Source organism: Bailinhaonella thermotolerans (genome assembly GCF_003594875.1).
In the GTDB taxonomy this organism is placed as follows: domain Bacteria; phylum Actinomycetota; class Actinomycetes; order Streptosporangiales; family Streptosporangiaceae; genus Bailinhaonella; species Bailinhaonella thermotolerans.
In genome coordinates this window covers 338,086-453,428 of sequence record NZ_QZEY01000005.1, presented here as the reverse complement: position 1 = coordinate 453,428, position 115,343 = coordinate 338,086, and the positions used below count along the sequence as shown (strand labels likewise).

Here is a 115,343-nt window from a genome sequence, read left to right as displayed (position 1 = left end):
CAAGGCGACCACGATCTCCTTCGCCGGGCTGCCCGCGACGCAGAAGAAGATGGTCGAGGACGGCATCAGGGCCGACAGCCGCGAGGCCGCCGAGCAGCAGGTGGACAAGCTGCGGGCCTCCTCCGGCGACACCCCGCCGCCGGCCGGCGACGACAGCCCGGACGCCACGGGCAGCCCGACGCCGGACCCGACCACACAGACGCGACCAACGGGGGCGCCTTAGTGTCCGAGCGAAACGAGCGCCGCGCGCGCGGTGAGGTGATCGCGTGACGGCACCGGCGGTTGAGGCCAACCCGGTCCCCATGACGGCCAAGCGTCGGGGGACCCAGTTGTTCATGCTGACGTTCGCCGTCGCGATCGTCATGGCCGCCTACGCCATCGCCGGACTCGGCCAGGACGGCCAGGTCCCCGGCGACATGCTGACGTACGGCCTGGGCCTCGGCGCCCTCATGGCCGTGGCGTACATCGCGCTGGCGAAGTTCGCGCCGTGGGCGGACCCCCTGCTGCTCCCGCTGGTCACCGTGATCAACGGGCTCGGGCTCGTGCTCATCTGGCGCATCGACCACGCGGGCAGGAACGGCGCGTCCGCGCCCACCCAGCTCATGTGGACGGCGCTGGGCATCGTGGTGTTCGCGGTGACCCTGGTCGTGCTGCGCGACCACCGGGTGCTCCAGCGGCTCACCTACACCGCGGGCGCGCTCGGGCTGCTGCTGCTGATCCTGCCGCTGCTGCCGTTCATCGGCAAGGAGATCAACGGCGCGCGCATCTGGATCGGCATCGGCGGCTTCTCGATCCAGCCGGGCGAGTTCGCCAAGCTGGCGCTGGTCGTGTTCTTCGCCGGCTACCTGGTGGCCAAGCGCGACGTCCTGGCCCTGGCCGGGCGGCGGCTGCTGTTCATCGACCTGCCGCGCGCCCGCGACCTGGGCCCGGTCCTGATCACCTGGATCGTCAGCCTCGGCGTCCTGGTGCTCCAGAAGGACCTGGGCTCCTCGCTGCTGCTGTTCGGCACGTTCATCGCGATGCTCTACATCGCCACGCAGCGCACGTCGTGGGTGCTGATCGGGCTGCTGCTGTTCATCGGCGGGGCCTACCTCGCGTCCAAGATCCCGGCCTTCGGGCACGTGGACGCGCGGCTCCAGGTGTGGCTGAACCCCGAGGACCCCGAGCTCTACGACCGGGAGCTCGGCGGCAGCCAGCAGCTCATGCAGGGCCTGTTCGCGTTCGGCACCGGCGGCATCCTCGGCACCGGGCTCGGGGTGGGCAACCCCACGCTGATCCCGCTGTCGTTCTCCGACTTCATCCTGGCGGCGGCCGGCGAGGAGCTGGGCCTGACCGGGATCATGGCCATCATCATGATCTACGCCCTGATCGTGGAGCGCGGGCTGCGCATCTCGATCGCGGCGCGCGACCCGTTCACCAAGCTGCTCGCGGGAGGTCTGGCGTTCATCCTGGCCTGGCAGGTGTTCATCATCGTCGGCGGCGTCACCAACCTGATCCCGCTGACCGGCCTGGTCACCCCGTTCATGTCGCAGGGCGGTTCGGCCCTGCTGTCCAACTGGATCCTGATCGCGCTGCTCGTGCGGATGTCGGACACCGCCCGCCGTCCGCCGCCGCAGGCGATCCAGGACGAGGGGATGACGCAGGTGTTCCAGCGATGAACCGGACCGAGGGGGGGCCGTGAACAAGCCGATCCGGCGCGTGGCGATCGCGTGCCTGCTGATGTTCGGGCTGTTGCTCGTGAACGCCAACTACCTTCAGGCGATCAAGGCCGAGGACCTGCGCAAGGACAGCCGCAACAGCCGCAACTTCTTCGCCCGCTACAAGGTGGACCGGGGGTCCATCACGGCGGGCAACGTCACGCTGGCCGAGTCCAAGGAGGTCGGCGGGGAGTTCAAGTACCAGCGGAACTACCCGCACGGCCCGCTGTACGCCCACGTGACGGGCTTCTTCGGCCCCGAGAACGCCATCGGGGTCGAGGGCGCCGAGAACTCCATGCTCGACGGCTCCGACTCGCGCCTGGCGGTCAGCCGCTTCGTGGACATGGTGACCGGCAAGCCGCCGAAAGGCGCGACGATCGAGGTCACCATCAACCCCAAGGCGCAGAAGGCCGCCTACAACGCCCTCAAGGCCAGCGGCAAGAAGGGCGCCGTCGTCGCGCTCGACCCGAAGACCGGCGCGATCCTGACGCTCGTCTCGGTCCCGACGTACGACCCGAACCAGCTCGCGCCGGCGAACAAGGCCAAGGTCAACGAGGCGTACAACAAGCTCGACAAGGACAAGGACAAGCCGCTCCTCAACCGGGCGCTGAACCAGGCCTACCCGCCGGGCTCCACCTACAAGGTGGTGACCGCCGCCGCCTTCCTGTCCGACGACGAGGGCCGTAACGCGCAGACGCAGGTGGACGCGCCGACCTCGCTCGACCTGCCGCAGACCAGCCACAACCTGCCGAACTCCGGCGGCGCGGCGTGCGGCAGCGGCCAGGTGACGCTCATGTACGCGCTCCAGCGGTCGTGCAACACGCCCTTCGCGAAGATGGGCATGGAGCTCGGCTACAACAAGATGAACGAGCAGGCCAAGAAGTTCGGCGTGGGCGAGCCGCTGTCGGTGCCGGCCGTGGTGGACCGCAGCGACTTCGGCCCGGCCGACATGACGCAGGCCTCGCTCGCGATGTCCTCGATCGGCCAGTTCAGCGTCTCCATGACGCCGCTCCAGATGGCCATGGTCGCGGCCGGCATCGCCAACGAGGGCAAGGTCATGAAGCCGTACCTCGTGAAGAAGGTCGTCGGCCCGGACAACTCCGAGATCGAGGCCACCGAGCCCTCCGAGCTGTCCGAGGCGGTCACCCCCGAGGTGGCGCACGAGCTCCGCGACATGATGAAGGCCGTCGTCTCCCAGGGCACCGGCAGCGCCGCGCAGATCCAGGGCGTCGAGGTGGCCGGCAAGACCGGCACCGCGCAGACCGAGCCGGGCCGGGCGCCCCACGCCTGGTTCATCTCCTTCGCGCCCGCCTCCGACCCCAAGGTCGCCGTCGCGGTGATCGTCGAGTCGGGCAGCGCGGGCACGGAGGCCTCCGGCGGTCAGACCGCGGCCCCGATCGCCCGCGAGGTCATCAAGGCTGTGGTGGACTGATGGTTCCCGGCCCCGGCATCGTCCTCGGTGAGCGCTACAAGCTCGTCGAGCGCATCGCCGCGGGCGGAATGGGCGAGGTCTGGCGCGCCGAGGACGAGCTCCTGCGCCGCGAGGTCGCCGTCAAGCTGCTCCGCCCGCACGTCGCCGCGGACGCGCAGTTCCGCGAGCGGTTCCGGGCGGAGGCGCGCATCACCGCGGGCCTGTCCGACCCCGGGATCGCCCAGGTCTACGACTACGGCGAGCAGGACGAGATCGCCTACCTGGTGATGGAGCTGGTGGCGGGGGAGCCGCTGTCGGCCATCATCGCCCGGATGGGGCCGCTCAGCCCCGAGGTCACGCTCGACATGGTGCACCAGGCCGCGCGGGCCCTGGCCGCCGCCCACCGCGCGGGCGTGATCCACCGCGACGTGAAGCCCGGCAACCTGCTGGTCACCGACACCGGCGCCGTGAAGATCACCGACTTCGGGATCGCCCGGGCCGCCGAGGCCAACGGGCTCACCCAGACCGGCACGGTGATGGGCACGGCGCAGTACGTCAGCCCCGAGCAGGCGCAGGGCCTGCCGCTGACCCCCTCCACCGACCTGTACTCCCTCGGTGTGGTCGCCTACGAGTGCCTCGCCGGGCATCCGCCGTTCCGCGCCGACACCCACGTGGCCATCGCGCTCCAGCACCTGCACGAGGAGCCGCCGCCGCTGCCCGCCGAGGTCCCGCCCGCCGTACGCGACCTCGTCCTCGCCACGCTCGCCAAGACGCCGGAAGGCCGTCCGAGCAGCGCCGAGGAGCTGGCCGACCGGGCCTACGTCCTGCGCGATTCGCTGACCACGGGCGGGTTGAGTAGTCTCGACGTGGTGGCGGACCCGGCCGTGACGGGTCCGCAGTCCCCCGTCGGGCCCGCGACGGAGATCGCCGGACACCCGCCGGCGACGGGCGCGCCGGGGGCGGCCGGAAGGCGACGCGCGTTGGCCGTGCTCGCCGCGGCCGGCCTAGCGATCATCGTCATTGGGGTCATCATGGTCAGCGCGTTCACCGGCGATCGGGAGAAATCCCGGGGCGCCGACACGGGCTCGGAGACGAGCTCCTCGCCGACCCAGCCCCCGCACACGGACACGCCCCCTACCGGTCACAACAACACCAAGCTGCCGGGGTCCACCCAGACCCGCCGGGCGGTGCCGACGCCGAGCACGGCTCCTTCGGGGGCGACCCTGCCCCCGAAGCCGTCGCCGTCGACCGCTCCGCGGCCAACACCACCGTCACCCTCCCCCACGGCACCCGAGCCGACCCAGTCCCCGGATCCGGACGATTCGGAGACCCCGAGCGACACGCCCGGGCCCGGGGACGGCACGATTACGCCAACCGGCGGCCAAAACTAGGACGAGGGGTCGATGATGAGGAGGGCTGGCACAAATTGAACGGCAAGGGACAGTGCAGGACATGACTCAGCCCCGGGTACTCGGCGATCGATACGAGCTCGACGGTGTCGTCGGGCGCGGCGGTATGGCCGAGGTCTACCGCGCGCGCGACGTACGGCTGGATCGTGTCGTCGCCATCAAGACCCTCCGCTCCGACCTGGCGCGCGACCCCACCTTCCAGGCGCGGTTCCGCCGCGAGGCGCAGTCGGCCGCGTCGCTGAACCACCCGTCCATCATCGCCGTGTACGACACCGGCGAGGACATGGTGAACGACACGGCGGTGCCGTACATCGTCATGGAGTACGTCGACGGGCGCACTCTGCGCGACCTGCTGCGGGCCGACCGGCGGCTGATGCCGGAGCGGGCGCTGGAGATCGTGGACGGCATCCTGCGCGCCCTCGACTACAGCCACCGCGGCGGCATCGTGCACCGCGACATCAAGCCCGCGAACGTCATGCTGACGCGCGCCGGCGACGTCAAGGTCATGGACTTCGGCATCGCCCGCGCCGTGGCCGACTCCGCCGCGACCATGACGCAGACCGCGCAGGTCATCGGCACCGCGCAGTACCTCTCTCCGGAGCAGGCGCGCGGTGAGCGGGTGGACGCCCGTTCCGACCTCTACTCCACCGGCTGCGTGCTGTACGAACTGCTGACCGGGCAGCCGCCGTTCACCGGCGACTCGCCGGTGGCGATCGCCTACCAGCACGTAAAGGAGGACCCGGTCCCGCCGTCGCAGGTGGACCCGGAGATCCCGCGCTGGGCGGACGCGATCGTGCTCAAGGCCATGGCCAAGGACGCCGGGGAGCGCTACCAGAGCGCCGGCGAGATGCGCGCCGACATCCAGCGCGCGCTCCAGGGCATGCCGGTCGAGGCGCAGCAGACGATGGCGTTCCAGGGCACGCGGCAGATGACCGCGCAGGCCCCGGCCGCGCAGAGCACCACCGCGCTACCCGCCTACCAGTACGGCCCCGCGGACGGCGGCCCGCCCACGAGCGCGGGCGGCGGCCGGGGACGGCGCCGGTCGAGCGGCGGCAACGGCTGGAAGACCGCACTGTGGATCCTGATCCCGCTGCTGATCATCGCGGCGTTCGCAGGCGTGGGCTGGTATGTCCTGAGCTCGAACAACACGACCGCCGAGAAGGTCAAGGTGCCTCCGGTGCTCGAGATGAAGCAGTCGGAGGCCGAGAAGGCCCTCAAGGACGCCGGTCTGGTCCCGCAGGTCAAGGAGCAGCCGAACAACGAGTACGAGAAGGGCATCGTCTTCGACAGCGACCCCAAGGTCACCACGCAGGTGGAGAAGGGGTCCACGGTGACGCTGCTCGTGTCCGCGGGCAAGAAGCAGGTCGAGGTCCCGTCGGGGATCGTCGGCTCGACCCGCGACGAGGCCAAGAGCAAGCTGGAGGGGCTGGGCTTCAACGTCTCGACGAAGACGCAGGCGTCGTCCAAGCCCGAGGGCGAGGTCCTCAAGGTCAGCCCGAGGGAGGGCAAGAAGGTCGACGAGGGCTCCACGGTGACGATCACGGTCTCCGGCGGCCAGCCGAAGGTGCCTGACGTCGTCGGGCTCACCAAGGATCAGGCCATCGAGCAGCTCGAAGGCGCGAAGTTCAAGGTCGCCGTCCGCGAGATGCCGAGCGACAAGGACCCCGGCATCGTCTTCCGGCAGACGCCGTCCGGCGGCCGTGAGCTGGCTCCGAACTCGACTGTGGTCATCTACGTGTCCACCGGGCCGCAGGCGACGGAGCCGCCGCCCACGACGGACGAGCCGTTCCCGCCGACCCAGCCGCCGACCACGGAGCAGCCGCCCGAGGACGGCGAGGGGAACGACGGTTTCGGCCTGAACGAGTTCGGCCTGAACCGCAAGAACTGACCGGCTCGACCCCGAAGGGGCGCCTCCCCACCGGAGGCGCCCCTTCGCGTTCCCGCCCCTTCCGGCGTTCCCGCCCCTTGCCGACCGACGCCGCGCGGCCCATGGCGTACGGCGGCCCATGGCGTACGGCCCACGGCCCGGCGCGGCCCGCGGCGTACGGCCGGCGGCGGGGGACCGGGAGGCTCGGCGGGAGCCGTACCGGGGCGGCGGGGGCGCGGGCACAAAAAGGGAGGATCTCCGCCGCTCGGGGGCAACGGCGGAGACCCTCACTCAGATGTTCGTTCCGGGGAGGGCGGGTGTTACACCGTCCGCGTGAGCCAGTTGGAAAGAAGGCGGTGGCCCTGCTCGGAGAGCACGGACTCGGGGTGGAACTGCACGCCCTCGACGGGCGCGGCGCGGTGGCGCAGGCCCATGACGACGCCGTCGGTCGTGGTCGCGGTGACCTCCAGGTCGCCTGGGACGGTCTCGGGGACGACGGCGAGCGAGTGGTAGCGGGTCATGGGCACCGGATCGGGCAGGCCGGCGAAGACGCCGCGGCCGTCGTGGTGGATCCGGCTGGTGCGGCCGTGCATCGGCTCGGGCGCGCGGGCGACGGTGGCGCCGTGGGCGACGGCGATGGCCTGGTGGCCCAGGCAGACGCCGAGCAGGGGGACGCCGTGCTCGACCGCGTGGCGCACGAGGGGGACGCTCACCCCGGCGTCCTCGGGGGCGCCGGGACCGGGGCTGATCAGCACGCCGTCGAAGGCGTCCACGTCGCTCACGCGCACGTCGTCACGGTCGCGCACGTCGCAGCGCGCGCCCAGCTCGCTCAGGTACTGCACGAGGTTGTGGACGAAGCTGTCATGGTTGTCCACAACCAGGATGTGGATGGGCATCGGGGTCCGCTCGGGGGGCTTGCGGTGGAATCCGGGCAGGTCGGACCCGGGTGTCGTCTCCACAGGGTACGGCGGGCCGCGGAGGGGTCCGTGCGCCGCGGGGCCGCGCGCGGGCGCACGTGTGCACACAGCGCTGGTCACCAGCGGCTACGCTAGCCCCCAGACCACGCGGAGGCGGAACCGGCCGTGGAGCCGCGTGCCCGCCGGTCGCGGTCCCCCTCCAAGGGCGACCGAGGATCGCAACATCACAGGAGTTCGCCGTGCCGAAGCCCAAGACCCGCAAGAAGTCGGTCTACACTCCGCCGCCGAAGGCGCAGTCGGTGAAGGTGAGCCCGCGCTGGCTGGCTCCCACGATGGTGACCGCCTGGATCATCGGCATCATCTGGATCGCGGTCTACTACATCGCCGGCCCGAACATCAAGTTCATGGCCGACCTGGCCAACTGGAACCTGCTGATCGGGTTCGCGTTCATCATCTTCGGCGTGGTGCTGTCCACGAGGTGGCGCTAGGTTCTACCCCTAGCTCACCCGGGCTAAACGCGCCACCGTTTCCACAGAATTTATCCACAGCCTGGGGAAAGTCCACCGGTCAGCCGATGGGGCGCCCGAGCCGTTCGAGCTGCCAGCGCACGGTCTCGTCGAACGGCGGAGCGGCCAGCACGACCAGCATCAGCACGACGAGGACCGCCAGGACTCCGGCGAGCTGGATCGCCTGGCGGTTCTTCGCCGGCGCGTAGGCGAAGATCGCGGCCACCGCGACGCCGACGGCCAGGCCGCCCAGGTGCCCCTGCCAGCTGATGCCCGGGACGACGAACGTGATCACCACGTTGATGGCCAGCAGCACGAGCGCGTAGCGGGCGTCGAAGCCGAGCTTGCGCCCGAACACGATCACCGCGCCGAGCAGGCCCCAGACGGCGCCCGACGCGCCGAGGGCGGCCGCGCCGAACAGGTAGACCGCCACGCCCCCGCCGATCGCCGAGAGCAGGTAGAGCCCCGCGAAGCGGAGATGGCCGAGCCGGCGTTCGAGCTCGGGCCCGAAGAGGTACAGCGCCAGCATGTTGCCGACGATGTGGTAGATCGCCGTCTGGGAGTGCAGGAAGGCGCTCGTGAGCAGCCGCCACCACTCGCCCAGGACGTTCACGTGGATCGTGGACATCAGGAACCGCTCGGTGAAGCCCGGGACGGCGTACTGCGCCATGAAGGCCAGGACGTTGGCGGCGATCAGCGCCCAGGTCACCCCGGCGCTCCTGGTCACCCGGCCGCCGAAGACCGTGCGGGCCTGGCGCACGCCCCGGTTGCCCTCGGCGACGCACTCCACGCACTGGTGCCCGACGGCGGCCTCGCGCATGCAGTCGGGGCAGATGGGCCGCTCGCAGCGCTGACAGCGCACGTAGGTCTCCCGCCCCGGATGCCGGTAGCAGGTGGGGACGGCGTCCCTGGGCTGCGGTCCGGCCGCGGGGGGCTGATCGGTCATGGAGCCGGCACCTCTCTGACCTCGGAGACTGATACGCGCGGGAAAACGTGAGGGCTCACCCGTGTCGAACGGATGAGCCCGCCCACGGATTCCCGGTCAGACCTCGACGCGGTCGATCGTGACCTCTTCGAGCACGACGTCGCTCACCGGGCGCTCGCCGTACGTCTCGGACTTGGCGATGCGGTCCACGACCTCCTGGCCCTCGACGACCTCGCCGAAGATGGTGTGCTTGCGGTTGAGGTGCGGGGTCGGCACGACGGTGATGAAGAACTGCGAGCCGTTGGTGCCCCGGCCGAACTGGATGCCGGCGTTGGCCATCGCCAGGAGGTAGGGGCGGTTGAAGACGAGCTCGGGGTGGATCTCGTCGTCGAACTTGTAGCCCGGGCCGCCGACGCCCCGGCCGAGCGGGTCGCCGCCCTGGATCATGAACCCGTCGATCACGCGGTGGAAGATCGTGCCGTTGTAGAGCGGACGGGTGGTCTTCTCGCCGGTCTCCGGGTCGGTCCACTCCCGCGTGCCCTCGGCGAGCTCGACGAAGTTGCGCACGGTCTTGGGCGCCTTGGTCGGGAAGAGCCGGACCTTGATGGTGCCCAGGTTGGTGCGCAGATTCGCGAAAAGTTCCTCAGCCACGTCGGGCTGCCCCCTTCGAAGTCAGACGGTGTTTCCAGCATCCTCCCACGGAGCCCGATGGTTGAGCCGGGTCTGACCGGGAAGGGGGCTGTGGGGTTTCAACGACAGGGGAGGTTGTCGTGTCCCTCAGTATGAAGAAAGGTCGGCGGATGGCGAAGGACGCCGTTCGCCAGGCGCGGTTCGACCAGGTCCGAGGCCAGGTCGTGGACCGCGCGCAAGCAGTCTCCCAGCGTGTAGGCCCTATGACGCTCACCGCACGGGCGTGGATGGCGCCGCGTATCGATCGTGCCGCCCAATCGCTCGAGAGCGACATCGCTCCGCGCATGGCCAGGTTCATGTCGAACACCGCTCACCGCATCGAGCCGAGGCGCATGAGGCAGCGGCGGCGCTGGCCGCTCATGGTGCTGCTCGTGGGCTCGGCCGCGGCGGTGGCGGGGATCGTCATGCAGCGCAGGTCAGGCGGGCAGTGGTCCGACGCGACCAAGGCGGACGCGGCGGACTGGGCCGGCCAGAAGATCGAACAGGCTGGAGACAAGGTCGAGCAGATGACCGAGCGCGCGGCCGACCGCGTGAGCCGGTCCACTGACGACCGGCACTGATGTAACCCACAGGACGGCCCCGGACTCCCCCCGACTCCGGGGCCGTCCGCCTGTGGTCTCCCGCCGGGCGGCCGCCCGCCGCGTCATCAGCGGGACGGGCCAGGCGTTGACGCTCGGGCGGGTCCAGGCGTTGACGCTCGGGCGGTCCAGGCGTTGACGCCTTTACCAAGCGCTTGCTACAAGCGAGCCATGACCCTCTCGCCGCTCGACGACTACCCGGTCCACCAGGCGCCGCAGGTGATGCGGCACGTCGCCACCTCGGACCGCAACTTCTACGACCGGTACTACTTCAACTGCCATCCCTGCTCCGACGACCTCATGCTGATCGTCGGCGTCGGGCAGTACCCCAACCTCGGCGTCACCGACGCGTTCGCGTGCGTGCGCCGGGGCCCGCTCCACACCGTCGTACGCGCGTCCAGGGAACTCGGCGACGACCGCATGAACACGGCCGTCGGGCCGTTCCGCGTCGAGGTGATCGAGGGCCTCAAGCGGCTGCGCGTGGTGCTGGAGCCGGGCGAGCACGACCTGTCCTTCGACCTGACCTGGGAAGGCTCGATCCCCGCCACCCTCGAACCCCGCCACCACGTCCGCTGGCAGGAGCGCGTGGTCTTCGACTCGATGCGGCTCGCGCAGACCGGCCGCTGGACCGGGGAGCTCACGGTCGGCGGGGAGACCATCGCGGTCACGCCGGACCACTGGTGGGGCACCCGCGACCGCTCCTGGGGCGTGCGCCCGGTTGGCGAGCCCGAGCCGCCCGGGATCATGGTCAAGAACGCCGGCACGTTCTACTGGCTGTACGCGCCGATGCAGTTCGAGGACCACGCCATCCTCACGATCATCCAGGAGGACGAGAAGGGCCGCCGCGTGCTGGAGGAGGCCGTGCGCGTCTGGAACGACCCGGAGCGCGAGCAGGAGTATCTCGGCCGGCCGGAATACCTCCCGGTCTACGCCGCGGGCACCCGCGACGTGGTCACCGCGACGATCGCGTACAACCCGCCGGGGGGCAAACCCTTCGAGGTGCGCGCGACCCCGATCCTCCCCGTGCACCTCATGGTCGGCACCGGGTACGGCCTGGAGCCCGACTGGAAGCACGGCATGTACCAGGGGCCGGGCCCGGTCGTCCAGAGCGTCGTCTACGACACGCGCGAGCCCGGGGACGCCGCCCGCATGTGGGGCATGGTGGACGCCGTGGGCCGCTTCGAGTACGACGGCCAGGTCGGCTATGGCCTCTTCGAGTACTGGGCCCTCGGCCCCCACCCCAGCTTCCCCTGACCCGGCTCCCCCCGCGCCGGCGTCCCTTGACCCTGTGTCCCTTGACCCGACGTTCCCCTGAGCCGGCGTTCCCCTGACTCCGGCCCGTGAGCCGTACGGCAGGGCGCGTGCCGTACGGCCCGGGGCCGCGTGGCGCACGGCCCGGGGCGTGCCGTTGGCCCGGAGCGCGCCGTACGGCCCGGACGCGTGCGGTGCCGCCCGGGGCGCGTGGGGCGTACGGCCCGGGGCGCGGGGCGTCAGGGCTTGGGCTGCGGGATCGTCGGCGGGTGGGACAGTTCGACGCCGAAGTGGGTGCGGTACGCGGCGAGGAGTTCGGCGTCGCTGGTGAGGACGCGTTCCTCGCGGCCCTGCGGCGTGGTGGTGATCAGGGTGCGGCCGCTCAGCGAGACGCGGCCGCCCTCGGTGGGGAGGGAGCAGACGGGGGAGCGGGTGAAGTGCGACTTCGGGGAGGTGCGGTGCCACCAGCAGGTGGCCTCGAAGTCGGCGAGGTCGCGGGGACGCCGTTCCAGCCGGAACTGCGGCACGCCCTCGTGCAGGACGTCCAGGTCGCCGTCCCCCGCCTCGGCGAGGCGGAAGACGCCCTCGGGGTCCCGCTGGTCGGAGCGGCCGTCGAACAGGAGCGGGTGCCGCGCGAAGCGCCCGAAGCCGACGTCCGCCAGCCACGGCCCGTCGTTCCCCTCGGGCGTCTCCACGCGCAGCGTCAGATGGTCGTACGGCGGGCCGAGGCGGCCGTCGGCGTGCACGCGGGCGGCCAGGCGCTCGACGCGGTGGCCGAGGGCGGTCAGGAGCGCGGCGAACAACCCGTTGAGCTCGTAACAGAAGCCGCCGCGCCGCCGTACGACGACCTTGTCGTACAGGGCCTCCTCGGTGAGCGTGATCTCCTCGCCGAGGTGGATGGACAGGTTCTCGAACGGCACGGTGTCCAGGTGGCGCGTCTGGAGCTCGCGCAGCGCGTCCCCGTCCAGGCGCTGGGGCCGCTCGGCGCCGATGCGGGCGAGGTACGCCTCTACCTGCGACTCATCCATGAGAGCACCATTCGCTCAGGTGTTTCACGTGAAACATCGGCCTCGCCGGCCGTGGGCCTATTCACTCATCCCGCCGCCCGGCCCCGCCATCGGACCCCGGCCGTACGACGGAGGTCCGCCACCCCGCGAGGGGAGACGTTCGTGATCGCGCGGGTGGCGAGGCGCGACGGTGACCCGTGGTCGTGCGACGGGGAGCGGAGCCCTGTGGTCACGCGGGCGGCGGGGCGCGGTGGGCTGCGGTCACGCGGGCGGCGGGGCGCGGAGCCCTGTGGTCACGCGGGCGGCGGGGCGTGGCGCCGGCCCGACGCCGGGGGATGGCGAGGTCAGGGGATGAGGACGACCTTGCCGGTGGTGGCGCGGTTCTCCAGGGCGGTGTGGGCGGCGGCGGCGTCCTTGAGCGCGAAGGGCTCGCTGATCAGGGGCACGAGCCGGCCGGTCGCCGCCGCCCGCATCGCGGCCTCCTCGAAGGGGCGCATCCCGCCGGGCCGGTTGACCCGCGGGCCGATGCCGAACGACGCGGTGAGGCCCCCGGCGTACAGGACCTCGGTGGTGATCTCCAGCGGGCCGCCGCCCGACCAGCCGAACATGATGATCCGCCCGCCCTGCGCGAGCAGCTTCAGCGCCCGGTTCCCCGCGTCGCCGCCGACCCCGTCCAGCAGCACCGTGGGCTCGCGGCCGGCCAGCCCCCGGCGTACCTCGTCCTCCCAGTCCGGCAGGGTGTAGTCCACGGCGACGTCCGCGCCCAGCCCCCGCACCAGCTCGACCTTGGCGGGTCCGCCCGCGAGCCCCACCGACGTGGCGCCGACGTGCCGGGCCTCCTGGATCAGGAGGTTCCCGATCCCGCCGGCCGCCGCCGTCACGATCACGACGTCGTCGGCGGTCAGCGCCGCCGCCTCCAGGATGCCCATCGTGGTGCGCCCGGTGCCGATCATCGCCACCGCCGCCTCGTACGACAGGTCGGCGGGGATCTCGTGCACGTGTTCCAGCTCGCGCACGGCCTTCTCGGCGTACCCGCCGCTCGCCATCCCCAGGTGCGCCACGACACGCTTGCCCACCCAGGAGGGGTCCACGCCGTCCCCGACGGCGTCCACGACCCCCGCGACCTCCCGGCCCGGCGTCATGGGCAGCTCGGGGAGGGCGAACGGCCCGCCCGCGCCGCCCTGCCGGATCTTCGTGTCCACCAGGTGCACCCCGGCGGCCCGCACGGAGATCCGCACCGTGCCCGGCCGGGTCTCCGGATCGGCCACCTCCTCGTACCGGAGGTTCTCCGCCGGGCCGAACTCGTACTGCCGAATCGCGAACATGATCAACTCCCCGTCGTCGCCACTGGGAAGCCCATCATGAAACCTCAACCGAACTAGAGGTCAAGCCGTCTTCGTGGCGCGCACGAGGAACACCGCCCGCCCGCCGGCCTCGATCCGCGCCCCGGCCGCGTCAGGGAACCCGCCCTCGGCGGCCACCGCCACGGCCTCCTCCACGCTCGCCGGGATCGGGATGTCCGGGGCGAGGAGCGCGGCCATCTCCGCGGACGGCCGGAACGTCTCCGCGGACGGCAGCGTGAAGGCGACGCGTCCGCCGGGCCGGAGCACGCGCCCCCAGTCCAGCACGGCCCGCCGTCCCAGGAAGTGCAGCGCCGACGCGCAGACCACGAGGTCGGCCACGTCCACGGGCGCGGGCACCGCGTCCCCCACGCGCCACTCGATGCGCCCCTCCGGATCCAGCGCCGCCGCCTTCTCCCTGGCCACCGCGATCATTCCCGGCGAGACGTCCACCGCCACCACCCGCCGCGCCCCCAGCACCCGCACCGCAGCGAAGGCCGCGTCCCCGGTCCCGGTGCCCGCGTCCACCACCGTCCCCGGCGGCCCGTCCCCGGCCACCGTCTCCACCAGCCGCCAGGCCACCACCCGGTGAAAGGAGTCCCCGTCGTACTCCCCGGCCACCCCGTCGAACCCCGCTCCAACCCCGCTCATCCCCGCACCCTATTCCGCCCGCCCCGGCTCCTTCACCGCTGCTCCTTTTCGCCCGGGATTCCGCCTCTTACCGGGGTTCCGCTTCTTGCCAAGCTTCGCCTCTTGCCGGGGTTCCGCCTCTTACCGGAGTTCCGCCTCTTACCGGAGTTCCGCTTCTTGCCAAGCTTCGCCTCTTGCCACCGTCCCGTCCCTTGCCGCCTTCCTGTTTTCCGCCGACGTCCCGTCCCTTGCCGCGTTCCCGTCTCTTGCCGGGGGTCCCGTCTCTTACCAGGGGTTCTGTACGGCTGGCGCCCCGCTGACCTTGATCTCCAGGCTGAAGCACCCCCGCCGACGCGCGATCCCCCACGCCGTAACCCGTGAGGGCGCTGCCTCTCTGCGGAGTGGTGGTCCCGCCGCCCGCTCCTGGTCCGTAGACGTGCCGGCATCGCGCCGGGTCAGACGTGGCAGGGGGCGCGGAGGATTCGCCCTGGGAGCGGACGAGGGTTGCGCGACCGGGCGAGGGGGGTCGCACCACTCCCTAGAGAGGGAGAGCCCTCGCGGGGGGTGGGCCGAGGTTTCGGGTGCTGGGGGGCGGCTTCGGCGAGGGGATCAAGGTCGGGCCCGGCGCCAGCCGTACGGGATCTTCGCCTTGGTCGTCACATCTCGCTGGGCGATACGTCGGTGCCCCGGCTACCCGGGTGATCTCCCATGTTTCACGTGAAACATTGGGACTCCTTGGGCCGGGCAGTGGTTTCTAGGTCTCCTGGCGAAGGGGGATCTCCAGGGTCAGGCGGGTGGGGCCGCCCGGGGGGCTGGAGAGGGCGAGGGTGCCGTCGAGTACGGCGGCGCGATCGGCCAGGCCGGTCAGGCCCGTTCCCCTGGCCGGGTCGGCGGCGCCCTTGCCGTCGTCGCGGATCTCCAGGAGGAGGCGCGTGCCCTGGGCGGACAGGCGCCCCCTCACCCACGCGCGGGTCGCGCCGCTGTGCTTGGCCACGTTGGCGAGGGCCTCGGAGACCACGTAGTAGGCCGCGACCTCGACGGCGGAGGGCAGGCGCGAGGGGAACTCCATGTCCACCTCGACCGGGACGGGGGAGCGGGCGGCCAGGTCCCGCGTGGCGGCGGCGAGACCCCGGTCGGTGAGGACGTGGGGGTGGACGCCGCGGATCAGCTCGCGGAGTTCGGCCAGCGCCCGCTTGGCCTGCGCGTGGGCCTTCTCCACCCGGTCGGCGGCGGGCGATCCGGGCGGCAGGTCGAGGCGGGCCAGGCCCAGCGTCACCGTCAGCGCCACGAGCTGCTGCTGCGCGCCGTCGTGCAGGTCGCGCTCGATGCGCCGGCGCTCGACCTCGAACGCGTCCACCAGCCGGGCCCGCGACCGCACGACCTCGCCCAGCTCCGCCTCGCGGGGGACGAGCAGGGCCCGCGTCATCGCGGCCCGGCCCCCGGCCCACGCGGTGATCGGGTAGGCGGCCAGCGGCAGCGTGCCCAGCCCGGCGAGCGGCGCCATCACGTCCAGGAACACCGGCGAGCCCGGCTGGAACGGCGCGGTCATCAGCGAACTCGGGATGCCCACCGCGAGGATGAGCATGCCCAGGTCGATCCACCACAGCGCGAGCATCGACGCGAAGGTGTACCCCAGCTCCCGCCACATCGACGAGTCGCGCAGCCGGGTCCGCCACGGCCCGTGCGAGGGTCCCGCGGGCAGCGGCGCGGGGTCCAGCAGCCGCAGCCGCCACCGCTCGAACCGCATCACCAGCGGCCCGGCCGCCATCGCCAGGACCAGCCCGATCACGGCCACGGCGGCCAGCCCGGCGACGGTCTGGGTGAGCACCAACCCCACGACCGGGATCAGCACGCCCATCCCGAGCACCCCGCCGGAGAGCAGGTACGCCAGGGAGCGCCACGGCCACGACGACGTGAGGAAGGGGACGGGACTCCTGGTCATGGCCTCGAAAGCGCTCGACACCCCTCGACGCTACCCGCCGCCCCGAGCCCGGTCGGTAGTGCCAGGTATACCTTTCCCCCTCGCCCCAGGGTGACCGCGGGGACTCGCCCCAGCGCCAATGACCGGCGGCCCCGGCTCCGATGGGCTTGGGGGCATGACAAACACCCCTCGCGACGTCGTGGAGCTGTGGTCCGTGACCAAGGTGTACGGCGGGGCCGGCGGCTCCCCGGTGACCGCGCTCGACAACGTGACCGCCGGCTTCCCCGAGGGCACCTTCACCGCGGTGATGGGCCCCTCCGGCTCCGGCAAGTCCACGCTCATGCACTGCGCCGCCGGCCTCGACCGGCCCACCGACGGCAAGGTCATCGTCGCCGGGACCGACCTCGGCGGCCTCGACGAGACCGCGCTCACCCTGCTCCGCCGCGAGCGCGTCGGGTTCGTGTTCCAGGCGTTCAACCTGGTCTCCGCCCTGACCGCCGAGCAGAACGTCGCCCTCCCGCTCCGCCTCGCCGGCCGCCGCCCCGAGCCCGCGCGGGCGCGCGCGGCGCTGGCCGAGGTGGGCCTGGCCGAGCGCGCGGGCCACCGGCCCAGCGAGCTGTCCGGCGGCCAGCAGCAGCGCGTGGCGATCGCCCGCGCCCTGATCACCCGCCCCGCCGTGCTCTTCGCCGACGAGCCCACCGGGGCGCTCGACAGCCGCACCTCCCGCGAGGTGCTCGGCCTGCTCCGCCGCCTGGTGGACGAGCACCGCCAGACCGTCGTCATGGTCACCCACGACCCCGTCGCCGCCGCGTACGCCGACCGGCTGCTCCTGCTCGCCGACGGCCGCGTCGCGGGGGAGATGTCCGGCGACCTCGACGCGGAGGCGATCGCCGCCCGCCTGGCCCACCTGGAGGACGCGTGCTGAGCCTGGCCATGGTCCGCGGCCGCCGCGCCGCGTTCGCCGGTTCGTTCGTCGCGCTGGTCCTGGGCGCCGCGATCCTGTCCCTGTCCGCGCTCATGCTGACCTCAGCCGCGCCCCGGCCGCCGGAGCACTACGCCGCCGCGCCGGTTCTCGTGCGCGCCCCGGCCGCGGCCGCCCAGGGGGAGGGGGTCTTCGCCGAGCCGGTCCCGTGGTCGCCGGAGACGGTGTCCGCGCTGGTCACCCGGTTGCGGGGGATTCCGAGCGTGGCGGCCGCGGTCCCCGACCGTTCCTTCTACGCCCAGCCCGTCGTCGGCGGGCGTCCCGTCGCGGGGGAGGTCACGGGCCGCGCCTGGTCCGGCGCGGCGCTCTCGCCGTACCGGATCGTGCGGGGCGCGCCGCCGCGCGGTGACCGCGAGGTCGTCGCCGGGACCGCGCTCGGGCTCGCGCCGGGCTCCCGCCTCACCGTGCTCACCGCCGCCGGGCCCGCGCCGTACACCGTCAGCGGGGTCACGGACGGCCCCGGCCTGTACGTCGGGGACGCGGCGGCGGCGCGGCTCGCGGGCGGGGTGCGCGTGATCGGGCTCCGCACGGCCCCGGGCGCGGACGAGGCGGCGGTCGCGGCCGCCGCCCGAGCGATCGTGGGCGGGGCGGGAAGCGTGCTCACGGGGGACGCTCGCGCCGAGGCCGAGCCCGCCGGAGACCGCAAGCTGCGCTGGATCGGCCTGCAGGTGCTGACGGCGGTGGCCGCCCTCGGCGGATTCGTCTCGGTCTTCGTCGTCGCCTCGACGTTCGCGTTCGGGGTCGCGCAGCGCCGGCGTGAGTTCGGCCTGCTCCGCGCCGTCGGGGCCACCCCGCGCCAGATCAGGCGCACGGTGTACGGCGAGGCGCTCGCGGTCGGGCTGGTCGCGGCCCCGCTCGGCGTGGCGCTCGGCGCGCTGGCCGCCCCGGTGCTCGGCGGGCTGCTGGTCGAGGCCGAACTCCAGCCGCCGAGTTTCACCGTCGGGTTCTCGCCCTGGCCGCCGATCGCGGCGTTCCTCCTCGGCCTGGTGGTCGCCCTGCTCGGCGCCTGGTCGGGGTCGCGCCGCGCCGCCGGCGCCCGCCCGCTGGAGGCGCTGCGCGAGGCCGCCGTGGACACCCGCCCCATGAGCCGCTCCCGCTGGGTCCTCGGCCTGCTGGCGCTGGCGCTCACCGTCCCGTTCGGCGTGGCCGCCGCCACCGCCGACGCGCGGAACATCGGCGCGTACGGCCTGTTCACGGCGATGGCCGTGACGATCGCGGCGACCCTGCTGGCCCCGGTCGTGATCCCGCCGGCGGCCCGCCTCCTCACCCGCCCCCTGGCGCGCGGGGCCATCGGGCTGCTGGTCCGCGAGAGCGCTCTGACGTCGGTGCGCCGCACGGCCTCCACCGCCGCCCCGATCCTGCTCACGGTCGGCTTCTCCGTGCTGGTCACCGGCATGGTCCAGACGACCACGGCCGCCTACGCCCAGCGCGACACGACCGCCGCCCGCGCCGCGGCCGTGATCACCCCGAAGGACACGCCCGGCCTCCCGGACACGGCCGCCGAGGGCGCCCGGTCGCCCCTCCCCACCACCGTCTACCGGGGCCGCGACCCCATCCCCGCCCTCGGCCTGGACCCCGCCGACCTCCCCGCCCCGCCGCGCGGCGACGCTCCGGGGAAGGAGGCCGGGCCCGGAACGGGGTTCCTGGTGGCCGCCGAGTCCACGGCCCGGCGGTACGGCTGGCGCGCGGGAGGCGTGGCCGAGGTGACCTTCGAGGACGGGCGCGCGATCGCCGTCCCGGTGGCCGCCGTGGTGCCGGACTCGGAGGCTCCCGCGCCGGTGGCGCTGCCCCGCGCCGCCGTACGCGCCCACGACCCCTCGGCCCTCGCGCCGGTCGCCTACCTCGGCGGCCCGCCGGACGCCCCGCCGGGCCCCGGGGCCGAGGTGGTGACTCCGGCGGAGTACACGCGGATCGCCGAGACCGACGACGACCGGCAAGTGTGGATCTTCACGGTCATCCTGGTCGGCATCAGCGCCGGGTACAGCGCCCTCGCCATCGCCAACACGCTCCTGATGGCGACCGCCTCGCGCCTGCGCGACTTCAGGACCCTCCGGCTGTCGGGGGCGACGCCGCGCCAGGTCCTGGCCACGGTCGCCGCCGAGTCCGCCCTGGTGGTGGGCGTCGGCACTCTCCTCGGCCTGGCCATCGCCGCCGTCGGCCTGACGGTCATGCACCGGGGCCTGGCCGGCGAGATCGGCGAGGTCCCCCTGGTGATCCCCGTCCCGGTCATCCTCGCCGTGGTGGCCCTGAGCCTCGTCCTGGCCCTCCTGGCGAGCGTCCTCCCCGCCCGGCGGGCCCTGCGTCACCCTCCGGCCGCCACCTGACCAACGGGGGCGCCCCCCGGATCCCGGCCTGGCTCGCGTCAGGGGCGGAAGGTGGCGGGGGTGCGGCCGATCAGGGCGCGGGCCGTCCTCGTGAGGTGGGCCTGGTCGGCGAAGCCCGCGTCGGCGGCGGCCGGCGCGACCGGCGCGGCGCCGAGGCGGGCCACCGCGTCGCGCAGCCGCTCCCAGGCGCGCAGCCGTACCAGCGGAACGCCCGCCTCCTCCCGCACCAGCGCCCGCAGCCTCGGGGGCGACAGCCCGACCTCGGCCGCGACGTCGGCCAGGAACCGCGCGCCCCCGCTGCGCCTTACGGCGTGAGCCACGCGCGGATCGGGGACGCGGCCGGGCCCGGCGAGGGCGGCGATCTCGGCGCGGGCGGCGGCGAGGTCGGGCGTCCCGCGCCCCGGCTCCGCCGCCCCGGGCCCGAGGGCCGCCAGGGCCCGCCGTACCGCGGTGGGGTCGAGCGGGGTCAGCGGGAATCCGGGCGGCAGCGCCCACGGATCCAGGAAGAGCGCGACAAATCCGGCGGAGGACGCCGACGCGTGCCGGACCAGCGGGGGCACGATGACCCCCGGGGCCCGGATAGCCCGGCCGCCCGCCACGGAAACCGAGATCGCGCCCCGGCCGCCCGCGCCCGGCCCGCCGTACTCCTCGCCCCCGCCCGGCCGGACGTCCTCCTCGCCCCCGCCCAGCCGCCCGCCCTCCTCGCCCCCGCCCAGCCGACCGCTCTGCTCGCCCCCGCCTGACCGGCCGTCCTCCTCGCCCAGCGCGAGCACGATCTTCCACGCCGGATGCGTGTGCCACGCGACGCCGTACCCCCGGCTCTCCGCGAACAGCGTGATCCCCGCCGCGCGGGCGAACCCGAGGCGGCGATCGTTCCGTTCAAGCGCCCAGGAGCGCGGCGGCGGGAGCATCGCGCCATGCACGCTATCGCCACCGCCGCGCTGGCCGTCTTCCTGGTCGCCGTGGGCGTCACGCACTTCCTCGCACCCCGGTACTTCCGCTCGCTCGTCCCCACCCCGCTCGCCCGGCACGCCGGCGCGCTCGTGGCCCTCAGCGGCGTCGCGGAGATCGTCACGGGCGTCCTCGTCGCCGTGCCGGCCACCCGTGCGCTCGGCGCGTGGACCGCCGCCGCGCTGATCACCGGCTACCTGTCCTCGCACCTCGACGCCGCGCGGCACGCCCGGCGCGACCACCCCAGCCCGCTGTGGCGGCCGTACGGCGTGGCGGGGCGCGTCGCCGTGAACCTCCTCTACATCGCCTGGGCGGCCGGTGTGGCGCTCGGCGCGGCGTGACCGGAGGAGCCGGCGGTGTGACCGGAGATGTCGGCGGCGTGACCGGAGGGGGCCGTGAGAAGGACGTGACGCTCTTCGCAAGTAGGCAGTGGAAGGTCCTTAAGCGCTCTTTTGGGGTACTCGCTTGTTATCCAACCCGAGCGGCAACCCCGTGGCTTGCTAGGCTTCAACCATCTGTAGGAGTGGGCGCTGTACTCACATCACAAGGTGAGGCCGGCACCGAGGAACGCGACGAAGTGGGGTCACACAGTGAAGAAGCTGCTCGTCCTGGCGCTGGTCGCCATTGGGGGGCTCCTGGTCTGGCGCAAGGTTCAGGCCGACCGTGCCGAGCTCGACCTCTGGACCGAGGCCACCGGCGGAGACAACTGATCGACTGCCGGCCAACGGCGAGCCGATGACGGCGGGGGTGTGCGCGTGGCCGACGTGACACCGATATCGCTGGCCTGCCTGGATCTGGCCGGCACCACCGTCGGCGACATCGCCATGGTGGAGCGCGCGTTCGCCGAGGCGATCGCGACGCAGGGCATCGTCCCCGGGACCAGTGCGTACGCGCGGGCCATGGTCCACGTGCACAGGTCCCGGGGTTGCCCCAAGATCGACGTCTTCCGGGGGCTCTTCCCCGGGAACGAGGCCCAGGCCCAGGCCGCCAACCTCGCGTTCGAGCGGTCCTTCGAGTCCGCGATCGAGCGCACCGGCCTGGTGCCCCTGCCGGGCACCGTCGAGGTCCTGGACAAGCTCTCCTCGGCGGGCGTCCGCGTCTGCCTCATCACCGGCTTCAGCCGCGCCACCCTGGGCCAGGTCATCGACACCCTGGGCTGGTGGGACCGGGTGGACCTCGCGCTCTCCCCGGAGGACGCCGGCCGCGGCCGGCCCTGGCCCGACCTCGTCCTCACCGCCGTGCTCCGCCTGGGCGTGGACGACGTGCGTCAGGTGGCCGTCGCGGGCGACACCGAGAGCGACATGAGCTGCGGCCGCCGGGCCGGCGCGTCGATCGTCGCCGGAGTCCTCACCGGCGTCCACAGCGAGACCCGCCTCCGCGCCGCCGGCGCCACCCACATCCTCGACTCGATCGCCGACCTCCCCACCCTCATCCTCGAACGCCACCTGGCCCCCGCCCCGACCGCGTGACCTCCCTCCGGAAAACCCCCCGGTCCCCGCACCGCCCAGCCTCTCCCGCCCGGTAGGCTTTCCTTGACGACCAAGGGGCTTTAGCTCAGCTGGAAGAGCACCTGCTTTGCAAGCAGGGGGTCAGGGGTTCGAGTCCCCTAAGCTCCACCAGGCAAAACGCCCCGATCCTGATCATGGACCGGGGCGTTCGTTCGTGGTGTGAGGGGCGGGGACGGGCTGGGATCGGCTCGGCGGGGCCGTCAGCGGCGGCGGAGCACCAGGACGGCCGCCACGGCGACGAGCGGGGACAGGATCAACAGGATCACGGCCATCTCGATCCAGCCCATGCCGAACACGCGGGCTCCCTTCGCCAGAGCACTCCGGCCCACAGGATCCGCCGCCCCCGAGATACCGTCAACCGCCCTCTCTCGTCCGGCTCGCTCGCGGGGGAGTGGTCTCGTACGGCTGGCGCCGCGTTCGGCCTTGATCCCGGGCTGGAACCCGCCTCCCCGCCGCCAAGCCCCGCCCCTCCACCGGCGTGAGGGCGCTTCCTCTCCCCGGAGTGGCGGGAGGCCGCTCGCCCTGCCGGCGGCGTGAGGGCGGGGGACGGCGAGGCGCCCGCGGTCCCCCTTGTGCGGGGCGCGGGCGCCGGGAGGTTCTCGCGGTCAGGGGCGGCGGAACTGGGTGATCATGGCGGCGTAGCTGTCGAGGCCGTGGCCCTCGGCGCGGGCCCGGTCGGTGAAGGACTTGACGAGCTTGGGGACCTCGGCGTTGACGCCCGCGGCCTCGCTCTCCTCGATGAGGTGGTCGACGGTCGCGGCGTGGGTGTCGATGGAGGCGTCGAGGGCGGTGTACGAGCCCTCGTCGATCTGGGCGGCGTAGGCCGAGACGAAGCCCGTGATCGCGCCGATCCACTTGTTGGCGAACTCCGAGAAGCCCTTCGCGTCCACCCCGGCCGTGCCCACCAGGGCCGCGCCGTGGAGGAAGCTGTTCAGCGTGCCCCACATGATCCCCAGGAGGGCCACGTCGTACAGCGAGGCCAGGCCGTGGTCCGCGCCGAGGTGGATGGTGCCGGAGGCGCCGAGGTCGCGGAGGACGGCCTCGTGCGCGTCGTAGACCTCCTTCGCGCCGCCGTACAGCAGGAAGGCGTCGTCCGTGCCCACCACCTGGGGAATCGCCATGATCGCGCCATCGAGGTAGGTGATGTCGCGCTTGGCGGCCCACTCGGCGAACTCGCGGGCCTGGGCGGCGGTGCCCGAGGTGAGGTTCACCACGGTGCGGCCGGCCAGGGTGTCCGCCAGCGGCTCGAGCACGCCGGTCACCGCCGTGTAGTCGGTCAGGACGACCACGACCAGCCCGCTCGCGCCGACCGCCTCGGCGGCCGTCTCGCCACGCTGGGCCCCCTGGGCCACCAGGGCGTCCGCCTTGGCCGCGGTCCGGTTCCACACGGTGACCTCCCGGCCGCCCTTGAGGAACGCCCCGGCGATCGCCTGGCCCATCAGGCCGAGGCCGAGCACGGTCACATCGGTTTCACGCATCGTTTTCTCCTGAGGTTTCGTCAGCGCTGCGATCATCTGACTCAAAGGTTTCCACCGGCCCGACAGCCCCCGACAGTGGCAGGACTGACCACATTCGCAAATTTCCCGCCATAGGGTGTACGGCATGAGCGCTGGAACGGTCGCGGTCGCCGTGGTGGACGACTCCGACATGCACCTGTGGGACGTGTACGAACTGGCCATCGCGTGCGCGGTGTTCGGCAAGCCGCAGCCGGAGCTGGCCGACCCCTGGTACGACCTGCGGCTGTGCGCTCCCCGGGGGAGGGCGGCGCCCGGGCTGCCGGGGTTCTCGCTGAGCACGCCGTACGGGCTGGAGGATCTGGTCACCGCCGACACGGTGATCGTCCCATCGGTGCCGGATGCGGTCGTCGAGGATGGCGCGCCGGTCGATCCGGAGCTGGTCGAGGCGCTGCGCGCGGCAGCCCGGGCGGGGGCGCGCATGGTGTCGCTGTGCACGGGCGCGTTCGCGCTGGCCGAGGCCGGGATCCTGGACGGGCGGCGGGCCACGGCGCACTGGAAGCACACCGGGGACCTCGCCCGGCGCTACCCCGGGGTCGAGGTGGACGACTCGGTCCTCTACGTGGACGACGGCGACGTGCTCACCAGCGCCGGGATGACGGCCGGCCTGGACCTGTGCCTGCACCTGGTGCGACGCGACCTCGGCGCGCACGTCGCCAACCGGCTCGCCCGCCTCATGGTCGTCCCCGCGCACCGCGCCGGCGGGCAGTCCCAGTTCATCGACCTGTCCGTGCCGATCCGCGACGATGACAGCCTCAGCCCGGTCCTGGAGTGGGCCCTGGAGAACCTCGACCGGCCCCTGACCGTCGAGGGCCTCGCCCGCCGCGCCGGGATGAGCGAGCGCACCTTCTTCCGCCAGGTCCAGGCCGTCACCGGCACCACCCCGCACAAGTGGCTCCTCAACCAGCGCCTCGCCCGCGCCCAGTCCCTCCTGGAGGAGACCACGCTGTCCATCGACCAGGTGAGCGAGCGCAGCGGCCTCGGCACCGCCGCCAACCTGCGCCGCCACTTCGCCCTCCATGTCGGCGTCACCCCCACCGAGTACCGCCGCACCTACATGAGAGCCGCCTGACCACCTCAACGCACCTGGCGCCCGCCGCCCTCACCACCGGCTGCTCAGGACCGCGAGATCTGCCGGGGTGTGTACGGCTCGCGCTTGCCGCCCTGTCAGTACGGCTCGCGCCGGAAGCCCCGCCCATGTTTCACGTGAAACATGGGCGGGGCTTCCGCGGGTTCGGGTGGGCGTATCGGTGCGCGGGGAGCTTGGCGGGTGGTGGAGGCGGAGGGGCGGGGCAGGCGGGCGACACGTGCCCGGCCCGCTTCTCGCCGAGGTGTCACTGCCCGCCAGGGCCCGACCGGCACGCCACCCCTCTCGTCGGCCCCGGCGCCAGCCGTACGAAGGACGGGGCCGGGACGCTGGACGGGCGTGAGCGGGACCAGAACGGCACCCATCTCGTCCGTCCCGGCGCCGGCCGTACAAGATCCGCTGGAGGGGCGTGGGCGGGGGTGGCGTGGCGCGAATCGGGTGAAACGGCCATCCTCGGGGTGCGGGATGCTGGGGTCGGCCCGGCGGGGCGGAACCCGTGGGTCCGGGAGGTGCTGTGCGGCGTACGTCCGAGGTGGAGATGCGGGCGCGGACCGGGCGGGTGGCGGCCGTCGGCGTCGCGGTCGTCGCGGCGGTGCTGTCACCCGTTCTGGAGGTGGCGTCGTGGCTGGTCTACGCGGGGCTGCCCGCCGAGTGGCTGCCCCGGGTCACCGTGACCCCGCAGTCCGCCGCCGCGCTGACGTTCCCGGCCGTGGGCGCGTTCCTGATCGCGCAGCGGCCCCGGCTCAACATGGCGTGGCTGATGTGCGTGGGCGGGCTCGCGGCGGGCGTCAGCGACCTCGCGCAGTCGCTGATGTTCCGCGCCGCCGCGAACGGTGACCTGACCCTGGCCGGGCACCTCCGCTTTCCGGGAACGCTCGGCTGGGCGCTGTGCGGGTTCACCCTCACGTCGCTGCTGCCGCTCTTCTCGCCCGACGGGCGCCTGCCCTCGCCGCGCTGGCGGCCCGTCGTCCTGCTCGGGGCCGCCGCCCTGGCCACGGAGATGCTGCGCACGATCTTCCGGCCGGACCCGCCCCTCCGGGGGTACCCGTTCCCGGCCGTGATCCCCAACCCGCTCCAGATCCGGGCGCTCGCGCCGTACAACGACCTGATCTCCTCGGTGGCGTGGGCGGGCATCTACACGGCGATGGCGCTGGCCGCGCTCTCCCTGCTGGTACGGCTCAGGCGGGCGGACCCGGTGGGGAAGCGGCAGATCGGCTGGCCGCTGCTGGCGTTCGCGGGGTACGTGGTGTTCCTGGTCGCGGGCGCGTTCGTGCCCGGCCTGATGTGGCTGGCGATCGGGTGGGCGGCGCTCATCCCGGTCGCGGTGGCGTTCTCGGTGATGCGGTACCGGCTCTACGGGATCGACACCGTGATCAGCCGGACGTTCGTGGCCGCCGGGGTGCTGGTCGTGGTCGGCGCGGTCTACTTCGGCGTCGGCGCGCTGTCGAGCCTGCTGGTCTCCGGGTACCACCAGATCGCCGGGCTGGCCGCGGCGCTGTTCGCGGGGGCGTTCTTCCAGCCGCTGCGGCGCGCGCTCCAGCGGGTCGTGGACCGGATGCTGTACGGCAAGGTCGGCGATCCGCGCGTCCTGGCCGCGCGGCTGACCCAGGCGCTGCGGCGCGGCGACCCGGCCGAGGCGCTGACGTCCGTGGTGAGCGTGCTGCGGGACGGGCTGGCGGTCGAGGGCGTGGCCGTCGAGGTGGCCGACGGCGAGCCCCGCTACGTCGAGAGCGGGCCGGTGGGGCCCGACGCGCGCGAGGTGCGGCTCGTGTGGCACGGGGAGGTCGTCGGGCGCCTGCTCGTCGGGCGGCCCGGGCCGCGCCGCTTCCCGGCGGCCCACGACGAGCGGGTCCTGGCCACGCTCACGCCGTACGCCGCCGACGTGGCGCACGCCGTGCGGATGGCCGCCGACCTGCAGCGCTCCCGCGAGCGCATCCTCACGGCGCGGGAGGAGGAGCGCCGCAGACTGCGGCGCGACCTGCACGACGGGCTCGGGCAGACGCTCGCCGCGATGGCCATGACGATCAACATCGCGCGCAAGCGCCTCAAGGACTCGCCCGAGTCGGCCGAGGCCCTGCTGCGGGAGCTGCGCGCCGGCATGGACGCCGTCACCGGCGACGTGCGCGAACTGGTGTACGGCCTGCGCCCGCCCGTCCTCGACGACCTCGGGCTGACCGGGGCGGTGACGGACCTGGCCAGGCAGACCCTCCCGGAGGCGGACACCGAGGTGACGGCCGAGGGCGACCTGAGCGTGCTGCCCGCGGCCGTGGAGGTCGTGGTGTACCGGATCGTCCAGGAGGCGCTGACCAACGTACGGCGGCACGCCCAGGCGAACCGCGTCCGGGTGGAGCTGCGCCGGGAGCGGACGGCCCTGCGGCTGCTGGTGACCGACGACGGACGCGGCCTGCCGGCGGACCACCGCCCCGGAGTCGGCCTCGGCTCCATGCGGGAGCGGGCCGCGGAGCTCGGCGGCATCGCGATCGTCGCCCCCGTCCCCGGCGGCGGCACCCGGGTCGAGGTCATGCTCCCCCTCCCCACCTCCGCCCAGCCCGCCACGACGTGACCGCCCCGCCCCTCGTCCCACCGCCCGCACCCGCCACCACGCCCGCCCACACGCACCCCACGACCTGCCGCCGCCCTCGACAGCCCGCCCTCGCCATCCACAGCCCGCCCTCGCCATCCACAGCCGACCCGGCCATCCACAGCCAGCCTGGTCTTCCGCAGCCAGCCTGGTCTTCCGCAGCCGACCCGGCCTTCCACAGCCGACCCGATCCACGTGGCCGGGGACCCCGGCGTGCTCGGGCCGGTCAGCCCGCGATGATGATCCACAAATGACAAGAAGTTGTCATATTGACAAGAGGTTGCCGATATGACAGCATATTTACATAAGCGGAACGAGGGCAGGAGAGTGACATGGAGCGCAAGACCGTTCACGTGGGTGTGTACGACGGGTTCGCCGACTGGGAGATCGGGCACGCGACCGCCCACATCCGGAACGGCGAGTGGCAGCACGGTCCGCGCTACGACGTGGTGACCGTGGGGATGTCGGCGGAGCCGGTGACCACGATGGGCGGGATGCGGATCCTGCCCGACGTGACGCTGGACTCGCTGTCGCCCGCGGACAGCGCGATGCTGATCCTGGCCGGCTCGGACATCTGGGACGCCGGGGCGCTGGAGCCGTTCGCGAAGAAGGCGCGCGCCTTCCTGGAGGCGGGCGTGCCGGTGGCGGCGATCTGCGGCGCGACGGCCGGGCTGGCGCGCGAAGGGCTGCTGGACGACCGCGAGCACACGAGCGCCGTGGTGGACTACCTGCTCGCCTTCGGGTACGGCGGGGCCGAGCACTACCGCGACGAGCCGGCGGTGACCGGCGGCGACCTGATCACGGCCGGGCCGACGGCGCCGGTGGAGTTCGCCCGCGAGATCTTCGCCAAGCTCGGGATCTACACGCCGGAGGTGCTCGACGCGTGGTACCGCCTGTTCAGCGCGGGCGACCCCTCGGCCTACCCGGTGCTCATGGCGGCGGCGGGCGATGGCGAGTGAGCGGCCGGAGGTCCCCGAGCTGCTCGCGGGGACCGCGCTGACCGCGTTCCGGCTGAACGGTCAGTTCCTGGAGGCGGCGGAACGGCTCGCGCGGCCCGCAGGGCTCACGGCGGCCTGGTGGCAGGTGCTCGGGGCGGTGCTGCGCGAGCCGCTCCCGGTCGCGCAGATCGCGCGGGTGATGGGGATGACGCGGCAGGGCGTGCAGCGCATCGCCGACCTCCTCGTCGAGAAGGGCCTGGCCGAATACCGCCCCAACCCGGCCCATCGCCGCGCCAAGCTGCTCCAGCCCACCGATGCGGGCCTGGAGGCCGTACGACGCATCGGCCCGGACCAGCGGACGCTCGCGGTGAAGCTGGCCGAGCGGTTGGGGGAGGACGAGCTGTACGCGATCCTCAAATCCATGGAACGGCTCTCGGAGGCCCTCCGGTCTCTTGAGGACGAGACACTCTGACCCGCCCGGGCCTCTCGACGTCGAGACACCGACGGGCGGAGGAGATCCCTCGGCATCGAGACACCGGCGGCGGAGAGCCCCTCGGCATCGAGACATCGAGACATCGAGCCATCGGGACTCGGGCCAGGGGACATCGGACATCGGGACGAGGTCGTGGACAACGCGAAGACCCCCGCCGGAGTGGCGGGGGTCTTCGTCGTGCGGGTCACCGGAGGGACGCCGGGGTCACCCGGAGGCGGCGGCCCAGGCGCCGGTGGAGAAGGGCTTGGGCTCACCCTTGGTGCCCTTGCCCGGGCCCCACTTGGTGATCGTGTAGCTCACGTTGATGTGGCCGGTGCCGGCGCCGTCCACCATGAGCGTGTCCGGGTTGAACTCGCCGCCGGCCAGGTCGGCGAACGTCTTGGCGTCGATGTCCAGCATCACGCCGCGGTCCGACGGCTCACCCGGGCCGCGGTCGCCGATGAAGAACTCGGCCTTCTTGCCCTTGTACGTCACGTAACCCTCGGTCCCGAGCGGCCACGACGGGCTGGAGAACAGCCCCTTCTGCATCGGCTTGCCGATCGCCGGCATACCGGTGTCACCGGCCCGGCCGGAGGCGTCGTCCCAGAAGTACGACGCCTTCGTGGACCCGGTCAGCAGCGCCTGCGAGGCAGCGGGCTTCTCGGCCGCGCGCTTGGCGGCCACGGGCTTGACGGGCCCGACCTGCCCGGCCACCGGCTTCGGCGGCACGACGGGCTTCACGGGGGCCGGCGGGGCCGGGACGGTGGCGTTCCGGGCGACCGGCGGGGTGTCGGCCGTCACGTCGATGGCCAGCGCCGCGGACGAGGTGGCGACGGCGATGCCGGCGGCCAGCGTCAGTCCGAGGGTGGTGGAAAGAGTTCGGGCGCGCATGATCAGAAAAGAACCTTCGCATGAGAAGACAGGGACGTGGCCCGGCCCTCCACACGCGTCGAACGCGTCCGTGCATACCGACCACTCGGTCGGTTTCAGTCACGTGGAGGGACTCCCCGCGCGAACAAGGGCGCGGGCGGCCTGATCGGTGCTCTCAGCTAGCGGGACAAGCCCCGATCGCCGGGCGAAAGCCCAGCTCACATGCCCAAAATCCAGGCAATGTGACTATGTGCAACGCCCCACGGACCCCATATGTTCCATCCAAACCCGCACCCAGGGTGACCCCGCTCACACCACGCGAAACCCCTCATCACGCCTGACCACCCTCACCCGGGCGGCCCAACCCCGGCCGCAAACGCCCCAGCGCCACCCAGCCCGCCCAACCCACCCGAACCGCCCAACCCCACCCGAGGCGGGCGCGCCGCCGTACGTCAGGACGCCCTGGCGCGCTGGGCGGCCAGCTCCCGGAACCGGGCGCGGATCTCGGAGGTGGCGGTCAGCGGGGAGCCGGAGTCGAAGGGCGGCTGCGGGTCGTACTCGATCCCGAGCTGGACGGCGCGGGCGGTCAGCTCGTCGGTGAGCCGGGCGACCAGGGCCAGGGCCATGTCGATGCCGGCGGAGACCCCCGCGGCCGTGACGACCTTGCCCTGGAACACCACCCGGTCGGTCGTGTAGGACGCGCCCAGGGACTCCAGCAGCTCGGCGGAGGCCCAGTGGGTGGTGGCCTTGAGCCCCGTGAGCAGGCCCGCCGCCCCGAGCAGGAGCGAGCCGGTGCAGACGGAGGCGGTCCACTCGCTGGTGGCGTCCATCCGGCGGATCCAGTCCAGCAGCGGGTTCTCCTCCAGGAGGACCCGCGTCCCCGGGCCGCCGGGGACGAGCAGCAGGTCACACGACTCGACCTCGTCGAACGTCGCCCCGGCGGTCATCGCGAGCCACCCGCGGACGTCCCGCACCGGACCCCGTTCGGCGGCCACGAACACCACCTCGACGTCCGGCAGGAAACTCAGCACCTCGTACGCCCCCACGGCGTCCAGCGACGTGAAGCGATCGAACAGCGGAACGGCGACTAGCATGGCGACTCCTCAGGAGATTGCGGACATCCGGGACGTGAAGTGGCGGCGGTACTGGCCGGGGGAGACGCCGACCGTGCGGCGGAAGACGCGGTACATCGTCTCGGAGGTGCCGAACCCGCAGGTCCGGGCGATCCGATCCACCGTGGTCCCCGTGGTCTCCAGCAGGCGGCGGGCCGCTTCGAGCCGTACGTCCTCGACGTACGCCGCGGGAGTGCGCCCGGTCTGGGCCGCGAAGACGCGCGCGAAGTGGCGCTCGCTCATCCCGGCGCGCTCCGCGAGGGCCGGCACGCTGAGATCGGCGTCCAGGTTCTCGGCGATCCAGGCGACCAGCTCACGCAGCGGCTCCCGGCTGGGCGCCTGCGCGGCGAGTTGCGCGCTGAACTGCGCCTGGCCGCCCGGGCGCTGGACGAACATCACCAGGCGCCGCGCGATCGCCCTCGCCGTCTCGGCCCCCAGGTCCTCCTCGACGAGGGCCAGCGCCAGGTCCATCCCGGCGGTGATCCCGGCCGAGGTCCAGACGTTCCCGTCGCGGACGAAGATCGGGTCGGGATCGACGGTGACCCGGGGGTACTCCCTCGCCAGCCGCTCGCACCCCGCCCAGTGCGTCACCGCCCGGCGCCCGTCCAGCAGCCCGGCCGCGGCCAGCAGGAACGCCCCGCCGCACACCGAGGCGACGCGCCGCGAACGCCCGGCGGCCGAGGCGATCCACCCGATCAGCTCGCCGTCCAGCACCGCCTCGTCCCGGCCCGTCCCGCCGACGACCACGAGCGTGTCGATGTCCCCCGCGCACTCGGCCGTCGTCATGCTCGCGACGACGCCGAGCCCGCTCCCGGCCCGTACGGCGCCGCCCGCCGCCGCGGCGGTCTCCATCCGGTAGGAGCCGGGCGTCAGCCGTACGGCCTGCGAGAACACCTCGTGCGGCCCGGTGAGGTCCAGGACCTGGAACCCGGGGTAGATGACGAACACGACCAGCCGCTCACTCACCCCTCGATCCTCGCGTCAGGGCTGGAGTGGCAGCAAGGACACGAAGGTGACGTTTTCCGCCACGTTGACGCGCAACCGAACGGCTGCATATCCTCTGTCATGCAACCAGTCGGTTGCATTCATCTCTGGCGGAGGCGATGGACGAGGTGTTCAAGGCGCTGGCCGACCCCAGCCGCCGCAGACTGCTCGACAGGCTGAACGCCCGCAACGGGCAGACCCTGCGCGAGCTGTGCGCGGGGCTGGACATGACCCGGCAGGCGGTCAGCAAGCACCTGGCGGTCCTGGAGGCCGCGGGCCTGGTCACGACGCTGTGGCGGGGCAGGGAGAAGCTGCACTACCTCGACGCCGCCCCCGTCAACGCGATCGCCGACCGCTGGATCAGCCGGTACGACCGGCGGCGCGCCGGCGTCCTCGCCGACCTGAAGACGGCATTGGAGCAGGAGACCATGGCCGACACCGCGTTCGTCTACACGACCTACATCAAGACCACCCCGGAGCGGCTGTGGGAGGCGCTGACCGGCCCGGCCTTCACGCGCCGCTACTGGGGCGCCGAACTGGAGTCGGACTGGGCGCCGGGCTCCCCGATGACCTGGACGGAGAACGGCAACCGCATCGCCGACCCCGAGCAGGTCGTCCTGGAGTCCGACCCCTTCCGCCGCCTTTCGTACACCTGGCACACGTTCACCCCGGAGTGGGCGAAGGCCGGCGGCATCCCCGAGGACCTCCGCGCCCGCCTGGCCGCCGAACCGCGCAGCAAGGTCACGTTCGACCTCGAACAGCTCGGCGAGGTCGTCAAGCTCACCGTCGTCCACGACGGCTTCGCCGACGGCGGCACCCTCCGGGAGATGGTGTCCACCGCCTGGCCCCACCTCATCTCCGCCCTCAAGACCCTCCTGGAGACAGGCACCCCCCTCCCGCAGTAACCCATCCGCCCGTACGGCCACCGCGGCCGCGTGCCGTGGCTAGCGGCAGCCGTACGGCGAGCGCGGCGCGCCCCAAGGCGTACGGCCGGGCGCCAGTGGCGCAGCCGCCGTACGGCCCGGAGCGGCGTCCGGGCCGCACGGTCGGCGCAGCGCCCCCGTGGCCGTACGGTCGGCGCGGCGGCCTCGTGGCCGTACGGTCGGCGCGGCGGCCTCGTGGCCGTACGACGGGGAAAGCGGCGCGCTCAGCGGGCGGAGGGGGCGAGGCGGGTGTGAAGGGCGAGGCCGGCCCCCTCCCCGGGCCGGAACCCCAGCTCGCGGAGCGCGGAGAAGTCCAGCGCGGTGACCACGCGCAGAGCCCCCTCCTCGATCACGACACAGAGGGCGAAGTGCACCAGAGCGGCGCGAACCTCCGACGGAACCCCCGGCTGGATATGGGCGAGGTCGAGCCGGGCGACAGTACGCCCCTCGTCCTCCCAGGACATGACCACATGCCCGGCGACGGGCTCCCCGTCCGCGTTGTCGACGTAGGCCTGTAGCCAGCAGGCGAGCGTCCCCTCGGCGAGCCGCCGCCGGGGAACTGCCACGTCCATCCCCGCCGCGGCCGGCCACGTCCCGGTCTCGGAGGGCGCCAGGGGAATCCTCTCCAGCGACTCCGCCGACAGAACGACGTAGTGCCTGACCTCCCCGTCCCCGTCCACGTCCTCGGTGTCATGCGGTGGCGAAGGGCAGCGCGCGAGCCGGTCAAGGGGAACCGCATCGATGTAGTACCCAGCGGGGGTGACACGCGGAACGCCACGGTAGTTCAGCAGGACATGGCCGTCCCGGACGCTCCGGGTGCTGCGGCAGACCAGCCCGGTCTTCAGTTCCTCCCGCATCCGCGACCAGACGTCCCCCACCCACTCGCGGGCCGAGTTCACCCGCATCCCGGTCCACGGGCTCCGGGGCTCCGTCGGGAACGCCTCCTCGATGGCGTAGGTGTTCGGATCCCGCCGCCACCGGAAGGTCACCACCAGCCGATCTCCCTCGGCGGCCACGTCCACACCGGTGTACCCGTCCGTCACCGCCCCCTCGCCCAGCAGGAACTCCCGGGCCAGGTCAAGGATCTCCGCCCGAGACCAGTCGATCGCCATCCTCCAACGGTCCCACGCCCCGCCACCGACCGGATCTTGTCCATGGGCGCTACGCGGGTGGGGGAGTGGCCGCGAGGATGGTTCCCAGCACGCCCGGGAAGCGGGTCTCCAGGTCTTCGCGGCGCAGCGTCATGTAGCGGACCTCGCCCTCCGCGCGCGTCGAGGGTGAGTCCCGCTCCGGCCGGAGTGTGTCGCGAGGAAACGGCATGCCACGTCCACTTTCGTGGTGGTACGGCATGCGTTGAGCACCGGGGGGTACAACCGGCATTCCATTGCGTCACTGAGGAGACACACGTGGTCAGCCCCCACGAGACGTACTCAGGCCAGGCGCTGCTGCAGGTCATGATGTTCAAACCGGCCCCGTGGTACCTGCTCGTCTTCCTCGTCGGAGACATGGACATCATCTCGGCCCCGCGAGCAGGCGAAAGAGTCGCCGCGATGGCGAAGGATCTCGGCGTCCGGATCGTCGTCCTGGACTTCACCGCGGTGAGCTTCTTCGACTCCACCGGCCTGGCAACGGTCATCCTGCTGTCCAAACGGCTGCGGGAGAGGGGAGGCCACCTCCTTCTGGCGGGCCTCCCCGGCCACTGCCAGGAGATGTTCACCCGCACCGGGCTACGCCGGCGCCTGCGCATCTTCGACACCCGCCAGGAGGCCGGCGCGTACGCCGCCCGTCTGGCCGAGGAGCAACCCGCCAGGTCATGAAGCACCGGCCAGACCAGATCAGGCGATTGCACCGTGCAATTGCTCGATCACTGATATGAATACACCGAGGCGAGAGCACTGCCTGGAGGGGGCCTCGCGATCGCCTCGCGGTGAGGGCCGCCTGCCGCCGACCACACGCGCAGGCGCCCCTCACCTCTACTCCAAGGCCGCCGGCCGACTCCAGGCCCACACCGGCTCACTGAAGCCGTAGTGATCGAGGTCGCCGGTCTCCAGCAGGCGGCGGAAGCCCGGGTCGCGGGGGACATAGGTGGCGCGTCATCTCCAGGTGTACGGCACCGCGAGCCGTACCCGCGATCAACTCAGCGGTGGGATCGTCTTCGAGTTCACGCAGCGCCTCCAAGGATGAGCTTCCTCACGGGCCGGGATACGAAGCCGGGTCTGGCCCCCTTGGCACAGGAGACGACAGGGCCGACAAGTGAGAGGTCACTTACCTAGAGATAACTCCGGTAACCCCACATCTCGCTCCGCGCGTCACGTATCCATCGCCTCACTGAGCGCACGGAGATCGAATATGCGTCCTTACCCACAGAAGCTCACCCTCGCCTCCGGAGCCCTGCTCGTCGCCCTGGTCACCGCCTGCGGCACGCCTTCCATCGACAACCGCCCCCAGACGCCCAGCCGTCCGTCGAACCCACCCAGAGCGAAGACCTGGCCGCCGAGAGCCCGGCCTCGCAGAAGCGCGTGGCGAGCGCCGGCGACACCCTCACCCTCAAGGGCGATCCCGAAGGGCTGACGATGGACGTGACCGTGAACAAGGTCCTCCAGAACGCCAGGGGCGAGGACGAGTACACCACGCCGGAGAGAGGAAAGAGATTCGTCGCGATCCAGGTGACGCTCAAGAATTCCGGGCAAATCGTCTACCAGGACAGCCCCGAGAACGGCGCCGTTCTCGTGGACGCCGAGGGCGAGCAGTACATGCCGAGTTACCAGCGGGTCAGCGGCGGCCAGCCGCTCTCGACGGCGAAGATCGGCCCCGGCGATCGGCGGCGAGGGTATCTGGTGTTCGAGGTCCCCAAGAAGGCGAAGATCGCGACGTTCCAGTTCACGCTGAACTCCGGATTCGCCGGCGAGACGGGCGAATGGACGGTCACCTAGGCACGTCCCCCGTGGGGACACGCTGGGGGCGGCCCGCCGTTCCCGCCGGACCGCGCGAGGAACTGATGGCGCGGCTCAGGAGCGGCCGTACTGGGGGGCGCGCCGGAGTCGATCTCCCGGGTTCCTCCCAGGGGATGACGAGAAAGGCCCGTCCCCTCGCGGGGCGGGCCTTCTGCCTGGTCTTTCTTGGTGGGGCTACCTGGACTTGAACCAGGGACCTCTTCCTTATCAGGGAAGCGCTCTAACCGTCTGAGCTATAGCCCCGTGTTGCGGGTGCCGAGGAAGGCTATCGCATGTCGGGGCCGGTTGCGAATCCGGCGTTCCGACTGGAATAAGGGTACCTTCCCCGGCGACCTAATGTGACATCGACGGGATCACTCGGCTTCGCTGAACGTCAGCTCGACGCCGCCCACGAGGTCGGCCACCACGTTGTAGATGACCGAGCCGACCGTGGACAGGGCGGTGATGAGGACGACGTTCAGGGCGCCCAGCAGGGCGGTGTAGCCGAGGATGCGGACGGCGGAGAACCACTCGTGGGCGTTGATGTCGCCGACCTTCTTGCCCTCCGGGTTGCTGAGGAGGGTGTTGACGGTCTCGGCGATGGAGTCGAACACGCCCAGCGCGGACAGCACGCCGTACAGCACCGCGACGGCCACGAAGAGGATGACGAAGCACACCAGCGAGACGACGAAGCTGAACTTCATCATCGACCAGGGCTCGACCCGGCGGAGCACCAGGTGGGCCTTGCGCGGCGCGCGGCTGCCGGCGGCGCCCTCCTTGCCCGACTCGGCCGCGGCGGCGGCCGTGGTCGCCGCGGCGGCGGGCTTGGCCGGGCGGGTCGGGGTCTGCGCGGCGGCCGGGGCCACGGCGCCGGTCCGCGCCGCGCCGGCCGTACCCGACGCAGCCCCCGCGGCCGGGGCCGCGGCCGCGGTGCGGGGCGCGCTGGGCGGGGCGCCCACGGACTCGGGCTTGGCGTCCTTGCCCGGCTGGGGGGCTCCCTTGGCCGCCTGACCCTTGGCCGGGCCCTTCGCGGGGTTGTTCATCGTCCCACGCTCGGAGGCGGGCCCGGCCTTGTCAACACCACGGTCGGCCCCGGGGCTGACGCGGCCGCCGGGGTTCGCCCCGTTTGTTGAAGGCGCACCCGGTTTGCCGGTCTTCTGCTTTTTCCCGGTTTCGGCACCAGGGCCGACGTTGGCGTTCACCGCTTACTCTCCTCCCCCGTTTTCGGGGTCCTCCAGTGACTCGGCGTTGCGGGCGATCGCCACCACGCTGTCACCTTCCGCCAGATTCATCAGGCGTACCCCCATCGTTTGCCTGCCAGACCTCTTGATCTCGCTGGCGTTGGTCCTGATGACACCGCCCGCCGACGTGATCGCGAAGATCTCGTCGCCGGGGTGGACGACATGGGCCCCGACCAGCTTGCCACGAGTTGCGACAATCTTGGCGGTCAGGACCCCCCTTCCGCCCCGGTTTTGCACCGGATACTGATCAACAGGGGTTCGCTTCGCATAACCGCCTTCGGTGGCGATCAGGACATCCTCGTCCTCGCGCACGACGTCCATGGAAAGCAGCTCGTCGCCGTTGACGAAGCGCATCCCGATGACGCCGGAGGTCGCGCGGCCCATGGGGCGCATGGACTCGTCGCTGGCCGTGAAGCGGATCGCCATGGCGTTCCGCGACACCAGCAGCAGGTCGTCGGACTCCGAGACCAGCCGCGCCGAGATGACCTCGTCGTCGTCACGCAGGTTGATCGCGATCAGGCCGCCGGACCTGGGGGAGTCGTACTCCGACAGGCGGGTCTTCTTCACGAGCCCGGAGCGCGTCGCGAGCACGAGGTACGGAGCCACCTCGTAGTCGCGCAGGTCCAGGACTTCCATGATCTGTTCGTCGCTCTGGAGGGCCAGAAGGTTCGCGACGTGCTGGCCTCGGGCGTCACGGGCGGCCTCGGGCAGTTCGTACCCCTTCAGCCGGTAGACCCGCCCCTTGTTCGTGAAGAACAGGATCCAGTGGTGGGTCGTGGTGACGAAGAAGTGGTCGACGATGTCGTCCTGCCGGAGCTGCGCGCCCCGGATGCCCTTGCCGCCGCGCCGCTGCGCCCGGTAGAGGTCGGTCTTGGTCCGCTTGGCGTACCCGCCGCGCGTGATCGTGACGACCACGTCCTCCTCGGGGATCAGGTCCTCGGCGGACATGTCGCCCTCGTAGGCCACGATCTGGGTGCGCCGCTCGTCGCCGTACTTGGCCACGACCTCGGCGAGCTCCTCGCCGACGATCTGCCGCTGGCGGACGTCGGAGGCCAGGATGTCGTTGTAGTCGGCGATCTGCGCCATCAGCGAGTCGTACTCGTCGGTGATCGCCTGACGCTCCAGGGCGGCCAGCTTGCGCAGCTGCATGTCCAAGATGGCCTGGGCCTGGATGTCGTCGATGTCCAGCAGGGTCTTCAGGCCCTGCTGCGCCGACGCGGCCGACTCGGAGCCGCGGATGAGGGCGATGACGTCGTCGAGCCGGTCGAGCGCCTTGAGCAGCGCGCGCAGGATGTGCGCCCGCTCCTCGGCCTTGCGCAGCAGGAACCGGGTGCGCCGGACGATGACCTCGACCTGGTGCGCGATGTAGTGGCGCACGAACTGGTCGAGCCGCAGCGTCCGCGGCACGCCGTCCACCAGCGCCAGCATGTTGGCGCCGAAGGTGTCCTGGAGCTGGGTGTGCTTGTACAGGTTGTTCAGCACGACCTTGGCGACCGCGTCGCGCTTGAGCACGATGACCAGGCGCTGGCCGCTGCGCGACGAGGTCTCGTCACGCACGTCGGCGATGCCGGTGATGCGGCCGTCGCGGACCAGCTCGGCGATCTTCTGCGCGAGGTTGTCCGGGTTGACCTGGTACGGCAGCTCGGTGACGACGAGCTGGTGCCGGCCCCGGGCGTCCTCCTCGACGTTGACGACGGCCCGCATGGTGATCGAGCCGCGCCCCGTGCGGTAGGCCTCCTCGATGCCGCGGCGGCCGACGATCTGTCCGTACGTCGGGAAGTCGGGGCCCTTGATGCGCTGCATCAGCGCCTCGAGGAGCTCCTCGTCCGTGGCCTCGGGGTGGTCGAGGGCCCACTGCACGCCCTCGCCGACCTCGCGCAGGTTGTGCGGCGGGATGTTGGTCGCCATGCCGACCGCGATGCCGCCGGCGCCGTTGACCAGGAGGTTCGGGATGCGCGAAGGCAGGACCTTCGGCTCCTGCGACTTGCCGTCGTAGTTCGGCGCGAAGTCGACGGTCTCCTTGTCGATGTCGCGCAGCATCTCCATCGCGATGGGCGCGAGCTTGCACTCGGTGTACCGCATCGCGGCGGGCGGGTCGTTGCCCGGGGAGCCGAAGTTGCCCTGGCCGTCCACCAGGGGGTACCGCATCGACCAGCTCTGCGCCAGCCGTACGAGGGCGTCGTAGATCGAGCTGTCGCCATGGGGATGGTAGGTCCCCATGACGTCGCCGACGACGCGCGCGCACTTGAAGTAGCCGCGGTCGGGCCGGTAGCCGCCGTCGTACATCGCGTAGAGAACGCGGCGGTGCACCGGCTTGAGACCGTCGCGCACGTCCGGCAGCGCCCGGCTCACGATGACCGACATCGCGTAGTCGATGTAGCTGCGCTGCATCTCGAACTGGATGTCGATCGGCTCGGTGCGGTCTGCCGGCGGCGTGTTCACGTCCGTCACGGGTTGCAGATCCTTTTCTTTCGTTCGGTACGGCTGACGCGGGCGCTAGCGGGGCGGTGTTGCCGTCGCCCCGTCAGCCGGTCAGACGTCGAGGAAGCGCACATCCCGCGCGTTGCGGATGATGAAGGAGCGCCGTGCCTCGACGTCCTCGCCCATGAGCACGCTGAACAGCTCGTCGGCCTGGGCCGCGTCGTCCAGCGTGACCTGGAGCAGGAGTCGCGTCTCCGGGTTCATCGTGGTCTCCCAGAGCTGACTGGCGTTCATCTCGCCGAGACCCTTGAACCGCTGGATGCCGTCGTGCTGGCGCGGGTCGCGCTTGCCCTGGGCGATGCCCTGCTTGATGATCTCGTCGCGCTCGCGGTCGGAGTAGGCGTAGTCGGCGACGTCGCCCTTCCGGTCCCACTTGATCTTGTAGAGCGGCGGCTGGGCCAGGTAGACGTGACCGGCCTCGATCAGCGGCCGCATGAAGCGGAACAGCAGCGTGAGCAGCAGCGTGCGGATGTGCTGGCCGTCGACGTCGGCGTCGGCCATCAGGATGATCTTGTGATACCGCAGCTTGGAGATGTCGAACTCGTCGTGGACGCCCGTGCCGAGCGCGGTGATGAGCGCCTGGACCTCGTTGTTCTTGAGGACCTTGTCGATCCGGGCCTTCTCGACGTTCAGGATCTTCCCGCGCAGCGGCAGGATCGCCTGGAACCGCGAGTCGCGGCCGCCCTTGGCCGAGCCGCCCGCCGAGTCGCCCTCGACAATGTAGAGCTCGCACTTCTCCGGGTCGGTCCACTGGCAGTCGGCCAGCTTGCCGGGCAGGCTGCCGCTGGTCTCCAGCAGGCTCTTGCGCCGCGTCAGGTCACGGGCCTGGCGGGCCGCGATGCGGGCGCGCGCGGCCTGGCTGGCCTTCTGCACGACCTCCTTGGCCTCGCCCGGGTTGCGCTCGAACCAGTCGCGCAGGTGGTCGTTGCACGCCTTCTGCACGAACGAGCGGGCCTCGGTGTTGCCCAGCTTGGTCTTGGTCTGACCCTCGAACTGCGGCTCGGCGAGCTTCACCGAGATGATCGCCGTGAGGCCCTCGCGGATGTCCTCGCCGGTCAGCTTGTCGTCCTTGCCCTCGCGCAGGAGCTTCTGCTCGAACGCGTAGCGGTTGACGATGCTGGTCAGCGCCGAGCGGAAGCCCTCCTCGTGGGTGCCGCCCTCCGCGGTGTTGATCGTGTTGGCGAAGGTGTAGACCGACTCGGAGTAGGACTGGTTCCACTGCATCGCGATCTCGACCGAGATGCCCTCGCCCTCGGCCCCGAACTCGATGACCGACTGGTGCGCGGCCTCCTTCTTGGCGTTCAGGTGCCGCACGAAGTCCGCGATGCCGTCGGCGTAGTGGTAGGTGGCCTCCTTGACGGTGGCCTCCGCGCCCTCGTCCTCCGTGGTGACCATGTCGGCCCGCTCGTCACGGATCGAGATCGTCAGGCCCCGGTTGAGGAACGCCATCTCCTGGAACCGCCGCGACAGCGTCTCGAAGCTCCAGACGGTGGTCTCGAAGATCTCCTCGTCCGGCCAGAACGTGACCGTGGTGCCGGTCTCGGCCGTCTCCTCGTCCTTGCTCAGCGGCGCGACCGGCTTGGAGTTGGCGTACTGCTGGCGCCAGACGTGGCCCTCGCGGCAGATCTCGACCTCGAGGCGCGTGGACAGGGCGTTCACGACGGAGACGCCGACGCCGTGCAGGCCGCCGGACACCGCGTAGGACTTGCCGTCGAACTTGCCGCCGGCGTGGAGCACGGTCAGGACGACCTCGACCGCGGGGCGCTTCTCGACCGGGTGCATGCCGACCGGGATGCCGCGCCCGTTGTCGTAGACGCGGACGCCGCCGTCGGCCAGCAGCGTCACCTCGATGGTGTCGGCGTAGCCCGCCAGCGCCTCGTCGACCGCGTTGTCGACGACCTCGTACACGAGGTGGTGGAGGCCGCGCTCGCCCGTCGAGCCGATGTACATGCCCGGGCGCTTGCGGACGGCCTCAAGACCCTCCAGGACAGTGATTGAGCCTGCGTCGTAGGACAAGTGCTGATCCTCCTGCCGCGGACACGTGCCCGGGCGGCGTGCTCTCGGCCTCGCCTGCCCCGACCCTGCCCGTCACCGTCGTACTGCCTGTTTCTGACCGTCGGCCCGGGCCTGTCGCTCACGCTCCGGCCCGCGCCGGTCACCCCGTGCGGCCAGCCGTGGAGTGCGGCGTGACGCGCCCACGGACGTGTCCGGAATCCGATTTCATTCTACCTGCCCAGAGGGCCGGAGGGGGCAATGACAGGGCCTGTGGTGGCCTGTAATCGCCCGACCCCCCGCGCAAGCATCCCCCCACGGGGAACGGGGTCGCTTCGCTCAAGAAAGCGATGAGACCCTCGCCCTTACCAGATGAGGCTCCGGGGGAAGAGGATGCGCGAGCGCGACTCTAGGCGCTCACCCGGACATTTCCGGTACTAGACACAACGTTCTAGAGGGCCGCGATAGTCCCCAAGTTGTCCACAGGGTGTGGACAACTTGGGCGGGCAAGCACGCGGGCCTGCGGCTCCTGGACGGGTGAGGGTGTGGCGCGTCCGTCTCGGGGTCGGGTGCGGGTCGGGAGCGGGGTTGGAACGAGGTGGGGAAGGCGCGGACGAACGATGGGACGCGCGGATGGTCGCGGGGGAGTCGGCGGGGTGGGCGGGTGGGCGAAGCCGGCGGAGGGCGCCCGGGGGCCGGTTCACGCCGTTCGAGGAGTGCGCCGGGGAAGAGGTTGTCCACAGGGAGGTGTGGACGGTCAGCCGTAGGTGTCGCCGGGGCCCTTGCTGCCGGTGACGCGGAGGCCGCCGCGGGGCTTGGGGCCGAGGCGGGGGCCGCGGACCTTCACGCGCTTGACGGTGCCCTCGCCGAGTTCCTCGTTGAGGCGGCGCACGAGGGTGGCGGCCAGGAGGCGCACCTGCGTGGCCCAGGCGGTGGAGTCGGCCGAGACGATGACCTCGCCGTCCTCGAAGGACTCGGGCTTGGTGTGGGCGGCCAGGTCGGGGCCGACGATCTCCTTCCAGCGGCCGAACACGTTGCCGACGGCGGCGGGCTGCTCCCAGCCGCGGGCCGCCAGCAGGTCGGCGATCGCGCGCCCGAGGAGCTGGGGGTCGCCGGCGTCGCGGCGCGGCCCGGCCGCACGGCGGCGCGGCTCGCTCCTGGGCAGTTGTCCCCGGCGCGCAGCGTCCGCCTTGGCCTGCGCCAGCTTCTCCCGCGCCAGCGCCGCCCCACTGAGCACCGGACGCTCCGCCTCCTCGGCCATCACAACCCTCCCATCGCCGACGCCGGCCCCCGAGACCAGAGAGGCTACGCCACCCCCTCCCCTCAATCCGCCCAACACGCGCACCTCCCCCCGGCCCCGCTGCCGCCGTACGGCGAGGCGCCCCGCTCCCGTGGCGTACGACGTCCCGTCCACAGGAGGCGGGCCGGGCCTGTGCACGACACGGCGGGGGCGACCAGGCGCCGCCGGTGTCCACAGCCGCGATCCCCACCCCTTTGAGCCGCGGTGACGCCCTCTTCCCGCTGTCCACGTGATGAGGCAGCGGCGGGAGGGGCGGCTGACGTCAGGCGGCGGCTGGGGGCTTGCGGAAGTGGGCGCGGGCGGAGGGGAGGGCGAGCAGGACGACGACGGCGAGGGAGCCCAGGGTCGTGAGGACGAGCTTGGCGGCGTTCACGGCGGGCAGCCAGGCCGGCATCGCCTGGGCGGCCGCCGCGACCAGGGCGGGGACGTCCACGCGGGCGAGTTCGGGGTCGCCCGCGTCCGCGAAGGAGGACGCGAGGAAGCGGGCGGTGAACAACTGCACGGGGACGATGACGATCCCCAGGACGAACAGCACGGGGTGGAGCACCCAGGACAGGAGGCGGCCGGCCCGCTTCCCGGCCAGGACGAGCAGCGCGGCGGCCACCAGGAGCAGGACGATGAGCACGGCGAGTCCCTCGCTGCCGCCGAAGTCCACGCCGTTCCTGGTCAGGGCCGTGGCGGACAGGCCCTGGCGGCGCATCTCGCGTTCGGCGGCGGACTGCGCGCGCCCGCCGTACAGGAGGACGACCAGGATCCCGATCAGGAACGGGACGACGGTCAGCGCCTGGACGACCACCGCCGCGATCACCGGCCGGGGACGAAAGCGGGGGTTCATGAGGGTTCCTCGCGGGTCGGCTGTTGAACTTAGTTCGACGATAGACGGAGGATCGCACAAAGTTCAAGAAGGCTCTCGAACTTTGTGCAAATCCCTCGCTATGCTGGCCCCATGCCGCGAGACACCCTCACCAAAGAGCAGATCGTCAAGGCCGCCGTCGAAGTCCTGGACGCCGAAGGCGTGGACGGGCTGAACATGCGCCGGCTGGGCGCCCAGCTCGGCTCGGCTGCGACCGCGATGTACTACCACGTCAAGAGCAAGGACAAGCTGGTGGTGCTGGCGGCGGACCACGTGTTCGCGGAGATCCCGCTGCCCGACCTCGACGCCGTCGGCTGGCGGGAGGCGGCGACGCGGATCGCCCACGGCACCTACGAGACGATCGCGCGCCACTTCTGGCTGCTCCCCGCGATGAGCACCCACATCATCTACGGCCCCGGCAAGGCCCGCTACGACGACCACAGCCTGGCCATCTACGAGTCCGCGGGCTTCACGGGCCATCACGCCGACCACGCGGCCGCCGCCGTCCTGATGTACGTGATCGGCGCCGCCCAGGGCGAGGCCGCCCAGGCTGCCTGGCGCGCCCACCTCCGCCGCGCCGGCGCCGACGAGGAACGCGAGGCCCGCGAGACCGTCGAGTACATCACCGAGATCGCCCGGGGCTTCCCCCGCCTGCGCGCCCGCACCGAGGAGTCGATGGCCGGCGAGCCCGGCGAACCCACCTTCGACTACGGACTCCAGGCCCTCCTGGACGGCCTCACCAGCCGCCTCCCCGCCTGAAGCCCGGTCCGCGGCGTCTCTCCGGCCCGAGCCCGACCGCTCCTCTGCGAGCCGCGACCACCCACCGCCCCGCGCCCCTGCCCCCTGGCCCCTGCCCCCCTGCCCGGGTGATCTTGCGATCCCGCACCCCCGCCGCGAGCCCGAGGCTTCAGGTGATGTCGGGGATGGTGTGAGATCACAAGATCAACGTGAGGGGTGGGATGCCGAGGTGGTTTCTCCTCGTTCTTAGCGGTGGCGGGGGGCGTTCGGGCTTCGATGGGAGGGAGTGCGCACTCGGGGGCGCTGTCGAGGTTTTCGCGTGGGGGCGGCCGCTCGGGACTGGGGATCAAGGTCGGGGGCCGCGCCAGCCGTACGGCATGCGGGGCTTGTCCCGGTCCGCACCGTCTGCCCTTGCTCGGCCGTCGGTCCCGGCCTGGGGGTTTCAGGGGGTGCGGGTCGCGGTGGCTTCGGTGATGTCGTAGCGGGCGCCGGCGAGTCGCGGGGGGACGTCCTCGGGGACGGCGGCGGTGATGAGGACCTGCTCGGCGGGGGCGACGAAGTCGGCGAGGCGGGCGCGGCGCTGGGTGTCGAGCTCGGCGAAGACGTCGTCGAGGATGAGGACGGGGTCGCCGGCGTCGGCGCGGAGGAGTTCGTAGGCGGCCAGGCGGAGGGCCAGGGCGTAGGACCAGGACTCGCCGTGGCTGGCGTATCCGCGCGCGGGCAGGGGGCCGAGGCGGAGGGCGAGTTCGTCGCGGTGCGGGCCGACGAGGGTGATGCCGCGCTCCAGCTCGTTGGAGCGTACGGCCGCGAGGCCCGCCTGGAGCGCGGCGGCCAGGACCTCGCGGTCGGTGGTGTCGGGCAGCTCGGTGGAGCACTTGTAGTCGAACTCGGCGGCGCCGGAGGAGGGCGCGAGCGCGGAGTAGGCCGTGGCGACCAGGGGGCGCAGGGCGGCGACGAGCTCCAGGCGCGCGCCGAGGAGCTCCGCGCCGGCGCGGCTGAGATGGGAGTCCCACACGTCGAGGGTGGGCAGCGCCCCCGCCCGCGTGCGGCCGGACTTGGCGGCCGAGCGGAGGAGGGCGTTGCGCTGCTTGAGCACGCGTTCGTAGTCGGCGCGCACGCCGGCGAACCGGGGCGCCCGGGCCACCAGCAGGTCGTCGAGGAACCTGCGGCGCTCGGCGGGATCGCCCTTGACCATCGCCAGGTCCTCGGGCGCGAACAGCACGGTGCGCAGCATCCCCAGCACGTCGCGCGGCCTGGGGACGGGGGAGCGGTTCAGCCGGGCCCGGTTGGCCCTGCCCGGGTTGATCTCCAGCTCGACCAGCGCCCGGCGGTCCTCGTGCACGATCGCGGCGCGGACGATCGCCCGCGCGGCGCCGTGCCGTACGAGCGGGGCGTCGGAGGCGACCCGGTGGCTGCCGTGGGTGGCGACGTATCCGATGGCCTCGATGAGGTTGGTCTTGCCGTGCCCGTTAGGTCCGACGAGCGCGGTCACGCCGGGCTCCAGGGGGAGCTCGACCTCGGCGTACGACCGGAAGTCGGTCAGCGACAGATGGGCGACGTGCACCCGCCCGAGCTTAGTCGCCGCGGCCCCCTGCCCCCGGCCCGGAGACCGCCGCCTGTGGACGACGGGACGCCCCGCGTGCCCGGGCGATCCGTGTCCCCACGACGGGCGAGGCCGCCTGTGGACACGGCGGCCGCTGTGGGCAGCGGCGTCGTCTCGTCCACGGGCGCCCGGCTCGTCCACAGCGGCCTGGCTCACGCCGTACGGCTCCCGCCGACAGGCTCGCCCGGTGGGGTGCGGGGCGGCGGGCCATCGTCGCCGCAGGTGGAGAAGATGAGTGACGGGCTACGTCGCTGTCCCCGGCGGAGATTCACGCCCTGTGGACAAGCGAGCCTTGGTGTGTGCGGGTATGGCGTTGTGCGCAGGTGCCGCCACCTGTGCGGACCGCGTCGTGTGCCTCCGCCTCCCGGGCAATCACGCTCATGGCCCTACACGTTCCCGCCGAGGTCCGTGCCCCGATCCCTGCCGGACTCCCGGAGGCGCCGGGGTTGTGGACATGTGGACATCCGGCTTCTGCGCGACGCTGTCCACAGGGCGGGTCCGCTCCTCGCCCGGGCTCAGGCCAGGCATGTGGCTGCCCCTCACTCCCGGGGACTTCTTTCGGGAGGAGCCGGAGCGCGGGCCGCGAGTCACCCCGGACGCCGCGAAACGGGCGCGGACGCGTCCCGCGCCGCTTGTGAACCGGCCGCTGATCGGGCGCGCCGGGCTCGGGTCCACGCCGTACGCCCAGGGCGGCGGTGCGCCGTCGACCGGCCTGTGGATTTCCGTGAGCGGGATCCACAGGCCGTGGGCGAGCGGGGGTGGAGCCGTGGGTGTCAGCGGGCCTCGGGAGGCGGGGCGACGTCGGCGCCGGGGGAGTCCGCGCCCTTGCCGACCTCGCCGGCGGCCGAGGTGATGGCGTGCCCGCCGAACTGGTTCCGCAGCGCGGCGACGACCTTCATGGCGGGGGAGTCGTCCTGGCGCGACGCGAAGCGCGCGAACAGGGCGGCGGTGATCACCGGCAGCGGCACGGCGTGGTCCACGGCGGCCTGCACGGTCCACCGGCCCTCGCCGGAGTCCTGGGCGACGCCGCGGATGCCGGACAGGTCGTTGTCCTCGTTCAGCGCGTTGACCATCAGGTCGAGCAGCCAGGAACGGATCACGGTGCCGGTGCGCCAGCTCGAGAAGATCCCCGGCACGTCCTTGACGGCGTCGGAGGCGCGAAGCAGTTCGTAGCCCTCGGCGAACGCCTGCATCATGCCGTACTCGATGCCGTTGTGGACCATCTTGGCGAAGTGCCCGGCGCCGACGTCGCCCGCGTGGACGAAGCCGTCCGGGCCCTCGGGCTTGAGGGTCTCGAAGATCGGCATCAGGCGCTGGATGTGCTCCGTCTCGCCGCCGGCCATGAGCGCGTAGCCGTTCTGGAGACCCCAGACGCCGCCGCTCACGCCCACGTCGACGAAACCGACGCCCTTGCCGCCGAGCTGCTCGGCGTGGACGCGGTCATCCACATAGTGCGAGTTGCCACCGTCGATCACGATGTCGCCCGCGCTCATGAGCTGACCGAGCTCCTCCAGGGTCAGCCTCGTCGGCTCCCCGGCGGGCACCATCACCCACACCACGCGCGGCGCGGCGAGCGCCTCGACCAGTGCCTTGAGGCTCGCTACGTCGCTGACCTCAGGATTCGCGTCGTAGCCGACCACCTCGTGGCCGCCTCTGCGCAACCGTTCGGCCATGTTGCCGCCCATGCGGCCCAGGCCGATCATGCCGATCTGCATGCGGAATCACCCCCATCTCCCAATCATTCCGGATCACCGGACCACTCCGAACCGCGGGGTCTTATCCCCAGAGTTTGTCCACAGCGCTGTGGACAAACCCGCCGAGCGCCCCGGGCGTGCCCTGCCGTGCGAGCCGGTCATGCCCGCGCGGCCAGCCATCTCACCCAGAACCCTCCCCACCCGACCCTGTGGAAACCGCGCCCCGGTGTCCGTCCACATCCTTGGGCGTACGGCTCGCGCCCAGGCCGGCGCGAGCCCGGGCCGGCGCGCGGTCGCCGGAGGGCCTCCGGCCGCGCCCGGGGCGGAATCCCGTCTTCCATCCACAGCCGCCGGCCGGGACGCACAGAGGCTCAGTCGCGGGGAACGTCCACGCACCGCCCATCCCGAGCCGACGTCCACAGCCACGGCGCCGAGCCGTACGGGCCGTGGTGGGCGAGGGCGGGTACCCGTCGTGGATGTCCGCGATCGTCTGTGGACAGGTGGCTGGGCTTCCTCCCCCGTCCACAGACGGTGGGGACCTGGAGTCGCGCCGCTGTGGGAACTCGCTCGACGTCGACACGGCCACAGGCCCGGGGCCCGTGGGGACATCCGCGGGAGATCCGGGGACATCCGCCGCGAAGGGCGGATGTCGTGCGGGGCGGCCCTGCGACCCCACCCCCGGGAGAGGCTCCAGAACGGCCTGAGACGCCACCTGCGCCTTCCAGGCCCCGGAAGACCTCTCCCGCCTCAGGGGCCCCTCACGCCGCGTCACGGCTCCCGCCAGGGCGATCCCACGCCCCGCGGTACGGCTCCCGCCGAATCGCGGCGGCGGCCATACCGCGGCATCGGCCGTACGGGCGCGACGGCCGTACCGGACGCGGGAGCCGTACACGCGGCTGTGGACGAACCCCCGGGGGGCGGGGAACTCCCCCGGAGGATGTGGAAAACCCCTGTGGGGACGGGGTTAGCTGGAGAGCCGGATGGGCATGATCAGGTAGCGGTACGGCGTGGCGGCGGGCTCGTCCGCGGGCTTGCCGGTGAGGATCGCGGGCTTGGTCGAGGTGGTGAACTGCAGTCGAGCGATGTCGGAGTCGATCGCGCCCAGGCCGTCCAGCAGGAAGCCCGGGTTGAACGCGATGTCGATCGCGTCGCCGTCGAACTCGGTCTCCAGGACTTCTACAGCCTGTGCCTCGTCGCCGCTGCCCGCCTCCAGCACGACCTCGCCGCCGCGGAACGACAGCCGCACCGGGGTGTTGCGCTCCGCGACGAGCGACACGCGCTTGACCGCCTCGACGAACGGCCCGGTGGCCAGGTCGGCCCGGGCGCTGAACTCGGTCGGCAGCAGCGAGCGGTACTTCGGGAACTCCCCGTCGAGCAGCCGCGTCGTGGTGCGGCGGCCACCGCTCTCGAAACCGATCATGCCCTCGCCGCCACCGCCGCCGCCCGAGGTCAGCGCGATCTCGACCTGCGCGCCCGTGGTCAGCGACTTCGCCGTGTCGGCGAGCGTGCGCGCCGGCACCAGGGCCACCGCGGAGATGTCGGGCTGCTCGGGCTGCCAGGACAGCTCGCGTACGGCGAGGCGGTAGCGGTCGGTGGCCGCCAGCGTGACGGACTCGCCCTCGATCTCGACGCGCACCCCGGTGAGCAGCGGGAGCGTGTCGTCGCGGCCGGCGGCCACGGCGACCTGGGAGACGGCCGAGGCCCACACGTCGCTGCCGACGACCCCGGTGGCCGGGGGCATCGCCGGGAGGGACGGGTAGTCCTCCACAGGCATGGTCAGCAGGGTGAACTTGGCGCTGCCGCAGGTGACGACCGCCTTGGCGCCGTCGACGACGAAGTCCACAGGCTGTGCGGGGAGCGCGCGCGTGATCTCGGCGAGCAGCTTGCCGGAGACCAGCACCTTGCCGGCGTCGCCCGACTGGAGGTCCAGCGTCACCTGCGCGGAGACCTCGTAGTCGAATCCCGACAGCTTGAGCTGCTGCTCGTCGGTGACTTCTAGGAGCATGCCGGCGAGGACGGGGACGGACGGCCGCACCGGCAAGGTGCGTGCGGTCCATGCCACCGCCTCGGCGAGCACGTCGCGGTCGACCCTGAACATCACGTGGACCCGCCTCCTGGGTGAGGTTTGTTGTGCATGAAGTGTGGCTGTGGATCAGGGTCCGGCACGAGCGGAACCCCAACTGTTGTTCTCGGTCCCTAGGTGAGAGATAGGGAAGCAGTCATATTAGGGGCGGTGGAAACTGTGGATGAAGGCCGTTTCCGCAGGTCACCCCCGATATTTTCATCCACTGCCCCTGTGGGTGAACGGTGGATGAGCTGTGGTTGCCTGGGGACGGTCAAAGTTTCCCCACAGTCCGTCCCCAGGTTCTTGGGGGTTCGTCCACCGGTTGTCCACCGGTCGTCCCCAACTTCGTCCACACCCCGGTATTCACAGGCATCCACCGGTTGTCCACGCCAATCCACAGGAGTTATCCACAGTCTGTGCATGGTTACCGCCGTTGTCAGCTACGCGAATGCTGCTTAATCCGGTTTGTGAGTTCCGTGACCTGGTTGTAGATCGAGCGGCGTTCGGCCATGAGCGAGCGGATCTTCCGGTCGGCGTGCATGACGGTCGTGTGGTCCCGTCCGCCGAACTGCTGGCCGATCTTCGGCAGCGACAGGTCCGTCAGCTCCCGGCACAGGTACATCGCGATCTGCCGGGCCGTCACCAGCACGCGCGAGCGCGAGCCGCCGCACAGGTCGTCGATCGACAGCCCGAAGTACGCCGCGGTCTGCGCCATGATCGTGGCCGTCGTGATCTCGGTGCTGCCGCTGTCCGGGATCAGGTCCTTGAGCACGATCTCGGCGAGCTCCAGGTCCACGGACTGCCTGTTGAGGCTGGCGAACGCGGTCACCCGGATCAGCGCGCCCTCCAGCTCCCGGATGTTCGTCGAGATCTTGCTCGCGATGAACTCCAGGACGTCCGGGGGAGCGGCGAGCCCCTCCTGCACCGCCTTCTTCTGCAGGATCGCGATGCGGGTCTCCAGCTCGGGCGGCTGGACGTCGGTGATCAGGCCCCACTCGAACCGGTTGCGCAGCCGGTCCTCCAGCGTCACGAGCTGCTTCGGCGCCCGGTCGCTGGAGATCACGATCTGCTTGTTGGCGTTGTGGAGGGTGTTGAAGGTGTGGAAGAACTCCTCCTGGGTCTGCTCCTTGTTTTCCAGGAACTGGATGTCGTCCACAAGCAGGATGTCCACGTCGCGGTAGCGCCGGCGGAACCCGTCCGCCTTGGTGTCGCGGATCGAGTTGATGAAGTCGTTCGTGAACTCCTCCGAGCTGACGTACCTCACCCGCGCGCCCTCGTACAGGCTCTGCGCGTAGTGGCCGATCGCGTGCAGCAGGTGCGTCTTGCCCAGCCCGGAGTCCCCGTAGATGAACAGCGGGTTGTACGCCTTGGCCGGCGCCTCGGCCACCGCGACCGCCGCGGCGTGCGCGAACCGGTTGCTGGACCCTATGACGAAGGTCTCGAAGGTGTACTTCGGGTTCAGCCGCGCGGGCTCGGCGGAGGTGCGGCCGTTGCCCGACTCCCAGCTCCGGCCGCCCGCCGGCCGCGCCGGGGCGTACGACGGCTGCGGGTCGCGCCGCTGGGGAGCGGGCTCCGGCACGGGCTGTGGAGAAGCGGACGGCTTCTCGGCAGTCTGGGCGGAGTCGAAGGACCTGGGGAACGCCTCGGCGCCGTACGAGTCACGCCCGTAGGAGTCGCCGCCACCCTGCTGGCCGCCCTGCGGAAAGCCGTCGCCACCCTGGGGAAAAGAGTCCGTCCCCTGGGGAAAACGATCCGGAGACTGGGGAAACGATTCGGAACCCTGGGGAAATGCGTCCGATCCCTGGGGAAACTCCTGGGGAGAACGCGCCCCCTGGGGAAAACCGTCAGTGGAGAACTGCTCCCGAGGGAACAACTCGTCGGCGTATCCCTGAGGCTGTGAATGCTCATGGGTGTACGGCGGGCGCTGTCCACTTTGCGCGTCTCGTCCCCCTGGGGATGAAGCTGGGGAAATCCCCGGGCCATCCTGGGGATAAGGGTGTGGACCGGTTGTGTACGGAGAGCCCGCCTGTTGAGAACCCCGCCCATCGTGTGGATTACCCGGTGGATTGTGCCGCGGGTTGCTGCGGAAAACCTGTGGACCGCCTGTGGACGACTGTGGAGAACCGTCGCCCTGTGGAGAAGCCGCCGCCGGGTCCACCGTCACCGCGACCCGGATGGGCCGGCCGAGCTGCTGGGAGAGCGCGTGCGCGATGATCGGGCGCAGCCGCGTCTCCAGGATGTCCTTGGCGAACTCGTTGGGGGCCGCGAGCAGGGCGGTGTCCTCCACCAGGCCGAGCGGACGCGTCATGGCCAGCCACGCCCGCTGCTGCGGGGGGATCGTTCCGTCGGCCAGCCCCTCGAGAGAACGGGACCACACCGAGGCGAGATCCATGCTGTCCATTTAGAGGTCCCCTCCTCGCGTTCGCGCTGTGAGGTTATCCACAGTGCGCCCCCCGGATTTTCGCGTTCCGGGCCGTCGTCCGGGTCGCTGCCCGGTCAGTAATCCACACCCTTGTGCACAGGTTGAGCCCCGGTGTGCACAGCCGCTCATGGGTGTCCCGGGAGGGGGCGCACCGGACTGCGCCACCGAACCGGGCACCCGTAAGCTGGGGTACCGGCCTCCCAGTCGAGCTCAGTGAGGGGAAGGTCCGGAGGGCCGACAGTAGCCGTGTTCACAGCACCCGTTCAAGCCGTTGTCCACAGACTAGTGGGGCTTGGGGGATGGGTGGGCTGAGCCTGTGGATACTCGCGCGGCGGCGTTCGCGCGTTTGACCTGGAACCACCCGACCCCGTAACGTACGACGGTCGGCTTGTCACCCGACGGCTTCTCGCATGCCCTCGCGGGCCGGGGGTCGCCGGTGCTGATGGGCCGTGCAGTCCTTTGCTTCGACAAGCGTTTCAACCTGGAGCCCCAGAGTGAGCAAGCGTACTTACCAGCCGAACAACCGTCGGCGCGCGAAGACCCACGGCTTCCGGCTGCGCATGCGCACCCGGGCCGGCCGCGCCATCCTTGCCGCGCGCCGTCGCAAGGGCCGGGCCGAGCTCTCCGCCTGACGCGTCATCCACAACCCCGTCTCGTACGGCGCCCGCCCGGTGCAGACCGGCGCGAGCCGTACGAGACGGGTTTTGTCCCATAAAGAGCACCTCAGGTAGCGACGAGACCGGAAAAGCAGTGCTGCCAGCCGAGTCCCGCATGCGGCGAAGCCAGGAGTTCGGACACGCCGTCCGCCGTGGCGACCGTGCGGGCAGGCCGATCCTGGTCGCGCACCTGAAGGTGGAAGACGAGGACCGCCCGCCCCGGGTCGGCTTCATCGTCAGCCGCGCCGTCGGCCCCGCGGTGACGCGGAACCGCGTGCGCCGCCGCCTCCGCCACGTGGTTCGCGACCGTTTGCACCGGCTTCCGAGAGGTAGCCTGCTTGTGGTACGCGCCAACCCCCAGGCCGCGTCCGCGCGATCCGAGCGCCTGGCCGCCGAATTCGACATCGCGCTCGAACGACTTCTCCGGCGGCAGGCACCGAAGGACCGGGAATCGTCATGACGTCCGCGCAGGAGACGGCACACCACGGCGTCGTCGCGCGTTTTCTCATGTCCGGGGTGCGCTTCTACCGCAGGTTCATCAGTCCGCTTCTGGGTCCGCGCTGCCGCTTCGAGCCTTCCTGCAGCGCGTACGGCTTGGAGGCGATCGGCGTGCACGGCGCGCTTCGGGGCACCTGGCTGACGATTCGCCGGATCGGCCGGTGCCACCCGTTCCACCCCGGAGGCTACGACCCGGTGCCCCAGCCAAGGGGAACCGCCTTGAGAGGAGACTAGCTAGGTGGAGTTCGCTTGGCTGAACTGGCTCTATGAGATCGTCGCGTGGGTCCTGATAAAGATCCACGAGGGGTACAGCACCTTCATCGCCCCCAGCAGCGGTCTCAACTGGGCGCTGACGATCATCACGCTGACGGTGCTGATGCGTCTGCTGATCTTCCCGCTCGTGCTGAAGCAGTTGCACTCCTCGCGCAAGATGCAGGAGCTGGCTCCCCAGATCCAGAAGATCCGCGAGAAGTACAAGCACGACAAGCAGCGCATGAGCCAGGAGACCATGAAGGTCTACCAGGAGGCGGGCGCTAACCCGCTGGGAGGCTGTCTCCCGCTCCTGGCCCAGATGCCGGTCTTCTTCTCGATGTTCGCGGTGCTCAACGCGATCGCCGGTGGCAAGGCCAAGTTCGGCATGAGCCAGGAGATGGTCGACAGTGCGCAGAAGGCGCACATCCTCGGGGTGCCGGTCCCGGCGACCTTCCTCACGGACAACTCCGTTCTCACGGGCACAATGCACGTGGGGAACCCGATCCTCGCGAAGGCAGTGCTCTTCTGCTTCGTGCTGGTGAGCTCGCTGACGACGTTCCTGACGGTGCGGCAGAGCGTGAAGCGCTCCATCGCGCAGATGCCGGACAACCCGATGGCGCAGCAGCAGAAGATCCTGATGTACATCTCGCCGCTGTTCGCCTTCTTCAGCCTGGGCTTCCCGCTGGGCCTGATCCTGTACTGGGTGACCACGAACGTTTGGTCGCTCGCGCAGCAGCACTGGGTCTACAGCAAGTACCCGCCGCCCGGCGCCGACGGGAAGCCGCAGCCGAAGAAGCCGGGCATGATGGCGAAGTTCCGCAAGCAACCGCCGCAGGACACCGCCCCGCCCGCGCCGCCGGAGCCCAAGATCACGCGCCAGCAGCCGCGGCAGCAGCCTCGCAGTAAGCGAACCGGCGGCAAGAAGCGCTAGCCGTACCGCACACTTGTCGTTGAGACCATGCTTTCTAAGGAGAGTCCGGCCGTGACCGAAGCCGAGGCCAGCCCGGTGACCGAGCGCGACTCCGTGGAGGAGGAGCGCGCCATCCCCGATGTCGCGGCGCTGGAGCAGGAAGGCGAGATCGCCGCTGACTACGTCGAGGGCCTTCTCGACATCGCCGACCTCGACGGCGACATCGACATGGACGTCGAGGGCGACCGCGCCGTCGTCTCGGTGGTCGGCATCGAGGGCGACGAGCTCGTCGGCAAGCGCGGCGAGGTCCTGGAGGCCCTCCAGGAGCTCACCCGCCTCGCCGTGCACCGCCAGACGGGCGAGCGCAGCCGCCTGATGCTCGACATCGCCGGCTACCGTGAGCGCCGCCGCTCCGAGCTCACCAAGCTCGGCACCGAGGTCGCCGAGGAGGTCAAGCGGTCGGGGAGCTCGAAGCCCCTCCAGCCGATGACCCCCTTCGAGCGCAAGATCGTCCACGACGCGGTGGCCGCCTCCGGCCTTCGCAGCGAGTCCGAGGGCGAGGAGCCCAACCGCTACGTGGTGGTCCTCCCCGCCTGACCCACGGCACCCCCAGAAGCCTCGGCGCGATCCCCCCGATCGCCCGAGGCTTTCCCTTTTCCCTAGAGCCCGGCAGTGCCACCAAACTCCCGAGAACCCGGCAGTGACACCGACTCCCGCTTCCGGCGGTGTCCCTGTCCACGTGGCCCCCTTCCTGGAGCCCGTACGTGTCTCCGGGCCGCGGACCTCTACCTCCAGGCCGCATGTGTCCGCAGGCCGGCCTGTCTGTGAGGGTCGAACGCCTGGGACAGGCGCAGCCCCCCTTCGATGTTTCACGTGAAACATCGGCCCGAAGGTACGGCCTAAGCCCGCGTCGGCATACGCGACAGGACTCAGGAGTCCTCCTTCCGGGTTACCGGCCGGCTTCGCTGAAGGCCGTGGGAATCGGGGATCAGGAGGCGATAGGGCAGCCGGAGGTAGGGGGAGCAGAGTGGCGGGGGAGGCGGTGAGCCATCCGAAGCGATGTTTCACGTGAAACATCGCAACTCCAGACCGGGGGTGGACCGTCTCGCGCCTACACCCTTCTGCGCCTCCGCCTCGTGCCCCCGCTCGTCCACTCCTCTGCCTTGCGTCGGAGTCTCGTGTTGTGCCTGAGGCCGTCGCGTCTCGCGGGCTGGGGCGTCCCACCCCTCGGGGCTCGCCCTGGCATGTCGGCTTCCACGGTCCCCGCTCCCGAGCCGCGTTGTGCGGGGATCATCCGGCCCGCGACACGTCTTGTGACGGGCGCTCCCCGCGGCTGCGAGGGCGGCTTCCCCCGCAGTGCCACCAGCCTGGGGGAGCGGCGAACTCGGTACGGGGTGGAGTGCAAGACTGCGGTCGATGTTTCACGTGAAACATCGACCACGGTGACTAGGGGAAGCTGAGGCCGTAGTGGCGCGCGAGGCGCATAGCCACAGAGGCCCGAGACGCAAAACAGTGGAGCGGAGCAGTGAGGGGGGGCGGGCAGAGAGCTTGGCAGAGGGAGCCCTCGCGCTCGCGGGGGGCCCAGTGTCGGGCGGGTCTGGAGGGCTGCTCCTCGTCGGGAACCGGGTGGGCTGGTCCTGGAAGCGACTGGAGCGCGGCTGGCCGCCGGGACCGCGGCGCTGAGCGGGTACGTCGCGCTGGGTTCGAGGGCTAGGCGGACAGCGTTGTCCACAGGGTGATTCGGTATCCACAGGCGGCGGTCGCCTCGCCGGGGGTGGGTGCACGAGGGTCTACGCTGGCCGATGTGCTTCCTTCGCTTGTTCGGCGCTTCCTGGGCGGCGCGCCGGGCGGTCGAGGCGCGGCGGAAGGCCCGGGAGCCGCGAGCTGAGGCGATGATGAGTCTTGGGCGAGGCCCCAAGGCGGCGTACGGCGAACGATCTAGCAGAGAAACGTGAGGAATGTCCGAAACTGTTGAGGTGCCGGAGCCGCCGGAGGCGGCCCGCGAGGTGTTCACCGGAGAGGCCTGGGAGCGGGCGAAGGCGTTCGCCGGGATGCTCGCCGGACCGGCGGTGGTGCGAGGGCTCGTCGGGCCGCGGGAGGTGCCGCGGTTATGGGATCGCCACCTGCTCAACTGCGCGGTCGTCGGCGAGGCCGTTCCGGAGAACGCGTCCGTCGTGGACGTCGGCTCCGGGGCCGGCCTCCCGGGGCTGGTGCTCGCGATCGTGCGGCCCGACCTGTCCGTGACACTGCTCGAGCCGTTGCTCCGCCGTACGGTCTTCCTCACCGAGTGCGTGGAGGGTCTGGGGCTGGACAACGTCGAAGTCGTCCGGGGCCGGGCCGAGGAGTTGGTGGGCAAGGCCGAGTTCGACGTCGCGACCGCGCGGGCGGTGGCTCCGCTCGAACGGCTGGTTCGGTGGACGCTGCCGCTGCTTCGCCAGGGCGGTGAGCTGATCGCGATGAAGGGAGAGCGAGCAGAGGCCGAACTCGAAGAGGCGGAGGCACAACTTCGGGCGTGCGGCGCCGAAACGGCTGAACTCCTTCAAGTCGGTCGCGGTAAGGTCGATCCGCCTGCCACTCTCGTCCGAGTGGTCGCGGGCCGGGCGCCCGTGGCGAAGTCGGGGGCGAAGCGCCGGTCGCGTCAGTCGGATGAGACCGGCCAGCGGCGGGCGGGTGGGACCAGCCCGAGGGGCAGACGGAAGAGGTGACGGTCTTGCCGGACACGGCGCGGGGCTTGGGCTGGCCGACTTCGGGGGTCAGCGGGGCGTTCGACCGTACATCCGGACTTGGTTGGCCTGGAGGCGCCATGAGTTCTGACAGCACGCAGACGTTCACGTCTCTTGAGGCAGGGGAAACAGGGTTGGCCGGCGGAGCGCTCAGTGCCGATGTTTCACGTGAAACCAACGATGTTTCACGTGAAACATCGGGGGTGGAGACGGTCGAGCACGTCCCGGCCGCGCCCGCGTGGCCCCGCCCTCCGCGTTGCCGCGTCATCACGGTCGCCAACCAGAAGGGCGGGGTGGGGAAGACCACGACCACGGTCAACCTCGCTGCCGCGCTGGCGATGCATGGGCAGCGCGTCCTGGTGGTGGACCTCGACCCGCAGGGCAACGCGTCCACGGCCCTGGCGGTGGAACACCGGGGGGATGTCCCCTCCATCTATCAGGTACTCGTTGACGACCTGGCGCTGGCGTCGATCGTGCAGAGCGCGCCGGACATGCCCAACCTGCTGTGCGCGCCGGCCACGATCGACCTGGCGGGCGCGGAGATCGAGCTGGTCTCGCTCGTCGCCAGGGAGTCCCGCCTGAAGCGCGCGCTCACGGCGTACAACCTCGACGAGTTGGACTACATCCTCATCGACTGCCCGCCCTCGCTCGGACTGCTGACGGTGAACGCCATGGTGGCCGCCGAGGAGGTGCTGATCCCCATCCAGTGCGAGTACTACGCGCTCGAAGGGCTCGGCCAGCTCCTCCGCAACGTGGACCTCGTGCGTGCTCACCTCAACCCCCAGCTCAACATTTCGACGATCCTGCTGACGATGTACGACGGGCGCACGAGGCTGGCCTCCCAGGTGGCCGACGAGGTGCGATCCCACTTCGGTGATCTGGTGCTGAGCACGCTGATTCCGAGGAGCGTCCGGGTCTCGGAGGCTCCGAGTTACGGCCAGTCGGTGATGACGTACGACCCGGGGTCCAGCGGCGCCATGGCCTACATGGACGCGGCCCGCGAGCTGGCGCACCGCGGGGCGGCGTCTCCGAACGGGCATCGCGGTTAGCCGGCGGGGAGCGCCGGGCCTGTGCGGGGCGCGTCGGGCGCCCAAGTGATCCCTTCCTCCCAGAGATCCGGCGAATGCGGCACGGCTGTGGCCGCGGGGAAGCTGTGAGGGGTTGGGAGAGACGTGGTTCCAGATGATTCAGGTGAGGGAACGCTAGCCCTCGCTGGTAGAAGGGCTCTTGCGAGCTTCACTTGGCTTGGCGGACCTGAGCGAGGGGCTATGTTTCACGTGAAACATCGCCTCTGTGTTTCACGTGAAACATAGGACGGCTCCTTGCGAAGGCCCGGGGGAGAGGCTTGCTTTGCTTCCTCGGCCCTAAGCGGGTGAGGGACTGTGCGCCGGTGAGGTTCGCCGGATGAGAAGGCTTCGCGGCACAGGAGCCGGACCGCAGCGACGGTCCGGCGAACGGCCGGGGAGGGACGGCCCTGGCGTCAGCCGGGGAACTGGGCGGCAGGATGTCGCCCGGAGGCAGCTAGAGCGTGGGAGATGGTGTGAGTAAGCAGCCGCGAGGACTGGGCAGAGGGCTCAACGCGCTGATTCCCTCTGGGCCCCCTCCTGTCACCGTGCCCTCCTCTGGAGGAGCCACGGCAGGCGCGGTGGTGGCAGAGCGTCCCGCGCCGGTGGACGTGCCCTCCGCCCCAGTTGATCCTGAGACGCATGGCTCGGTGCCGGCGAACGGCACGCGCCGGGAAATCGTGGATCCCTGGAGCGAGGACGAGAGCGTTCCCAAGCCGGTCGAGGGCGCCTTCTTCGCGGAACTACCGGTCGGCTCGATCGTTCCCAACCCGCGCCAGCCGCGTCAGCACTTCGACGAAGGTGCGCTGGGTGAGCTGGCCCTCTCGATCCGGGAGGTGGGCCTGCTCCAGCCCGTCGTCGTGCGGCAGCTCGGCCGGGACAGGTTCGAGCTCATCATGGGCGAGCGGCGCTGGCGCGCTTCACAGGTGGCCGGACTGGAGACGATTCCTGCCATCGTCCGGGCGACCACGGACAACGAGTTGCTCCGTGACGCCCTGATCGAGAACCTGCAGCGGCAGGAGCTGAACCCCATCGAGGAGGCGGCGGCCTATCAGCAGCTCCTCGACGACTTCGGCGCGACGCACGAGCAGCTCGCGGCGAAGGTCGGGAAGTCCCGCCCGCACATCACCAACACCCTGCGGCTGCTTCAGCTCTCGCACAGGGTGCAGCGACGCCTCGCCGCCGGCGTGCTGAGCGCCGGCCACGCCCGGGCACTGCTCACCTTGGACGACCCGGCCGCCCAGGACCACCTCGCCCAGCGCATCGTGGCCGAGGGCCTGTCCGTCCGGACCGTGGAGGAGATCGTGGCGATGGGGGGCGCCTCGGCGGCCCCCGCTCCGGAGCGTAAGCGCACCTCCAAGCAGCCGGTCGCGCCGGGCTTGAAGGAACTGGCGGACCGTCTCTCCGACCGGTTCGAGACCAAGGTAAAGGTGGACCTCGGCCGTCGAAAGGGCCGGATCGTGGTCGAGTTCGCCACGCTGGAAGACCTGGAGCGCATCATCTCGACGATGTCCCCCGAGACCGCGAACGTGATGAGGGAAGAGTCGTCCTACTGACAGGCGTAGCGGGGGTGGCCACCGACTCGGTGACCACCCCCGCGATGTTTCACGTGAAACATCGCACCGGCCGTGCCTAAGCGCCGGGCCATGCCGCTCCTCTCTCAGGTGGCGATCTCATGTTTCACGTGAAACATCGGTGACGCCTTCAGCGAGGGGATTCGCACCCAGCCCGCCCCCGCCCGCTTGAGACGCCCACGCGAGAGATCACGCGAGACGCCCGCACGAGACTTCGTATGAGATGACAGGGCTCGTGCGCCTGGGCTTGGAGCGTATGCAGTGTCAGATCCTCTTGGAAGGAAGCGAAGATGAGTGTTGAACGAGTGTCCCCGCCCCTCGTCGGGGACGAGCGCGAGATGTTGCGGGCCTATCTCGACTTCCACCGGGCGACCCTGGCGATGAAGTGTGAGGGCCTGTCCGATGAGGAACTGCGGCGTCGTTCGATGCCGCCTTCCACACTGACCCTGCTCGGCCTGGTCCGGCACATGGCCGAGGTCGAACGCCACTGGTTCCGCCGCGTGATCAACAGGGAGGAAGTTCCGTTCGTCTGGTCGGACAAGGAGGACTTCCAGGAGGCCTACGACGCCAGTAACGCGACGCGAGCGGAGGCGTTCGAGGCCTGGCAGACAGAGACCGAGCACTCGCGCCGGATCGAGCGCGAGGCCGAGTCCCTCGACGTGACCGGCTACGTCCCCAAGTGGGAGTCGGACGTCTCCCTGCGTCTGGTGATGCTCCACCTCATCCATGAGTACGCCCGCCACAACGGGCACGCCGACTTCCTCCGCGAAGGCATCGACGGCACCGTGGGCGCCTGAACCGGTCACCCGTACGGCGGCAGCAACGCGAGAGGCCCATGTTTCACGTGAAACATGGGCCTCTTCGACTCCGCAGGGATCAGTTGAGGCGTCGAATGGCGGATTCGAGGAGCCCAAGGCAGAGGCCAGCCAGGTTGTGGCCGGCCGCCTCGACCGCCATGGGGAGGAGAGAGGTCTCCGTCATCCCCGGCGCGACGTTGACCTCAAGGAAGCGCGGCTGCCCGGCCGAATCCACGATGAGGTCCGTGCGGGAGATGTCGCGGAGGCCGAGCGCCTGGTGAGCGGTCACCGCCATCTCCGCACACGCGGCCGCGGCCTCGGGGCTGAGACGCGCCGGCGCGAAGAACTCCGTACGGCCCGCCGTGTAGCGGGCCGCGTAGTCGTAGGCGCCCCCGTCCGGGACGATCTCCACGGGAGGAAGAGCCTTCGGCCCGTCTCCGAGGTCGATCACGGAGACGGCGACCTCCACCCCGTCGACGTACTGCTCGATGAGCGCGGTGTCGCCGTACGCGAAGCAGCCGACCATGGCCGCGGGCAGCTCCTCCGCCGTGCGGACGACGGACGCCCCCAGCGCCGAGCCTCCCCGGGACGGCTTGACGAACAGCGGCAGGCCGAGCCGGGCCACGATGCGCGAGAGCACGGCGGCGGCTCCCAGGTCGTGGAAGGTCTCCTTGGGAAGGGTGATCGACTCAGGCGTGGACAGTCCCACTCCCCGCACCACGGCCTTCGCCGTGGGCTTGTCGAAGGCCACCCGGCACGCGTCCGGCCCGGCGCCGACGTACGGCACGTCCAGCAGTTCGAGGACCTCCCGGATCGCGCCGTCCTCGCCGCTCACGCCGTGCAGGGTGACGAAGACGGCGTCCGGCGGGTCGGCGAGGACGTACGGGACGAGATCGGCGTCGGCGTCTCGCATCTCGACCTCGACGCCTGTGGTGCGCAGTTCCTCGCAAACCCGGCGTCCGGAGCGGAGGGAGACCTCGCGCTCATACGACAGTCCTCCGGCCAGCACGAGGACACGGCCGAGATCGCTCATCCAGGGGCCTTTCAACAGGGAGTTTTACGCTCAGGCTAGGTCGGGACCCGGCGTGTCCACGCCGTCGCGGTCGGACCTGGAGCCCGTGCCGAACGTATCGCGAACGGCGAGTTCCTGCTCGATCACACCGGCGAGGCGCCGTACGCCCTCGCGGATGCGGTCGGGCTCGGGGTAGCAGTAGGACAACCGCATCTGCCGGGAGCCCTTGCCGTCGGCGAAGAAGCCGGTGCCGGGCACGTACGCGACGCGGGCGTTGACGGCACGCGGCAGCATCGCCTTGGAGTCGAGTCCCTCGGGCAGCGTCATCCAGACGAAGAAGCCGCCGGCGGGACGGGTCCAGGTGCAGCCCGCGGGCATGAGCGCCTCGAGCGAGCTGAGCATCGCGTCGCGTCGCTCGCTGTAGAGCTCGCGGAAGTCCTTGATCTGCTCACGCCAGGGCTGGGTGGTGAGGTACTGCCCGACGGCGAGCTGCGAGAACGCCGAGTGGCTGAGGACGGCCGACTCCATGGCCAGCACGAGTTTGTCGCGGAGCGCGTGCGGGGCGAGCGCCCAGCCGACCCGGAACCCGGGGGCGAGCGTCTTGGAGAACGAGCCGAGGTAGACCACGCCCTCGGGGTCGTCGGCGCGAAGCGCCCGCATGGTGTCGCCGTCGAAGCTGAGCAGCCCGTAGGGGTTGTCCTCGACGACGAGGACGCCCGCGCCGTTGCAGATCTCCAGGACGCGGCGGCGACGCGCCGCGCTGAGCGTCACGCCCGCGGGGTTCTGGAAGGTGGGGACGGTGTAGAGGAACTTCACCCGTCGCCCGGCCGCCCGCGCGGTGGTGATGGCCTCGGCGAGCGCCTCGGGGATCAGCCCCTCGGAGTCCATGGGGACGTGGACGACGTTGGCCTGGTAGGCGGCGAACGTGCCGAGCGCGCCGACGTACGAGGGGCCCTCGGCGAGCACGACGTCGCCCGGGTCGATGAAGATGCGGGTGACGAGGTCGAGCGCCTGCTGCGAGCCGACCGTGACGACCACGTCGTCCGGGCCGGCGTCGATGCCCTCCAGCCGCATGACCTCGCAGATCTGCTCGCGCAGATGCGGGTCGCCCTGGCCGGAGCCGTACTGCAGGGCCACGGGGCCGCGCCGCGACACGAGGTCCTGGACCAGCTCGCCGACGGTGTCGAGGGGGAGGGCGGTGACGTACGGCATGCCGCCTGCGAGGGACACGACCTCAGGCCGGGAGGCGACGGCGAAGAGAGCTCGGACCTCAGAGGCGACCATGCCGCGAGCACGAGCGGCGTACTGGTCGACGTACGCGTCGATGCGCGACCCTTGGGGCTGGCGAGTCTCTTCTTGACCGTAGGACACGGTCCACCTCCTGTTTTCGCCGGTGTTCCAGAGTACGGCAGCGCCGGGGCTGAGCCTCCGGCCACCCTGTCTGGGCTACGATGCCAGACTGGGAACGCCGTATTCGCGCGAATTCCGGCGATACCCGATTCCGCGCTGTCCGGTTCACGCCAAGGGGGCCTTGAGGTGTCGCGTCGGCTAGCGAACGTCACCCTGGACAACCTCGACGACCTGCCTCGCCGCTGCCGCCGCTGTGTCTTCTGGGAACTCGACCCCGTGGCCCGCGATCGTGCGGAGCAGGCGGGCGATCCGGGCCTGGAGAAGGAGGCGTGGATCTCCGCCACCCTTCTCGAATGGGGTAGCTGCGGGAAAATCGCCTATGTAGATGGTGTTCCAGCCGGTTTTGTTCTTTATGCTCCACCGCTGTATGTACCCAGGTCAGTGGCCTTTCCTACCAGTCCGGTGAGTGCTGACGCCGTCCTGCTGATGACCGCGCACATCCTCCCCGAGTTCGCGGGGGGAGGGCTGGGCCGCATGCTGGTCCAGGGCGTCGCCAAGGACCTGACCCGCCGCGGCGTACGTGCCATCGAGGCTTTCGGGGACCTCAAGTGGGAAGAGCCGGCCTGTGTGCTGCCCGCGGACTATCTCCTGGCGGTCGGTTTCAAGACCGTCCGCCCCCACCTCCGCTTCCCACGCCTCCGCCTGGAGCTCAAGAACGCCGTCTCCTGGCGTGAGGACGTCGAGGTAGCCCTGGAGCGCCTCCTCGGCTCAATGAGCCCCGAGCGCGCCCTCAGGCCCGTATAGCGGGATCTGCAAGCCGCGCGGCCTCCCGCCGCACATGTTTCACGTGAAACATCAAGCAGTGGGGACCTCCGTCGGCCTTGCTTGGCCGCGACTCGCTCAGCCCAAGGCGTTCCCGCCTGGCTGCTGCGGAGCACATCACCGAACGGCTGAAGCTAGCGGCACCGCACGATGTTTCACGTGAAACATCGCCGGCGATCGCCGTCATGGTCGCACTCCTGAGGTGTCCTCAAGGTCACCCGCAGGCGGACGCGCCCGCTCGCGCTCCAGGCAGCTAGCCGAGCGCCGATGTTTCACGTGAAACATCTGCCGTCCCATGCCCCTCGGACGGTCCACAAGCGAGGGAGGAGAGAGAGGCCCTCCATTCCATGCGCTGGACGCGACCTCGACCATTGCCTGGCACCTCGTGAGACGTCGGCTTCTCCCGGCACCTCACCAGGCATCGGCCTTCGCCTAGGGCCTCACCAGGCACTGGGGCCTCACGAGGCGCCGGCCTTCGCCTGGGGCCGCGTGAGACTCCGCTTGCCCCAGGCTGGAACTTCCTGCTCGGGGGCTGCTGACCGGTGTTGGAAGGCGGGGGTGGCCGGAAGCGGAGGTGGACCACAGGGCGCACCGGCTGCAGCAGGGGAGGGCGGCAAGGGAGAGGGCGGCAAGGGAGGCCCGTGATCACGAGGAGCGGTAGCCGGGACGGGCCGGACAGAGCCGCAGTGCGGATGGACAGCGGGGCGGGCATCCGCGGATGGGCGGCGGGACGGGCATCGCTGACGGGGCGGCGGGAAGGCCGGGTGCGGAGTCGCCGCCTGCCGCCTGCTGACTGTCGCCGCGGCCGGGCTCGTGAAAGGCAGAGGCCCCTCACCCCCGGTGGGGGGAGGGGCTGTTTCTCCGGCCGCGGGAGGCTGGAGGCGCCTGGGAGTGGGTCAGATGATGCCCTCGAGCTCGCGGAGGAGCATCGCCTTGGGCTTGGCGCCGATGATCTGCTTGACCACCTGGCCGTTCTTGAAGACGTTCATGGTGGGGATCTGGAGGACGCCGTAGGTGCGCGGCGCGTCCGGGTTCTCGTCGACGTTGAGCTTGACGATGGTCAGCTTGTCGGCGTACTCACCGGCGATCTCCTCCAGGACGGGCGCGACCTGGCGGCACGGGCCGCACCACTCCGCCCAGAAGTCGACCAGCACCGGCTTGTCGCTCTTCAGCACCTCGGCCTCGAAGGTGGCGTCGGTGACTACCTTGGTTGCGCCCACGGAAGTAACTCCCTTTTGCTGTGTCTTCTCTGGTTGGGGCCCCGGCCGGGCGGTGCAGTGCCGGGAGCCGGGGGGTGCGAGGTCAGAGTTCTTCGGCGCCGATGTCGGCCAGCCAGCGCTCGGCGTCGAGCGCGGCGGAGCAACCGGTGCCGGCGGCCGTGATCGCCTGGCGGTAGAGGTGGTCGACCACGTCGCCGCAGGCGAAGACGCCGGTGGCGTTGGTCGAGGTGGTCGGGTGCTTGACCTTCACGTAACCGTTCTCGTCCAGATCGATCTGGCCCTTGAACAGCTCGCTCCGGGGGTCGTGGCCGATCGCGATGAAGACACCGGTGACCGCGAGCTCGCTCTCCTCGCCGGTCTTGTGGTTGATCAGCTTCACGCCGGTGACCTTGTCCTCGCCGAGCACCTCGGTGATGGAGCTGTCCCACACGAACTTGATCTTGTCGTTGTGGAACGCGCGCTCCTGCATGATCGCGCTCGCCCGCAGGTGGTCACGCCGGTGAACGATCGTGACGGAGCGTGCGAAACGGGTCAGGAAGGTCGCTTCCTCCATCGCGGAGTCGCCACCGCCCACGACCACGATGTCCTGGTCGCGGAAGAAGAACCCGTCACAGGTGGCGCACCAGGACACGCCGTGGCCGGAGAGCCGCGACTCGCCGGGCACGCCCAGCTCGCGGTACTTCGATCCGGTGGCGATGATGACCGCCCGCGCGAAGTGCTCCTGGTCGCCGGTCTTGACGACCTTGGGGTACGCCTCCAGGTCGACCTCGGTGACGTCGTCGGCGACGAGCTGGGCCCCGAACCGCTCGGCCTGCTTGCGCAGGTTGTCCATGAGGTCCGGCCCCATGATGCCGTCGGGGAAGCCGGGGAAGTTCTCCACGTCGGTGGTGTTCATCAGCGCACCGCCCGCGGTGACCGACCCCTCGAAGACCAGCGGCTTCAGGGAGGCGCGTGCAGCATAGATCGCCGCCGTGTAGCCGGCGGGTCCCGATCCAATGATGATCACGTTGTGGACATCGTTGCTCACGCCGTTAGCCCTTCCCAGAAGATGCCGGTTTTCCCGCATGCCCACCGATTCGGGAGCCAGCCCCGAGTTCGGCAGTCGCGTCAACAGATCCTAGGCCGCCCGCATTCCCGCCGGTTCCCAACGACCCCAAACCCCCAGCCCGACCTGACAAAACCCGTCCCACGTCGCCACCCTGCCACCCCCGGCGCGCGAGCCCGCTTACGGTCTCCTCACGCTTCCGCCCACCGCTCCGCCGTACGGCTTCCGCCGCGCAAGACCGGGCGGCACACGTAACGTGCGGCATCACGCCGGGGCCGGAACGGCGGCCACAGCGCCCGGGCGCGAGCCGTACGCGAGCACGACGACCAGGATGGCCTCGGCGACGCCCGCCTTGACGGCACGCGGCGGCGCTCCCCTCGGCGGTGCCCATCTCACGCGTGAGGACCCTGGCGACGGCGGCGGGGAAGGCGAAAGCCCCGGTCCCGGACGGGACAGGGGCTGTTACCAGGTGACGCTGGCCCGCTTGAGGAGGTGAGTCTCCTCGGCCGAGCAGCGCTCGCCGACGACCCAGAGGTCGATCTTGCTGTCCCTGGTGGAGAACGTCATGATCGTCGCAGGCTCGCCCTCGAACCTCGCGCGGACGATCCGGGTCGGACGGCTCTGGGTCGTCTCCCTGACCCGCTGGATGCAGCTCAGAAGCCGGGCATCCGGGCCACTGCTGATCGCCTCGACGGTGGCGCTCTGCGGCGCCAGGTATCCGCCCACCTTGTTGGACAGCATGGCCGAGGTGAAGTTCTCGTCGCTGTCGGTGACGAGGTAGGGATTCTCCTGTCCCTCGTTCGTCCCGAACAGCTTGTCGCCGCTCCGCCCGGTGCTCTCGTCGGACGGCCGGACGGAACCACCGGCCACAGGAGGCTGCTTGGACGATCCGTCCGTCAGCAGCCCGCTGCTCACGATGCCCGTGCCCACCGCGACCACGGCGGCGGCGGCCGCGGCGAGGCCGAGGAGGCTTCGGCGGCGGCGGGAGACGGCGATGGTGCCGTCCGCGCGTACGACGCCGAGGGGGCCGGCGGCGGCCGTACGAGATGGCCCGTCGGTGCCCGTGGCGCGCTGGGGCTCCCGGAGGCGCTCGGCCTCGGCCTCCAGGGCGTGGTCCAGTCGCGCGATCACGTCCGCGGGCATGGGGGGCGTGGGGACCGCGGCCAGGACTGCTCGGACCGAGGTCAGGTCGGCGAGCCGCCCCCCGCAGTCCTCGCAGCTCACGAGGTGCTCGCGGATGCGATCGGCGGTGGCGTCGTCGAGTAGTCCCTCTGCCAGCAAGGCGAGGGTCTCCACGTCGTAGTGCGTTTCACCCGTCACGAAGTTCGGCTCCCTTCGGGGATGAGACGCCCGAGACGTCAGGGCGGTTCCGTAAATGCGCGAGAAAAGGGGCAAGTTTCGCCCGACCTCGGGCGCAGCGGCTCTTCACCGTGCCCGTGGGCACCTCCAGAACTCGGGCCGCCTCGTCCACGGAGTAACCCATCATGTCCACGAGGACGAGGGCGGCGCGCTGGTCGGGCGGCAGATGGCGCAGCGCGGCGGTCACCTCCATGGCGAGTTCGCGGTCGCCGGTCTGGTCGGGCATGGGGGAGTCTCGCTCGGCGGCCTCCACCAGCTCGTCGTCCGCGACCGGCCGCAGCGACTTGCGGCGCAGCCGGTCCAGGCAGGCGTTGACCACGATCCGGTGCAGCCAGGTGCTGACGGCCGCCTCGCCGCGGAAGCCGGCGGCCTTGCGGAAGGCGGAGACGAACGCGTCCTGTACGGCGTCGGCGGCCTCGTCCGGGTCGCCGAGGGTACGCAGCGCCACGGCCCACATCCGGTCGCGGTGACGGCGCACGATCTCGCTGAACGCGTCGGCGGCCCCGTCGATGTGCCGTTGGAGGAGCTCAGCGTCAGGCAGCGCGGCCAGCTCGTCCGCTGTGCCGCGCGGTGCCTCATATGGGGGTTTCACAAGGGAGGATTTCCGTCTATGCCGTTCCGGCGCCGTGTACCACTACCTCATAGATGGTGCCACGGAATCCGCCCCCGTCTGTCGGGAGCTTCGTGAACCAGATCACGACATAGCGCCCGGTGGCCTCCTTCTCGGGGGTCAGCGTGGTCTTGCCGGACGCGTTCTTGCCCTGCGCGACCGTGTCCATCGAGCCGTAGTCCTTGCTGTCCCCGACCTTGAGCTCGATGTCGGAGGCGCCGCCGAGGGTCACGTCGACGCTGCTGATCGACACGTTCTTGCCCATGTCGATGAGCAGGCCGGCGCCCTTCTTCAGGCGGCCGAACGCGGGGTCGTCCCGGTAGGAGGACGTGTGCCACTCGGTCCCCGCCTTGCCGTCGATGGCCAGCGGGGCGTACCGGGTGTTCTCATCCTTGTCATCCCCGAGCGGGTCGTATCCCTCGGCCCCCGCGGGCTTGAGCACGACGGGCGCGGAGGACGGCGTGGCCTTCCCGGCACCGGGGGGCACCTGCTGGCGCACCGGCGGGGTCGAGCCGATGTTGCGGCCGACCGTCCAGGCACCGATGCCGATCGCGACCATGAGCAGCACGACCACGACGGCGACCAGCGAGCGGCTGATCATGTTGGACTGTACGGCGGGCCGCGGCTGACGAGGCGGCGCGGCGGGCTGCCGGGGCGACGGAGCGGGGCGCGACTGCTCCCGCTCGCCGTTCTGGGGCTGCGTGTTGTCCACGGCGGGCGTGGCGGTGACGGCGAACGGCACCGGCGCGGGCCGGGGGATGTCGGCCAGAGCGTCGGCGACGTCGGCCGGGGTCGAGAGGGCGGGGCTGCGGACGCGGAGGGCGCGCCCCGCGATCACGTCGAGGTTGCCCGGCACCCCGGCCCTGACCTGGCGTGGCGTGCACAGCTTGCCGTCCACCGCGGGCGCGGGCGGCAGCCCGGTCTCCTCGTCGCCGGGCCAGTGCCCGGTCAGCGCGGCGTACAGCAGCCGGCCCAGGCCCTCGGCGTCCTCGCGGCCGGGGTCGTCGGAGGCGGCGCCGGTCAGCGCGGCCTCGACGCCGAGGCCGAGCAGCTTGACCGTGCCGCCGGAGGTCCACAGCAGGCAGCCGGGGGTCAGGCTCAGGTGCGGCAGGCCGGCCTGGTGCGCGCTGGCCAGGGCCTCCGCGGCCTCGGCGATCAGCGCGGCGGCGCGCTGCGGCTCCAGCGGCCCGCTCTCCAGCAGGTCCACGAGCGTGTCGCCGGTGACCCACTCGCTCACGACGTACGCCTGGCCGTCGTCGTCGGCGGCGTCGAAGACCTGGGTGAGGCGCGGGTCGGTGAGGCGGCTGGCCGCGCGGGCGGCGGTGACCACCTCGTTCACGCGGGGGAACCCCTCGGCGAAGGTGCGGACGGCGACGGGCCGGGCCAGCACCTCGTCGATGGCCTTCCACAGGGTGGAGCCGGAGGACTCGCTGACCCGGTCCTCAAGACGGAAGCGACCGGCAAGACGGGTGCCAGGCTCGACGAACGTGCTCATCTCAAAGTCCTGCCATCCGTCGACCGTGGCTCGGTGGATCCGCCCACGCCCCTCCTGCTCCAATGCACCGCTCGGCTCGCGCCCCATGCTAGTCGGACGCCGGGAGGCATGCCGTCAACAGATAGGACGTGCGAACCCCGGATCTGGTTTACCGGTATTACCTACCTGGACGTACCCGCCCAGTAACCAGCCCAACGATGGAACGCACCTCGGGGATACGCAACCAGTGCGCGATCGCGAGGTAAAGGGCTCCGCCGAGGCCCGCCCCGACCGCGATCACCGCCAGCGACACCGGGATCGTCATGCCGGTGGTGTTGGAGGCGAAGAAGAGCGAGAACAGCGCGATCGCGGCCATCGGCAGCGCGGCCAGGTGCATCCGGGTGATCGTGAACGCGACGTCCGGCCCGTCGAGGCCGCCGACCCGCCGCGCGGCGACCAGCCACGCCACGATCGACCCCACGAAGTAGGCGATCGAGAACGACAGGGCCAGGCCCATGACGGCGTACTCCGGGGGCAGCACGAGCGAGGCGACCAGGCCGAGCCCGGCGTTTAGCACGACGTTCAGCAGCCCGAGCGCGACCGGGGTGCGCGTGTCGCCGAGGCTGTAGAAGATCCGGAGCACGAGCTGGAAGATCGAGAACGGCACGAGCCCGATGGCGAACGCCTGGAGCACGGTGCCGAGGTAGTAGGCGCTCTGCGGCGAGGAGTTGCCGAAGGGGAAGACGACACTGGTGATCGCCGGGCCCAGCGAGACGAGCAGCAGCGCGGCCGGCACCAGCGCGGCGCTGACGAGCCGCACGCCTCCCGCGAACTCCTCGCGCAGCTCCTCGAATCGGCCCTCGTGGGCGTAGCCGCTCATCCTCGGCAGCAGCGCCGTGATCACGGACACGGCGATGACGCCGTAGGGGAGCTGGAAGAGGTTGTAGGCGTTGGCGTAGACGATCTGGCCGGCGTCGTAGGGGAGGTTCGCCTCGGCCGCCCGCACGCCCGCCCAGTTGGCGAGGTTGGTGATCGCCATGAAGCCGAGCTGGGTGATCCCGAGGTAGGCCAGGGTCCAGGAGCCCTTGCGGGCGATGTCGCCGATCCCGCTGTGGTTGAAGTCGAAGCGCGGCCGGAACCGGAACCCCACCCGCCGGAGCGTGATGACGAGCACGATCGACTGCACGACGATGCCCGCGGTGGTGCCGAGGCCGAGCAGCGCCAGCTCGTTGTCGCGCGCGCCCTCGGCCGAGCTGCCGCCGCCGATCGCGATGTAGATCACCGCGACCGCGATGACCACGAGGTTGTTGAGCACGGGGGCCCACATCGGGGCGGCGAACTTCTCCCGCACGTTGAGGTACGCCCCGGCCAGCGCGCCGACGCCGAAGAACGCGATCTGCGGCAGGATGAACCGCGCCAGCGTCGTCGCGACCTCGCGCTGCTCTTCGCGCCACGCGCTGCCGTACAGGCCGATGATGGGCCCGGCTAGCGCCACGGCGGCCACGCTCAGGCCGATCAGGATCAGCGTCACCAGCGTGAGCAGGCGCTGTTCGTAGGCCTCGCCGCCGTCGGGGTCGGTCTTGCGCGCGCGGACCACCATGGGGACCACGACGCTGCTGAGGAGACCACCGAGCAGCAGGTCGAACAGGATGACCGGGATGACCGTGGCGGTGCTGTACGCGTCGCCGAGGGCGCCCAGGCCGATGGCGGCGGCGATCACGGCCGTGCGGGCGAAGCCGGTGATCCTGGACATGAGCGTGCCGGCCATCATCACCGCGCCGGCGCGGAGGAGGTTACTCACGCGGCCTCCGTCCGCTCTCCGACACCCCGTCGGTGTTCTCCCCGGACGCGTGGCGCCCGCCCTCCGGCGCGGGCCCCCGCCCGGGGGCGCCGCGGTGATGTGAGCCTGGTTCAGCCATGCCGTTCGTATGACCACCTGTCATGGGCCGGGAGTCGGGCCACTGCCCGCCCGCTCGCGAACTGTCGGTTTCCGTCGCGCCCCCGGGCGCGGACCGGCGCCGCCCGCCGGGCTCCTCGCCGACCGGCGGCCAGACCTGCGGGTCCTCCACGGGGGGCCAGACCTGGGGATCTTCCACCGGGGGCCACACCTGCGGGTCCGGGCCCGCCGGCGCGTAGTTCCCCGGCCCCGCCGACGGCGCCGGAGGTACGGCTCGCGCGGGCCCTCCCGGCGCGGCGGGGGCGCCGGGCGGCGCGTACGGCTGCGCGCCCGGCGCTGCGGGCGCTGCGGGCGCGGGAGCCCCGGGCGCGGCCGCTCCCTGGGGGGCGTCCGGCATGGGGGCCGAGGGCGACTCGGGCTCGACCGGAGCCCCGGACTCGGTCGTGGCGGCGTCGCGCCTGCGGCGGAGGAACCGGGAGATCACGGCCAGCGCCATCACCGCGAGGGCGCCGCCGATGAGGAACAGGGCGATCGTGGTGTAGCCGGTGGCGGACAGGCGCAGGACGACGGGCTTGCCGTAACGCTGGCCCTCGGGGGTGAGGAGCTGGAGCGTGATCGGCGTCTCGCCGTTGGCGTAGGCCTTCAGCCGCACGTGGGCGGTGTGGCTGGCCTCGGCGGCGATCGTGATCTCGCGGGAGTCCTCGGTGACGCGGAGCCGGTGGGGGTTGGAGGAGGTCACCTTCAACTTCAGCCGCACGGGCTCCTTGTGCCGGTTGCTGATCGTGACGGGCACGGTGCCGTCGTTGCCGGCCAGCGTCGGCTTCTGCTTGTTGATGATCCGGACCTGCTCGGTGCGCGCGGTCACGGCGTCGGCGACGCGGTCGGCCACCGGTCGCACCCGCGTGTCGCCGCCGCGGCCTCGCCAGGCGGAGGAGGTCAGGCGCAGCAGGGCGCGGTCGAAGACGTGGGTGCCCTTGACGCTGACCGCGACCGTGCGGTCGGCGTCGGACCGCACGCGCTTGATCTGCGTCATGATCTTGCGGCTCAGTTCGTTCTGCGAGCTGTAGGCCAGGCCGGCCCGGGGGACGGGCTTGTAGTCCGCGGGCGGCTTGGTCAGCTCGTCCAGGCCCACCTGGCGCAGCCAGGGGGCGCTCGCGCTCGTCTTGAGCAGCTCGGTGAGGAACGCCGGCGAGGGGTTCCACCGGCGCGGGGGCGCGATGACGACCGAGCGGGAGATCGAGGGCTGCTCGCCGGTGAGCGTCGCGGTCTCGGCGAGGAAGCGCTGCAGGGCGAGCGCGGCCGTGCCCGGAGAGCGCGTGTCGCCGCCCACGGTCTGCGAGATCGCGCTGTCGGCCAGCAGCGCCTTGACCGGGCCCTGGACGCTCTGGAGCTGGGCGATCGAGTCCGGCGTGTGGTTCGGGGGCGTGGCCGGCGGCAGGACCGAGTCGTACAGCACGACGGTCTTCGCGCCGTTGACGGCGAGGACGTCGAGCGTGTCGAGGTCGAGGGCGCCGTCGGCGGGCCAGGCGGTGCCGGTGGCCGGGGGGCGGCCGAGCGCGGCGGTGGCGACCCGCTGCCCGTCGGAGACGGCCTGGGCGGCCATGCCGTCGAGCCCGTTGTGGGCGAGCGCGGCCATGTCCGGGTCGGCGTAGGGCGCGGCGATCACGTCGGAGGAGGCCGTGGCGCGCCGTACGGCGTCGAGCCAGGACGACGCGGCGGTGTTCGCCGGCTTCTGCTCGGCGTCGTCGCCCTCGCGCAGCGTGTGGGGCCGGGTCAGGGCCTGGGCGTCGTCGAGCAGGCCGGGATCGACGTACCAGGTCAGGGTCTTGGGCTTGGGCGCCTGGCCGGCCGCGCCGACCAGGTCGGACAGCCGCCCGCCGGAGGCGAGGTCGGCGGCGAGCCGGTCGTCGACGAAGTTGGCGTCGTCACCCCGGTGGGGCCGGTCGACCAGCGGCAGCAGCCAGGCCACGCGGGTCTTGGCGACCTTGTGGTCCTTCGGGAAGTACGTCAGGGACGTGCGCTGCACGGCGAGCTGGCGGCCGGCGGCGTCGACCAGCTCGACCGACAGCGGGTAGGCGCCGAAGCGCGAGATGCCGAGCTGCCGCGGCGTGATCGAGAGCGACCAGGTCAGGCGCTGGCCGGAACCGAGCCGGGCCACCGGGAAGTTGGGGGACCAGAGGACGGTGTCGAGCCGGCCCGCGCCGCGGACGTAGGCGTCGATCTCGCCACGGTCGAGGAACGGCCGGTTGGAGTAGCGGAGCCGGATCTGCGCGGTGGAGACGTCGGCCGCCCCGCCGGAGTTGGCCAGCGACCCCTTGACCGTGATCTGGGTCGTCGGCGTGTCCGGGACGTGCGGGGTCACGCTCTCGACCGCGAGCGCCGGCCCCTGCCGCGCGGAGACGGCGGAGAGGGCGGACGCGGAGGTGGCGGAGGCGGCCGAGGCGGACGCCTCAACCCGTCCCACGGCGGCCGGAGCCGCCGCCAGGACCGTGGCCGAGGCGGTGATCGAGAGCAGGAGGCGGCGGATCAAACCCGGGCCCCTGACATCCAACGCACGCCCTGAATGTTATGGGCTCTTGCCCCCGCTGTGCCCATCGTGGCGGCAGGCTGTGGACAACCGGCCGGCCTGTGGACGGTCCGATCCGGTCTCAGCCGCGCCCCCGTGACCCCTTGCGCGGCGGGGTCAGCTCGACGGGTTTGGCGCCGGTGAGGGTGAACAGGTCGAAGGCGCGAATGCCCAGCGCGGTGTGGGATTCGCCGGTCGCGCAGTAGACGACCTCGTCGGAGTAGAGGACGTCGAGGAGGCGCTGATCCATGACCAGGCTGACGTCCTCGGGGAGCAGCAGCGGGCCCACGAAGCTGGCGCTGTACTCCGTGGCCTCGTTGATCTCCGCGCACGAGGCGGCGCGGACCCGGCGAGCCCCCACGGCCGCGCCCACCGCCTCGGGAAGGGGGTTGGTCCCGGCGGGGGTCATCACCGCGATGAACTCCCGTCCCGTGGCGAACACGCCGACCGAGACGCAGCGTAAGGGCGGGATACCGAGCACTTTGGGCAGGTCGTCAGCGCACGTGAGGGGCCGCGGAAGCCGTACGATCTCGTGGTGTGCCTGCTGGGCGAGAAGCCAACGGTGGATCACGAGGGCGTCTTTCACTTGTGGTCGCTCCCTTGCGTGAACCGTGCCCCCGACGGATGCCTAGTCGATAAGTAACCTGGCGATGGCGCGCGTTGTATCCCCTCCGCGGGTACAGCAGAGGTGGCGTGGGAGTATCTGTTCCGTAACCGAAGGAATTACCCAGTTTTGCCTGAGTTGAACCATTCTGAGACGTCGAATCCGACCGAGCCGGGCGGGCCGACGGAGGCGCAGCGGAAGGCCGCGGCCGAGCTGCTGCGCCGGTCCGCGCCGATCGCCGACGAGCTCGGCCGCAGGTTCGCCGCGGCCGGGCACGAGCTCGCCCTGGTGGGCGGGCCGGTCCGCGACGTCTTCCTCGGCCGGAGCGGGAACGACCTCGACCTGACCACCGACGCGCACCCCGAGCGGGTCCTGACCCTCGTCGAGGGCTGGGCCGACGCCGTATGGAAGATCGGCATCGAGTTCGGCACGGTCGGCCTGCGCAAGGGCGGCCAGCAGCTCGAGATCACCACCTACCGCAGCGAGTCGTACGACCCCAAGTCGCGCAAGCCCGAGGTCAGGTACGGCGAGACGCTCGAGGACGACCTGGTCCGCCGCGACTTCACGGTGAACGCGATGGCCGCGCGGCTGCCCGGGTTCGAGCTGGTGGACCCCTTCGGCGGCCTCCGCGACATCTCCGCCAAGGTCCTCCGCACCCCGGGGACCCCGCAGCAGTCCTTCGACGACGACCCGCTGCGCATGATGCGCGCCGCGAGGTTCGCCTCCCAGCTCGGCTTCACCGTCGCGCCCGAGGTCGTGGACGCGATGACCGAGATGGCCGGCCGCATCGAGATCGTCTCGGCCGAGCGCGTGCGCGACGAGCTGTCCAAGCTCATCTGCGGCAGGCACCCGCGCGAGGGCCTGGAACTGCTCGTCCAGACGGGGCTGGCCGCCCACGTCCTGCCCGAGCTGCCCAAACTCCGGCTGGAGATCGACGAGCACCACCGCCACAAGGACGTGTACGAGCACACGCTGACCGTGCTCGACCAGGCCATCGCGCAGGAGGAGGACGGGCCCGACCTGGTGCTCCGCCTCGCCGCGCTGCTCCACGACGTCGGCAAGCCCAAGACCCGCCGCCACGAGCCCGGCGGGCGCGTCTCGTTCCACCACCACGAGGTCGTCGGCGCGTCGATGACCAAGGCCCGGCTCACCGCGCTCAGGTTCCCCAAGGACGTCGTGGCCGACGTGTCCCGCCTGGTGGAGCTGCACCTGCGCTTCCACGGGTACGGCAGCGGCGAGTGGACCGACTCCGCCGTCCGCCGGTACGTCCGCGACGCCGGCCACCTGCTCACCCGCCTCCACAAGCTCACCCGCGCCGACTGCACGACCCGCAACCGGCGCAAGGCCCAGCTCCTGTCGCGGACGTACGACGACCTCGAACACCGCATCGCCGAGCTGGCCAAGCAGGAGGAGATCGCCGCCGTGCGCCCCGAGCTGGACGGCAACGAGATCCAGTCCATCCTCGGCGTCCCCCCGGGCCCGGTGATCGGCCGCGCCTACAAGTTCCTCCTCGACCTCCGCCTCGACCACGGCCCCATCGGCAAGGAGGCCGCCGAACAGGCCCTCCGCACCTGGGCCCGCGAAAACCTCTGACCCCTTCCGGTACGGCGACGCGAGGCGGGGCACGCAGGCGCGCAGGCGTGCGCCCGGAGGCGCGAGCAGAGGGTAGAGGATGTCGCTCCCCGGGAGGGGTGGTGGTCCTCTCACGGGGGCGGGGCGCGGGGTCGCTCTTCAGGGGAGGGCGTCACTCAGAGGCGGGGGGCGCCGCGCCCGGCCAGGGAGCGGGCGGCGATGGGGCTTGACCGGGTCAGGTGAGGGTCAGGGCGAGGATGGCCAGGCCCAGGGTCAGGTCCAGGGCGGCGCAGAACTCGGACATGGTGCGGGTCACCACGGCCTGGCGGCGCCAGAGGAGGGCGTCCAGGGCGGCGTGGGCCATCAGGGCGGCGGCCACCAGGCAGGCGCCCAGGGTGGGGGAGAGGGCGAGCGCCAGCAGGGCGGCGCCGCCGAAGAGGGCCATGGCGGGGATCTGGGCGAGGGCCAGGCGCGGGCCGTGCCGCAGGCCGCTCACCAGGCCGACCACGGCGAGGGCGATCGCGGCGCCGACGAGGGCGGGCCAGGGGTCCGTCCCGCTCACCTTCAGCAGCGCCAGCGCGACGGTCGCCGCCGCGAACAGGATCCACACCACACCGGGCCGGCCCGCCACCGCCGTGCCCAGGTAGATGAGCGCGGCGATGAAGACGAGCACGCCCTGCTCGCGGCCGTCCTCCAGGTCCAGCGCCGACAGCGCCGCCAGCCCGAGCCCGAGCATCGTGGGCCAGCGGCGCCCCAGCCACGCCGCCGCCCGCCCGAGCCCGCCGCGCCCCGGCCGGGAGACGCCGGGCTCAAGGGAGACGTGCGAGAGGTCCTCAGGCGAGGCGGAGCGAGAAGCGGAAGTCACGGTCATATCGGTCATGCCCCGACTCTCGCCGCCCCGCCCGGGCCACTCCCAGCGTCCGCCCGCCCCATGTCCGGAATCCTGGCATGTCCGTCATATCCGACCCCTAAACCCCCATGGGGTACCGGTCGGGCCCGGGGAAACGGCCGGGAGACGACCGCGCCCGCCGTACCGGACGAGCCCGGAATCCACCGCGCCCGCCGTACCGGGTGATCCCGGAAGCGACCGCGCCCGCCGTACCGGAGGGGTGAGGACTCAGGCGGCGGTCACCGGGGAGTCGTGGCGCGCGGGGGCGCGGGACCACAGGCGGTAGACCGCGGCCGCGAGGGCGTAGCCCGCGACGAGCACGCCCACCACGAGGTACGACTTCCCGCTCTGCGGGAGCATCAGCGACACCACCGCCGCGGCCAGCACGAACGCCCCGTTGAAGAGCATGTCGTAGATCGAGAAGACGCGCCCCAGGTAGGCGTCGTCCACGTGCCGCTGCACGAGCGTGTCCGTGCAGATCTTCACGCTCTGCGTGCACACGCCCAGCAGGAACCCGGCCACCAGGAACGGGATCTCCGAGTACGTCGTGATCAGGGTGCCCGACACCACCGCCCCCGCCACGAGCAGCGAGGTGATCCACGTCTGCGTGCTCATGTGCCGCGTGGCGTAAGGCGTGACCAGCATCGCCGCGAAGAACCCCGCGCCCGAGGCGGCCGCCAGCGCCGCGAAGCCGCTCAGCCCGGCGTCGGTGGTGCTGAAGTAGTTCCGGTACAGCATGACCGCGCTCACGGTCAGCCCGCCGAACATGAACCGGCCCGCCGCCATCGCCCCGAGCGCCGCCGAGGCCTGCCGGCGCGACCACACGTGCCGCGCCCCCGCGACCAGCCCGACGACGACGTTGCGCAGGGCGTCGCGCGCGCCCGGCCGTTCGGGATCCTCGTCCGGCCCGAGCAGGTCGCGCGCCATCGTGCCCGCGACCAGCGACGTCGCGGCGTACAGCACGCCCGAGCACGCCAGCACCACGGCCGTGGCGTGGTCGCCCTGCCCGAGCGCCCACCCCAGCAGCAGCCCGGCGCCGGCGCCGACGAACGTGAGCACCGTGCCCGACGTCGGGGTCACCGAGTTCGCCACGAGCAGCCGCTCCGGCGACACCACGTGCGGCAGCCCCGCGCTCAACGCGGACAGGAAGAACCGGTTGACCCCGAGCACCCCCAGCGCCACCAGGTAGAACAACTCGTTGGGGGTGTCCAGCGCCACCAGCGCCGCCGCGAGGCCGAGCAGGCTCGCCCGGACCAGCGGCGCGATCATCAGGATCTGCCGCCGCGACCACCGGTCGATGAACACGCCCGCGAACGGCCCGACCACGCTGTACGGCAGCAGCAGCACGGCGAAGGCCATCGCGGCCTCGCTCGCCGAGGTCTGGCGCTCCGGCGAGAAGAACGCGTAACCCGTGACGGCGAACTGGAACACGCCGTCCGAGAACTGGGACACGAGCCGGGTGGCGAAAAGCCGGCGAAAGCCGCTTTCGCGGAGGACGGCGCGCAGATCGGAGGCGAAGGACACGGGATCAGGGTACGGCCGCGCCCCGCGATCTCGTATGGTCGGTCCGTGACAGATGAACCGTCGGTGACGGAGACTGAGCGAGCGGTGACGGAGGGCGGAGTGACCTCGGAGGCGGAGACTGAGAGGATGGCCGACCAGAGATCCGACGAGCGGTCCGGCCGGAAGCCCGGCGCGGAGTCCGGCCCCGAATCCGGCGCCCGGTCCGGCGCGGCGTCCGCCCCGGAGCCCTCCGTGGACTCCGGCGGGGTGGCCGAGCTGGTGATCCTCGTGGACGAGGCGGGCAACGCGATCGGCGTCGCCCCCAAGAGCGAGGTGCACGGCCGTCACACGCCGCTGCACCTGGCGTTCTCCAGCTACGTCTTCGACCGCGGCGGCCGCCTGCTGCTCACCCGCCGCGCCGACGAGAAGATCACCTGGCCCGGCGTCTGGACCAACTCCTGCTGCGGGCACCCGCTCCCCGGCGAGGACCCCGCCGAGGCCGTGGCCCGCCGCCTGGACTCCGAGCTGGGCCTGCGGGCCGAGCGCATCGACCTGGTGCTCCCGCGCTTCCGCTACCGCGCCGAGATGCCCAACGGCGTCGTCGAGCACGAGCTCTGCCCGGTCTACCGCGTGATCGTCAGCGGCGACCCCACCCCGAACCCGGCCGAGGTCGGCGCCTACCGCTGGGTCTCCTGGCCCGAGTTCGCCGCGTCCCCCGGGCCCGAGATCTCCCCCTGGTGCCGCGAGCAGCTCCCGGAACTGGCCGCCCTGGGCCCCGACCCGCTCACCTGGCCCACCGCCGACCCCTCCGCCCTCCCGCCCGCCGCCCGCCTCCGCTGACCCACCGCCCGCCCGCGCCCGCTCCCGCCGTACGCCACGGGCCCGCGCAGCCGCCGGCCGTACGGCAGGGACCCGCGCACGCGGGAGCCGTACGGCACGGGCCCGCGCACACCGGAGCCGTACGGCGGGAGCGGGGCGCGGCGCCGGCCGTGCGGAGACGTCCGGGAACGCGAGACGCGCGAGGCGAGGGGGAACCTCGCGCTCGCGCGTCTCACGAAGCGGCCGGGAGCGGGGCCCCGGCGCGGGGTCAGCGCTCGTTCTCGCCGCGGATGAACCTCTCGACGGCCTCGCGGGCCTCGTCGTCGGAGTACTGCACCGGCGGCGACTTCATGAAGTACGACGCGGGCGACAGGATCGGGCCGCCGATCCCGCGGTCCTTGGCGATCTTCGCGGCGCGCACGGCGTCGATGATGATGCCCGCGGAGTTGGGGGAGTCCCAGACCTCCAGCTTGTACTCCAGGTTCAGCGGGGTGTCGCCGAAGGAGCGGCCCTCCAGGCGGACGTAGGCCCACTTGCGGTCGTCCAGCCACGGCACGTGGTCGGACGGGCCGATGTGCACGGCGGCCTTGCCCATCTCGTGCGGGATCTGCGAGGTGACCGACTGCGTCTTGGAGATCTTCTTGGACTGGAGGCGCGAGCGCTCCAGCATGTTCATGAAGTCCATGTTGCCGCCGAAGTTGAGCTGGTACGTGCGCAGCAGCTCGACGCCGCGGTCCTCGAACAGCTTGGCCATGACGCGGTGCGTGATGGTCGCGCCGACCTGCGACTTGATGTCGTCACCGATGATCGGCACGCCGGCCTCGGTGAACTTGGCGGCCCACTCGGGGTCGGAGGCGATGAAGACCGGGAGCGCGTTGACGAAGGCGACCTTCGCGTCGATCGCGCACTGCGCGTAGAAGCGGTCGGCCTCCTCCGAGCCCACGGGCAGGTAGGACACCAGCACGTCGGCCTTGGTGTCCTTGAGCACCTGGACGACGTCCACCGGCTGCTCGTCGGACTCCTCGATGATCTCGCGGTAGTACTCACCGAGGCCGTCGTACGTCGGGCCGCGCTGGACCGTGACGCCCAGCGGGGGCACGTCGCAGATCTTGATCGTGTTGTTCTCGGAGGCGACGATCGCCTCGGACAGGTCGCGGCCGACCTTCTTGGCGTCCACGTCGAACGCCGCGACGAACTCCACGTCGCCCACGTGGTAGTCGCCGAACTTGACGTGCATCAGGCCTGGCACCCGACTCGCCGGGTCGGCGTCCCGGTAGTAGTGGACGCCCTGCACCAGCGATGCCGCGCAGTTGCCGACACCGACGATGGCTACGCGCACCGAACCCATCGCACTCGCTCCTTCGTTTTCATGGTTTATCTCTGAGAACCGAGAGGCCGGCGGCCGGCCAGTCACCCGGCTCCTGGTTCCTTGCCGCCGCCGTGGTCCGCGTTCCCGCGTCCACCGGCGGTCTCGTCCGTTCCGCGCCGTGGGGCCTCCCGCTCCGCGCCGCTCCGCCGTACGGCGTCGCCGCGGGGCGCGGCGGGGCCGTGCCCGTCCGGGTCGCCGCGGCGCTCGGTGGCGATCAGCTCGTTGAGCCAGCGCACCTCGCGCTCGACGGATTCCAGGCCGTGGCGCTGGAGTTCGAGGGTGTAGCTGTCGAGGCGTTCGGCGGTGCGGGCCAGGGCCGTCCGCACGGCTTCCAGGCGCTCCTCCAGCCGGCTGCGGCGTCCTTCGAGGATGCGCAGCCGTACCTCGGCCTCGGTGTGCCGGAAGAACGCGAAGTGGACACCGAAGCTCTCGTCCTCCCAGGAGGCGGGGCCGGCCTGGGTCAGGAGGTCCTGGAGGCGTTCCTTGCCGTCCGCCGTGAGCTTGTAGACGATCTTCGATCGCCGGCTCGCGAGCGCGGTGACGTCCGGTTCCTCCGGGGTGTCCGCGACAATTAGCCCGTCTTCTACCAATTGCCGCAAACAGGGGTATAGAGACCCGTAAGAGAACGCCCGGAACATGCCGAGCAGGGAGTTGAGGCGCTTGCGCAGCTCGTAGCCGTGCATCGGCGCCTCGTGGAGAAGGCCGAGAACGGCCAGTTCGAGGACACCGCCCCTGCTCCTGCTCATTCCGACCTCCTCCTCCCAGTCGTATGTCTCCACTCGATGTATCGACTCGATACATCACCAAGATACGTCGGCTCGTCATAGGCGGGCAAGGCGGGGGGTGGAAGAGCCGGGTGAGGGCTTGGGAAGCCCGGTGATGCGTCGTACTCTGACTGCCATGTGGTCCCAGAGGTCGGTCGTGGACTACGGCCTGGCGAAGAGGGCGGCGCTCGCGTCGCTCTCCTCCGGGCGCGTGACCACGACGGATCTCTGCGACGCTCATCCGTATCTGCTTCGGGCGGCCAAACACCACGGAGAGCCGACCGACAGGCAGTGCCCCGTGTGCCGCCGGCGCAAGGTCACGCACGTCACCTACGTCTACGGGTCCGAACTCGGCAGATGTGAAGGTCGTGTGAAGATGACCGCGGAACTCGTCGAGATGGCTCGCGAATATGGAGAATTCCGGGTCTACGTCGTCGAGGTCTGCCAGGGTTGTGCCTGGAACCACCTGACGGTCTCGTACGTCCTCGGGACGGGCGAGCCCGGTGACCGCGGGAGGCGGGCAGCCGGGAAGTAGCCGACGACGACGTCGCGCTGGCCGTCGGGAGGACACACGCCTCACCCGCCTGTCAGTACTGTCGTAGCCGACGTAGACCGAGAACGCCGCATGACTGAACGAGGACGCGTGAGTTACAGCACGAACCGCGGCCGGGAGGAATACCCCGGCCGCTCCGACTCCGGTCGCCACGGCCGCACCGACGGCGACCGGGCCGCGAGGCTGACCCGCCCCGCGGAGGGGGGATCCGCCGAGGGCCGCGCGAGCCGCCGGCTGGAGGGCCGCCGCCCCGAAGGGCGGCGCCGGGCCCCGGGAGGCGGAGAGCGTCCAGGCCGCCGCGCGCGTGAGCAGGAGACCGGGGCGGTCTTCGGCGACCCGTCCGAGACGATGGCGATCGGCGGCATGCGCGAGCCGGGCGGCCGGCGCGCCGCGGGCGGTCCCGGCGGGCCCGCCGGTCCAGGCGGCGGCCACGGCGGGCGCGGAGGCCGCGGGCGTCGCGGCCGCGGCGGCGGGGGCGGCGACGACGGCGACGGCCGCTTCGACGGCTCCCACGGGTTCGAGGACGACGAGAAGCCCAGGAAGACCGGCTGGCGGCGGTTCGTCCCCTCCTGGAAGATCCTCGTCGCGGTCTTCACCATCGGCTTCGTCGCCGTGGGCGTGCTCCTCGCCGTCATGTACTCCATGACCCCGCTGCCCAGCGACTCCCAGGCCCAGGCCTCGGCGACGGCGCGCGGCAGCGTCATCTACTACAACGACGGCAAGAAGGTGCTGGCCAGGCTCGGCACCAAGCGCACGCCGATCAACCTGACCAAGGACGTGCCCAAGCACGTGCAGGACGCCGTGCTGGCCGCCGAGAACCGCGGGTTCCGCGAGGAGCCCGGCATCTCCGTGCGCGGCATGACCCGGGCCCTGTGGAGCGCGGTGACCGGCGGCGAGGTCACCGGCGCCTCCACGATCACCCAGCAGGTCGCCCGCAACTACTACGAGGGCCTGAGCCAGGAGCGCGCGCTCAGCCGGAAGATCAAGGAGATCTTCATCGCGATCAAGATGGACCAGGAGAAGAGCAAGGACGACATCCTCGAGCTCTACCTGAACACCATCTACTTCGGCCGCGGCGCGTACGGCATCGAGGCCGCCTCGCAGGCGTTCTTCAAGAAGTCGGTCAGGAAGCTCACCGTCGAGGAGGCGGCCTACATCGCCGGCCGCATCCAGAACCCGGTGGCCTTCGACAACGCCGAGGCCAAGGGCAACTACGCGCCCACCGAGGGGCGCTTCCACTACGTCATCAAGGGCCTGGCCACGATGGACCCGGCGACGTACGGCAAGTACGTCAGCACGTCCAGCGGTCAGACCGAGAGCGTCGCCAAGTTCGCCAAGCCCAAGAAGAACGAGGTCCGCAACTACTTCAAGGGCACCACCGGCTACATGGTGGACCTCGTGCTCCGCGAGCTGAAGGAGAAGCAGAACCTCTCCCGCGACGAGATCGACCGCGGCGGCTACAGCATCACCTCCACGTTCGACCCGGACATGATGAACGCGGCCAAGAGGGCCGTGGAGGGCAAGGTCAAGCAGTTCGGGAAGGGCGTGCAGGCCAGCCTCGCCGCGGTGGACCCCAAGAACGGCCGGGTCCTGGCGTTCTACGGCGGGCCCGACTACCTGAAGAAGCCGTGGAACGTGTCCTTCGACGCCCGCAAGCAGGCGGCGTCGGCGTTCAAGCCGTACGTCCTGGCGGCGTGGCTGGACAACGGCTGGAGCCTGAACAGCTACCTCGACGGCAACAACCCGGTCAAGCTGGAGGGCACCAACCCGATCTGGAACGCCGGTCGCAAGTCGTGGGGCTCGATCGACGTGACGAAGGCGACCGCGAACTCGGTCAACTCGGTGTTCGCCAAGATGGGCGAGGCCGTGGGCCTGGACAAGGTCGTCAAGATCGCCTCGGAGGCGGGGCTGGACGAGTCCCGGCTCAAGGACGCCGAGGGCCGGCACAGGTACCTCATCACCATCGGCAGCGCCGAGGTCAGCGCGGCCGAGCAGGCCACCGGCTACGCCGCCTTCGCCAACGAGGGCAAGCACTACGACCGGCACGTCGTGATCGAGGTCAAGCAGCTCGCGACCAAGGCCAGGATCTACCGCGAGAAGAGGGCCTTCAAGCAGGTCTTCTCGCCCGAGGTCGCCGCCGACGCGACGTACGCCATGCAGCAGGTGGTCAAGGCCGGCACCGGCACCAACGCCGCGCTCGCCGACCGGCCCGTCGCCGGCAAGACCGGTACGAACAACGAGTCCAAGGAAGCCTGGTTCGTCGGGTACACCCCGCAGCTCTCCACGGCCGTCGGGATGTACAAGGAGATCAAGGACAAGAAGGGCCAGGTCAAGGAGGTCCCGCTGCCCGGCGACATCGGCGGCGGCGCCGTACCCGCGATGATCTGGCGTGACTTCATGGCCGAGGCGCTGAAGGGCAAGCCGGTCGAGCAGTTCCCCGACCCGGCCCGGGTCGGCGACCAGCACGACCTCGCGCCCAAGCCGAAGCCGACCCCCACGGTCGAGCCGACCGACTCGCCGGAGGACACCCTCCCGACCCAGCCGCCGCAGAACGACGACGGGCAGTGCGAGAACTGGCCGTTCTGCGACAACGAGGGCGGTCCGGACGACGACGAGGGCGGTAACGGAAACCCGGACGGTCCTGGCGACCCCGGCGATCCGGGTAATCCCGGCGATCCCGGCCCGGGCAACCCCGGCGGGCCCAACGATCCCGGCCCGGGTAGCGAAAAGCAGAACAATCCCTGGTTCTACCCTGACTCGCGCTCGCGCGACGGCTCGTGATCGGGGATAGGAAGACGGACATGGGGGACGACGGGCGCGACGCGCCGGGCAGGAGACTGAGCACCCCGCTACTGGCGGCCTCGCTGGCGGCGGCGGGGCTGTTCGGCGCGGTGCTCGCCTACCTCCAGAAGGGCGCCTGCCGGTTCGGGGGCGCGTGGAACCACGCCGACCAGCAGTTCGTGCACAACTGCTACACCGACATCTACCCGCTGTACTTTCAGCGCGGTTTCGCCGACGGCAAGCTCGCCTATCTTGAGCACGAGATGGAGTACCCCGTCGGCATCGGGGCGTTCATGCAGGTCATCGCCTGGCTGGTGGAGCCGCTGGGCGACGTGGGCACGCGCGGGGTCGCGTTCTACGACATCACGGTCGCGGTCATGGCCGGCTGCCTCGTGGTCGGCGTCCTCGCCGTCGCCGCCCTGGCCGGTCCCCGCCGCCGCTGGGACGCGCTGTGGTACGCCCTGTCCCCGGCGCTCGTCCTCACGGCGTACATCAACTGGGACCTGCTCGTCGGCGCGCTCGCGCTGACCGGCCTGGTCGCCTGGAGCCGCCGCCGCCACGTCCTCGCGGGCGTGCTGCTCGGGCTCGCCGTCGCGACCAAGTTCTACCCGCTGTTCCTCGTCGGCCCGTTCTTCCTGCTGGCCCTGCGTACGGCCAGATGGCGGGCGTTCGGCGCGATGTTCGGCGCGGGCGTGGCCACGTGGCTCGTCGTGAACGTGCCCATGATGATCGCCACCTTCGACGGGTGGAAGCGGTTCTACACCTTCAGCGAGGAGCGCGGGGCCGACTGGGGCTCGCTCTGGTTCTTCTTCCAGATGAAGCAGGTCCCCGTGCTCGGCGACCCGGAGAACCTCGACACGCTGGGCGTCCTGTCGTTCGCGGCGCTGTGCCTGATCATCGCGGTGCTGGCGCTGACCGCGCCGTCGCGGCCCCGGCTCATGCAGCTCTGCTTCCTCGTCGTGGCCGCCTTCATGATCTCGAACAAGGTGTGGTCGCCGCAGTACGTCCTCTGGCTGCTGCCGTTCGCCGTGCTCGCCCAGCCCCGCCGGCTCGCGCTCGCGCTGTGGACGGCCGCCGAGGTCTGGTACTTCTTCGCGATCTGGGGCTACCTGCTGTTCATCAACCCCGAGTTCGACCACGAGGGGGTCAGCGACGGCTGGTACTTCGGCGCCGTCTGGGCCCGCGCCCTCACGATCGTGCTGATGGTCGCCCTGGTCATCCGGGACATGTACGCCCCCGGCCGCGATCCCGTACGGCGGGGCGGCGTGGACGACCCGGCCGGAGGCGTCTTCGACGGCGCGGCCGACCGGTTCACGCTGCGGCGCGGGCGGCCCGCCGTACCGGCAGGGGCGGCGGACCTGGTGGCGAAGAGCGCGTGAGAACGGCCGACCGCTCCTCGCTCGTGCTGTGGCTGGCCTCGCGGGCGGGGCTGGTGCTGCTGGCGACTGCGGGGCTCGGGCTCATCTACGCCGGGCAGGAGCTCCCGTCCCTGCGCGACAGGCTCGGCGGGTGGGACGCCCGGTTGCTGATCGAGATCGCGCGGTTCGGATACGACGGCGATCCGGCGGAGAAGGAGGACCCCGGGCTGCCCGCGTTCTTTCCCGGGATGCCGCTGATGCTGCGACTGGTGGAGCTGATCACCCGGGACTACGTGCTCGCCGGGGTGCTGATCTCGCTGGTCGCCGGGGCGATCGCGATGGTCGCGCTGTCGCGGCTGGGGGAGTTCGAGGGGCCCGAGGGCACCGGGCCGCGCGCGGTGTTCGCGCTGCTGCTCGCGCCGCCCGCGGTGTTCCTGCTGGTGGGGTACAGCGAGGCGCTGTTCCTGGCGTTCGCGATCCCGGCCTGGCTGGCGATGCGGCGGGCGCACTGGACGCTCGCGGTGGTCCTGGCGGCGGGCGCGTCCTGCGTGCGGATCACCGGGCTGTTCCTCGCGTGCGCGCTCGTCGTGGAGTACTACGTCTGGGCCTACCGGGGGAACGCCGAACCCGGCGGGTGGCCGCGCATCGCCGCCCGGAGCGCGCTGCGGACGCTGAAGCGGGCACACCTGCTGATCGTGCCGTTCCTGCCGCTGGCGGCGTACTCGGCCTACCAGTTCCTCCGCACCGGCGACCTCCTGGCGTGGAAGACCGCGCAGGAGGCGGGCTGGGGGCGGCGGCTGGTCCCGCCGTGGGAGGCCTGGGAGACGAGCTGGAACGCCGCCTTCACCGTGAACAACCAGTTCACCTGGGCGTTCCGGATGGAGCTGGCCGCGGCCGTCATCGGGGTGATCTTCACGCTGTGGCTGCTGTACGCGCGCCGGTGGGGCGAGTTCACCTACGTCGGGCTCCAGGTGCTCTCCCTGGTCATCTCGTCGTACTACCTGTCCATCCCCAGGTCGGCGCTCCTGTGGTGGCCGCTCTACCTGCTCATCGGCCGCGCGGGGGTGCGCCATCCGTGGGTGCTGGCCGCGTACGCGCTGGTCGCGGGGCCGTTGATGGTGGCCGACGCGCTCACGTTCTTCAAGGGCGCCTGGGCGGGCTGACACGCGGCCGGCCCCCGGACGACACGCGGACAAGGTGGATGAGCTGGGACGACGTGCTCTATTTGCCTACCATCACGAAGAGTGGGCAGTTGGATTCGCACAGTCGCCGCAGCCGGCCTCGCCGCCGGCGCCCTCGTCGCGCTCACCCCGGGCGGTGACGCCGGCTCGTCCGTCGTCCCTCCCGTGAGCACGGCGACGCCTTCCCCGGCCGGTACGGCGGCGCCGGCCTCCGCTCCGGCCGCACCGGCTCCCGGGGGCACCCCGGAGGGCTCCGGCGGACTCAAGGCGACGCCCGTCATGACGGGACCGCCGGGCTCGCCGCCCTTCAGCGGGCGGCCGATCCGGCCCGGCAGGCCGAAGGCGGCGGCGACCTCCGACCTGACCGGGGACGGGGTGGACGACCTGGTGGTCGGGGCCGGGCCGTACCAGACCTCGCGGCGCAGGCCGGAACAGGGCGGCTCGATCATGCTGGTGCCCGGCGGCTCCGGGGAACCCCGCCTGTTCAGCCAGGACGAGCCGGGGAGCGTGCTGGGCACGGGTGAGCCGGGCGACGACTTCGGGGCTGGGCTGGCGCGCGGCGACTTCGACGGCGACCGGCGGCTGGACCTGGCGGTCGGCGTGCCGGGGGAGGACGTCGGGCCCAGCGAGGACGCGGGCGCCGTCGCGATCCTGCGCGGCGGCCGGCGCGGGCTCGTCCCGAACGGCGGGTTCACCCAGAACACCCCCGGCGTGTCCGGGAAGGCCGAGGCGGGCGACGGATTCGGCTCGGACCTCGCCGCCGGCGACTTCGACGGGGACGGGTACGACGACCTCGCCGTCGGGGTCCCCGGGGAGGGCCTCGGCAAGAGCCCCGGGGCGGGCATGGTCGCCCTCTTCAGGGGCGGGCCCGGCGGCCTGCGCCCCGGCCGCAGCCTCTCCCAGCGCACCCCCGGGATCACGGGCGGGCCCGACGCCTCCGACTTCTTCGGTACGGCTCTCGCGAGCGGCGACGTGACCGGGGACGGGATCGCCGACCTCGTGGTCACCGCCGACCACGAACGGCTCAAGACGGCGCGCTCGGCCACCGGCATCGTCCACCTCATCCCCGGCGGGCGCGGCGGCCTCGTGCCCCGGGCGAGCAGCGCGGCGTCCGTGGAACGGCTCGCGGTGTCCGGCGTGATGGGCGACGCCGTGACGGTCGGCCGGTTCCACGGCGGGCCGTACGCCGACGTCGCGGTGTACGCCGAGCGGGCGCGCGGCGCGAAGGAGAACTCCGGCGCGGTGGTGGAGCTGCGCGGCGGTCCCGACGGCATCTCCGCCGCCCGCTCCCGCGTGATCCACCAGGGCACCAAGGGCGTGCCCGGCTCCGGCGCGCGCGGCGACGTGTTCGGCGGGGCGCTGTCGGCGGCCGACCTCGACGGAGACCGCCACGACGAGCTGATCGTCGGGGCGCACGCCAAGAACGGCGGCGCGGGCGCGGTGTGGGTGCTGAGCGGCGTCCGGCGCGGCCTGGAGGGGCGCACGGCGGTCGCGTCCGGCGCGGACGGCGCGCTGCGGACGGCCGCGCACAGCGGCTGGGCGCGGATGGTCGCGCCCGGCGGCGGGATGTTCGGCATCGCCGTCACCTCGGCCGACCGGGACGCCGACGGCCGCCGCGAGGTCGTGGTCTCGGCGCCGGGGAGCGGGCCTGGCCTCTACAGCTTCACGTTCGCAGGGCCGGGGAGCCGGATCCGGCCGGTGCCGCTGAGGTACCCCGCGGTCTCGCAGTACGGCCCGAGCGCTCCGCTCCTCGGCGGGTCCACGGCCTTCCTGCCCTCGTCCGAGCCCTGAGGCCGTACGCCCGAGGGCGCGCGCGGCCTTCAGCCGTACGTACGGTGCCTGAGGCCGTACGCCTGAGGGCACGCGACGCCTGAGGCCCTACGGCGGCGCGCCAGGCCTCGCAGAGGGGAATCGGGGGCAGGCGTCGGGATGGGGCGGGTCAGGCGTCGAGGTGGGAGCGCAGGAACTCGATGTCGGCGGCCTGGCCCTCGCCGGGGGTCTCGACGACGATCGGGGCGCCCGCGGCGCGGCAGACCGCGAGGATCTGGTCGGCGTCGATGGTGCCGGAGGCGAGGTTGGCGTGGCGGTCGCGGCCGGAGTCGAAGGTGTCGCGCGAGTTGTTGCAGTGGATCAGGTCGATGCGGCCGGTGATCGCCTTCACCCGGTCGACCAGGTCCACGAGCTCCTCGCCGCCCGCCCACGCGTGGCAGGTGTCCAGGCAGAAGCCCACGTCGAGCCCGTCCAGCGCGTCCCACAGCCGGGCGATGCTCTCCAGCCTGCGGGCCATCGCGTTGTCGCCGCCGGCGGTGTTCTCGATCAGGATGGGGACCGGGCACTCGGTGCGCTCGATCGCCTTGCGCCAGTTGTCGAAGCCCACGGCCGGGTCGTCGTCCTTGAGCACGTGCCCGCCGTGCACGATGAGCCCCTTGGCCCCGAGCTCGGCGGCGGCGTTGACGTGCTGCTGGAGCAACTTGCGGCTGGGGATCCTGATGCGGTTGTTCGTGGTCGCCACGTTGATGACGTAGGGCGCGTGGACGTAGACGTCGACGTCGGAGCCGCGCAGGGCCTCCGCCGACTCCGGCAGCACCGGGCCCTTCCACCCCTGCGGGTCGCCGAGGAAGAACTGCACGACGTCCGCCCCGCGCGCCGCGGCGTGCGCCAGCGGCTCGTCCTGGTCGACATGAGCACCAATCCGCACCATGCCGTCAGCCTAACCGCGCCTCCCACCCGCCGCCCCCACCTCACCCGGCCTGACCCCCTTCGCCCCGGTGCGATGCCGTACGCCGGGTGGGAGAGGAGTACGCCCCGGGATGAAGGGGCTCATCCCGTACGTCGGAGAGGGCTCGGCGCCGTGCCGTACGCGCAGGGCCCCACGAGCGCGGGGCCGTACGCGCGCAGGGCGGCGGACGCGGCGCCGTGCCGGAGGGGCGGGAGGAGGCCGCCTGGTGGGCACAGGGGTCCGAGGGCCGGGGCGGGCGCGCTCCGGCCCTGCGATGACGCCTTCGGCGGCCTGGGCGGACCCGGACCAGGCCCTGATCAGGCCCTGATCAGGCCCGGATCAGGCCCTGATCAGGCCCGGGCCGGCCCGGAAGGGCCGGGGTCAGCCCGGGAAGAAGCCTCCGTGGGCGATGCCGAGGGCGGCGCCGACGAAGGAGCCGATGATGCCGGGAATGATGAGCGAGCGCTCCGCGGTGGTCTCCGAGCGGTACTGGGCGTAGAGGCCCACCAGGAAGCCCACCAGGCCCACCCAGGAGGCGACCGCGTGCGTGGCCATGATGAGCCCGGTCACGAAGGCCACGATGCCGCATATCAGGACGAAGAAGGTCAGAGCATTCTCTACAGGGTGAGCGCGCCCGTCCGTGTTCAGGGTGAACCGGAACGGTCGTCTCTCCTCGGGACGGAGGACATGTGGCACTGTCGCCACCCCCCTCACATATCGGCTGCGTCCTAACAGTGGTTCCCCGCGTAAGCGGTGAGGAACATTTGCGCGCCCTGGTAGCCTGACTTGGCTGCGTTGAAATGTGGATACGCGGCTTCCTCCTGTCACGGCAAGGTGTCGTGACCGCAAGAGTCCAGAGGAGGTTGGGATACGCATGCGTCGTTACGAGATGATGGTCATTCTTGACCCGTCGCTCGATGAGCGCGCCGTACAGCCCACGCTCGACGGTTTCCTCAAGGTCGTCACCGGCGACGGTGGTTCCGTGGAGAAGGTGGACGTCTGGGGCCGCCGGCGGCTGTCCTACGACATCAACAAGAAGCCCGAGGGGATCTACGCCGTCATCGACCTGACGGCCACCCCCGCCACGGTCAAGGAGCTGGACCGTCAGCTCAACCTGAACGAGGGCATCCTGCGGACCAAGGTCCTGCGTCCCGAGGTTCACTGACCGAGGCCGTGGACCGGGCTCGAACCCTGAGCCGCGGCTCACCGGCGAAATGTCGGTGCCCCGCCGTACCCTGACTACGTCCCCGTCCCGCTGAGGAAAGCGAACTCGACCGATGGCAGCAGGCGACACCCAGATCACGATCGTCGGCAACCTCGTCGACGACCCGGAGCTGCGCTTCACTCCCAGTGGCCAGCCCGTGGCCAAGTTCCGCATCGCCTCCACCCCTCGTTACATGGATCGCCAGACCAACGAGTGGAAGGACGGCGAGAGCCTCTTCCTGACGTGCAACGTGTGGCGTCAGGCCGCCGAGAACGTCGCGGAGAGTCTCCAGCGCGGCATGCGCGTCATCGTGCAGGGCCGCCTGCGCCAGCGCACTTGGGAGTCCAAGGAAGGCGAGAAGCGCACCTCTTACGAGGTCGAGGTCGACGAGGTCGGCCCGTCGCTCCGCAACGCCACGGCGAAGGTCAACAAGACCTCCCGCCAGGGCGGCGGTGGCGGCGGCTTCGGCGCCCCGCCGGACGACCCGTGGGCCAGCGCCTCCCCGCAGCCTCCCGCCGGTGGCGGCGGCTTCGGCGGCGCCCAGGGTGGTTACGGCGGCGGTCAGGGCGGCTACGGCCAGGGCGGCGGCGGCGACTTCACGGACGAGCCGCCGTTCTAACCACTGCAATTCACGGCCGCGCCTTCACGGGCGCGGCCATCCGATACCGAGTGTCATTCCCGCGTGAGCGGGGCTCTCTTGGAGGAGCACCACGATGGCCAAGCCGGCACTGCGCAAGCCCAAGAAGAAGGTTTGCCTGTTCTGCCACGACAAGATCTCCTACGTCGACTACAAGGACACGCAGCTTCTGCGTAAGTTCATCTCCGACCGCGGCAAGATCCGCGCCCGCCGGGTGACGGGCAACTGCACCCAGCACCAGCGCGACGTGGCCACCGCTATCAAGAACGCTCGTGAGATGGCGCTGCTGCCCTACACGAGCACCGCGCGCTAAGGACGGAGGTCGGACAGATGAAGCTCATTCTCACGAACGAGGTCACCGGCCTGGGCGCCCCCGGCGACGTGGTCGAGGTCAAGGACGGCTACGGCCGCAACTACCTGATCCCGCGCGGTTACGCGATCCTGTGGAGCCGCGGCGCGGAGAAGCAGATCGAGTCCCTGCGCAAGGCCCGCGAGGCCCGCGAGATCCGCGACCTGGGCACCGCCCAGGAGGTCGCGCAGCGCCTCGGCTCGCTCAAGGTCACCCTCAAGACCCGCGCGGGCCAGGGCGGCCGCCTCTTCGGCTCGATCACCTCCGGTGACATCGCCGAGGCCGTCAAGGCCGCCGGCGGTCCCGAGCTCGACCGCCGCCGCATCGAGATCGGCAACCCGATCAAGAGCGTCGGCAGCCACCAGATCGCCGTCCGCCTCCACCCGGAGGTCAGCGCCAAGGTGGACGTGGAGGTCGTAGGCGCCTGACGCCTTCCTCAACGCGCAAAGGCCCGCTTCCGCGAAGGAGGCGGGCCTTAGCGTATGCGGTGGGAGCACCTGATGCGTGGCTCCCTTCGGATATCGAACCCGGGCCGGAGAGGTCCTCGTGATGGCGGGGTTCGCGGGGCTGGTCCTCGGGGTCAGTTCTCTGGGGCCAGGTGGTGGCGGTAGAAGGTGAGCTGGTCCGTGAGCACCTGGTGGCGGATCGTGGGGTCGTTGTAGAAGCCGAAGTGGGTGCCGGGGTAGGTTCTCAGCTCCGCTTGGGGGGCCTTCTCCGCGAGGGGGCGGGTTTGGGCGGCGGGGGTTTCCTTGTCGTCCTCGGCCACGCAGATCAGCAGGGGCATCTTCAGATGGGGGGCGGCGTCGGCGGGGCGGTAGCGGGACATGGGGAGGAAGGCGCGGGGGGCGATCTCGTTGCGCCAGAGGGTCTTCTCGCCGGAGCCGCTGAGGATTCTGATGTGCTCGTCCGCCTCGGGGGTGGCCGTCACCGCCAGGGCGCCCGGGGGGCCGACCATGGGGATGTAGTGCGGGGGGAGGCCGAGCCTTCCACGCAGGGCGTCCCAGAGGACCACGGCCTGGAGGCGCAGGGTCTGCCAGGGTGAACGGCCTTCGACCTTCCTCGGGAAGCCGTTGAAGGGGATCTGGGCCACCACCGCGCGGATCGCGGGGTCGGCCGCCGCGACGGAGATCACGTGGGCGCCGCCCAGGGAGTTCCCCCAGAGCAGGATCCGCGCCGGGTCCAGGTCACGGTGGCCGCGGGCGAAGGACACGGCGGCCCGGATGTCCTCCTGCTGGCCCTCGATCTCCACGAGCTGGCGGGGCTCCCCGTCGCTCTCCCCGAAGTCGCGGTAGTCGAACACGAGGGCGGCCAGGCCCCCCGCCGCGAAGTGCCGCGCGTTGGGGAACAGGCGGTCCATGGTGCCGCTGACGCCGTGGCACAGCACCACGCAGGGGTACGGCCCCGGGCGGTCGTCCGGCAGGTGGAGGTATCCGGCGAGGCGGATTCCCCCCGACATGAAGGACACCCTGATCGGGTCTGGCACGTCGGTCTCCCCTCCGAGCTCCTATGCTTACCCTTGGTCGGCAACCTAGCCCAGATGCTGACCATCGGTAAAGAGGGGAGCGGCGGGTGGAGGAGCGATCCCAGGGCGAGCCCTCGACCGCGGAGCGGATCCTGGACACGGCCCGCGCCCTGTTCGCCTCGCGGGGGTACGGCGCGACGTCCATGCGGGAGATCGCCGGCCGGGTGGGCATCACCAAGCCCGCGCTCTACTACCACTTCGACTCCAAGGAGGAGATCCTCCGCCGCCTCACGCTCCCCCTGCTCGACGAGCTGGAGGCGGCTCTCGCGGAGGCGGCCGGGCAGGGCGACCCGGAGACGGTCCGGTGGCGCGCGATCGAGGGATACGTGGACGTGCACCTGCGGCACCGCGAGACCCTGATCATGCTGGTCAAGGACATGAGCCTGCTCGCCCAGGCCCCGGTGGCCGAGCGGTTCCGCGCCGCGATCCGGTGGGCGAACGACCTCGTCCTCGGCCCGGGCGGCGGTCTCGCCGAGCGGGTGCGCGCCGCCCAGGCGGTGGCCGGCCTGGGCGACGCGGTGGTGGCCTTCCCCGACGTGCCGGCCGACCGGCTCAGGCCGCTGATCCTGGACGGCGCCCGGGTCCTGCTGAACGGCGGAGGCCGGGGAGAGCCGGGCCCCGGGCCGGTCGGGAGCCGCCCGCGCGGCCGGCGGGGCGGCCGCCCCTCCGCCCTCACCGGGGAGCAGGCCCGGCAGGCGCGGACCCTGTACGCCGAGGGCCGCGACGTCCAGGAGATCGCAGCAGGCTTCGGGGTGTCCCGCGCGACGGTCTATCGCGTTCTCAGAACCCGGTTTTGAGAATCAGATTTCGAAACAGATTCGAGACGGCGGTTGCCGGCGATCGGATCGGCGGGCCGGTCGCCCCGCGGCCGGCTGAGCGGCCGGCTGAGGGTCGGCCGAGATGGTCGGCCGAGAGGGTCGCCGGGCGGTCTCGCAGGTGGTCAGGCGGGGGCGTCGGCGCGGCGGTAGCCGTACAGGAAGGCGCGGATGCCGGCCGTGACGTGGGCGCGGGTCTCCTCGGGCGTCGGCGGCCTGAGCGGAATGGGGTCGGGGGTGATCAGCCGCATGAGGTGGAGCGCCGCGCGCTCTGGGTCGGGCAGGTCGAGGCCGGGGATGCCGGCCAGCCGGGACGCGAGGGCCTGGCGCACCTTGAGCGGGCCGCTCCTCAGCCAGGCCTCCACCGCCGCGCGCGGGATGTGCTCCGACTCGGCGTGCACCTGCCGTACCAGCGCGAAGTGCGTCTGTTCCTCCTCTCCCGGATCGCCTATGGCCAGGCCGAAGTCCACCAGGTCCTCCTCCGGGTCGGTGACCTTGCGGAGGTACCGGTCGATCAGCTCGATGTGCCGCGCGGCGACCCGGTCGGCGCTCTCCTGGATCACCACCTGGAACAACGTCGCCTTGTCCTGGAAGTGGTTGTAGATCGTGCGCGTGGAGACGTTCGCCTCCGCCGCGATCGCGTCGATGCTGGAGCGGGCGTACCCGTCCCGCGCGAACACGGTCAGCGCCCCGCCCAGGATCGCCTGCCGCTTGTCCGCCGTGCCCCCGCGTGGTCTGCCCGCCACCGGCCCTCCCTCGGATTAACTACAACGACTATTGCATTTATTGCATTGATGACTGTAGTTTATCGGCCATGACGCGCATCGCAATCATCATCGGAAGCACCCGCCCCGGCCGGCGAGGCGAGCTCGTCGCCCGCTGGGTGCGGGAGACCGCCCTCCGCCACCGGCCGGACGTCACGTTCGACATCCTCGACCTGGCCGACTTCGACCTGCCCCTCCTCGACGAGACCACCCCCGCGATCTTCGGCACGTACGAGCGGTCCCACACCCAGCGCTGGTCCGCCGCCGTCGCGTCGTACGACGGCTTCGTCTTCGTCACCCCGGAGTACAACCACTCCTTCCCCGCCGTCCTCAAGAACGCCATCGACTTCCTCTTCCACGAGTGGAACGACAAGGCGGCCGGCTTCGTCAGCTACGGCGTCCACCAGGGGGTCCGCGCGGTCGAGCACCTGCGCCTGGTCCTGGCCGAGGTCAAGGTCGCCACGGTGCGCACGCAGGTCGCCCTGTCCAACTTCGCCGACTACGCCGAGTCCATGGACCCCGCGACCCTCGACCCCAGGTCCCACCAGCGGCAGGACCTCATCACCATGCTCGACGAGGTGCTGTCCTGGGCGAACGCCCTCACCGCCCTCCGCGCCGCCGCCTGACCGCCGCCAGGGCGACGCCCCACGCGAGCCGCACGGCACGAGCCGGCCGCACCGCACGAGCCGGCCGTACGGCATGAGCCGGGCGCGTACGGCGGGCGCCCGGCGGTCAGGCGTCGCGGGCGCGGAACAGGATCCCGGCGGCCACCAGGAGCGCGGCGGTGCAGGTCACAAGGAGGCCGAGCCCGGCCCAGGGGGCGAGGAGGGCCGGGTCGGGGACCGTCGCGATGATCCGGAGCCCGGCCGTGGGCGGCCAGTACCTCGCCAGCCAGGTGGCCCCGGCGTCGGAGAGGACGCGGGGCGCGACCACGGGGATCAGCAGGTCGAGGGTCACCAGGACGGTCAGCGCCAGGGCGGCGCGGCGGATCAGCACGCCCAGGGCCAGGCCGGTGAGGGCCGCCAGGACCCAGAGCAGGGCCATGCCGAGGACCGCCCGCGGGGCTCCCGGCGCGGCGAGCCCCGCGGACGGGGCGCCGCGGCGCGCGAGCACCGCCTGGCCGGCCAGGAAGGCGATCGGGGCGGCCACCAGGCCCGTGACCAGGGCGATCACGCCGAGGGCGGCAGACTTGGCGGCGAGGAGCCGGGTGCGCCTGGGGACCACCGTGAGGGTGGCGCGGATGGTCCCCGTGGCGTACTCGGAGGTGACCGACAGCACGCCCAGCGCGCCCATGGCGATCTGCGCGAACAGGAAACCGCCGTACATGCCGGTGAAGACCGGGTCGAAGGACGCGCGCTCCGCCGGTGGCGCGGCGAGATGGCTCCCCGCGGCGCCGTGAGCCGTGAGGGCGCCCATGACGACCATGAGGACGACGGCGGCGGCCCAGCCGTACAGGTGCCCGGGGACCGAGCGGAACTTGATCCACTCCGCGAGCGCGATGTCCGCGAACCCCGCTCTCATCCGGCGTCCTTCCCGGATCCGGCGTGGAACTCCAGGGTGTCGCGGGTCAGGTCGAGGTACGCCTGTTCCAGGGACGCCCGCCGGGGGGTCAGCTCCGACAGCACCACGCCCGTCGTCAGCGCCGCCTCCCCGATCTCCCGCGGCTCGACGCCGGTCACGATCAGCGCGCCGTCGGGGCCGGGACGGCAGGTCCCGCCCACGGTCCTCAGCCGGTCCGCGAGCAGGGCCGGGAGATCGGCGCGGACCACGATGCCCGCCTCCCCCTCGGCGAACTCGTCCATGCCCGCGTCCGCGATCAGCCGGCCGCGCGCGATCACGACGAGATGGTCCGCGGTCTGCGCCATCTCGCTCATGAGGCGGCTGGAGACCAGGACCGTGCGGCCCTGGGCGGCCAGGTCCCGCATCAGCTCCCGGATCCACTTGGCGCCCTCGGCGTCCAGGCCGTTCACCGGCTCGTCGAGCAGCAGCACCCCCGGGTCCCCGAGCAGCGCCGCCGCGACGCCCAGCCGCCGGCACATGCCCAGGGAGAACGTCCCGGCCCGTCGCCGCGCCACCGAGGCGAGCCCGGCCGTCCACAGCACCTCGTCCACCCGCGCCGCCGGGACGCCGTTGCTCCGCGCGAGCCAGCGCAGGTGGTCACGCGCCGTACGCCGGGGGTGCACCGCGCGGGCGTCCAGCAGCGCGCCCACCTCGCGCATCGGCCTCGGCGCGTCGGCGTACGGCCGGCCGTTGACGGTCACGGTCCCCGCGTCCGCCCGGTCCAGGCCGAGGATCAGCCGCATCGTCGCGGACTTCCCGGCCCCCGTGGGCCCCAGGAGCCCCGTCACCCGCCCCGGCCGCACCGTGAAGGTCAGCCCGTCCACGGCCGTCGTGTCGCCGTACCGCTTGGTGAGCCCATCGATCACGATCATCGTGCCCCCGGGGGTTCCCGATTCGGCCCTGATCAGGGAGGGACGTCCCGATTCTCTCCCCCGTCGCCGCTCCCGTCGATGACCTTTCCGGCCCCGCGCCCGAGCTTCCCGGCCGCGCCCCCGCGACCGCCTCCGGCCGCGCCTCCGAGATCGTTTCCGGCCGTGCCCGCGACCGCCTCCGGCCGCGCCCCCGCGATCGCTTCCGGGCCCGCGCCTCCGGGATCGCCTCCGGCCCCGCGCCCGGGATCGGCGGCGCGAGCCGCCACGCCGTTCGGCGGCGCGAGCCCCCACGCCGTACGGCCTGCGCGTTGCCACGCGGGGCGTGCCGTCTCAAGAGCTGGTCCGATTCGTGGATGCACAAGATCACAAGGGATACTTGTCCCCGTCTTACCTGTTTCGTGTGCGAGGAGAGTCTGATGCTCAACGCGGGGACCCGGGGACGGGCTCGTGGGGCGGTGCTGGGTGTCGCGGCGCTGGCGGCGGTCGTCGCCGGGTGCGCGCCGGCCGACAACACGCCGGCGGCCACGGCTTCCGCGGGCGGGAGCCCGGCCGCGGCATCCTGTGAGAAGTCGCAGCTCAAGCTGGTCAAGCCGGGCACGCTGACGATCGGGACCGACAAGCCCGCGTTCGAGCCGTGGTTCAAGGACGACAACCCGGCCAACGGGCAGGGCTTCGAGGGCGCGGTCGCCGCGGCGGTGGCGGGCAAGCTGGGGTTCGCGCCCGGCGAGGTGACCTGGACGACCGTCGGGTTCAACCAGTCGTTCGCGCCGGGGCCGAAGGCGTTCGACTTCGACATCAACCAGATCTCGATCTCCGACGAGCGCAAGAAGGCCGTGGACTTCAGCGAGGGCTACTACACGGTCAAGCAGGCCGTGGTCGCGAACGCCGACTCGCCCGCCGCCAAGGCCAAGTCCCTAGCCGACCTGAAGAACGCCAAGCTGGGCGCGCAGGTGGGCACGACCAGCCTCTCCGCCGTCGAGGAGGCGATCAAGCCCGCCGAGCGGCCCAGGGTCTACGACAACCAGAACGACGTGGTCAGCGCCCTGAAGAACAAGCAGGTCGAGGCCGTCGTCGTGGACCTGCCGACCGCGTTCTACGTGACGGCGGCGCAGGTCGAGGGGTCGAAGATCGTCGGGCAGTTCCAGTCGGGCGGCCAGGCCGAGGAGTTCGGGCTGCTGTTCCAGAAGGGCAACCCGCTGGTCACGTGCGTCAACAAGGCCCTCGGCGAGCTGAAGGCCTCCGGCGAGCTGGCCAAGATCGAGCAGAAGTGGATCGCCCAGGCGGGTGCCCCCGAGCTGAAGTGAGCCCCGCCCCGAGCCGCCCCTGAGCACGAATCGAGCGCGAAGTGAGCGCGAAGTGAGCACCACCACCGCCGTCTGGGAGAAGAGCGAACGGCAGCGCGAACGCGAACGCCTGCGCCGCCGCGCCGCCGTACGCTCCGGATCCATCGCGACGGTCTCCACCGTCGTGTTCGTCGTGATCGCGGCCTGGGCGATCGTCAACTCGCCCGGCTGGCCCCGGGTGAAGGAGACGTTCTTCTCCGGCGAGGCGTTCGCGATGTCGTTCCCCGAGGTCCTCGCCGGTTTCTGGAAGAACGTCCAGATCTTCGTGATCGCCGAGCTGCTGATCCTGCCGCTCGGGCTGCTCGTGGCCGTCGTGCGCGGGCTGAAGACGCCGGTGTTCTTCCCGCTGCGCGCGCTCGCGGTGGCCTACACCGACATCTTCCGCGGCACGCCCACGCTGCTCGTGGTCTACCTGATCGGGTTCGGCCTGCCCGCGCTGAACCTGAAGGGCGTGCCGTCCGACCCGATGGTGCTCGCGGTGATCGCGCTGACCCTGTCGTACGGCGCCTACGTCGCGGAGGTGTTCCGGGCCGGCATCGACACCGTCCACCCGAGTCAGCGGGCGGCGGCGCGGTCCCTGGGGCTGGGGCACCTGCAGACGATGCGGTTCGTCGTGCTGCCGCAGGCCGTGCGCCGCGTGGCGCCGCCGCTGCTCAACGACTTCGTGTCGCTGCAGAAGGACACCGCGATGGCGTCGGTCATCGGCGTCATCGAGGCGCTGCGGCAGGCCCAGATCGACGCGGGCAAGATGTTCAACTACACGCCGTACCTGGTGGCGGCGCTGCTGTTCGTCGCGCTGACGGTCCCGATGGCGCGGCTCACCGACTACCTCGCGGCCCGGGCGACGCGGCGCCGCGGACCGGGAGGCGGCGTATGAGCCCGCTCCTGCGCGTCGAGGGCCTGTGGAAGCTCTACCACGGGAACCCCGTCCTGCGCGGCATCGACCTCGACGTGAACGCGCACGAGGTGGTCTGCCTGATCGGCGCGTCCGGCTCGGGCAAGTCCACGCTGCTGCGCTGCGTCAACCTCCTGGAGACCGCCGACGACGGCGCGATCTTCCTGGAGGGCGAGGAGATCACCGACGTGCGCGCCGACCCGGACCGCGTACGCCGGGGGATCGGCATGGTGTTCCAGGCGTACAACCTGTTCCCGCACATGACGGTGCTGGAGAACGTCACGCTGGCCCCGGTCCGCGTCCACGGCCGTCCCCGCGCTGAGGCCGCCGAGCTGGGCCGGGAGCTGCTGGCCCGGTTCGGCCTGCTGGACAAGGCCGGGGAGTACCCCGACCGGCTCTCCGGGGGCCAGCAGCAGCGGGTCGCCATCGTGCGCGCCCTGGCGGTGCGGCCGCGGCTCATGCTGCTCGACGAGGTCACCTCGGCGCTGGACCCCGAGCTGGTCCTCGAGGTGCTCGGCGTCATCCGGGAGCTCAAGGAGTCCGGCATGACCATGATCCTCGCGACGCACGAGATGGGCTTCGCGCGGGACATCGCCGACACGGTGTGCTTCCTGGACGGCGGCGTCCTGCTGGAGAAGGGCACCCCGGAGCAGATCTTCACCGATCCGCGCGAGCCCCGCACCCGCGAGTTCCTCCGCCGCGTCCTCGACGCCCGCCGCCTCTAGCCCCGCGTCGCCGTATCGGCTGCCGCCGTATCGGCTGCCGCCGTATCGGCTGCCGCCGTATCGGCGGTCGGCGGGTCGCCTGTCGCCGCTCGTCCGCCGTTCCGTGTGCCCGCCGTTCCGGCTGCTCAGGCCGTACGGCAGGCGTACGGCGGGCGGGGGCGGGCTCTCGGCCGTACGGCGGGGCGGCGCGGGGGTTCTGGCGGCCTTCGCGGGGGTCTGTGGGCAGGTCAGGGGTCCTGCGTATTTTCTTTGGGCGGATTCGGGCAATACCATGGCGTCAGACAGTGGAGGGGAGTACTCCTTCGCGGCCGCGTCGTCATCACGGATCCCCAAGGGTCCCGGCGCGGTCGGTCCGCGGCTCAGCGCGGGCGGAGAAGACCTCCGGCAGACGTACCATGCGCCAGTCGGAGGAGCACACATGCCCCCACCTATGTCCGTGCCCATGTGGGTCTGGGGCGCGGCGGTAGTCGCGCTGCTCGGGCTCATCCTGATCGACCTCATCCTGGTGAACCGGCGGCCGCACGCCATCAGCGTGGGCGAGGCCGCCAAGTGGGTCGTCTTCTACGTCGGGACGGCCATCGCCTTCGGCGTCGGCGTCTGGATATTCGGTGGCCCCGAACAGGCGGCGGCCTTCGCCACCGGCTACATCACCGAGTACTCCCTGAGCGTCGACAACCTGTTCATCTTCATGATCATCATGTCGAGCTTCGCGGTGCCGGCGATCCACCAGCACCGGGTGCTGCTCATCGGGATCATGATGGCGCTGGTCATGCGCGGGGTCTTCATCGCCGTCGGGGCGCAGGCGGTGCAGCAGTTCTCCTGGATCTTCTGGCTGTTCGGCGGCATTCTGATCTACACCGCGTGGAAGTTCGCGTTCAGCAAGCAGGAGAGCGAGGAATACGACCCCAACGGCGGGCTCGTCCGGCTGGTCCGCAAGCTGTTCCCGGTGACCGACGACTACCACGGCCCGCGGCTGACGGTCCGGCACGAGGGGCGGCGCATGCTGACCCCGATGTTCATCGTCATCGTGGCGATCGGCGGCGCCGACCTGGTGTTCGCGGTCGATTCAATCCCGGCGATCTTCGGCATCACGCAGGACGCGTTCCTGGTCTTCGCGGCCAACGCGTTCGCCCTGATGGGCCTGCGCCAGCTCTACTTCCTGCTCGGCGGGCTGGTGGAGAAGCTGGTCTACCTGTCGTACGGCCTGGCCGTCATCCTCGGCTTCATCGGCGTGAAGCTGGTCCTGCACGCGCTGCACGAGAACGAGCTGCCGTTCATCAACGGCGGTGAGCACGTCACCTGGGTGCCGGAGATCAACAACTGGGTCTCCCTCGGCGTCATCGTGTCCGTGCTCGGCGTCACCACCCTGCTCAGCATCCTCAAGAGCCGCCGGGACGAGCGGTCGGGCGAGATCACGCCCGCGCCCGCCGACCCGGAGGCGGCGGACACGCCGGCCCGCTGACCGGCCCGATCCTCCGTCCCCCGGCCAACGGCGTCCGGGGGACGGTCCACTCATCCCACGACCGACGCCCCTCGCCCCGCCGTACGCGCAGGCCATGCCGTACGGCGACGCGAACGCCCGCCCGGGCCGTATGGCGACGCGAGCGCCCCGCCCGGGCCGTACGGCAGCGCGAGCACCCGGCCGGCCGTACGGCGACGCGAGCGCCCGGCTCAGCCCGTACGGCGGGGGACCCTAGCGGGCGTGGCGGCCGCCGCGGCGGCGGGAGTAGGACTGGGGGGCGAGCATGCTGTGGCGGCGGCCGTACACCAGGTAGATCGCGACGCCGACGACCATCCAGATCCCGAAGATCATCCAGGTCTTCCAGTCCAGGTTGAGCATCAGCCAGAGCGTGAGCAGGGCCGACAGGATCGGCAGCACGGGGTTGAGCGGGACCCGGAAGCCGCGCGGCAGGTGCGGCATGCGGACGCGCATCACGACCACGCCGGCCGCCACGAACAGGAACGCGAACAGCGTGCCCATGACGACGAGCTGTTCCAGCGGGAGCACCGGCACGGCCTGGGAGATGACGATCGCGGTGCCGCCGATGGCCAGCGTGGCCATGGACGGGGTGCGGTAGTGGCTGCTCAGTTCGGCCAGGCCGCGGGGGAGGAGCCCGTCGCGGGCCATGGAGAACACGACGCGGGTCTGGCTGACCAGCAGCACGAGGATGACCGTGGTGAGGCCGAGCATCGCGCCGATGTCGATGACCTTGGTCATGAAGCCCAGGTTGAGGGAGTCGAAGGCGGACACGAGAGGCGTGTCCTTGTTCAGCTTCTCGTGCGGGCTCATGCCGACCATGACGACGGCGACCGCGATGTAGATCAGGATGACCAGGACCAGGCTGCGGATCATGCCCTGGGGCACGTTGCGCGGCGCGTCCTCGGCCTCCTCGGAGGCGGTGGCGATGAGGTCGAAGCCGATGTACGCGAACGCGATCACCCCGGCGGCGGCGAAGATGCCGCCCCACCCGAACACGGTCTCCCCGCCGATGATCATGGACCAGGGGCTGACCGAGGTGTGCACCCCGGCGGCGGCCTCCTGGACCGGGGTCGGCATCGGGGTCAGGTTGTCCACGTCGAACCGGGTCGCGCCGACCACGATGACCGCGCCGATCGCCACGAGCTTGCCGATCACCAGCACCCACAGCGCCTTCACGCCGAGGCGGGCGCCCTGGGCCACGATCGCGGTGAGCGCGAGCAGGATGAACAGCGTGAACAGGTCGAAGCCCTCGCCCTGGCCGACGAACCTCCCCAGTGACGGGGGGATGACCACGCCGAAGTCCTCAAGGGCCCGGGTCATGTTCATGGACCACAGGCGGGCCACCACGGCGGCGGCGAGCTGCAGCTCCAGGATCAGCGCCCATCCGATGATCCACGCCCAGAGCTCGCCGAAGATCACGTAGGTGAACGAGTAGGCGCTGCCCGACGAGGGCATCGTCGAGGCCAGTTCGGCGTAGCACAGGGCGGCCAGCAGGCAGATGATGCCCGCGATCATGAACGAGAGGATCACGCCCGGGCCGGCCGTGTTGTGGGCGAGGCGTCCGGCGAGATTGAAGATGCCGCCGCCGATCATCACCCCGAGGCCGAGCACGACGAGGTCACTGCGGACGTAGACCTGGCGCAGGCGGTGGCGGAATCCGGTGCGCAGATTGGTGAGGTCGGTGGGCGGCTGCTTGCGCAGGACCGACGAGGACGGTTGCTGAAGATCGATGGACACAGCGAACCCGATCGTGCCTGAGTGATGCGTGCTATTCGGGGCAAAGCATGGCGCAATATGCCGCATTTGTTCAAGAAGGCGGGCTATGTGATCTGCCTTCTCGGACCTTTGTGCAGTTTTAGGCTTGTCCGAAACTCCTGCGGGCATGGACCCGGACGAGTTCTCAAGGCCGTTCCGGCCGAGGTGGGAGTCCCCGAGGACCCACGATCGGTCGGAGGTCACATTGTCAGTCGAACGCAGGTCGGTGCTGGCCAGGGGGACGGTACTGGCCGGAGGGGCGCTTCTGGCGGAGGCGTCCGGATTCGCCGTGGGCGCGTCCGCGTCCGCGGCGACGGCGGCCATGCGCCGTCCCAAGATCTATACGCGTGCCGATTGGGGAGCCAGGCCGCCGAGAAGGCGTGCGGTCCTGGTCAACAAGCGGCCGGAGTACGTCGTCGTGCACCACACGGCGAGCGGCAACACGAAGGACTATGGGCTCGATAGGGCGTTTCAGCTCTCACGGGCCATTCAAGCGCATCATATGAAGAATAACGGCTGGGAGGATACCGGTCAGCACTTCACCATCAGTCGTGGTGGACACATAATGGAAGGCCGAAACAGAACCCTCAGGGCGATCAATTCCGGTCTTCACGCCATCGGCGCCCACGTCGCCAACCACAACAACCGCTGTGTGGGCATCGAGAACGAGGGCAACTACACCCGGGCCATGCCCCCGGACGAGTTGCTGGAGTCGCTGGCCCACCTCACGGCGTGGCTGTGCGAGGTCTACGACCTCAACCCGTACCGCGCCATCATCGGCCACCGCGACCTGAACTCCACCGGCTGCCCGGGGCGGCTCCACAAGATCCTGCCCCTGCTCCGCCGCGAGGTGGCGGCCCGGCTGCGCCGCCGCTCGTCCGTGCGCCACGAGCACACCCTGCAGATGGACGTGGACATGGACCTCGACTGGGACGAGTCCGGGCCGCCGTTCCGCGTGCAGGGGCCCGCGTCGCCGTTCGACCACGGCCCGGCGATCGGTCCCGCCGACATCACCCGCTGACGTCCCGCGTCCGCGCGAGCCGTACGGCACCGGCCCCACCCGGCTCCGGCCGTACGGCTCCCGCCCGCGGCGCGGGGCCGTGCGGGCGGCGGGGAACCCGGAGGCACCGGCCTGGTTCCGGGCTGTTTCCGGGCTGGTTCCGGAGTGTCAGGCGGGGACGCCGGTGACCAGCCAGGACGTGCCGCGGGCGCGGAGGGAGAGCGTCACCGCGCGGGAGAGCATCCACAGGGCGATCGCCGCCCACAGCGCGATCAGCCCGCCGTCGAACACGATCACGAGCCAGGCGGCGGGCAGGAACGTGAGCGTGTTGACCACGCCCGTCCAGGCCAGGTAGCGCTGGTCACCGGCCCCGATGAGCACTCCGTCGAGCACGAACACCAGCCCGGCGATCGGCTGGAGCAGCGCCACGGCCCACAGCGCGGCCAGCAGCTCGTGCGCCACGCGCGCGTCGGGCGTGAAGATCCCGGGGATGTGCGGCCGGGCGGCGACGACCAGGAGCCCGAGCACGACTCCGCTGCCCACGCCCCAGATCACCATGCGGCGGGTGGCCGAGCGGGTCCCCTCGACGTCGCCGGCCCCGAGCGACCGGCCGGTGATCGCCTGCCCGGCGATCGCGATCGCGTCGAGCGCGAACGCCAGCAACGTCCAGATCTGGAACGCGAGCTGCTGCGCGGCCACCTCCACGTCCCCGACGCGCGCCGCGATCGCCGTGGCCACGACCATGACGACCCGCAGGCTGAGCGTCCGCACGAACAGGGCGAACCCGGACGTGCCCGCCGCCTTCAGCCCGGCGAGGTCCGGCGAGAGCGCCGCCCCGTGCCGCCGCGCGCCCCGCACGACGGCGATCACGTAGACCACGCCCCCGGCGGTCTGCGCGATCACCGTGCCCCACGCGGACCCGCTGACCCCCCAGCCCAGCCCGACCACGAACCAGATGTTGAGCAGCGCGTTGGCGGCGAACGAGCCGACCGACACGACCAGTGGGGTCAGCGTGTCCTGCATCCCGCGCAGCACGCCGGTCCCGGCCAGCACGATCAGCAGGCCGGGGACGCCGAGCAGGCTGATCCGCAGGTAGGTCACCGCCATGCCCGCGATGTTGGGCGAGGCCCCGAGGAGGTCCACTATCCACGGCGCGAGCGGCCAGCCGGCCAGCGCCAGCACGCCGCCGAGCAGCGCGGCCAGCCACAGCCCGTCCATGCCCTGCCGCATCGCCCTGGCCATGTCCCCGGCCCCGATCTGCCGGGCCACGGCGGCCGTGGTCCCGTAGGCCAGGAACACGCAGAGGTTGACGATCGTGGCCAGCGCGGGCCCGGCGACGCCGAGCGCCGCCAGCGGCCCCGTCCCGACGTGTCCGATGATCGCCGAGTCCGTGAGCAGGAACAACGGCTCCGCGACCAGTGCCGCGAACGCGGGCACCGCGAGCCGCAGAATCTCCCTGTCGTGCCTGCGCCCCGTCCCCCGGACATCACCCCGTTCACCCACGGATTCACCGTACTGCCGCCCGAAACCTCCCCAGTCGCCCCACCCCTCCCTGAGCACCGTTCCCCACCGCTATCGCCGGACGGATCCCGCCGGCCGCCCGGCTCCTGCCGTACGGCGGGCGCGCGCCGTACGGCAGGAGCGGGGACGGGAGCGCGGGGCCCGGGGCAGGCGGGGGAGCGGGGAGGCGCGGCGGCGGTCGCGGCGTAACGGCGCGAGGAGAGGCGGCGGCGGTCGCGGCGTAACGGCGCGGAGAGGCGCGGCGACGGTCGCGGCGGGTCGGGACCGGGCGCCGGCGGAGAGGAGAACGGCGGGTGTGGACAGAGTGAACGGCGTGTCGCGGGAGATTTCTTTTCTCCACAGGCTGTGATTTCTGTTTATGCAGGTCAGCAGCGTGTTGGGGACAACTCGGCGGAGAAATCCACAGGGCTGTCCACAGTTCGCCCACACCTTGGGGGCGGCTATCCCCAGGTTGTCCCCATGCTGATCACCAGGCCGCGTTGCCGCTCGCGCGGCGACCCGGCGACACTGGTGAGTCCGTACGCGACCCGGGGCCGGGAGTGACGGGCGAGGCGCCAGGGAAATGTCGGTGGCGCGCGCTAGACCTGGATGTAGTGGCCGAACGGCAGGGGGGTGCACGTGAGCGTTGCCGAGTTTCCGGCGCGAGAGGCGTCTTTCGAGCGCACGCCCCCCAACAACGTCGAGGCCGAGCAGTGCGTTCTGGGCGGCATGCTGCTGTCCAAGGACGCCATCGCCGACGTGGTCGAGGTCCTGCGCTCCGACGACTTCTACCGCCCGGCCCACCAGATCGTCTACGACGCCATCTTGGACCTGTACGGCCGGGGCGAGCCCGCCGACGCCGTCACGGTGGCCAACGAGCTGGGCAAGCGCGGCGAGCTGCCCCGCGTGGGCGGCGCGCCGTACATCCACACGCTGATCTCGGCCGTCCCCACGGCCGCCAACGCGGGCTACTACGCCAAGATCGTCCGCGAGCAGGCCATCATGCGCCGCCTCATCGAGGCCGGCACCCGCATCGTCTCCTTCGGCTACGGCGGCGCCGGTGAAGAGGTCGACGACCTCGTGGACCGCGCCCAGGCCGAGGTCTACGCGGTCACCGAGCGCCGCACCAGCGAGGACTACCGCCCGCTCTCCGAGATCATGCCCGGAGCCCTCGACGAGATCGAGGCCATCGGCAGCCGCGCCGGCCAGATGACCGGCGTCCCCACCGGCTTCCAGGACCTCGACTCCCTGATGAACGGCCTCCACCCCGGCCAGATGATCGTGGTGGCCGCCCGGCCCGCCATCGGCAAGGCCCTGGCCCTCGACACGCCCCTCCCCACGCCCGACGGCTGGACGACGATGGGCGAGGTACGGCCCGGCGACCATCTGATCGGCGCTGACGGCAAGCCCACGCGGGTCGTCGCCGCCACCGACGTGATGCACGGCCGGCCCTGCTACGAGGTCGAGTTCAGCGACGGCACGGTGATCGTCGCCGACGCCCAGCACCAGTGGCGCACCTCGACCCGGGCGGCCCGGAGGCAGACCCCGAAGGAACGGCGCGCCCGCCACTGGCCGGACGAGGCGATCGAGCGCGTGCGACGGGCCGTCGCCGCCTCCCTGGCCGACCCGGACCAGCCCATCACCCACCAGGAGGCCCTCGCCTTGGTCGGCCCCGAGTTCCGGCACGTCCTCCACACCGTGCAGGCCGAGATCGGCTCGTCGGGCAGGGTCGCGCGCGCGGTGGGCGGTCCGGTCCGCGATCACACCTGGGGCACGCCCGCCTATCCGCGCCTGGCCCTGTTCCAGGCCCTTCACGCGCGCGTGCTCCGGCCGAGGAACTCCGCGACCACGGCGGTGCACCGTGACGTGGTGACCACCGAGGAGATCGCGGCCACGCTGCGGTGTGGGAGCGATGACCGCCCCAACCACGCCGTCACGGTCGCCGCGCCGTTCGAACTGCCCGACCGTGAGCTTCCGCTCCCGCCGTACGCCCTGGGGGTGTGGCTCGGCGACGGGCACAGCGCCGGGGCACGGTTCACCACGGCCGACCCCGAGATCGTGGCCAACCTCCGTGACTGCGGCCTGGAGATCAGGAAGACGGCCCGCGCCTACGCCTACTCGATGAGGTTCCCCGACGCGGAGCGGGGCCGGCGCTCGCTCACCGGGGTCCTGCGCTCCCTCGGGGTGCTGGGGGACAAGCACATCCCGGCGGTCTACCTCCGGGCGTCGGATCGGCAGCGGCGGGAGCTGCTGGCCGGGCTGCTGGACACCGACGGATACGTCAACAGGAACGGGCGGATCCAGTTCGCCGTCACGAGCCGGCGGCTCGCGGAGGACGTCCTCGAGCTCGTCCTCAGCCTCGGCCACCGCGCGACGATGCGGACGAAGCGGGTCAAGGGCCGGACCGAGGCCTCCTCGACCTGCTACCTGGTCAGCTTCACGGCGGCCGAGCGCGTCTTCCGCCTCCCGCGCAAGGCGGCGAGGCAGGTGACCAGGACGCATCCGACGACCAACGTGCGCTACATCGTGGACGTGCGTCCCGTCGAGTCGGTGCCGGTCCGGTGCGTGGAGGTGGACAACGCCGACCACATGTACCTCGCGGGCCGCGCCTGCGTCCCCACGCACAACAGCACGCTGGGGCTGGATTTCGCGCGGTCGGCGGCGATCAAGCATCGGATGACGACCGTGATCTTCTCGCTGGAGATGTCGCGGAACGAGATCACGATGCGGTTGTTGTCGGCGGAGGCGCGGGTGCCGCTGCACACGATGCGCGCCGGGCTGATGAACGACGAGGACTGGACCCGGCTCGCCCGGCGGATGTCGGAGGTGGCCGAGGCGCCGCTCTTCATCGACGACTCGCCGAACATGTCGATGATGGAGATCCGGGCCAAGTGCCGGCGGCTGAAGCAGCGGCACGACCTGAGGTTCGTGATCGTGGACTATCTCCAGCTCATGAGCTCGCCGAAGCGGACCGAGAGCCGGCAGCAGGAGGTGTCGGAGATCTCGCGTGCGCTGAAGCTGCTGGCCAAGGAGCTGGAGGTCCCGGTCATCGCCATCTCCCAGCTCAACCGTGGTCCCGAGCAGCGGACGGACAAGCGCCCCCAGGTCAGCGACCTTCGCGAGTCGGGGTCGATCGAGCAGGACGCCGACGTGGTCATCCTGCTGCACCGGGAGGACGCCTACGAGCGGGAGTCGCCGCGGGCGGGGGAGGCCGACCTGATCGTGGCCAAGCACCGAAACGGCCCCACGGCGACCGTCACGGTCGCCTTCCAGGGCCACTACAGCCGCTTCGTGGACATGGCCGCCCACTGACGGCCCGGCCAGGGGGACGCGGCCGTCCGGACGGATCCGCCCGGCGCCGCGTCCGGGACGCCGCGGCCCGAGGGTGAGCTCGGTGCCGCGGCGCTGGGACGGGCGGGGCGGAGCCGCGCACGGATCGCGGGCGTCAGACGGTGGCCGGAGCGGCTTCCCTCAGGGCCCGCAGCAGGGTCTCCTCGGGCTGGGCGCCGGAGAGCGCGGCGCCGTCCCCGAAGCGGAACAGGGGGACGGCGGTCACGCCCGAGCGGCGGACCTTGGCCAGGTCGGCGCGCAGCTCGTCGCGGCCGTCGTCGGTCCAGGCCACGCCGGTCTCGGCGGCCAGGCGGCGGAGGACGGCCTCGTCGGCGACGTTCAGGCCGTCGGTGAAGTACGCCCTGAACAGCCGCTCGGTCATCTCCTCGCCCCGGCCCTGGGCGGCGGCGGCCGCGATCAGCCGGTGGGCCTCGAAGGTGTCGGTGAAGACCGCGCGGTCGAAGCGCAGGTCCAGGCCGTCCTTCGCGGCCAGCTCACGCATGCCCGCGGTCTTCCGCTCGGCCTCGGGGCCGAAGAAGCGCCGGTGCACCTCGGACAGCGGCTCGCCCGCCGGGGAGGCGCCCGGCTGGAGCTGGAAGGGCCGGAAGCGCACCTCGGCCCGCCCGCCCCCGGCCCGGTACCGCTCCACGGCCTTCTGGAGACGGGCGTATCCCAGGTAGGACCAGGTGCACATCACATCGAACACGAAATCCACGCGAACCCGCTTGTCATCTGACATGTCCCTCGGTTCCTCTCTCAATCGATCAGTTCATTCCGGTTCGTTCCGGGCCGACGCCTTCAGGCGCGTCCCGCGATCCGCCCGGCCCCCACGGGCCTCGCTGAGCCCGCATCCGCCGGGCCGCCCGCGCCCGCCGCCGTACCCGGGCCCGCCGCCGTGCCCGGGTCCGCCGAGGTGCTCGCGTCAGCCGTACGGCGGGGCGGGGCGACCAGGGCGCTGACGGCGAGGGCCGCGACGGCGCCCAGCCCGGCGACGGCATACAGGATCACCCGCCACACCTCGGTGAGCTGGTCCGCCAGGAAGGCGTGGTCCCCGCCGGTCAGCTTCCCGGTGGCGACCTGCCCGGCCAGCGCGGCGGAGCCGAGACGGGCCTGGAGCAGGCCGATCAGCAGCGACCCGAACAGCGCCATGACCAGCGTCTGCGTCCCGCCTCGGACGGTGTTGAGCAGGCCCGACGCCATCCCGGCGCGCGCGGCGGGGACCTGGCCCATCGCCTGCGCGTCGATCAGCCCGGCGGACAGCCCCATCCCCACGCCCACCGACACCAGCGGCCCGGCCAGCTCCAGCGCGCCCGCGCCCGGCCGCAGCACGGTCAGCCACGCGTTCCCCGCCGCGATCAGCAGCAGCGCGAAGGTGATCACGGCCCGGGGCGGCACCCCGCGGTTGACCAGCCGCCCGCCCAGCGCGGGCATGAACAGCACCGGCGCCGTCGGCATCAGCATCATCAACCCGGCCTCGCCCGCCGACGCCCCGCTCGCGCCCTGGAGGTAGCTGGGCAGGTAGGACAGGATGCCGCCGAACCCGGTGACCATCGCCACGGCCGCGAGCAGCCAGCCCATGAAACGCCGGTTCCGCAGCAGGGTCAGGTCCAGGACCGGGTGGGCCGTACGGCGCTCGGCCAGCACGAACACCACGAGCAACGCGATCCCGGCGGCGATCAGGAGGACGACCTGCGCGTTCGCCCACCCGGTCTGCGCGCTCCGGGTGATCCCCAGCATGACCAGGGCGAGCCCGCCGATGAACGACACGACGCCGGTCCGGTCCAGCCTGGGACGGGCGGCGGCCCGCGACTCGGCCATGAACATCGCGCCGACGATCAGCGCCAGCCCGGCGGCGGCGAAGATCCCGAAGGTCGCGCGCCAGCCGACCGCGCCGACCAGCCAGCCCGAGAGCGAGGGCCCCAGTGCGAGCCCGACGCCGGCGATCGTGCCCATGGCCGCGAACGCCCGGGTGCGCGAGGGCCCGGTGAACGTGGTGGCCAGGATCGCGCCGCCGCCGGCCATCACCCCGGCCGCGCCCACGCCGGTGATCGAGCGGAGCACGTCGAGCACGAGTATCCCGGGGGCGAACGCGCCGCCGAGCATGCCCCCGGCGTACACCAGCGCCCCGGCGAGGTAGACGCGGCGGCGGCCCAGGAGGTCGCCGAGCGACCCGGCGACGAGCATGAAGGAGGAGGCCATCAGGAAGTACCCGGTGACGACCCACTGGAGCGCGCCTCCCGAGGCGCCGAGGTCGGCCCCGATCAGCGGCACCGCGACGGTGGTCCCGGACATCGACATCGGCAGGGTCAGGAATCCCAGCAGCACGACCGCCAGCGTGATCGCGGGGCTGGAGCTTCGGGCTTTCAAGGAAGTGCTCCTATCTGGAGGAATCGGCCGACGCGGGCACCCCGGGCGCGCGCGTCTCTCCGTGCCGGAGCGGGCACGTCCACGGCGGCACCTCCACAAATTACAACGCTTCATGCAATTAGTAAAACGAGCGTTGCACTTCGCGACGGTGAGCCCCGCCCGGGCCGTACGGCGGCGCGGACGCGGAGGGAGCGGTCATCTCGCGGCGAGGGGGAACCGCTGTCCCGGGCAGGAGGAGCGGCTCTCGCGGGAAGAGGGGACCCGCTGTCGCGGGAAGAGGGGATCCGCTGTCGCGGGAAGAGGGAGCCCGCTGTCGCGGCGAAGGGGAGCGGTTATCGCGGGGAGAGGGAGCCGCGGAGGTGGTCGCGGATGGCGAGGCGGATCTCCTCGCGGGAGGGGGTGCCGCCCGCCCCGACCAGCGCGTAGAAGATGACGCCCTCGCCGTACGCGATCAACTGGCGCGCGTGCCGCACCGGGTCGGGCGAGCCCAGCGCGGCCATGAACACCGTCGCGGCGTCCCGGAAGCCCCGGCCGATCTCGTCGTAGCTCTTGCGCAGCTCGGGCCGCCGGTTGGCCTCCAGGGCCAGCTCGTAGCGCGCGAGCGTCCGCGTGCGGCCCTCGCTGAGCTGGAGCATGACGATCCCGGCCAGCGTGTCGGCCACCGTGTCCAGGTCGAGGGCGGCCCGGTCCGGGGGGCGGAAACCGGCCATGACCACCTGCTCCTGTTCGGTCAGCCGGTCGAGCGTCAGCTCCAGCAGCGCGGCGCGGGTGCGGGCGACGTTCGAGGTCGATCCGGGCGGCAGGCCGGCGGCCTCGTCCACCGCGCGATGGGTGAGCCCGTGGATGCCGCGCTCGGCGAGCAGGGCGATGGCGGTGTCGGCGAGGAGGGCGGCGCGCGGCGATCTCACGGATGCATGCTACCCATCAAACTACGTATGTAGTACGGTGAGACTACGTTCGTAGTTAAGGAGGCTCATGATGGCTCACGCGGCGATCGTCGGCGGCGGCACCGGGGGACTCACCGCGGCCGCGGCCCTCAAGCGGAAGGGCTGGACCGTCACCGTCCTGGAGCGCGCGCGTGCCCTGGAGCCCGTCGGCTCCGGGTTCGCCATCACGCCGAACGCCCTCCGCGCCCTCGACACCATCGACGCGGGCGACGCCGTTCGCGGGATGTCGGCCCTGCAGGGCGCCATGGGCCTGCGCACCCCGGACGGCGGGTGGCTCAACCGCACCTCCTCCGGCGCGCACCAGGAGCGGTACGGGGACCCGACCGTGGTCCTCCGGCGTTCCGCCCTCTCCGAGGTGCTGACGGACCTGGTCGGGGCGGACGCCGTACGGCTCGGCGTGAGCGTCGAGTCGGTGGACCCCGAGCGCGGCACGCTGGTGACCAGCGACGGCGAGATCGAGGCGGATCTCGTGGTGGGCGCGGACGGGATCCACTCCACGGTGCGCCGGACGCTCTTCCCCGGCCACCCGGGCCCGGTGTACTCCGGCGTGACCGCCTGGCGGGTGCTCGTCCCCGCGGACGGCCTGACCGTCGTGCCCGGCGAGACCTGGGGCCGCGGGCTGATCTTCGGGGTGATGCCGATGACCGGCGGCCTCGCGTACGGCTACGCCACCGCGCCCAAGCCCGCCGGCGACCGCGCCCCCGACGAGCGCGCCGAACTGCTGCGGCTGTTCTCCACCTGGCACGACCCGATCCCGTCGATGCTGGAGCGCGCGGATCCCGCCCGGATCCTGCGCAACGACGTCCACTACCTGGAGACGCCGCTCCCGGCGTTCCACCGCGGCCGCGTCGCGCTGCTCGGGGACGCCGCCCACGCCATGACCCCCAACCTGGGCCAGGGCGCCTGCCAGTCCATCGAGGACGCGGTCGTGCTCGCCCACGAGGTCACCGACGGCGGCGGACTTCCCGCGTACACCGCCGCCCGCCTGCCCCGCACGACCGCGATCGTCCGCCGCGCCGCCACGATCAACCGCGTGACGCGCCAGACCAACCCGGTCGCCGTCGCCCTCCGCGACGCCGCCCTCCGCCTCACCGCCCGCCTCGGCCCCGGCGCCATGCTCCGCCAGGCCGACGCCCTCTTCACCTGGCAGCCCCCGAAGTCGCCGGTACGGCACGGCTGACCGGCCCCGTCACGCCCGCGTGAGCCGTACGGCCCGGGCGGGCGTGAGGCGGGCGGGGACGGGCATGATCGGGTCATGGCCACTGTGGGATTCATCGGACTGGGCGCGATGGGCGGCCGGATGGCGCGCCGGCTGCTCGACGCCGGGCACTCGCTGACCGTCTGGAACCGCACGCCCGAGAAGGCGGAACCGCTGGTCAGGGCGGGGGCGATCGCCACGGACAGCCCCCGCGCGGCGGCGACAGGCGCGGAACTGGTGATCACGATGCTGGCCACCCCCGAGGCGCTCCGCGAGGTCACCGAGGGGCCCGAGGGCGTGGCGGCCGGAGTGTGCCAGGGGGCCGTCGTCGCGGAGATGTCCACCGTGGGCGCCGAGGCGGTCGAACGCCTGGTCACGGCCCTGCCGGAGGGCGTGGGGCTGGTGGACGCCCCGGTCCTGGGCAGCCTGCCCGAGGCCGAGGCGGGCACCCTCAAGATATTCCTCGGCGGGCCGAAGGACCTCGCGGACCGCGTGACCCCCACCCTGTCCGCCCTGGGCACCCCGCTCCACCTGGGCCCGCGCGGCTCCGGGGCCGCGGCCAAGCTCGTGGCGAACTCCACCCTGTTCGGCGTCCTCGGCGTCCTGGGCGAGGCCCTGGCCCTGTCCGACGCCCTCGGCCTCTCCCGGGAGGCCGCCTTCCAGGTCCTCGGCGCGACCCCCCTGGCCGCCCAGGCCGAGCGCCGCCGCCCCGCCGTGGAGTCCGGCGACTACCCCCACCACTTCGCCCTGTCCCTGGCCCGCAAGGACGCCACCCTCGTCACGGCCGCGGCCGAGCGCGCCGGCCTCCACCTCCGTCTGGCCCCCGCCGCCCGCTCCTGGCTCGCCGACGCCGACGCCGCCGGCTGGAGCGACCGCGACTACTCCGCCATCCTCGCCTACATCCTCTCCACCCCCACCCGCCCCACCCCGTCCTGACCGCCGCCGACGCCCTCCCCTGGATCCCCGCCCGCGAACTCGAACCGAGTCCGGGATACGAGCATCGCCTCGGCCCCGGGTGCGGCCGCCCGGGCCGGAGCCGAGGCCGGGGCGGAGTCGCTTTCCGGTGCCGTGATCTCGTGATCCCGCTTCGCGGGCGGGATCGGCCGAGGTGCCGGGGACGGCCGGGCTTGGAGCGGGATCGCGAGATCAAGACGGGGGTGGTCGGCGCTCGTGCCGTACGGCCCGGGTGGGAGCATGTGCGGGAGGCGTCGGGCCGGCCGGGAGGGGTGGGGGATGGGCGGGGACGAGCGGGTCGTGGTGCCGTTCCGATGGGATCCGGCGGATGAGCGGGTCGTCCGGGAGGTGACGGCTGGGGAGCCGGAGCCGGAGCTCTGGTACCTGCCGGAGCTGGTCCGATGCGCCGGGGAGGTGCTGGCGGCGTCGGAGGGCGGGGAGACGTGGTTTCTCGGGCGGTCGGCGGAC

Annotated in this window: 102 protein-coding genes and 2 tRNA genes (2 of these 104 only partly in view); 54 read left to right on the top strand and 50 right to left on the bottom strand. The window is 71.7% G+C overall.

Translation table 11 applies throughout. The annotated features are described in order from the left end of the window. The 5 genes from D5H75_RS17470 to pknB all read left to right on the top strand — a co-directional run. On the top strand, nt 1–223 hold the end of the coding sequence (locus D5H75_RS17470; RefSeq protein ID WP_119927505.1) for a Stp1/IreP family PP2C-type Ser/Thr phosphatase. 1,118 nt of this gene lie to the left of the window's left edge; the window shows 223 of its 1,341 coding nt (coding positions 1,119–1,341); its start codon lies off the left edge, out of view; it ends in the stop codon at nt 221–223. 79 nt (nt 224–302) lie between these two features. Beyond that, nucleotides 303–1,658 carry an FtsW/RodA/SpoVE family cell cycle protein gene (locus D5H75_RS17465; protein WP_119927504.1) on the top strand — a complete coding sequence of 452 codons (1,356 nt, stop codon included), beginning with the start codon at nt 303–305 and terminating at the stop codon, nt 1,656–1,658. A gap of 19 nt (nt 1,659–1,677) precedes the next feature. Continuing rightward, a complete protein-coding gene (locus tag D5H75_RS17460) occupies nt 1,678–3,129 on the top strand; it encodes a peptidoglycan D,D-transpeptidase FtsI family protein (RefSeq protein ID WP_119927503.1) in 1,452 nt (483 codons plus the stop codon). Next, a complete protein-coding gene (locus tag D5H75_RS17455; protein WP_202638240.1) occupies nt 3,129–4,499 on the top strand; it encodes a serine/threonine-protein kinase in 1,371 nt (456 codons plus the stop codon). Before D5H75_RS17460 ends, D5H75_RS17455 begins: the two co-directional genes overlap by 1 nt. 61 nt (nt 4,500–4,560) lie before the next feature. Continuing rightward, nucleotides 4,561–6,405 carry a Stk1 family PASTA domain-containing Ser/Thr kinase gene (gene pknB, locus D5H75_RS17450; RefSeq protein WP_119927602.1) on the top strand — a complete coding sequence of 615 codons (1,845 nt, stop codon included), beginning with the start codon at nt 4,561–4,563 and terminating at the stop codon, nt 6,403–6,405. 299 nt (nt 6,406–6,704) lie between these two features. On the opposite strand, the gene D5H75_RS17445 is transcribed toward pknB, so the two are convergent. After that, on the bottom strand, nt 6,705–7,343 hold the full coding sequence (locus tag D5H75_RS17445; protein ID WP_479688593.1) for an anthranilate synthase component II: 639 nt from the start codon (nt 7,341–7,343) through the stop codon (nt 6,705–6,707). A gap of 197 nt (nt 7,344–7,540) precedes the next feature. Between D5H75_RS17445 and D5H75_RS17440 the strand changes: the two genes are divergently transcribed. Beyond that, complete coding sequence (locus tag D5H75_RS17440; RefSeq protein WP_119927502.1) at nt 7,541–7,789, top strand: cell division protein CrgA; 249 nt, start codon at nt 7,541–7,543, stop codon at nt 7,787–7,789. A 79-nt stretch (nt 7,790–7,868) separates the two neighbouring features. On the opposite strand, the gene D5H75_RS17435 is transcribed toward D5H75_RS17440, so the two are convergent. Together D5H75_RS17435 and D5H75_RS17430 are read right to left on the bottom strand one after the other, a co-directional pair. Continuing rightward, nucleotides 7,869–8,753, bottom strand: coding sequence for a rhomboid family intramembrane serine protease (locus D5H75_RS17435; protein WP_119927501.1), 885 nt, complete (start codon nt 8,751–8,753; stop codon nt 7,869–7,871). Nucleotides 8,754–8,849: 96 nt separating this feature from the next. Further along, nucleotides 8,850–9,383, bottom strand: a complete 534-nt coding sequence (locus D5H75_RS17430) for a peptidylprolyl isomerase (RefSeq protein ID WP_119927500.1) — start codon at nt 9,381–9,383, stop codon at nt 8,850–8,852. Nucleotides 9,384–9,718: 335 nt separating this feature from the next. Here D5H75_RS17430 and D5H75_RS40900 point away from each other — a divergent pair, with 335 nt between their 5' ends. Next, on the top strand, nt 9,719–9,982 hold the full coding sequence (locus D5H75_RS40900; RefSeq protein ID WP_147425194.1) for a hypothetical protein: 264 nt from the start codon (nt 9,719–9,721) through the stop codon (nt 9,980–9,982). Nucleotides 9,983–10,171: 189 nt separating this feature from the next. Continuing rightward, nucleotides 10,172–11,254: an Rv3169 family protein gene (locus tag D5H75_RS17420; protein ID WP_119927498.1), complete on the top strand. Its 1,083-nt coding sequence runs from the start codon at nt 10,172–10,174 to the stop codon at nt 11,252–11,254. A 236-nt stretch (nt 11,255–11,490) separates the two neighbouring features. Here the strand turns inward: D5H75_RS17420 and D5H75_RS17415 are convergent, their stop codons facing one another. The 4 genes from D5H75_RS17415 to D5H75_RS17400 all read right to left on the bottom strand — a co-directional run bounded on the left by D5H75_RS17415 (nt 11,491) and on the right by D5H75_RS17400 (nt 16,191). Then, on the bottom strand, nt 11,491–12,279 hold the full coding sequence (locus D5H75_RS17415; protein ID WP_119927497.1) for an arylamine N-acetyltransferase family protein: 789 nt from the start codon (nt 12,277–12,279) through the stop codon (nt 11,491–11,493). A 323-nt stretch (nt 12,280–12,602) separates the two neighbouring features. Beyond that, on the bottom strand, nt 12,603–13,583 hold the full coding sequence (locus tag D5H75_RS17410) for a zinc-binding dehydrogenase (RefSeq protein WP_119927600.1): 981 nt from the start codon (nt 13,581–13,583) through the stop codon (nt 12,603–12,605). 60 nt (nt 13,584–13,643) lie between these two features. Next, on the bottom strand, nt 13,644–14,249 hold the full coding sequence (locus D5H75_RS17405) for a class I SAM-dependent methyltransferase (protein ID WP_119927496.1): 606 nt from the start codon (nt 14,247–14,249) through the stop codon (nt 13,644–13,646). Between the two features lie 733 nt (nt 14,250–14,982). Further along, a complete protein-coding gene (locus tag D5H75_RS17400; RefSeq protein WP_242454301.1) occupies nt 14,983–16,191 on the bottom strand; it encodes a sensor histidine kinase in 1,209 nt (402 codons plus the stop codon). 133 nt (nt 16,192–16,324) lie between these two features. On the opposite strand from D5H75_RS17400, the gene D5H75_RS17395 reads away from it, so the two are divergent. Both D5H75_RS17395 and D5H75_RS17390 read left to right on the top strand, forming a co-directional pair. Beyond that, nucleotides 16,325–17,074, top strand: coding sequence for an ABC transporter ATP-binding protein (locus D5H75_RS17395; RefSeq protein WP_119927494.1), 750 nt, complete (start codon nt 16,325–16,327; stop codon nt 17,072–17,074). Beyond that, complete coding sequence (locus D5H75_RS17390) at nt 17,068–19,455, top strand: ABC transporter permease (protein WP_202638239.1); 2,388 nt, start codon at nt 17,068–17,070, stop codon at nt 19,453–19,455. Before D5H75_RS17395 ends, D5H75_RS17390 begins: the two co-directional genes overlap by 7 nt. A 38-nt stretch (nt 19,456–19,493) precedes the next feature. Here D5H75_RS17390 and D5H75_RS41630 read toward each other — a convergent pair whose 3' ends face one another. Next, nucleotides 19,494–20,366: a helix-turn-helix domain-containing protein gene (locus D5H75_RS41630; protein ID WP_202638238.1), complete on the bottom strand. Its 873-nt coding sequence runs from the start codon at nt 20,364–20,366 to the stop codon at nt 19,494–19,496. Between the two features lie 6 nt (nt 20,367–20,372). Between D5H75_RS41630 and D5H75_RS17375 the strand changes: the two genes are divergently transcribed. From D5H75_RS17375 to D5H75_RS17365, 4 genes are all read left to right on the top strand, one after another. Beyond that, nucleotides 20,373–20,747, top strand: a complete 375-nt coding sequence (locus D5H75_RS17375) for a DoxX family protein (RefSeq protein ID WP_119927493.1) — start codon at nt 20,373–20,375, stop codon at nt 20,745–20,747. A 249-nt stretch (nt 20,748–20,996) separates the two neighbouring features. Then, nucleotides 20,997–21,116 (top strand): DLW-39 family protein, encoded by a 120-nt coding sequence (locus D5H75_RS43155; protein ID WP_242454300.1) that lies wholly within the window; start codon nt 20,997–20,999, stop codon nt 21,114–21,116. Between the two features lie 45 nt (nt 21,117–21,161). Further along, nucleotides 21,162–21,875 (top strand): HAD family hydrolase, encoded by a 714-nt coding sequence (locus D5H75_RS17370; protein WP_242454299.1) that lies wholly within the window; start codon nt 21,162–21,164, stop codon nt 21,873–21,875. A gap of 74 nt (nt 21,876–21,949) precedes the next feature. Continuing rightward, a tRNA-Ala gene (locus D5H75_RS17365) sits at nt 21,950–22,025 on the top strand. A 494-nt stretch (nt 22,026–22,519) separates the two neighbouring features. Here the strand turns inward: D5H75_RS17365 and D5H75_RS17360 are convergent. After that, nucleotides 22,520–23,392: an NAD(P)-dependent oxidoreductase gene (locus D5H75_RS17360; protein WP_119927492.1), complete on the bottom strand. Its 873-nt coding sequence runs from the start codon at nt 23,390–23,392 to the stop codon at nt 22,520–22,522. Nucleotides 23,393–23,561: 169 nt separating this feature from the next. Between D5H75_RS17360 and D5H75_RS17355 the strand changes: the two genes are divergently transcribed. The 4 genes from D5H75_RS17355 (at nt 23,562) to D5H75_RS17340 (ending at nt 28,506) form a co-directional block, all read left to right on the top strand. Then, nucleotides 23,562–24,500 (top strand): GlxA family transcriptional regulator, encoded by a 939-nt coding sequence (locus tag D5H75_RS17355; protein ID WP_479688594.1) that lies wholly within the window; start codon nt 23,562–23,564, stop codon nt 24,498–24,500. 529 nt (nt 24,501–25,029) lie between these two features. Further along, nucleotides 25,030–27,078, top strand: coding sequence for a sensor histidine kinase (locus tag D5H75_RS17350; protein ID WP_242454298.1), 2,049 nt, complete (start codon nt 25,030–25,032; stop codon nt 27,076–27,078). Nucleotides 27,079–27,428: 350 nt separating this feature from the next. After that, on the top strand, nt 27,429–28,055 hold the full coding sequence (locus tag D5H75_RS17345) for a type 1 glutamine amidotransferase family protein (protein WP_119927491.1): 627 nt from the start codon (nt 27,429–27,431) through the stop codon (nt 28,053–28,055). Beyond that, entirely contained in the window at nt 28,045–28,506 is a 462-nt protein-coding gene (locus D5H75_RS17340; RefSeq protein WP_119927490.1) for a MarR family winged helix-turn-helix transcriptional regulator, read from the top strand. Before D5H75_RS17345 ends, D5H75_RS17340 begins: the two co-directional genes overlap by 11 nt. Nucleotides 28,507–28,731: 225 nt before the next feature. Here D5H75_RS17340 and D5H75_RS43150 read toward each other — a convergent pair whose 3' ends face one another. The 3 genes from D5H75_RS43150 to D5H75_RS17325 all read right to left on the bottom strand — a co-directional run bounded on the left by D5H75_RS43150 (nt 28,732) and on the right by D5H75_RS17325 (nt 31,454). Continuing rightward, a complete protein-coding gene (locus D5H75_RS43150; protein ID WP_242454297.1) occupies nt 28,732–29,397 on the bottom strand; it encodes a hypothetical protein in 666 nt (221 codons plus the stop codon). A 431-nt stretch (nt 29,398–29,828) separates the two neighbouring features. After that, nucleotides 29,829–30,470, bottom strand: coding sequence for a DJ-1/PfpI family protein (locus D5H75_RS17330; protein ID WP_119927489.1), 642 nt, complete (start codon nt 30,468–30,470; stop codon nt 29,829–29,831). A gap of 9 nt (nt 30,471–30,479) precedes the next feature. After that, nucleotides 30,480–31,454: a GlxA family transcriptional regulator gene (locus tag D5H75_RS17325; RefSeq protein ID WP_119927488.1), complete on the bottom strand. Its 975-nt coding sequence runs from the start codon at nt 31,452–31,454 to the stop codon at nt 30,480–30,482. A gap of 137 nt (nt 31,455–31,591) precedes the next feature. On the opposite strand from D5H75_RS17325, the gene D5H75_RS17320 reads away from it, so the two are divergent. Then, nucleotides 31,592–32,377, top strand: coding sequence for an ArsR/SmtB family transcription factor (locus D5H75_RS17320; protein ID WP_119927487.1), 786 nt, complete (start codon nt 31,592–31,594; stop codon nt 32,375–32,377). 242 nt (nt 32,378–32,619) lie between these two features. On the opposite strand, the gene D5H75_RS17315 is transcribed toward D5H75_RS17320, so the two are convergent. Next, the gene (locus D5H75_RS17315) at nt 32,620–33,507 is read right to left on the bottom strand and encodes a hypothetical protein (RefSeq protein ID WP_119927486.1); all 888 of its coding nucleotides are present in this window, start codon (nt 33,505–33,507) and stop codon (nt 32,620–32,622) included. 49 nt (nt 33,508–33,556) lie between these two features. Next, a complete protein-coding gene (locus D5H75_RS41625) occupies nt 33,557–33,715 on the bottom strand; it encodes a hypothetical protein (RefSeq protein WP_202638237.1) in 159 nt (52 codons plus the stop codon). An 86-nt stretch (nt 33,716–33,801) separates the two neighbouring features. Between D5H75_RS41625 and D5H75_RS41620 the strand changes: the two genes are divergently transcribed. After that, complete coding sequence (locus tag D5H75_RS41620; protein WP_202638236.1) at nt 33,802–34,212, top strand: STAS domain-containing protein; 411 nt, start codon at nt 33,802–33,804, stop codon at nt 34,210–34,212. Nucleotides 34,213–34,914: 702 nt separating this feature from the next. Then, nucleotides 34,915–35,328: a DUF4352 domain-containing protein gene (locus tag D5H75_RS17305; RefSeq protein WP_119927484.1), complete on the top strand. Its 414-nt coding sequence runs from the start codon at nt 34,915–34,917 to the stop codon at nt 35,326–35,328. A gap of 187 nt (nt 35,329–35,515) precedes the next feature. Here the strand turns inward: D5H75_RS17305 and D5H75_RS17300 are convergent. The 6 genes from D5H75_RS17300 to D5H75_RS17275 all read right to left on the bottom strand — a co-directional run bounded on the left by D5H75_RS17300 (nt 35,516) and on the right by D5H75_RS17275 (nt 43,177). After that, nucleotides 35,516–35,592 (bottom strand) — tRNA-Ile (locus tag D5H75_RS17300). Nucleotides 35,593–35,702: 110 nt separating this feature from the next. Further along, entirely contained in the window at nt 35,703–36,371 is a 669-nt protein-coding gene (locus D5H75_RS17295; protein WP_119927483.1) for a DUF3566 domain-containing protein, read from the bottom strand. A gap of 162 nt (nt 36,372–36,533) precedes the next feature. Further along, complete coding sequence (gyrA, locus tag D5H75_RS17290) at nt 36,534–39,020, bottom strand: DNA gyrase subunit A (RefSeq protein ID WP_119927482.1); 2,487 nt, start codon at nt 39,018–39,020, stop codon at nt 36,534–36,536. An 81-nt stretch (nt 39,021–39,101) separates the two neighbouring features. Further along, nucleotides 39,102–41,066 (bottom strand): DNA topoisomerase (ATP-hydrolyzing) subunit B, encoded by a 1,965-nt coding sequence (gyrB, locus tag D5H75_RS17285; protein WP_119927481.1) that lies wholly within the window; start codon nt 41,064–41,066, stop codon nt 39,102–39,104. Between the two features lie 733 nt (nt 41,067–41,799). Further along, the gene (locus D5H75_RS17280) at nt 41,800–42,303 is read right to left on the bottom strand and encodes a DciA family protein (protein WP_202638235.1); all 504 of its coding nucleotides are present in this window, start codon (nt 42,301–42,303) and stop codon (nt 41,800–41,802) included. Nucleotides 42,304–42,604: 301 nt separating this feature from the next. Next, nucleotides 42,605–43,177 carry a hypothetical protein gene (locus D5H75_RS17275; protein ID WP_147425193.1) on the bottom strand — a complete coding sequence of 191 codons (573 nt, stop codon included), beginning with the start codon at nt 43,175–43,177 and terminating at the stop codon, nt 42,605–42,607. Between the two features lie 111 nt (nt 43,178–43,288). On the opposite strand from D5H75_RS17275, the gene D5H75_RS17270 reads away from it, so the two are divergent. Further along, entirely contained in the window at nt 43,289–43,954 is a 666-nt protein-coding gene (locus D5H75_RS17270; protein ID WP_119927478.1) for a TetR/AcrR family transcriptional regulator, read from the top strand. A 421-nt stretch (nt 43,955–44,375) separates the two neighbouring features. Here the strand turns inward: D5H75_RS17270 and recF are convergent, their stop codons facing one another. From recF to dnaA, 4 genes are all read right to left on the bottom strand, one after another. Further along, nucleotides 44,376–45,497 (bottom strand): DNA replication/repair protein RecF, encoded by a 1,122-nt coding sequence (gene recF / locus D5H75_RS17265; protein WP_119927477.1) that lies wholly within the window; start codon nt 45,495–45,497, stop codon nt 44,376–44,378. An 812-nt stretch (nt 45,498–46,309) separates the two neighbouring features. Further along, nucleotides 46,310–47,251, bottom strand: coding sequence for a phosphogluconate dehydrogenase (NAD(+)-dependent, decarboxylating) (gene gnd / locus D5H75_RS17260; protein WP_119927476.1), 942 nt, complete (start codon nt 47,249–47,251; stop codon nt 46,310–46,312). 943 nt (nt 47,252–48,194) lie between these two features. Then, a complete protein-coding gene (gene dnaN, locus D5H75_RS17255; RefSeq protein ID WP_119927475.1) occupies nt 48,195–49,331 on the bottom strand; it encodes a DNA polymerase III subunit beta in 1,137 nt (378 codons plus the stop codon). Nucleotides 49,332–49,731: 400 nt separating this feature from the next. Continuing rightward, nucleotides 49,732–51,696: a chromosomal replication initiator protein DnaA gene (dnaA, locus tag D5H75_RS17250; RefSeq protein WP_119927474.1), complete on the bottom strand. Its 1,965-nt coding sequence runs from the start codon at nt 51,694–51,696 to the stop codon at nt 49,732–49,734. A gap of 515 nt (nt 51,697–52,211) precedes the next feature. Here dnaA and rpmH point away from each other — a divergent pair. From rpmH to D5H75_RS17205, 9 genes are all read left to right on the top strand, one after another. Further along, the gene (gene rpmH / locus D5H75_RS17245) at nt 52,212–52,349 is read left to right on the top strand and encodes a 50S ribosomal protein L34 (RefSeq protein WP_030427886.1); all 138 of its coding nucleotides are present in this window, start codon (nt 52,212–52,214) and stop codon (nt 52,347–52,349) included. Nucleotides 52,350–52,467: 118 nt separating this feature from the next. Next, complete coding sequence (rnpA, locus tag D5H75_RS17240) at nt 52,468–52,833, top strand: ribonuclease P protein component (RefSeq protein WP_119927473.1); 366 nt, start codon at nt 52,468–52,470, stop codon at nt 52,831–52,833. Continuing rightward, nucleotides 52,830–53,105 carry a membrane protein insertion efficiency factor YidD gene (gene yidD, locus D5H75_RS17235; protein WP_119927472.1) on the top strand — a complete coding sequence of 92 codons (276 nt, stop codon included), beginning with the start codon at nt 52,830–52,832 and terminating at the stop codon, nt 53,103–53,105. The genes rnpA and yidD overlap by 4 nt, the downstream gene beginning before the upstream one ends. A gap of 4 nt (nt 53,106–53,109) precedes the next feature. Then, entirely contained in the window at nt 53,110–54,054 is a 945-nt protein-coding gene (gene yidC, locus D5H75_RS17230; protein WP_119927471.1) for a membrane protein insertase YidC, read from the top strand. Between the two features lie 51 nt (nt 54,055–54,105). Continuing rightward, on the top strand, nt 54,106–54,630 hold the full coding sequence (locus D5H75_RS17225) for a Jag family protein (RefSeq protein WP_242454295.1): 525 nt from the start codon (nt 54,106–54,108) through the stop codon (nt 54,628–54,630). A gap of 1,361 nt (nt 54,631–55,991) precedes the next feature. Further along, complete coding sequence (gene rsmG / locus D5H75_RS17220) at nt 55,992–56,738, top strand: 16S rRNA (guanine(527)-N(7))-methyltransferase RsmG (RefSeq protein ID WP_119927469.1); 747 nt, start codon at nt 55,992–55,994, stop codon at nt 56,736–56,738. Between the two features lie 98 nt (nt 56,739–56,836). Further along, nucleotides 56,837–57,805, top strand: coding sequence for a ParA family protein (locus D5H75_RS17215; RefSeq protein WP_119927468.1), 969 nt, complete (start codon nt 56,837–56,839; stop codon nt 57,803–57,805). A 491-nt stretch (nt 57,806–58,296) separates the two neighbouring features. Next, entirely contained in the window at nt 58,297–59,376 is a 1,080-nt protein-coding gene (locus D5H75_RS17210; protein ID WP_119927467.1) for a ParB/RepB/Spo0J family partition protein, read from the top strand. A gap of 308 nt (nt 59,377–59,684) precedes the next feature. Further along, entirely contained in the window at nt 59,685–60,191 is a 507-nt protein-coding gene (locus D5H75_RS17205) for a DinB family protein (protein WP_119927466.1), read from the top strand. 79 nt (nt 60,192–60,270) lie between these two features. Here the strand turns inward: D5H75_RS17205 and D5H75_RS17200 are convergent, their stop codons facing one another. Both D5H75_RS17200 and D5H75_RS17195 read right to left on the bottom strand, forming a co-directional pair. Further along, nucleotides 60,271–61,224: a D-alanine--D-alanine ligase family protein gene (locus D5H75_RS17200; RefSeq protein WP_119927465.1), complete on the bottom strand. Its 954-nt coding sequence runs from the start codon at nt 61,222–61,224 to the stop codon at nt 60,271–60,273. Nucleotides 61,225–61,254: 30 nt separating this feature from the next. Continuing rightward, nucleotides 61,255–62,487: an aminotransferase-like domain-containing protein gene (locus tag D5H75_RS17195; RefSeq protein WP_206781958.1), complete on the bottom strand. Its 1,233-nt coding sequence runs from the start codon at nt 62,485–62,487 to the stop codon at nt 61,255–61,257. 528 nt (nt 62,488–63,015) lie between these two features. Between D5H75_RS17195 and D5H75_RS44755 the strand changes: the two genes are divergently transcribed. Next, the gene (locus D5H75_RS44755; RefSeq protein ID WP_242454293.1) at nt 63,016–63,357 is read left to right on the top strand and encodes a hypothetical protein; all 342 of its coding nucleotides are present in this window, start codon (nt 63,016–63,018) and stop codon (nt 63,355–63,357) included. A gap of 914 nt (nt 63,358–64,271) precedes the next feature. Here the strand turns inward: D5H75_RS44755 and trxA are convergent. The 9 genes from trxA to D5H75_RS17150 form a co-directional block, all read right to left on the bottom strand. Next, nucleotides 64,272–64,595 carry a thioredoxin gene (gene trxA, locus D5H75_RS17185; protein WP_119927462.1) on the bottom strand — a complete coding sequence of 108 codons (324 nt, stop codon included), beginning with the start codon at nt 64,593–64,595 and terminating at the stop codon, nt 64,272–64,274. Between the two features lie 82 nt (nt 64,596–64,677). Continuing rightward, nucleotides 64,678–65,622 carry a thioredoxin-disulfide reductase gene (trxB, locus tag D5H75_RS17180; RefSeq protein ID WP_242454292.1) on the bottom strand — a complete coding sequence of 315 codons (945 nt, stop codon included), beginning with the start codon at nt 65,620–65,622 and terminating at the stop codon, nt 64,678–64,680. Between the two features lie 282 nt (nt 65,623–65,904). Further along, complete coding sequence (locus D5H75_RS44145) at nt 65,905–66,036, bottom strand: hypothetical protein (protein ID WP_277949951.1); 132 nt, start codon at nt 66,034–66,036, stop codon at nt 65,905–65,907. Between the two features lie 66 nt (nt 66,037–66,102). Further along, entirely contained in the window at nt 66,103–66,960 is an 858-nt protein-coding gene (locus tag D5H75_RS17175) for an anti-sigma factor family protein (RefSeq protein WP_202638234.1), read from the bottom strand. Then, complete coding sequence (gene sigM, locus D5H75_RS17170; RefSeq protein WP_242454291.1) at nt 66,950–67,591, bottom strand: RNA polymerase sigma factor SigM; 642 nt, start codon at nt 67,589–67,591, stop codon at nt 66,950–66,952. The genes D5H75_RS17175 and sigM overlap by 11 nt, the downstream gene beginning before the upstream one ends. A 16-nt stretch (nt 67,592–67,607) precedes the next feature. Beyond that, the gene (locus D5H75_RS17165; protein ID WP_119927459.1) at nt 67,608–69,104 is read right to left on the bottom strand and encodes a protein kinase family protein; all 1,497 of its coding nucleotides are present in this window, start codon (nt 69,102–69,104) and stop codon (nt 67,608–67,610) included. Nucleotides 69,105–69,261: 157 nt separating this feature from the next. Then, nucleotides 69,262–70,884: a murein biosynthesis integral membrane protein MurJ gene (murJ, locus tag D5H75_RS17160; RefSeq protein ID WP_119927458.1), complete on the bottom strand. Its 1,623-nt coding sequence runs from the start codon at nt 70,882–70,884 to the stop codon at nt 69,262–69,264. After that, nucleotides 70,877–73,510, bottom strand: coding sequence for a DUF6049 family protein (locus D5H75_RS17155; protein ID WP_147425192.1), 2,634 nt, complete (start codon nt 73,508–73,510; stop codon nt 70,877–70,879). The genes murJ and D5H75_RS17155 overlap by 8 nt, the downstream gene beginning before the upstream one ends. Nucleotides 73,511–73,628: 118 nt before the next feature. Further along, entirely contained in the window at nt 73,629–74,132 is a 504-nt protein-coding gene (locus D5H75_RS17150) for an aminoacyl-tRNA deacylase (protein WP_119927456.1), read from the bottom strand. 156 nt (nt 74,133–74,288) lie between these two features. Here D5H75_RS17150 and D5H75_RS17145 point away from each other — a divergent pair, with 156 nt between their 5' ends. Next, nucleotides 74,289–75,743, top strand: a complete 1,455-nt coding sequence (locus D5H75_RS17145) for a CCA tRNA nucleotidyltransferase (protein WP_119927455.1) — start codon at nt 74,289–74,291, stop codon at nt 75,741–75,743. 214 nt (nt 75,744–75,957) lie between these two features. Here the strand turns inward: D5H75_RS17145 and D5H75_RS17140 are convergent, their stop codons facing one another. Together D5H75_RS17140 and D5H75_RS17135 are read right to left on the bottom strand one after the other, a co-directional pair. Then, nucleotides 75,958–76,602, bottom strand: coding sequence for a hypothetical protein (locus D5H75_RS17140; RefSeq protein WP_147425191.1), 645 nt, complete (start codon nt 76,600–76,602; stop codon nt 75,958–75,960). Between the two features lie 237 nt (nt 76,603–76,839). Then, nucleotides 76,840–78,135 (bottom strand): MFS transporter, encoded by a 1,296-nt coding sequence (locus D5H75_RS17135; RefSeq protein ID WP_119927453.1) that lies wholly within the window; start codon nt 78,133–78,135, stop codon nt 76,840–76,842. A 126-nt stretch (nt 78,136–78,261) separates the two neighbouring features. On the opposite strand from D5H75_RS17135, the gene idi reads away from it, so the two are divergent. Further along, entirely contained in the window at nt 78,262–78,954 is a 693-nt protein-coding gene (idi, locus tag D5H75_RS17130) for an isopentenyl-diphosphate Delta-isomerase (protein ID WP_119927452.1), read from the top strand. A gap of 247 nt (nt 78,955–79,201) precedes the next feature. Here idi and D5H75_RS17125 read toward each other — a convergent pair whose 3' ends face one another. Together D5H75_RS17125 and D5H75_RS17120 are read right to left on the bottom strand one after the other, a co-directional pair. After that, nucleotides 79,202–80,281: an inositol-3-phosphate synthase gene (locus tag D5H75_RS17125; protein ID WP_119927451.1), complete on the bottom strand. Its 1,080-nt coding sequence runs from the start codon at nt 80,279–80,281 to the stop codon at nt 79,202–79,204. A 62-nt stretch (nt 80,282–80,343) separates the two neighbouring features. Next, entirely contained in the window at nt 80,344–81,048 is a 705-nt protein-coding gene (locus tag D5H75_RS17120) for a PadR family transcriptional regulator (protein WP_119927593.1), read from the bottom strand. A 154-nt stretch (nt 81,049–81,202) separates the two neighbouring features. Between D5H75_RS17120 and D5H75_RS17115 the strand changes: the two genes are divergently transcribed. The 5 genes from D5H75_RS17115 to D5H75_RS17090 all read left to right on the top strand — a co-directional run bounded on the left by D5H75_RS17115 (nt 81,203) and on the right by D5H75_RS17090 (nt 88,730). Then, complete coding sequence (locus tag D5H75_RS17115; protein WP_119927450.1) at nt 81,203–81,601, top strand: DUF5318 family protein; 399 nt, start codon at nt 81,203–81,205, stop codon at nt 81,599–81,601. A gap of 108 nt (nt 81,602–81,709) precedes the next feature. Beyond that, nucleotides 81,710–84,400, top strand: a complete 2,691-nt coding sequence (locus tag D5H75_RS17105) for a transglycosylase domain-containing protein (protein ID WP_202638233.1) — start codon at nt 81,710–81,712, stop codon at nt 84,398–84,400. A 20-nt stretch (nt 84,401–84,420) separates the two neighbouring features. Next, on the top strand, nt 84,421–85,779 hold the full coding sequence (locus D5H75_RS17100; RefSeq protein WP_119927447.1) for a glycosyltransferase family 87 protein: 1,359 nt from the start codon (nt 84,421–84,423) through the stop codon (nt 85,777–85,779). Then, nucleotides 85,776–86,921 (top strand): mannosyltransferase family protein, encoded by a 1,146-nt coding sequence (locus D5H75_RS17095; RefSeq protein WP_119927446.1) that lies wholly within the window; start codon nt 85,776–85,778, stop codon nt 86,919–86,921. Before D5H75_RS17100 ends, D5H75_RS17095 begins: the two co-directional genes overlap by 4 nt. 297 nt (nt 86,922–87,218) lie before the next feature. Then, entirely contained in the window at nt 87,219–88,730 is a 1,512-nt protein-coding gene (locus D5H75_RS17090) for an FG-GAP repeat protein (protein WP_119927445.1), read from the top strand. Between the two features lie 148 nt (nt 88,731–88,878). Here D5H75_RS17090 and D5H75_RS17085 read toward each other — a convergent pair whose 3' ends face one another. Both D5H75_RS17085 and D5H75_RS43140 read right to left on the bottom strand, forming a co-directional pair. Beyond that, nucleotides 88,879–89,640: a deoxyribonuclease IV gene (locus tag D5H75_RS17085; RefSeq protein WP_206781957.1), complete on the bottom strand. Its 762-nt coding sequence runs from the start codon at nt 89,638–89,640 to the stop codon at nt 88,879–88,881. 399 nt (nt 89,641–90,039) lie between these two features. After that, nucleotides 90,040–90,228, bottom strand: coding sequence for a hypothetical protein (locus D5H75_RS43140; protein ID WP_242454289.1), 189 nt, complete (start codon nt 90,226–90,228; stop codon nt 90,040–90,042). Nucleotides 90,229–90,532: 304 nt separating this feature from the next. Between D5H75_RS43140 and rpsF the strand changes: the two genes are divergently transcribed. The 4 genes from rpsF (at nt 90,533) to rplI (ending at nt 92,276) form a co-directional block, all read left to right on the top strand. Continuing rightward, a complete protein-coding gene (rpsF, locus tag D5H75_RS17075; protein WP_119927444.1) occupies nt 90,533–90,823 on the top strand; it encodes a 30S ribosomal protein S6 in 291 nt (96 codons plus the stop codon). 112 nt (nt 90,824–90,935) lie between these two features. Further along, entirely contained in the window at nt 90,936–91,481 is a 546-nt protein-coding gene (locus tag D5H75_RS17070; protein WP_119927443.1) for a single-stranded DNA-binding protein, read from the top strand. A gap of 94 nt (nt 91,482–91,575) precedes the next feature. Continuing rightward, nucleotides 91,576–91,812 (top strand): 30S ribosomal protein S18, encoded by a 237-nt coding sequence (rpsR, locus tag D5H75_RS17065; RefSeq protein WP_119927442.1) that lies wholly within the window; start codon nt 91,576–91,578, stop codon nt 91,810–91,812. 17 nt (nt 91,813–91,829) lie between these two features. Then, entirely contained in the window at nt 91,830–92,276 is a 447-nt protein-coding gene (rplI, locus tag D5H75_RS17060; protein ID WP_119927441.1) for a 50S ribosomal protein L9, read from the top strand. A gap of 152 nt (nt 92,277–92,428) precedes the next feature. Here rplI and D5H75_RS17055 read toward each other — a convergent pair whose 3' ends face one another. Then, entirely contained in the window at nt 92,429–93,304 is an 876-nt protein-coding gene (locus D5H75_RS17055) for an alpha/beta hydrolase (RefSeq protein WP_119927590.1), read from the bottom strand. A gap of 113 nt (nt 93,305–93,417) precedes the next feature. Between D5H75_RS17055 and D5H75_RS17050 the strand changes: the two genes are divergently transcribed. Continuing rightward, nucleotides 93,418–94,167 carry a TetR family transcriptional regulator gene (locus tag D5H75_RS17050; protein WP_119927440.1) on the top strand — a complete coding sequence of 250 codons (750 nt, stop codon included), beginning with the start codon at nt 93,418–93,420 and terminating at the stop codon, nt 94,165–94,167. A 143-nt stretch (nt 94,168–94,310) separates the two neighbouring features. Here D5H75_RS17050 and D5H75_RS17045 read toward each other — a convergent pair whose 3' ends face one another. Further along, nucleotides 94,311–94,931: a TetR/AcrR family transcriptional regulator gene (locus D5H75_RS17045; RefSeq protein WP_119927439.1), complete on the bottom strand. Its 621-nt coding sequence runs from the start codon at nt 94,929–94,931 to the stop codon at nt 94,311–94,313. 68 nt (nt 94,932–94,999) lie between these two features. Here D5H75_RS17045 and D5H75_RS17040 point away from each other — a divergent pair, with 68 nt between their 5' ends. Next, the gene (locus tag D5H75_RS17040; RefSeq protein ID WP_119927438.1) at nt 95,000–95,575 is read left to right on the top strand and encodes an NADPH-dependent FMN reductase; all 576 of its coding nucleotides are present in this window, start codon (nt 95,000–95,002) and stop codon (nt 95,573–95,575) included. A 106-nt stretch (nt 95,576–95,681) separates the two neighbouring features. Here D5H75_RS17040 and D5H75_RS17035 read toward each other — a convergent pair whose 3' ends face one another. Continuing rightward, complete coding sequence (locus D5H75_RS17035) at nt 95,682–96,470, bottom strand: ABC transporter permease (protein ID WP_119927437.1); 789 nt, start codon at nt 96,468–96,470, stop codon at nt 95,682–95,684. After that, nucleotides 96,467–97,381: an ABC transporter ATP-binding protein gene (locus D5H75_RS17030; RefSeq protein WP_119927436.1), complete on the bottom strand. Its 915-nt coding sequence runs from the start codon at nt 97,379–97,381 to the stop codon at nt 96,467–96,469. The genes D5H75_RS17035 and D5H75_RS17030 overlap by 4 nt, the downstream gene beginning before the upstream one ends. Before the next feature lie 416 nt (nt 97,382–97,797). Between D5H75_RS17030 and D5H75_RS17025 the strand changes: the two genes are divergently transcribed. From D5H75_RS17025 to D5H75_RS17010, 4 genes are all read left to right on the top strand, one after another. Next, entirely contained in the window at nt 97,798–98,685 is an 888-nt protein-coding gene (locus tag D5H75_RS17025; RefSeq protein ID WP_119927435.1) for an ABC transporter substrate-binding protein, read from the top strand. Nucleotides 98,686–98,737: 52 nt separating this feature from the next. Continuing rightward, complete coding sequence (locus tag D5H75_RS17020; RefSeq protein WP_119927434.1) at nt 98,738–99,601, top strand: amino acid ABC transporter permease; 864 nt, start codon at nt 98,738–98,740, stop codon at nt 99,599–99,601. Continuing rightward, entirely contained in the window at nt 99,598–100,344 is a 747-nt protein-coding gene (locus tag D5H75_RS17015; protein ID WP_119927433.1) for an amino acid ABC transporter ATP-binding protein, read from the top strand. Before D5H75_RS17020 ends, D5H75_RS17015 begins: the two co-directional genes overlap by 4 nt. A gap of 418 nt (nt 100,345–100,762) precedes the next feature. Then, complete coding sequence (locus D5H75_RS17010) at nt 100,763–101,806, top strand: TerC family protein (protein WP_242454288.1); 1,044 nt, start codon at nt 100,763–100,765, stop codon at nt 101,804–101,806. Between the two features lie 231 nt (nt 101,807–102,037). Here D5H75_RS17010 and D5H75_RS17005 read toward each other — a convergent pair whose 3' ends face one another. Next, nucleotides 102,038–103,561, bottom strand: a complete 1,524-nt coding sequence (locus D5H75_RS17005; RefSeq protein WP_242454287.1) for an APC family permease — start codon at nt 103,559–103,561, stop codon at nt 102,038–102,040. A gap of 145 nt (nt 103,562–103,706) precedes the next feature. Between D5H75_RS17005 and D5H75_RS17000 the strand changes: the two genes are divergently transcribed. Next, on the top strand, nt 103,707–104,600 hold the full coding sequence (locus D5H75_RS17000; RefSeq protein ID WP_119927431.1) for a peptidoglycan recognition protein family protein: 894 nt from the start codon (nt 103,707–103,709) through the stop codon (nt 104,598–104,600). A gap of 147 nt (nt 104,601–104,747) precedes the next feature. On the opposite strand, the gene D5H75_RS16995 is transcribed toward D5H75_RS17000, so the two are convergent. After that, the gene (locus D5H75_RS16995; protein WP_119927430.1) at nt 104,748–106,082 is read right to left on the bottom strand and encodes an MATE family efflux transporter; all 1,335 of its coding nucleotides are present in this window, start codon (nt 106,080–106,082) and stop codon (nt 104,748–104,750) included. A gap of 636 nt (nt 106,083–106,718) precedes the next feature. Between D5H75_RS16995 and dnaB the strand changes: the two genes are divergently transcribed. Beyond that, complete coding sequence (dnaB, locus tag D5H75_RS16990) at nt 106,719–109,391, top strand: replicative DNA helicase (protein WP_119927588.1); 2,673 nt, start codon at nt 106,719–106,721, stop codon at nt 109,389–109,391. A 133-nt stretch (nt 109,392–109,524) separates the two neighbouring features. Here the strand turns inward: dnaB and D5H75_RS16985 are convergent, their stop codons facing one another. The 3 genes from D5H75_RS16985 to D5H75_RS16975 all read right to left on the bottom strand — a co-directional run bounded on the left by D5H75_RS16985 (nt 109,525) and on the right by D5H75_RS16975 (nt 112,684). Beyond that, nucleotides 109,525–110,148, bottom strand: coding sequence for a DsbA family oxidoreductase (locus D5H75_RS16985; RefSeq protein ID WP_119927429.1), 624 nt, complete (start codon nt 110,146–110,148; stop codon nt 109,525–109,527). Nucleotides 110,149–110,207: 59 nt separating this feature from the next. Then, nucleotides 110,208–111,776 (bottom strand): MFS transporter, encoded by a 1,569-nt coding sequence (locus D5H75_RS16980; protein ID WP_202638232.1) that lies wholly within the window; start codon nt 111,774–111,776, stop codon nt 110,208–110,210. A 332-nt stretch (nt 111,777–112,108) separates the two neighbouring features. Then, nucleotides 112,109–112,684 (bottom strand): TetR/AcrR family transcriptional regulator, encoded by a 576-nt coding sequence (locus D5H75_RS16975; RefSeq protein ID WP_119927427.1) that lies wholly within the window; start codon nt 112,682–112,684, stop codon nt 112,109–112,111. A 67-nt stretch (nt 112,685–112,751) separates the two neighbouring features. Between D5H75_RS16975 and D5H75_RS16970 the strand changes: the two genes are divergently transcribed. The 3 genes from D5H75_RS16970 to D5H75_RS16960 form a co-directional block, all read left to right on the top strand. After that, complete coding sequence (locus D5H75_RS16970) at nt 112,752–113,903, top strand: FAD-dependent monooxygenase (RefSeq protein ID WP_242454286.1); 1,152 nt, start codon at nt 112,752–112,754, stop codon at nt 113,901–113,903. Nucleotides 113,904–113,978: 75 nt separating this feature from the next. Then, nucleotides 113,979–114,857: an NAD(P)-dependent oxidoreductase gene (locus D5H75_RS16965; protein WP_119927426.1), complete on the top strand. Its 879-nt coding sequence runs from the start codon at nt 113,979–113,981 to the stop codon at nt 114,855–114,857. 297 nt (nt 114,858–115,154) lie between these two features. Next, nucleotides 115,155–115,343, top strand: partial view of a hypothetical protein gene (locus tag D5H75_RS16960; RefSeq protein WP_119927425.1) — the beginning only. 603 nt of this gene lie beyond the right edge of the window; the window shows 189 of its 792 coding nt (coding positions 1–189); it begins with the start codon at nt 115,155–115,157; its stop codon lies beyond the right edge, outside the window.

Excerpts from the sequence above, each read along its gene's own strand:
- D5H75_RS17465 (WP_119927504.1), top strand. The coding sequence starts at position 303 with ATGACGGCCAAGCGTCGGGGGACCCAGTTGTTCATGCTGACGTTCGCC.
- D5H75_RS17455 (WP_202638240.1), top strand. The coding sequence starts at position 3,129 with ATGGTTCCCGGCCCCGGCATCGTCCTCGGTGAGCGCTACAAGCTCGTC.
- pknB (WP_119927602.1), top strand. The coding sequence starts at position 4,561 with ATGACTCAGCCCCGGGTACTCGGCGATCGATACGAGCTCGACGGTGTC.
- D5H75_RS17435 (WP_119927501.1), bottom strand. The coding sequence starts at position 8,753 with ATGACCGATCAGCCCCCCGCGGCCGGACCGCAGCCCAGGGACGCCGTC.
- D5H75_RS40900 (WP_147425194.1), top strand. The coding sequence starts at position 9,719 with ATGTCGAACACCGCTCACCGCATCGAGCCGAGGCGCATGAGGCAGCGG.
- D5H75_RS17420 (WP_119927498.1), top strand. The coding sequence starts at position 10,172 with ATGACCCTCTCGCCGCTCGACGACTACCCGGTCCACCAGGCGCCGCAG.
- D5H75_RS17415 (WP_119927497.1), bottom strand. The coding sequence starts at position 12,279 with ATGGATGAGTCGCAGGTAGAGGCGTACCTCGCCCGCATCGGCGCCGAG.
- D5H75_RS17410 (WP_119927600.1), bottom strand. The coding sequence starts at position 13,583 with ATGTTCGCGATTCGGCAGTACGAGTTCGGCCCGGCGGAGAACCTCCGG.
- D5H75_RS17405 (WP_119927496.1), bottom strand. The coding sequence starts at position 14,249 with ATGAGCGGGGTTGGAGCGGGGTTCGACGGGGTGGCCGGGGAGTACGAC.
- D5H75_RS17395 (WP_119927494.1), top strand. The coding sequence starts at position 16,325 with ATGACAAACACCCCTCGCGACGTCGTGGAGCTGTGGTCCGTGACCAAG.
- D5H75_RS41630 (WP_202638238.1), bottom strand. The coding sequence starts at position 20,366 with ATGCTCCCGCCGCCGCGCTCCTGGGCGCTTGAACGGAACGATCGCCGC.
- D5H75_RS17375 (WP_119927493.1), top strand. The coding sequence starts at position 20,373 with ATGCACGCTATCGCCACCGCCGCGCTGGCCGTCTTCCTGGTCGCCGTG.
- D5H75_RS17360 (WP_119927492.1), bottom strand. The coding sequence starts at position 23,392 with ATGCGTGAAACCGATGTGACCGTGCTCGGCCTCGGCCTGATGGGCCAG.
- D5H75_RS17355 (WP_479688594.1), top strand. The coding sequence starts at position 23,562 with ATGCACCTGTGGGACGTGTACGAACTGGCCATCGCGTGCGCGGTGTTC.
- D5H75_RS17345 (WP_119927491.1), top strand. The coding sequence starts at position 27,429 with ATGGAGCGCAAGACCGTTCACGTGGGTGTGTACGACGGGTTCGCCGAC.
- D5H75_RS17340 (WP_119927490.1), top strand. The coding sequence starts at position 28,045 with ATGGCGAGTGAGCGGCCGGAGGTCCCCGAGCTGCTCGCGGGGACCGCG.
- D5H75_RS43150 (WP_242454297.1), bottom strand. The coding sequence starts at position 29,397 with ATGCGCGCCCGAACTCTTTCCACCACCCTCGGACTGACGCTGGCCGCC.
- D5H75_RS17330 (WP_119927489.1), bottom strand. The coding sequence starts at position 30,470 with ATGCTAGTCGCCGTTCCGCTGTTCGATCGCTTCACGTCGCTGGACGCC.
- D5H75_RS17320 (WP_119927487.1), top strand. The coding sequence starts at position 31,592 with ATGGACGAGGTGTTCAAGGCGCTGGCCGACCCCAGCCGCCGCAGACTG.
- D5H75_RS17315 (WP_119927486.1), bottom strand. The coding sequence starts at position 33,507 with ATGGCGATCGACTGGTCTCGGGCGGAGATCCTTGACCTGGCCCGGGAG.
- D5H75_RS41625 (WP_202638237.1), bottom strand. The coding sequence starts at position 33,715 with ATGCCGTTTCCTCGCGACACACTCCGGCCGGAGCGGGACTCACCCTCG.
- D5H75_RS17295 (WP_119927483.1), bottom strand. The coding sequence starts at position 36,371 with ATGAACAACCCCGCGAAGGGCCCGGCCAAGGGTCAGGCGGCCAAGGGA.
- D5H75_RS17280 (WP_202638235.1), bottom strand. The coding sequence starts at position 42,303 with ATGGCCGAGGAGGCGGAGCGTCCGGTGCTCAGTGGGGCGGCGCTGGCG.
- D5H75_RS17275 (WP_147425193.1), bottom strand. The coding sequence starts at position 43,177 with ATGAACCCCCGCTTTCGTCCCCGGCCGGTGATCGCGGCGGTGGTCGTC.
- D5H75_RS17270 (WP_119927478.1), top strand. The coding sequence starts at position 43,289 with ATGCCGCGAGACACCCTCACCAAAGAGCAGATCGTCAAGGCCGCCGTC.
- gnd (WP_119927476.1), bottom strand. The coding sequence starts at position 47,251 with ATGCAGATCGGCATGATCGGCCTGGGCCGCATGGGCGGCAACATGGCC.
- dnaA (WP_119927474.1), bottom strand. The coding sequence starts at position 51,696 with ATGGACAGCATGGATCTCGCCTCGGTGTGGTCCCGTTCTCTCGAGGGG.
- yidD (WP_119927472.1), top strand. The coding sequence starts at position 52,830 with ATGACGTCCGCGCAGGAGACGGCACACCACGGCGTCGTCGCGCGTTTT.
- rsmG (WP_119927469.1), top strand. The coding sequence starts at position 55,992 with ATGTCCGAAACTGTTGAGGTGCCGGAGCCGCCGGAGGCGGCCCGCGAG.
- D5H75_RS17215 (WP_119927468.1), top strand. The coding sequence starts at position 56,837 with ATGAGTTCTGACAGCACGCAGACGTTCACGTCTCTTGAGGCAGGGGAA.
- D5H75_RS17205 (WP_119927466.1), top strand. The coding sequence starts at position 59,685 with ATGAGTGTTGAACGAGTGTCCCCGCCCCTCGTCGGGGACGAGCGCGAG.
- D5H75_RS17200 (WP_119927465.1), bottom strand. The coding sequence starts at position 61,224 with ATGAGCGATCTCGGCCGTGTCCTCGTGCTGGCCGGAGGACTGTCGTAT.
- D5H75_RS17195 (WP_206781958.1), bottom strand. The coding sequence starts at position 62,487 with ATGGTCGCCTCTGAGGTCCGAGCTCTCTTCGCCGTCGCCTCCCGGCCT.
- D5H75_RS17165 (WP_119927459.1), bottom strand. The coding sequence starts at position 69,104 with ATGAGCACGTTCGTCGAGCCTGGCACCCGTCTTGCCGGTCGCTTCCGT.
- D5H75_RS17140 (WP_147425191.1), bottom strand. The coding sequence starts at position 76,602 with ATGACCGATATGACCGTGACTTCCGCTTCTCGCTCCGCCTCGCCTGAG.
- idi (WP_119927452.1), top strand. The coding sequence starts at position 78,262 with ATGGCCGACCAGAGATCCGACGAGCGGTCCGGCCGGAAGCCCGGCGCG.
- D5H75_RS17125 (WP_119927451.1), bottom strand. The coding sequence starts at position 80,281 with ATGGGTTCGGTGCGCGTAGCCATCGTCGGTGTCGGCAACTGCGCGGCA.
- D5H75_RS17120 (WP_119927593.1), bottom strand. The coding sequence starts at position 81,048 with ATGAGCAGGAGCAGGGGCGGTGTCCTCGAACTGGCCGTTCTCGGCCTT.
- D5H75_RS17115 (WP_119927450.1), top strand. The coding sequence starts at position 81,203 with ATGTGGTCCCAGAGGTCGGTCGTGGACTACGGCCTGGCGAAGAGGGCG.
- D5H75_RS17100 (WP_119927447.1), top strand. The coding sequence starts at position 84,421 with ATGGGGGACGACGGGCGCGACGCGCCGGGCAGGAGACTGAGCACCCCG.
- D5H75_RS17090 (WP_119927445.1), top strand. The coding sequence starts at position 87,219 with ATGACGGGACCGCCGGGCTCGCCGCCCTTCAGCGGGCGGCCGATCCGG.
- D5H75_RS17085 (WP_206781957.1), bottom strand. The coding sequence starts at position 89,640 with ATGGTGCGGATTGGTGCTCATGTCGACCAGGACGAGCCGCTGGCGCAC.
- rpsF (WP_119927444.1), top strand. The coding sequence starts at position 90,533 with ATGCGTCGTTACGAGATGATGGTCATTCTTGACCCGTCGCTCGATGAG.
- D5H75_RS17070 (WP_119927443.1), top strand. The coding sequence starts at position 90,936 with ATGGCAGCAGGCGACACCCAGATCACGATCGTCGGCAACCTCGTCGAC.
- rpsR (WP_119927442.1), top strand. The coding sequence starts at position 91,576 with ATGGCCAAGCCGGCACTGCGCAAGCCCAAGAAGAAGGTTTGCCTGTTC.
- rplI (WP_119927441.1), top strand. The coding sequence starts at position 91,830 with ATGAAGCTCATTCTCACGAACGAGGTCACCGGCCTGGGCGCCCCCGGC.
- D5H75_RS17055 (WP_119927590.1), bottom strand. The coding sequence starts at position 93,304 with ATGTCGGGGGGAATCCGCCTCGCCGGATACCTCCACCTGCCGGACGAC.
- D5H75_RS17040 (WP_119927438.1), top strand. The coding sequence starts at position 95,000 with ATGACGCGCATCGCAATCATCATCGGAAGCACCCGCCCCGGCCGGCGA.
- D5H75_RS17035 (WP_119927437.1), bottom strand. The coding sequence starts at position 96,470 with ATGAGAGCGGGGTTCGCGGACATCGCGCTCGCGGAGTGGATCAAGTTC.
- D5H75_RS17030 (WP_119927436.1), bottom strand. The coding sequence starts at position 97,381 with ATGATCGTGATCGATGGGCTCACCAAGCGGTACGGCGACACGACGGCC.
- D5H75_RS17025 (WP_119927435.1), top strand. The coding sequence starts at position 97,798 with ATGCTCAACGCGGGGACCCGGGGACGGGCTCGTGGGGCGGTGCTGGGT.
- D5H75_RS17015 (WP_119927433.1), top strand. The coding sequence starts at position 99,598 with ATGAGCCCGCTCCTGCGCGTCGAGGGCCTGTGGAAGCTCTACCACGGG.
- D5H75_RS17010 (WP_242454288.1), top strand. The coding sequence starts at position 100,763 with ATGCCCCCACCTATGTCCGTGCCCATGTGGGTCTGGGGCGCGGCGGTA.
- D5H75_RS17000 (WP_119927431.1), top strand. The coding sequence starts at position 103,707 with ATGGACCCGGACGAGTTCTCAAGGCCGTTCCGGCCGAGGTGGGAGTCC.
- D5H75_RS16985 (WP_119927429.1), bottom strand. The coding sequence starts at position 110,148 with ATGTCAGATGACAAGCGGGTTCGCGTGGATTTCGTGTTCGATGTGATG.
- D5H75_RS16970 (WP_242454286.1), top strand. The coding sequence starts at position 112,752 with ATGATGGCTCACGCGGCGATCGTCGGCGGCGGCACCGGGGGACTCACC.
- D5H75_RS16965 (WP_119927426.1), top strand. The coding sequence starts at position 113,979 with ATGGCCACTGTGGGATTCATCGGACTGGGCGCGATGGGCGGCCGGATG.